The sequence below is a fragment of the Bradyrhizobium sp. Kon58 genome, from assembly GCF_055807455.1.
In genome coordinates this window covers 1-114669 of the sequence record NZ_JBVVOT010000003.1, presented here as the reverse complement: position 1 = coordinate 114669, position 114669 = coordinate 1, and the positions used below count along the sequence as shown (strand labels likewise).

Genomic DNA, 114669 nt, shown 5'->3' with positions numbered 1-114669 from the left:
TTGCCGCGGCCATGGTGGCGGCCGATTCATCGCGGCCGCGCAGCGCCGGGGACAGCCAGAGCTGCCTCGGCTGCCAGACCTTCAGGAACAGGATCAGCGCGCCCATCGAGATCAGCGATGCGCCGATGTCGACGATCCAGGGATTGATGAAGTTCGAGATCACGAATTGCGGGACCGCGAACGACACGCCGGTGACCAGGATCGCCGGCCAGACATCCTTCATGCCCTTCCAGCCCGCGAACGCCCACACTACCCAGAACGGCACGATCAGCGAGAAGAACGGCAATTGCCGGCCGACCATCGCGCCGAGGATGTAGGGGTCGAGGCCGGTGACCGAGGCTAAGCCCTGGATCGGCGTGCCCAGCGCGCCATAGGCGACCGGCGCGGTGTTGGCGATCAGCGACAGGCCGCTTGCTGCAAGCGGCGAGAACCCGAGACCGATCAGGACGGCGCCCGTGATCGCGACCGGCGTGCCGAAGCCCGAAGCGCCTTCGAAGAAGGCGCCGAACGAGAACGCGATCAGCAGCAATTGCAGCCGCCGGTCCTCGGTGACGCCGCCGACCGCGCGCTTGAGCAATTCGAAGCGTCCGGTGGTAACCGTTACCTGGTAGAGGAAGATGACGTTGAGAACGATCCAGCCGATCGGGAAGAAGCCGGTGACGATGCCCAGCACCGAGGCACGGATCGACATGTTCGCCGGCATGGTGAAGACGAAGATCGTGATCAAATTGGCCACGATCACGGCGATGACCGCCGCGATATGAGCCTGGACGCGGCCGCTCGCGATCAGGACCAACAATGTGACGACAGGGACTGCCGCCGCGATCGTCGACAGCACAGGGCTGTGCAACGGATCATAAACTTGATTCCACATGATCTTCCTCCCCCACGCATGTGTGCTGCAGGCGGCCCGCGTGGACAGCCGATCCTGCTTGACGCTGAAGCGATAACCCCCGAGCTGGACGCGAATTCCTCGCGAATGCAGCGGTTCCCGTCCGCTCACAAGCTCGCGAAATCCCGGAGGCCCCCACCCCGCGCCGATGAGCCCCATGCTAGGGTTGCAAGCTGCGACAAGCCAACGCAAATTGCAGGACTCGCGACTTTAGTCTAAGCGCGCCGATTTCCGCCATCGTCTCAGGTCTTTGGCCCGGGCAGTTGTGCACATCCCCTCAGGAGACAGAGCTCTGTGAAGAACATCAGCGCCACGCTCGCGATCGTCTGGCGAATCGCCGCCCCGTATTTCCGGTCGGAGGACAAATGGGCTGGCCGCGGCCTGCTCGCCGCTGTCATCGCGATGGAGCTGGCGCTGGTCGCGATCGACGTCCTGGTCAATCAATGGCAGAACCGGTTCTACAGCTCACTGCAGGCAAGTGACTGGGATAGTTTCGTCAGGGAAATCTGGATCTTCATCGGCCTCGCCTCCGCCTTCATCGCGCTGGCGGTCTACAAGCTGTACCTGAACCAGTGGCTTCAGATCCGCTGGCGGCAATGGCTGACCCGGCACTATCTGGGCGAATGGCTGCAAGGCGCCACCCACTACCGCATGCAGCTCAAGGGCGATGCGGCCGACAACCCGGACCAGCGCATCACCGAGGACGTCAAGAACTTCGTCGAGCAGACCCTGACCATCGGGCTCGGCCTGCTCTCGTCGATCGTGACGCTGTTCTCTTTCGTGATCATCCTCTGGGGCCTCTCCAACGCCGCGCCGTTGCACCTGTTCGGCGCCGATCTCATGATCCCCGGCTATCTGTGCTGGGGCGCGCTGGTCTACGCGATCTTCGGCACGGCGCTGACGCACTGGATCGGCGCCCCGCTGGTCAATCTCAATTTCGAGCAGCAGCGCTATGAAGCCGACTTCCGCTTCAACCTCGTCCGCGTCCGCGAGAATTCCGAGCAGATCGCGCTGCTCAAGGGCGAAGGCGCCGAGCGCGGCCGCCTACTGGACCGCTTCGGCTTCGTGATCGGCAATTGGTACTCAATCATGAGCCGTACCAAGCGCCTCACCGCGTTCACCGCGAGCTATCAGCAGGCCGCCGTGATCTTTCCCTACGTGCTGGTGGCGCCGGCCTTCTTCGCCAAGAGGATCCAGCTTGGCGACATGATGCAGACCGCCTCCGCCTTCTCGAGCGTACAGGGCGCGTTGTCGTTCTTCGTCACGGCGTACCGATCGCTGGCGGAATGGCGCTCGATCGTCGCCCGCCTCGACGGATTCGAGATGTCGGTCGATGCGGCCGCGCACCTGCCGCCGCACGAGCCTGCGATTGCCCTCAAGGCCGCCGGCGGCAATCGCAATATCTCTCTCGAACAGCTTTGCGTGAACCTGCCGAGCGGCACGCCGCTGGTGGCCGCCGACGCCTTCTCCGTCCAGACGCCGGAGCGCGTGCTGGTGACCGGACCGTCGGGCTCCGGCAAGTCGACGCTGTTCCGGGCCATCGCGGGCATCTGGCCGTTCGGCACCGGCAGCATCTTCGTGCCGGAAAAGGCGAAGCTGATGATGCTGCCCCAGCGCCCCTATTTCCCGGTCGGCGTGCTGCGCGACGCGGTGGTCTATCCGGCCGCGCCGGGCGCGTTCGAAACCTCACGCGTCAGGGACGCGCTGATCGCGGTCGGGCTGCCCGACCTCGCCGAGCGGCTTGAGGAGGACGGTCATTGGAACCGGATGCTGTCGCTGGGCGAGCAGCAGCGCCTCGGGCTCGCCCGCGCGCTGCTGCACGCGCCGGACTATCTGTTCCTGGACGAGGCCACGGCCTCGCTGGACGAGCCGTCCGAGGCCCGCCTGTACCGGTTGCTGGCGGAGAAGCTGCCACAGGCCACCGTCGTCTCGATCGGCCACCGCTCGACGCTGGAAGCCTTCCATACCCGCAAGGTGACGATGGTGAAGCACGGCGCGATCCACGTCCTCGGTGACGGTGGTGTGCCGGTCGAAAAGGAGCCGAGCGCGGCACGCTGAGGCGGCTCGACCATTCCCTGAGGCTATGGCCCTTCGTTGCGGCCATCCTTCGAGACGCCCGCCTTTGGCGGGCTCTCAGGATGAGGTCTGTCCGCGCGCTGAAATCCGTGCCCCCTCATGGTGAGGAGCGGCCGGAGGCGTCTCGAACCATGCAGCCCCCCGGCCTGCGCCCCACGCGCCCAAAGCAAAAGGGCGGCAGGTTGTCCTGCCGCCCTCAATCAAGTCGCTTCGGGAAGAAGCTTACTTCAGGTTGCTCATCGCGGTCAGGTCGAACGACAGCTTGGCAATGCCGGCCGCGCCGCACCAGTTGGAGCCAGCGCCGCCCGGATTGATCGCGGTGACGTTGGTGGTGCCGGTGGCGTTGAAGGCGCTGGTGAAGGCGTTGCAATCACCCTTGTTCAGGTCGGTGTCGGAGTAACGCAGGTCCAGCGTGAACACCTTGTAGGTGAAGCCGATGCCGATGTTCCAGGTGTTGTAGTCCTTGTAGGGGATACCATTGGCGAAAACGGTGCCGACGCCGGTGCCGTAGAAGGCATCCGAAGTACCGAACCACTGCCGGCCGAACTCACCCGACACATACATGCCCATGCCGGAGGGACCGAAAGCCGTGCTGGGCGCCGTGTACTTGGCGGTCAACGAAGCGTAGTTGCCCCAGGCACCCGAGTTCAGGAAGTTCGGCGAGTAGTACTCGGTCGCGCCGACCGTGAAGCTGTCGTTGATGGTGTAGTTCACCTTGCCGTAGACTTCGACGAAGCTGACGTCCTTCTTCATGACGTTGCCGTCGGCGAGGAAGATCGTGGTCGTGCTGACGCCGCAGACGTTGCCGCCGGGAATGCCGCCGGTGAGCACGTTGTCGGCGCAGCTGCCGCCCGGATACAGGTAGCCCCAGACACCGATGTCGAACGCGAAGGCGCCGAAGGTCGGGCGGATACCGCCGTAGATGTCGACTTCAGCGGCGGCGCGATTGGCGAAGGAGATGCTCTCGGCGGACACGCCGACGTAGAGCTGGAGGTCCTTGTTGACGTTGTAGCGCGGCTCGAAATAGGCCGCGACCGACGCTTTGTGGTTCGACTGCGTGACGCCGCGGAAGATGTAGTCGCTCATGATGGCGCCGCCGAAGGCGATATCCCAGGGATCGAAAGCAACCACCGGGGCCTTCTTAGCCTTCACCGCCATGTCTGCCGCGAAAGCCGAGCCCGTCACCATTGCCAGCGCCGTTGCCAACAAAGCCACTTTTTTCATTTCGATCCCCATCACCAGTTCTATGACCCCAGCCGGATCCCGGAAGCCCCCGGAACGCACGACCTGATTGCAAATTTCGTAACTGCGACAATCTGGATGGAGTGGCGTAAACCGTGAAGCAAAAAACGCGGGCATCTGCCGACTTTTTGGGCGTTCTGACGATTCCACGAAAGGTTGTCAGGCTGTGTGTCTTCTCGACCACATTATTTGCACTCCAAAGTGCACCGGACGGCCCGGGTTAGTACGGGTCCGGCGGTACCGTGCTGCCCGCGCCACGAATCAGGCTGCTTCCCGACGAGACCATCCCTCGCGCGCCGTCACGCCGATGCAAAAAGGCCGCAGCATCACCGCTGCGGCCTTCCTGTCGTCGATCATGGTCGTCGGATTGGATCCAGCCTTTGGCCTAACTTTGGGCCTAACCTTGTCCTTCGGCTGGGGTCGTGTCCGCAGAAGACGAAGGCATCGCCCAGCTTGTCTCGGCGGCGGGCTCGGGAGCCGGAGCTGCCGGCGTTGACGGCTTCGGCGCGGGAGCTGCCTTCGCCTTCTTCGGCGCCGCTTTCTTCACAGCCTTCTTGGCGGCCTTCTTAGGGGCAGCCTTCTTAGCGGCTTTCTTGGCCGACTTCTTGGCGGCCTTCTTCGGCGCGGCCTTCTTGGCAGATTTCTTTGTGGCTTTCTTGGCAGACTTCTTCGCGGACTTCTTGGCTGCCTTCTTTGAGGTCTTCTTCGCCGCTACCGCCTTCTTGGCCTTTTTGGCCTTCTTGCTTTTTTTCTTCTTCGCTTTCGCCATCGTGGTCCTCCTGTTGCCGCCGAACAATGGTCGATCCGGGCGTCTTCAGCCGTCACCTCCGGACGAAAGCTCAGCCCTCGAAAGCTCAGTCTTCGAAAGCTCAGTCTTGCGCGTTCAATGCCGGCCGCGACCCGCCCGTAGCCCAATCGAGAAGCTCAATCGTGTGTACGACCGGAACTGACGTGCCACTGGCAATCTGCACCATGCAGCCGATATTGCCTGCGGCAATCATGTCCGGCTTGACGCTCGCGATGTTGGCGACCTTGCGATCGCGCAACCGGCCCGCAAGCTCGGGCTGGAGAATGTTGTAAGTCCCCGCCGAACCGCAACACAAATGGCTCTCCGGCACATCTTTCACCACGAATCCATTATTGGAAAGCAATTCTTTCGGAAGGCCCGTGATTTTCTGCCCGTGCTGCAACGAACACGCAGAGTGATAGGCGACGACGATGTTGTCCTGTCGCGCGGTGGCCACGAGTCCAAGGCCGGCGACGTATTCAGTGATGTCCTTGGCGAGCGCGGAGACCTTCGCCGCATCGACGGCAAACGCAGCGTCCTCGCGCAGAAGATAGCCGTAGTCCTTGATCACGGTGCCGCAGCCGGACGCGGTCACCAGGATGGCGTCGAGCCCCTCGCCGGCCGCTTCCGCGCGCCACGCCGCGACATTGGCGCGAGCCCGCCCTAATGCGTCCTGGTCGTTGCCGAGGTGATGGGTCAGCGCGCCGCAGCACTGCTCGTCCCTGACGAGGACGACCTCGATGCCGTGGCGCGTGAGGAGACTGATGGCGGCCTGGTTGATGCGCGGCGCCAGCACCTGCTGGGCGCAGCCCTGGAGCAGCGCGACCCGGCCGCGCTTCTTGCCGAGTGCCGCGAACACACTGCCGGCGGCGGGCCCCGGTGGCGGCAGCCGGTCCGGCGCCAGCGCCAGCATCGCCTTGAGGCGCAGGATCAGGCCTGGTGTCGCCGACGGCCGGGGCGTCGGCAGCAACGCGGCCAGCGGGCGGGCCAGCCGCGCCAGCCACATGCTGGCGCGGAAACGCTGCGGGTCCGGCAGGACGAAGGCCAGCACCCGGCGCAGCAGCCGCTCGGCCAGCGGCCGCTCGTAACGCTGCTCGATCCTGACCCGGGCCTGATCGACCAGATGCATGTAATTCACCCCCGAGGGGCAGGTCGTCATGCAGGCCAGGCACGACAGGCAGCGGTCGACATGTTTGACCACTTCGGCCGTCGGCGTCTGGTCCCTCTCCAGCATCTCCTTGATCAGATAGATGCGGCCGCGCGGGCTATCGAGCTCGTCGCCAAGCAGCACATAGGTCGGACAGGTTGCGGTGCAGAAGCCGCAATGGACGCAGGCGCGCAGGATCTTGTCGGCTTCCGCGATGTCGGGGTCGGCGAGCTGCGCGAGTGAGAATTCGGTCTTCATTCAGCAAGCGTCCCGCGTCAGCCGGCCCCGGTTGAGGATGGTCTTCGGATCGAAACTGGCGCGGACCCGCTCGCTCAACGCGGCAAGGCCAGCGGCTTGCGGGTGGAATACATCGATCGTGCGCCTGATGTCCTCGGCCGCCCGGATCAGCGTGGCGTGCCCGCCGGCCGCATTCGCACGTTCGCGCACGGCCGGACCATGCGCGTCCGGCTTCGGTGGCACCGCCGCCCAGATCAGTCCACCACCCCAATCGTAGATCAATTCGCCGCCGGTCTCGCGCGCCAGCAGCGTCCCGAGCGCCGCGCCCGACGCCGGCGGACAGACGATCCGCCAGACCGGCCAGGCCCCCAGCGCGCCGCCAGCCGCGAACGGCAAGATGTCGCGGATCGTGGTCCATAGCGCCGCTGACACCGTGTCCTCGACGAGCGTTGCGGGTCCGAACGGCGCCAGCAATTCGCGCAGCGAGCCGGCACGGTGGGCGGCCGAGGCGGTAATGCCTTCGAGCCGCAGCACGGTCAGCGCCTCGCTTTGGCCCACGATATCGCCGAGACCTTCGGTCTTGGTCCGGAACGCCGATGTCGGCAGATGCGCGGCACCGGAGACGTCGAAGGGCGAGCCGAGCGCCGCGGTCATCGCCTTGTTGGCGGCGGCATCGTCGAGGCCGCGCAGCACCAGCGTCCGCTCGGCCTCCGGCTTCGGCATCACCTTCAGCGTGACTTCCGTCATGACCGACAGCGTGCCCCAGGAACCGGCGAGAAGCTTGCAGAGGTCGTAGCCGGTGACGTTCTTCACCACCTTGCCGCCGGTCTTGAAGCTGTCGCCGAAACCCGAGACGGCGTGCGCCCCGAGCAGATGGTCGCGCGCCCCGCCCGCCTTGATCCGGCGCGGACCGGCCAGGCCAGCCGCAATCATGCCGCCGATGGTGCCTGATACCGGCGTGCCGAGCAGCGGCGCGGTGTTCATCGGCTCGAAGGCGAATTGCTGGTTCTTGGCATCGATCAGCGACAGCACGTCGGCCAGCGGCGCCCCGGCCTGGAGCGTGACAATGAGTTCGTTGGGCTCGTAGGCGGTGATGGCACTCAGCGCGGAGACGTCGAGCACCGCATTGGTCGCCATCGCATGACCGATGCCACGCTTGGAGCCATGGCCGATGATCTCGAGCGGCTGCTCATTGGCAATCGCCGCGCGCACCACCTCTTCGACGTCTTTGGCGTCTCGTACCTTGAGCGTATCCACGCCCGTAGCGGGTAACGAAGTTTGCAGCGAAAATCAAATTTGGCGCGTTGCAGCGAGGCGACGTTAGAATCGCGGGATGTCCGGGAATGCCAGCTTGCCGGCATGGACGTGCATGCGACCAAGCTCGGCGCAGCGATGCAGGGTCGGAAACACCTTTCCGGGATTGAGCAGGCCCTGCGCGTCGAAGGCGCATTTCAGACGCTGCTGCTGGTTGAGGTCGATCTCACTGAACATCTCCGGCATCAGATCGCGCTTCTCGATGCCGACGCCGTGCTCGCCGGTGAGCACGCCGCCGAACTCGACGCAGGCGCGCAGGATGTCAGCGCCGAAGGCTTCGGCGCGCTCGATCTCACCGGGCTTGTTGGCGTCATAGAGGATCAGCGGATGCAGATTGCCGTCGCCGGCATGGAACACGTTGGCGCAACCGAGCTGGTATTTTTCCGATAGCTCGCGGATGCGCGCCAGCGCCTTCGGCAGCGCACCGCGTGGGATAGTGCCGTCCATGCAGAGATAGTCCGGGGAGATGCGGCCGACGGCGGGGAACGCGGCTTTCCGGCCGGCCCAGAACAGATTGCGCTCGGCCTCCGAGGTCGAGATCTGGCAGGTGGTCGAGCCGCAAGCGTTCGCAATTGTCTCGACCCGCGTGATCAGCTCGTCGACCTCGATCTTGGGACCGTCGAGCTCGATGATGAGGAGGGCCTCGACATCGAGCGGATAGCCGGCGTGGACGAAGGCTTCCGCGGCGTGGATCGCGGGCTTGTCCATCATCTCCATGCCGCCGGGAATGATGCCGGCGCCGATGATGCGCGCCACGCATTCGCCGGCCGCCTCGACTTGCGCGAATCCGACCATCAGCGCGCGCGCCGTCTCCGGCTTTTGCAGGATGCGCACCGTGATCTCGGTGATGACGCCGAGCAGGCCTTCGGAGCCGGTGATGACGCCCATCAGGTCGTAGCCGGAGTTCTCCGCCGATTTGCCGCCAATGCGCAGGATCTCGCCGCTCATCAGCACGATCTCGCAGCCGAGCACATTGTTGGTGGTCATGCCGTATTTCAGGCAGTGCACGCCGCCGGAATTCTCTGCGACATTGCCACCGATCGAGCAGGCGATCTGCGATGACGGATCCGGCGCGTAGTAGAACCCGGCATGGGCGACGGCCTGGCTGATGGCGAGGTTGGTGACGCCGGGCTCGGTGACGACGGCGCGGTTGTCGAAATCGATCTCGCGGATGCGCTTGAACTTGCCGAGGCCCAGGAGCACGCCGTCCTCCAGCGGCAGCGCGCCGCCGGACAGCGAGGTGCCGGAGCCGCGCGGCACCACCTTGATGCCCTGCCCTGCACAATATTTCAGGATGAGCGAAACCTGCTCGGTCGTGTCGGGCAGCACAACGACCATCGGCGGCTGCCGATAGGCCGTCAATCCGTCGGATTCATAGGCCCGCATCTCGGCAGGCGTATCGATCACGCCTTCGCCCGGTACGATTGCGCGCAATGCAGCCACGATCTCGGCGCGGCGCGCGAGCACGGCCTGGTCACTCGCGGGCATCATGATGGCCATAACATTTCCTTCATGGCATGTCGTTCCGGCCGAGGCCGCACGATCGATTTGTCGCGGTAAATCAACCACGTCCGCGGTGGTTTGGGTAGGCCATCCGAAAGTCGGATCGACGATCTTGCGCGAGTTCGCTCTGGGACAAGTAGGAAATCGTGAAACCTGCCATGGTTTGGCGGCTTGTCCAATCCGAGCAGGCCTGCCAAAACCGGCGGGTCCGACCATTGCCGATCAGGCATGCAACTGACCAGCCCCCAGGGAAGAGACGAAGAGCACCCGATGACAAAACTGATTTTTGGCGCATTGACCATCCTCACCGCGATTGCCACCGCACCCGCCGCGATGGCGCAGGATGCCGCGGCCGGCAAGTCGTCGTTCAACAAATGCCTGGCCTGTCACGCGATCGGCGAAGGCGCCAAGAACAAGGTCGGCCCCGAGCTCAACGGCCTCGACGGCCGCAAGTCCGGTACCGCGCCGGACTACAATTATTCCGACGCCAACAAGAATTCCGGCATCACCTGGAACGAGGCCGTGTTCAAGGAATACATCAAGGACCCCAAGGCCAAGATCCCCGGCACCAAGATGGCGTTCGCCGGCATCAAGAACGAGACCGAGATCAACAATCTCTGGGCCTATGTGTCGCAGTTCGACAAGGACGGGAAGATCAAGCAGTAAGCGCGCGAATGGCGGTCGCTGGAGCTTCGGTTCTGAACCGAAGCTCCAGCTTCTTGTTTTGACGCGTTTTCTTCACGCGAACCGGCAGCCACTTCGCTCGGAAACGCTCTAATCGGCGACCGCCTGCGCTGATACGATTTTCCCGATCATCGTCTCGATCTCGGTCTTCACCAGATCGGGCACCGCGTTCTGCACCATGTGGCCGAGATCGGGCAGCACGATCAGCTTCGCATTCTGCACGGTGGCGGCGAACGGGCGCGCGTGAATGTCGGTCTTCACCGTCTTGTCGGGTTCGCCGGCGATGATCGTGACCGGCGCCGATATCTCGCCGTAGCGCGCGACCTGCGCAGCGACCGCTTCCTTCAGCGTCACCAGATCATAGGCATTGGCGATGAACTCGCGCGGGCGCAGCAGCAGCGGCGTCGCGGAGTCCCGCACGAAAACATCCGGCATCATTTGCGGCAGGAAGACATTGCGCGCGCCGGGCTCGCTGAGGAAATACCCCAGCGGCAGGGTTATGGTGTAGGCGAGCAGCGGGCCGATCACGGGCGTTGCGATGATCTCGTTGTAGCGGCCGACGCCGCCGCGCCAGGGATGGGTGACCGGCGCGAGCATCACAAGGCCAGCGACGCGGCCGGGATGATCGAGCGCCAACCGTGCGCCGAGCGCGCCGCTCCAGGAATGCACCACGAACACCGCGCGATCGATCCCGAGCTTGCCGAGCGCTTCATCGATCATCCGCGCCTGGACCTCAGGCGTGGAATCCTGCCGCCGCGCCCGCGTGCTCCAGCCATGACCGGGGCGGTCGATCAGGATGACGCGATGATCCCTGGCGAGGAGATCGCCGAGCGGCCGCCGCATCGCCTCAAGGTTGGAGCTCGCGCCGTGCAGCATCACGATCGGCAGGCCCGAATCGCGCGGGCCGATATCGACGAGGTGAAGCACGGCGCCATCGACCTCGATCATCCGGCCTTGCGGTGGAAAGGAGCGTTGCACAGCGAGGACGCCGGCCTGCGTGACCAGCGCCAGCACAACCAGCGCAGTCACGACTGACATCACGATCATGGATGGAATCCGGGCGATCCAGGGCACAGGGCAGTTACGTGGCTTGCGGGCGGCAGTTTCGCCCGGGGAGCCCCCGCGCTCCACTTGAAATACCAGGGCTGTGGATATGTGCATAATTCAAGCGGGAAAAACATAACGAAATCAATACCGCTCCCTGCAGCACGCAGGCTTCGAAGCAGCTTCATGCCGTCGTCATCGCGGCGTCCTTATAATCGCCACGGTCGGTTCCGCCATTGAGACGCGGGTGGGCGCCGATCGTGCTCGCAACCCTCGGGATGCGGGAAAGACCGGCAGGATTTATCCTGATTTGAACCGGAGAATTTCGATGAGCCTGAGATCCAAAGACACTGCGATCGACGAGATCGTGGCAAGCTGCCACGGCGACCTGCGCGGTGCCGTGCGCGCGCTGCTGCTGATCAACGAGCACCTCGAGACGGAGCTTGCAAAGGCTTACGCCGCCGCAGTCGATCGCGGCCTCGCCGAGCGCGAAGGCAGCGTTTTGCACTAGGTTGCTGTCGACCTAGTTCGTGCTGTCCTCGTCCTTTTCCTCGTCAGGCGTGGGTGCGGGACAGGCGCGGATCGTCGAACGGGCAAGCTTGGCGTCGGCCTTCGATTTGTAAGGACCGTCACCGAACCAGACGTCGCCGATGATCACGGGATTGCTGGTCACGATGTTGCATTTTCCGGTGGCGCGGTTGCCGACCACCCAGAACAGTCCGTCGGCGAGGCTCGCCGTGCCCGACGCCAACAGCAATGTACCTGCAAAGATCAAACGCTTCATGGCTGTGCTCCCGCCATCAAGGTAGGCCTGCGGCGGTGCCACCCATACCCCTTGTGACGCGGCGCGTGTCGTCGTGGTTAATCGGCTTGCGCCGCATTCGCTCGAGCAATGATCGACTTGTCCGCTAAATATCGCGGCCTTCGACCTTCTCGGTCAGCGCCTTGACCTGATCGGGGATCTTCTCGAGGTGCGGGTTGACGGCGAGCGCTTTGCGGTAGGCCTCGAGTGCGCGCTTTTCGTCGCCGACCTCCTGCATGATCATGCCGAGGCCTGCGAGCGCGCCGAAATGGCGGGGCTCGCGGATCAACACCTCGCGGATGTCGGCGAGCGAGCGGCCATAATCGTTCTGCATGTAGTAGAGCGTCGCGCGACGATTCCAGGCCTCGATGTAGTCGGGCCTGAGCTTGACCACCGAATCCAGCAGCTTGATCGCAACCTCGATCTTCTTTGCGTCGACCGCGGTCTTGGCCCGCGCCATCAGCAGCGCCGCGGTGTCGCTCGGGGTCTGGATCCAGATCGCCCAGATCCGCGCCTCGACATGCTTGGCGCTGGCTTCGTCGGGCGCAGCTTTCAGCGCGCCGAACAGGAAATCGAGATTCTTGGTGCGGTCGACCTTGGGCAGCTTGGCCGGCGCTTCCGGAAGTTTCTTCTGCTTGCCGGGCGGGGCCGGCGGATCAATCTGCTGTGCCAGCGCCGGAGCGAGTCCGACGGCTCCCAGTACGAGAGCCAGACACAGGGTGCGCGCGACGAAGAATCTCACTGCCATGGTCGAAGTCTAAACGCGCAAAGCCGCCCTTGCAAAGCAGGGGCGGCGTCAAACTCGTGTGAGACCGTGGTCTTGCGGGGCGCGCGCGGGCGTCCGGCAGGGCGAAATCAGCCCTGACGCGCCTTGAAGCGGCGCTGCACCTTGTTGATCACATAGACCCGGCCCTTGCGGCGGACCAGGCGGTTGGCGCGATGGCGACCGCGCAGCGATTTCAGCGAGTTACGGACCTTCATGGCAGAATCCTGAACGTTCGAAAGGCCGTGTTCGGCACTACCGTTTCGGCACGCGCGAATGAGGCAAAATGAGATTTTCCCGCTGGCGGACCGACCGCCCGGGACGGGGCGGTTCTTAAGGCATGGGAGGACCGGATGTCAATGTTAACTGCCCCGATCCCACCCACCAAATTCTGGAAAACAACCCCATGCAAAGTAGAAGCGGCCGGATCGGCCCAATCTGGCGCGGACGACGCCTGTCCTGCAACACCTTGTCCCACAATGCCTTGCCAAATTCGTTATATCATATAATCAATTCGGCAACCCGTCGGGAGGAAACCCATGCCGAAGCTGAAGCTGCCGAACATCGACGACGTCGTCGCCATCGACATCCATACCCACGCCGAGGAGCCTTGCGGCACCCATCCCGACGACGGCTATGACGATTTTCAGGCGCAGATGGCGGACTATTTCAAGTCGCCGCACAAGCATCCGCCGACCGTGCCGGAGACCGCCGCCTACTATCGATCCAAGAACATCGCCGCGGTGATCTTCCCGGTGGACGCCGAGCGCGAGACCGGCTTCCGCCGCTACAAGAATGAGGAGATGCTGGAGATCGCCTCCGACCATCTCGACGTTCTCATCCCCTTCGTCTCGATCGACCCGCACAAGGGCAAGCTCGGGGTGCGCGAGGCACGCAAGCTGATCGAGGAATACGGGGTGCGCGGCTTCAAATTTCACCCGACCATGCAGGGCTTCTACGCCAACGACCGCATGGCCTATCCGCTCTATGAAGAGATCAACAATGGTGGCGCGATCGCGCTGTTCCACACCGGCCAGACCGGCGTCGGCTCGGGCATGCCCGGCGGCATGGGGATGCGGCTGAAATATTCCAACCCGATGTACATGGACGACGTCGCGGCTGATTTCCCCGACCTCAAGATCATCCTCGCCCATCCCTCCTTCCCCTGGCAGGAAGAGGCGCTGTCGGTCGCGACCCACAAGCCCAACGTCTACATCGACCTCTCGGGCTGGTCGCCGAAATATTTCCCGCCGATCCTGGTGCGCTACATCAACTCGATCCTGCAGGACAAGATGCTGTTCGGTTCGGACTGGCCGGTGATCACACCGGACCGCTGGCTGTCGGACTTCGCCAAGATCGAGATCCGCGACGAGATCCGGCCGAAGGTGCTGAAGGCCAACGCAAGGAAGCTGCTGGGGATCTAGGCGCGATCCCATGAACTGACGGAGCCGCTTGCTCGCTTGCAGCGGCTCCGCAGCGGTAGAGGGCTGGGCCTTAAGCGCGCATGCCTATCGCCGGCCGAAACGGCGGATCGCTCTCGGGTGATTCAATCGCAGCGTAATGATCGAAGCGCATCGCGGAACTCGCCCGCCCGCGGCTCATCAAGCCTAGACTTGCCGAATAGCCGAACATGGTCATGAGCGGAACGATTGCGTCGATCGCGACAACCTCGTTCTCGATGTCCCTGAAGCGAATGTGCGCACGCCGTAATTTCAAATCGTCGGCGATAGATGCTGCGAATGCTCCCGGCGTCACCACCTCGACCTTCATGATTGGTTGGAGCAAGACCGCCTTCGCCATTTTCAGCGCTTCGCGGAAGGCCGCCCGCGTCGCGACCTCGAAGGCAAGCACTGATGAGTCGACATCGTGATATTTGGCGTCAATCAGTTCGACGCCGACATCGACCACCGTAAAGCCCGCAACGACGCCGCAAGCAAGGACGTCTCTCAGACCTTTCTCCACGCCGGGCAGATACTCTCTCGGCAGCACACTTTCGTCGACCTTTGACTCGAAGTGAAAGCCCTTTCCGGCATCGATAGGCGCGACGCCGAGCTTCACGGCGGCGAACTCGCCTTTGGGGCCGTAGATCTTCCTATGGGTGTATTCCCCCTCAGCGCGCGTGGTTGGGCGCTCGATCAATGCGACCTGCCACGCGCCGACATTGACGACGATCCCATGGGCACGGCGAAGAATATCGATTTTGCCTTCGAGATGCCCTTGGCTCACCCCTTTCAGCACAGCCTGCCCCGACTCGGGATCGAGCGACACAATGAACAAGTGATCCTCGGCGGCAAGCTTCGCGAGCGCCGTCACAAGTTTATCATGCTCCGCCTGAGACGCCGCTTCGATGGCGAGTTCGACCAGCAACGGTTGCCTGACGACATTATCTTGCATTGGTCGATCTCAAGCCTGCGTTCTCGGATCGCTTTCTACTCTATCATCGGTTGATTCACTATTCCTGCAGAACAAGATGCTGTTCGGTTCGGACTGGCGGGTGATCACGCCGAACCTCGCTGCAACCTCTCCCGCTTGCGGGGGAGGTCGACGCGCGAAGCGTGGCGGGTGGGGGCTTTCTCCACACGATGATTTTCCCGATGCGGAGACACCCCCCACCCCAGCCCTCCCCCGCAAGCGGGAGAGGGGGCGCACCGTTCTCGTGGCATCGGCGGAAGTCGTCCGACCGAAGGCCTCAGACCTGTGCCAAGCCTCCATCGACGAAAACCTCGCCGCCGGTCATGAAGCTGCTGTCCGAGGACGCCAGGAACGCCGCAACCGCCCCCGTCTCGCTCGGGTCGCCCACGCGCCCGAGCGGCGTCATGCTTCCAAGCGCGTCGAACGCTTCCTCGCCGACGATCTCCAGCGCCAGCTCCGTCTTGGTCGGCCCCGGTGACAGCACATTGACGCGGATGCCGGTGCCGCGCAGGTCCTGCGCCCAGCTGCGCGCCAGATTGCGGATCGCAGCCTTTGTCGCGCTGTAGATACTGAACTGCGGCGTCCCCATCACCCCCGTGCTCGATCCGGTCAGGATGATCGACGACCCCTTCGTCATCAGCGGCAGGGCTTTCTGCACCGTGAACACCAGCCCCTTTACATTGACGTCGAAGATCTGATCGTAATGCTCGGGCGTGATCTCGCCGAGCGGCGCAAACAATCCGGTCCCGGCATTGGCGAACAGGATGTCGAGCCCGCCGCGTTCGGCCTTCACCGTCGCGTACAGCCGATCGAGGTCGGACATGTCCGTCACCGAGCCCCTGACCGCGCGCGCCGAGGAACCGAGCTGCGCCACGGCGGCATCGAGCGGCTCCTGCCGCCGCCCGAAGAGATAGACGAACGCGCCTTCGTCGATGAACCGTTTGGCCGCTCCAAATCCGATGCCGGTTCCGCCGCCCGTCACCACCGCCGTCTTGCCTTGTAGTCTGCTCATGATGTGCTCCTTCACTAGGGTTGCACTGAGCTGGCGGCCTACCCACCTATCGACAAGTATGCACCTTTTGGTAAGTGCCCAAAAATGTCAGACACGATCTCTCCACCTGCGCAGGCTTCGCCACCTGTCCAAAGCTGCACCCCGACTTTGCCCGGCTTCACTTGCGGCCTCGACGCGACCCTGCGGGTCATCGCCGGCAAGTGGAAGCCGCTGATTCTGTACTTCCTCGCCCAGGGCGGGCCGACCCGCTACGGCGAGCTGCGGCGAGCCGTGCGCGACGTCAGCGACAAGATGCTGATCCAGCAACTCAAGGAGCTCGAGGCCGATAGTCTCGTGAAGCGGACCGACTACAAGGAAGTGCCTCCGCGGGTAGACTACGGTCTCACCGCTTTGGGCCACAGCCTCGCTCAGGCCCTCGTGCCGCTGTGCTCGTGGAGCACGGAGCACATGGCGGAGGTCAGCCGCGTTTTCGCCGAGCGGGAGGCCTGGAATTCCAAGAGGCGGTGAATCTTATGGCTACGTTATGCGATCAGTTCACGCTTGCCAGATAGCCCGCCAAAATTGTCCGGCTCTGGCTGAGCGTCTCGATGCGTTCGTCGATCAGGCCGACCTGCTGCGTGAGTATTTTTCGCAGCTCGTTGCACGGCGTGAAAGCCGGATCGTTGTTCCGCACGCATGGGAGTAACCGCTTGATGGTTTCGAGCGTCATCCCCGCGCCGCCGAGCATCTTGATCCGCCGCACCGTTTCCTCTTCGGCCAGGCCATAGTCGCGATAGCCGGAGTTCGTCCGCTGCGGCGCAAGCAGTCCTTCGCCTTCATAGTAGCGCAGCATTCGGACGCTGACCCCCGTCCGCCGGGAGAGTTCGCCGATCTTCATCTGAAGCCTCTTGACCCTGACAGTACTGTCAGACCCTACAGACTTTGCTCGTCCAAGTGAATGCCACTTGTGAAGGGAGCAACGATGAAAGCCTACCATTTGAATGGCCATGCTGGTGCTGGCCGCCTTGCGCGCGTCGAAATCAGCAAACCCGAACCCGCCAATGGCGAGGTCCGCATTCGGGTCGAGGCGGCAAGTCTGAATTACCGCGACCTCCTGATCCTCGACCGTGCAGGCCAAGGCGAGCTCAAGGGCCGCGTGCCACTCTCCGACGGTGCGGGTGTCGTTGACGCCATCGGCGCCGACGTCGCGCAATGGCGACTCGGGGACCGCGTCGCTGCATCGTTCTTCCGCGATTGGATCTCGGGGCCGTTCAACTCCAGCTATATTCCCTCGTCCCTCGGTGGCAACACGATGGACGGAATGCTGGCTGAGTATGTCGTGCTGCCGGCGACTGCGCTGGTCTCAGTGCCGGCGCATTTGTCCGCGGTTGAGGCCGCGACCCTGCCCTGTGCCGGCGTCACGGCTTTCCATGGCCTCATCGCACGCGGCGGGATGCGCAAAGGCGACACGCTGCTGGTCCAGGGAACAGGCGGCGTCGCGCTGTTCGGGCTTCAATTCGCGGCGGCGCTGGGGGCGCGTGCGATCGTGATATCCTCCTCGGATGAAAAACTCGCCCGCGCCAAGGCGCTGGGCGGCTCGATCCTCATCAACTATCGCGAGACGCCTGACTGGGATGTCGCCCTGATGAAGGCAACGGATGGCAGAGGTGCCAGTCACATCCTCGAACTCGGCGGTCCCGGCACTTACGACCGATCGCTGAGATCGGTCGCTTCGGGTGGCAAGATCGTCCAGATCGGGGTTTTGACAGGGTTCGGCCCCAAGCCCGACCTCGCGCGCCTTCAGTGGGAGAATGCCGACATCATCGGTGTCACCGTCGGATCAGTCGAACACTTTGCCGCGATGAATCGCTTCCTGACCGAACACGCGATCCACCCGATTGTCGATCGGGTCTATGGTTTCGACGAGGTCCCCGAAGCATATGCGCACCTGCGGACCGGCTCACATTTCGGCAAGGTCGTGATCAGATTTTAGAAACCAGGGCCCAAGTCGCGATTCCGTCTTGGACCGATTTCGCGGCGCCTTGTATAGTCCGTGGACCGCAACGATCCCGGAGGACAGGTCAATTGAGCCTCAAAGCCGTTGTCTTCGACGCCTACGGAACGCTCTACGACATCCAGTCGGTCGCCGAGATCACCGAGGATGCGTTTCCGGGTTACGGTGAGATCATCACGCAGATCTGGCGGATCAAGCAGCTCGAATACACCTGGTTACGCTCGCTGATGCGGCGCTACCAGGAATTCGCAGCGATCACGCGCGACTCGCTTGCCTATACGCTGCGCGTGCTCGGGCTCGCTTACGAGAACGAGGCATTCGAGCGCGTGATCGAGAAATATCTGCATCTCGATCTCTATGCGGATGCGACGGCAGCGCTCACGGCTCTAAAACCGCGAAAACTCGCCATCCTCTCCAACCGCAGTCCGGATATGCTGAATGCGCTCGTGCGCAACTCCGGCCTCGACGCCCTGCTCGACGCCACGATCAGCGTCGACGCGAAGAAGATCTTCAAGCCGAGCCCGGAAGCCTATGAGCTGATCGGCGAGGTGCTCGGCACCGCGCCGGACGAGGTGCTGTTCGTCTCCTCCAACCCCTGGGACATCGCGGGCGCGAAAGCGTTCGGACTGAACGTTGCCTGGATCGAACGGGTGACGCCCGAAGCGATGGCGCTGGCTTGCGTCGAGAACGAACTCGTGGCACCGCTGACGATGTTCAAGGCGATCCGCACCCAGATGGACGAGCTCGGCTTTGCACCCGATTATCGCGTCCGGGCGCTCTCGGAGCTGCCAAGGATTGCTTAGGCATCGCCGCCCGCCCATAAGTCTGGAATGAGCTGACTGGAATGAGCCTGGAATCCGTTCGCGCCTTCTTCGCCGAAAAAGCCCCCGACATCACAGTCATGGAATCGCCGATCAGCTCCGCAACTGTGGCGCTGGCCGCCGAAGCCTATGGCGTCGAACCCGGAATGATCGCCAAGACGCTGTCGTTGCGGATCGGCGAGCGCGTGATCCTGATCGTCGCGGCCGGCACCTCGCGCATGGACAACAAGAAGGTGAAGGCGGCGTTCGGCGGCAAGCCGAAGATGCTGGGGCTGGAAGAGGTTGCGGAAGTCACCGGCCACGAGGTCGGTGGTGTCTGCCCGTTCGGATTGAGATCACCGCTGCCGGTTTATTGCGACGTCTCGCTGAAGGCGTTCGACGTGGTGGTGCCGGCTGCCGGCTCGACCCACAGCGCGGTGCGCATCACGCCGGAGCGGATGGCCGAGCTGACCGCGGCTGAATGGGTCGATGTCTGCGAGGTCAGATCCGAAGCGCGCTAATCATCCTCGTCGTAAGGTCGGGGCTGGTTCGCCGGAGGCGGTGGCGCATTGTTATAACGTGGCGCCGGCGCGGCGCGATTGCCCGGAACCTGCTGCTGCGGCGGCATCTGATTGTTGGACTGGAATACCGCGCGACAACCGCTGGAGAGCTGCGGCGTATTCTGCCGCAAGCACGCCGTAATGCGGCTCACATCAGGGATCTGGTCGCTGCACAGCCGCCACACATCCGGCGTGCAGGCCATCTGCTGCTCCATGGTTCCGCGATACTCTTCAGCGGATGCAGCGCCCTGCGCGACGATGCCGCCGATCGCAAGCGCCACACCCAGCGCAATCCGCTCTGTTCGCATGTCCGATTCCTTCGCGAGTCTCTCGAATTCTCTTCAATCAATGAGACGCGGAGAGGTTCTGGACCAACAAAAAATTGTGAAAACGGGCCAGGAACCTATTCGACCTTGCCGATCTTCTTGACCGCCGTAATCAGCCGCGCGCTGTCGATAGCCACGAACTCGGCAAACGCCGGCGCGTCCTGATAGGCGACGAGACTGCCCGACGTTTCGAAGGCCTTGAGCACGTCGGGGCTCGTCATCACCTGCGCCATCGCCTCGCGCAGGCGGGTCGCGATCGGCGCCGGCAGCGCGCTCTGCGCAAACAGCCCGGCCCAGATGTACATCTCGACGTCCTTGTAACCGAGTTCCTGGAAGGTCGGCAGATCGGGGAAGCTTGCGATGCGCTTGGCGCCGCAATTGCCGAGCACGCGCAGCTTGCCGTCCTCCACTTGCGGTTTCAGCGTTCCCGGTGCGGCGGCGATCGCCTGCACGGTGCCGCCGAGCAGCGCGGTGAGCGCCGGTCCGGCGCCGCGAAACGGCACATGGAGCAGCTTGATGTCGGCGCTGCTCGCGAACATCTCCATCGCCACATGCAACGTGCCGTAAGGCCCCGATGAGCCATAGGTGATCTGGCCGGGACGCTTCCTGGCGTCCTCGACGAAATCCCTCGCCGTCTTCCACGGCGCCGAGGCCGGCACGGCGAGCAGCGTGGGATCGGCCAGCACCCGCGCGATCGGCATGAACTGCGAGAGCTCGTAGGCCACCGGACGGTCGAACAGCCGGTCGGCTTCGGGCAGCACCGCGAGCGAGGACAGTGTCATCAGCAGCGTGTAGCCGTCGGGCTCGGCGCGCGCCGCCGCAGCGTTGCCGACGGATCCACCGCCACCGCCGGCGCGGTTGTCGACGATGACAGCCTTGCCGAGGATTCGCTCCAGCGCCTGTGCGACGGGACGCGCCGCAAGATCCGCTTGGCCACCGGCCGGAAACGGCACGATCATGGTGACGTTGCGAGCGGGATAGGCTTGCGCGAAAGCCACGCTCGACAACACAGGCAACAACGGCAATGCGGCAGCGGAGCGCAGGATATCGCGTCGATCCATGGCAGATTCCCCCTGTTTTCTTATTTCGGTGCCAGCCTAGCGTGACCATCCGCAAGAACAAGCCGCGTGGCGGGATTAACGAAGCATTATCCATGTTCTGCCCGGTCAGGAACGCCCCCTGGACTCTACCGTTGCCTCCCAAGGAGTGGAGCGGATGAATAGACTTCAGACCATTGACGTGGCGCTGGACGAGATGCTGGTGAATCTCGCCGCCATCGTCCTGCGGCTTTCAAAGCCCGACGTCACGCAGACGCCGGAAGCGCGACGCGCCTTGGCGCAATCCGTGCATCAATACGCAGTCTGCGCGAAGCGCTCGCGCGATCCGCGTGTCCATGATTTGAAGTCGCAGCTGGAAGAAACGTTGAAGCCGAATTTGCGCGTGGTCGCGCGTAATGATGTGACGGTGTCGTAATCGTACTACTGGGCGGTATGCCGTAGGGTGGGCAAAGGCGCAAAGCGCCGTGCCCACCAATCATTCGCCGAAGTGCCCTGCGATATCACGCACATCCCCTCCCCAGTCCACGGGAAGGGTGCCTTGACCAACATAACGATGGAAGCTGCTGAAAGACCAATCCCGCGCACGCGTGACGAGGCCATGCTTCACAGGATTGAAGTGTATGTAATCAACGTGCCGCTCCAAGTCAGCATCGTCGCGAATTACGTGCTCCCAGAATCGGCGTTGCCAAATGCCCTTCTCTCGCTTCCTCGATTTACTGAGTGAACGCTCGCCGATCTCCAAGCCTCGCGAAAAGCTGCCCTTGATCAGATTCCATCGCGACGAAAAGTCGGCGTCATCCTCAGGCAACGCCCAGATCGCATGGAGGTGATCAGGCAAGATACAGATCGCGACGGTCTCGAACGGCCGGCGTTGCCCGACCGTTCGGTAGATCTGGCGTAGCCGATCAACCTGGTCGACGAGTAGCGTACTTGACCTATCGGCTAGCACGACGGTGAAGAAGAACATGTTGCCTTGCGCTCGGCGATACTGAGGCACTTGCGATCCCTCGCATCAAATTGGTGGGCACGCTTCGCTTTGCCCACCCTACCGCACCTACGCTGTTCGCTCGCTCTTCTTTGCCTGCCGCTTGCAAGTACCCGGCAGCTTCGCTGCGAGAAAATCGCCGAGCGCCTCGACGCGTGCGGGGCGCGGGCCGCCAGGTGGCGTCACCAGATGCACGGCGCCTTCGACCTGCTTCCAGTCCTTCAGGACCACTTCGACCTCGCCGGAGGCGATGGCCTCGCCGACGATGAATTCCGGAAGGTCCGCGATGCCGAGGCCGGCGATCAGCGCCGGCATCACCGCTTCGCCGTTGTTGACGCGGAGCTGTCCGCCTGGGCGTACACTGGCCTGCTCGCCGGCCGCATTGGTGTAGTGCCAGACGTTGGGCGTCGAGAGATAGGCGTAGCTGAAGCATTTGTGCTCGGCCAGATGCATCGGATGCGTCGGCCGTCCGTATTGCCTAAGATAGGACGGCGCGGCCACCGTAAAGCGCGGCATCGTGAAGAGCCGCCGCGCAATCAGCGAGGAATCCGGCAGCCGCGCGATCCGCACCGCCATGTCAAAGCCCTCGCCGATCAAATCGATGGTCGCATCGCTCAGATGCAGATCGACCGAGACCTCCGGATAAGCCTCGAAGAACTCCGGCAGCAACGGCGCCACCGCCTTGATCCCGAACGACATAGGCACGGCGAGCCGCACCAGGCCGCGCGGCGCGACCGATTGCGCCAGCGCCTCGTTCTCCGCCGCCTCGCCGTCGGACAGCAGGCGCGTCGCACGCTCGGCGAGCTTGTGCCCGGCGTCGGTCAGCGCGAGCCGGCGTGAGGTGCGGTTGAACAGCCGGGCGCCGAGCCGCTCTTCGAGGCGCGTAACCGCCTTGGACACCGTCGCCTTGGACATCGCGAGCTCGCCTGCCGCTCCCGCAAACGACCGTAATTCCACGACTTTTGCGAAAATCGCGAGTGCCTCGAAATCGGGGAGTTTGGCCATGAAAGCGGATCCCATTGGACTGTTTAAGGAAACAATAGGTTTCAACAGTTTCTATTCCTATACCACAGGTGGAGGCTTATCCAAGGGCCATCAGAAATTCAGGACTGGAGAAATCCAATGACCAAGAAGCTCTCAGGCAAGGTTGCCCTCGTCACCGGCGGTTCGCGCGGCATCGGCGCGGCCTCTGCCCGCGCACTGGCCGATGAAGGCGCGGACGTCGCCATCAGCTATGTCGCCTCGCCCGAAAAGGCGGAAGCGGTCGTCACCGAGTTGAAGGCCCGGGGCGTCAAGGCGCGCGCCTTCAAGGCGGACCAAGCCTCGGCCAAGGACGTGACGCAGCTCGTCAACGACGTCGCGAAGGAGTTCGGCCATCTCGACATCCTCGTCAACAATGCCGGCGTCGCGAGCGGCGGCGCGATTGACGATGCCAATGCCGACACCGAAGCGCTCGCCCGCCAGGATGCCGTCAACGTGCATGGCGTGATCGCGGCGATCCGCGCCGCCTCGCAATTGATGGGCGAAGGCGGCCGCATCGTCACCGTCGGTTCGATGCTCGCCGACCGCGCTTCGTTCCCGGGTCTTGCGGACTACGTCGCCACCAAGGCCGCCGTGGTCGGTTACACCAAGGGCGCAGCGCGCGACCTCGGTCCGCGCGGCATCACCGTGAACGTGGTGCAGCCCGGCTCGATCGACACCGACATGAACCCGAAGGACGGCGGCGAGTTCGCCGAGACCCAGCGCAAGCAGCACGCGCTGCAGCGCTTCGGCCGCCCCGAGGAAGTCGCAGCCGGAATCGTCTTCCTCGCAAGCCCGGAAGCCTCCTTCGTCACCGGCACGGTGCTCAACGTCGACGGCGGTTTCGGCGCCTGATCAAGGCGCCACCCGCTCAAACAAGGAATTACGCAGATGATCGAACTCAGACCCTTCTCAAAGCTCGGCGGCGCCGACCACGGTTGGCTCAATGCCAAGCATCATTTCTCCTTCGCAAGCCATTATGACCCCGACAACATGGGTCACGGAGCCCTGCGGGTGTGGAACGACGACGAGATCGCACCCAACACCGGCTTTCCCGCCCATCCCCATTCCAACATGGAAATCATCACCTATGTGCGCGAGGGCGCGATCACTCATCAGGATAGCCTCGGCAACGAAGGCCGCACCGAAGCGGGCGACGTGCAAGTGATGAGCGCCGGCAGCGGCATCCGCCACTCCGAGTACAATCTCGAGCCGACCAAGGCACGCATCTTCCAGATCTGGATCGAGCCGACCGCGCGCGGGGGACAGCCGACCTGGGGCTCGAAGCCGTTTCCGAAAGGAGACCGCTCCGGCAAGCTCGTCACCATCGCGAGCGGCTTCGAGAATGATACGGACGCTTTGCCGATCCGCGCCGATGCGCGGGTGCTCGCCACCACGCTGAAGGCGGGCGAGAGCGCGGAGTACGCGCCGGACAAGTCACGGCACCTTTATCTCGTGCCCGCGGCGGGGTCAGTCGAGATCAACGGCGTGCGCGTCAACGCCCGCGACGGCGCCGCGATCCGCGACGAGGACAGGCTGAAGATCACGGCCTTGGAAGATTCCGAGATCGTGCTCGTCGACGCGGCTTAGCAACGCCTTCGTCATGCCGGGGCCCGTCCCGGCATGACGCCCCCGGCACCAACCCATCAAATCTGCATCCAACGGAGACCATCATGACCAAAGTTCTCGTCCTTTATTATTCCGCCTATGGCCACATCGAAGCGATGGCCAACGCCGTTGCGGAAGGCGCGCGCGAAGCCGGTGCCACCGTCGACATCAAGCGCGTGCCCGAACTGGTGCCGGCCGAGGTCGCGAAAGCCTCCTATTACAAGCTCGACCAGGCCGCCCCGATCGCTCAGATCGAGGACCTCGCAAACTACGACGCGATCATCGTCGGCACCGGCACCCGCTTCGGCCGCATGGCCTCGCAGATGGCGAACTTCCTCGACCAGGCCGGCGGGCTCTGGGCCAAGGGCGCGCTGCACGGCAAGGTCGGCGGCGCCTTCACATCGACTGCGACCCAGCATGGTGGCCAGGAGACGACGCTGTTCTCGATCATCACCAACCTCTTGCATTTCGGCATGGTCGTGGTCGGCCTGAACTACGGCTTTGCCGGCCAGATGAAGCTCGACGAGGTCACCGGCGGCGCACCTTACGGCGCCACCACGATCACCGGCGGCGACGGCAGCCGGCAGCCCAGCGCCAACGAACTTGCAGGTGCACGCTATCAGGGCCGCCAGATCGCGGAGACAGCCAGGAAGCTGCACGGTTAAGCTACATGGCTGAGCTGCACGTCTGATGCGAGGGGAGCGCCCGTCAGCGCGTCCCCTTGCCAATCGCCTTCGCCGCAAAGGCGGCGAGCCGGGGATAACGGCGCAGGCCCTGCGCGGCGTGGTCACGCCACGCGAAGGGCATTCCGCGCCAGGACAGCGCGACGCTGACATCGGTCAGCGGCACCGGTTCGGCGCCGAAGCGGCGCTTGTAATCCTGGTTGCCGATGCTGAGGTCGAAACGGCGCACGCCATCTGCATGCAGCGCCGCCATGGTGCGCTCGGTCACGAGCAGCCCCGGCGAGCAGCTCGACCAGGAATCGCCGGCGTGGCTGATGCGCAGCAGGAAATAGGTCGCACCAAACCTGACGCCGAGCGTGGTGGCGACGACGGCCTCGTCGCAGACCAGCGCCGAGATGACGGCGTAACCGTCCGCGACGCCTTGACGGGCGACCTCGCGATAGAACTGCGCATGGGTTTCGTCGTTGAGGACGAAGCGCGAACCAAGCTTCCGCATGCGCGCCTGCTGCTGGGCATCCATCACGTCCAGAAGCTCGCGCGCACGCGCGACATCGGTAGCAATCTCGAATCGCGCGCCGTCGTGACGGCTGAAGACGCGCCAGCAGCGCGGCATCTGCATGCGCTTGATCGAGGCCTGGTAAGCTTCATAGTCGTCGCCGGTCAGCACGACGTTGCCGTTGAGCGAGCAGGATCCTATCCGGCCGAGCGCCACCAGCGGGTTCGGCCTGCCGCCGATCTGGGCCGGCATCTTCTTCAGGCGCAGCAGATCGAAGCGGTCCGGCAATGCGCGCAATGCGTCGATCAGCGCCATGCCGATCGCCTCCGTCGCCGCGGCGTCCAACGCGGCATCGAGCGCAAGGATCGGCGCGTTGTTGTCGGAGATGCCGAAATCGGCGAATTCGACGATGCGGATGCCGCGCCTGAGATGGCTGATCATCGGCACCATTGCGATGTCCCTGCCCGTCGTGGCATCGGAGATCAATGCAATCAGCGGCGAGAAATCGTGGAACGCCTCATACCAGGCGCCGAGCCAGTATCCATGCTGGAATGCGGTGCGATGGCCTGCGTTCAGGCGGGATGCGGCCCGCTGCCAGTCACGCACGAAATCGACCGCGATTCCCGACGTACTGGACACAAGACCATCTGGTTGCTCGACGCTGAGGATCGTCATCCGCGGGACATGCGATTACTGGGTGTTTCCAGATAGATTATGTTTTGTCGCGGCCACAAGTGACCTCATTGCTTATCGTTAAGCCGATGCCACTGCGGCGGCACCGGCTGCGACAAGTCGTCCGGTTCCGTTTCCGCAACGCATTGGAACCTGGCCAGGAAGTGCAGGCCGGCCACGGCAACAGCGAACATGAACCAGATCGGATTCTGCCGTTCGAGCAGGAAGGTCTCGGTGGCCCCGTAGTACAGGCCGAACAGCCACACGGTCAGGAACAGCTTAGCCAACGCACCGCTGCGGTTGTGAGTTCGGGCGGTCTGGAAATTGCCTAGCGGCGCGAGCACGAAGACGAGGATCACCAGCAACAGCCCCGGCAGGCCGATGGTGACCGCGAGGTCGAGATAGCTGTTGTGGCTGTGCGCCGCACTCGTCGCCCATTCGGCGCCCTGGACGGTCTGCCGCGCGGTCACGTCGTCCCAGAATGCCGCGTAGCCGTGACCGATGATCGGCTTCTCGGCGACAGCTGCGAGCGCGAACTCCCAGATGGCGGAACGGCCGGTGAAGGTGGGATCGAGCGGAAGCAGCCGCGTCATCGCCCCGAGCGCCGGGCTCAGGACGCTGCCGACCGTCAACAGGTTCATCACGATCAGCGGCACGAAGCAGATGATCCGCCTCAGCCACAGGCTCGGCGTCACGCAGACCAGCGAGGCGAGCGCGTAGATCGCAAGACACAGCACCGACGACGTCTTGCCGCCGGTGAAGATCAGGAAGAGTCCGGCCAGCGCGGCGATGGCCGGCCCCATCACGAACGAACCGACGGCGGACAGGTAAATGCCGACATAGACCAGAATGGTCATCACCGGCGAAGCGACGTTCTTGTGACCAAAGCTGCCGCGCCAGTCGCCGGCCAACTGCGGCTCGGTGACGTCGAGTGCGGTGTGCATCGAGTATTGCGGCGCCACGAAGACGCCGAGATAGCAGAGTGCGAGCAATACGAGCGCGGCGCCGCCGAGACACAGGTTGAAGCTGCGCTGCGTCGGCGGCAACAACGGCAACAGCACCGCGAGCGACATCACGCTGGCTGCGAGCACGAAGCGCTGCATCGAGACTCCGCGATTCTCGGAGAAGACGATGTTGATCAACAACCATCCGACCAGGCAGAGATGCAGCGGCGTCACCAGCGTCTTCAGCGCGGGCGCATCCGTTGCGGCGACCAACAATACCGCGACCACGGCCAGTAGGCCCCAGGAGACATAGGTGAGCGCCAATCGTCCGCCGACCACGGCGGCGACATCCGCGCTGCGCAGGTCCGGAAACGGATCGAGCGTCACCAGCACGAGGAGCAGCGCTGCGACTACGACGAGGCAGCGCGCTGCCCGCACGGCGTTGACCCCCGCAAGCCCGTCGCGCAGGACGTGGCCGAACGATCGGGCCTCGACGTCGGTCATGTCAGTGGCGCTGCGATCCATGGCTCAAGACTGGTGGTGAAGCCGGGGGAAGCTCCAAGTCCTAGCCGATCCCTGTTAAGCATCCGTCAACCAGTCCGCCGGAGCTCTGCGGCGCCTGCTGCCGCACGATGCTCCGCGCGATTTCGTAATATTGAAGCGCGCGCTGTTCCAGCGTGAGATTGTCGAGCACGAAGCCGCGCGGATCGAACGTATTGGCGGCGCACCCGGCCCAGAACTCGTCCCACCCCGCCTCGAACCCTGCGATGTCGACGAACTTGGCGCCGCAACGATGGTCCCAGTACGGCACCGACGACACCGGCGCGAACTGGACGCGATGTGGATAATAGTCGGGGTCCCGCCACGGGCCGCCGGGATCCCAGGCCAGCACCGGCACGCCGCAAGACAATGCCTGCTGGTAGGCAATGCCCTGGCTCTCGCTCTGGCAGAGGAAGATCATCGCACGCGATTGCGCGAGCGCGGCCCGATAGTCTTCCTCCTTGTAGCTGCCGTAGCGCAGCTCGGTGAACGAGCGGCCTTCCCTCGTGAGCCGGGCGCGGATGGGTTCGATCAGCTCCGCCGCATGGCGATCGCGGTCCCAGTGCACCTTGTCGTAGATCAGGACATCGACGCTCTTTTGCGACGTCGACGACGGTGCCCAGAGATCCGTGTCGATGCCGATCGGCCAGGCCTCCGTGTCGGGCCAGTGCGGCCGATACATGTCGGCGTACCACGGGCCGGGCACCACGACCTTCTTGACCGGCAGGCGCTTGAACAGGTCGGGATCGTCGAGTGGATGATTGTGGGCGGCGACGCCGAGCAGGATCGGATTTTTCCAGGCGAACTTGTCGAGCAGGAAGGTGCGGCCGATGATGCAGGCGAGTTCGTCCGGATGCCGCGCGATGTAGCCATAGTCGTTGACGCGATAGCGGATACCGAGCCGATCGAGTCCCGCACAGAGATTTAGGAACACGCGGAGCTGCCCGCTCATGCGCGGCTCGCCGAGCAGCATGCGACGCGCCACGCGGCGCAGATGCCGGTCGCCGGGAAACCAGCGATCGTCCTTGTCCTCGTAGAACAGGTTGAGGACCATGTCGTCGGGATCGTAGTCGAATGTCTTTGCGGGCACTGGGTCCATCCGCGGCGGCCTGATGCGCATTCTCGCATGGGACCGGCTGTCGCACTCTTCCAAATTTGCCACAGGCTTAATGCCGGCGGCTTAACGCTAATTGATGAAACCAGCACTGCGCCAGCCTTCGCGCCGACGTTTTTTTCTCAATGCGAGTATCATCCGCGACGGCCAAGGTTGCGATCGATCGCATTACCAACTCGCAGAAGCGCCCTGGTTAACAGACCGTTAAAGGCGAGCCGTATCTTGATCACCGCGGAAGAAATTCTCGAATTACCGGCGACATCGCGCGTCGTTCCGGCGGCGCGCGTCCCGCTGCAGGTCGGCTCAACCACGTCGGTGTCCGTCGTCATTCCGGCCAAGAACGTTGCGGCCTATGTCGGCGAAACCCTCGCCAGCGCACTGGCGCAGGCCGAGGTCAGCGAAGTGATCGTCGTGGACGACGGCTCGACCGACGACACCACCGCCATCGTCCGCGCCATTCGTGACCCTCGACTGCGCCTGATGACCAACGGCGCAGCCGGCGTATCGGCAGCGCGCAATCTCGGCGCGCACCATGCGAGCAGCCAATGGCTGCTCTTCCTGGATGCCGACGATCGCCTGCGGCCCGGCGCGGTCGCGGCGCTGCTGGCGGCTGCGCGGGGTGCGCCGCGAGCGGTTCTCGTCTACGGCGACTACAACACGATCGACAGCGAGGGACGGCAGATCGGCCGACGGGATCTGCTGAAAGGACGCAGCAAACCGTCCGGCGACGTGCTGGCGCGGCTCGCGGCCGGCAACTTCATCGTCAATGGCGGCATCGCGCTCGCACGTGCAGAGGCCTTCCGCGCCATCGGTGGCTTCGACGTCTCGCTCAGATATTGCGAGGACTGGCACTGCTGGTGCCGTCTTGCTGCGATCGGCGAATTCGAGTTTGCGCCAAACCTGCTGCTCGACTACCGCCTGCATACGGCCAACACCATGAACGCGGCGGTGCGGACACCGCAGGATTTCTTTCCGGCGATCGCGCGGGTGTTCGACGACGGGCTGATCATGGCGCGACTGCCCGCGGGCATGGCAGCCGGGCTGCGCCAGGCCGCCGAGGTTCATCTCGTCACGTATTCGGCGATGCAGGCGGTCCGCTTCGGCAGATATCGCCAGGCCTTCGCCTATCTCGGGATGGTCGGGCGCCGCTCGCTCAAGTCGCTGCCACGCTCCGCGGTCAGGGTCGCCCTCGCCTGTTTTGGTATTTAGCCCGCCGCCTCGGCGTCAGGACACAATCTTCGAGGCCTCATAGGGCTTCGGCTCGATGCCGAACGCGGCGAGCACCGAGCCGAGCGCGACCATCACGGGATGCATCGCGACGACGGCCTTCGACGATTTCAGCAAAGCGGCCGCGCGCACCAGCGACAACGGCAACCTCCCGAGCATCTGCGCAAACACCCACACGCGCGCCGCCGCGCCCTGCGCGGCCTTGGCCTGCACACGATAATTGATCGCGCCGATGCGCAGGCCTCGCTTCACGATCCAGCCGAAACTGGTGCGGCTTTGCGGCACCGTCTCGGTGATGACAGCCTCCGCCGTCCAGTGGAACGTCATGCCGGCATCGCGGCACCGCACGAAGAAATCACAATCGCCGCCGCCGAGGAAGTTGAAGCGCGGGTCGAAGGCGGGCCGGGCGAACCTCTCGAACGCCGCACGCGTGATCAGGCAATTGCCGCAGCCGTAGATCAAGGGCACAGCGCCGCTGTAATCATAGGCGGGACAAAAAACGGGATGGCGCGAAAGCCAGGGCATGCTCCGGTCCTCGAAGACCGGCAGCACCGGCCCGCCGACCAGATCGGCGCCGGTCGCCTCCGCGGTGCGGACCATCAGCTCGAGCCAATCGGGCGAGGCGATCTCGTCATCGTCGATCATCAGGAACCGGGTCGCGGCGGGAAACAGCGCCAGCGCCGTCTCGAACGCGGCGTTGATCGCCTGAACGTTGCCTTGCCGTTTCTCGACCAGGCAGACACCCTGAAGCCTGCCATGGGCGAGATATTCCGCGGCCACCGGCGCGCTTTCGCGCCGCACCGCATCGTTCTCGACCATGACGACGGCGAAGGAGCGCGGGGTGCGCTGGCTCGCGAGCGAGTCCAGCGTCAACCGCAGATGCTGCGGGCGGCGGAAGCAGGGGATGCAGACGACGATACCAACCGACAGGTCGATAATCCGCGAGCTGGCCGCGATCTCCCGGTTGGGATCGCGCACGGCATCCGAGATACGCGTGGCGGACAGGTCTGTCGGGATCAATGTCATGACGTTCTAGATGTCCGAGATAGATTGAAAAAGCCCTGCTTCGATCCCTGGGATCAGCGCCGTCCCGCGACGGCACATCGCCGCGGGACAGGAACGTCCCAAAATGAACGGCCGGTTTGAGCCTCGCGACGGGGCCACGCCGCCGATTTTCCGCCATCCATGCACTTAACTGCTTCCGGGTGTTTCTGCAGCGAAACCTTGCGCGCGTAATACTGCAATTCGCGGTCCGGCGTGCCGATGGCGGCTGGCGGGGACGATACCGTAGTTAACGCACATGCTCATTAACCTGACCGTAAGCACTGCGACGGGTGAAGCGTCGCGGCATCGGATTTGCTCTACGGGTAGACGAGATTTTTCCTGTAAATTTAAGTCGAACAAGCGCGGTCGGAAAAAAATGAACAAGCCAACCACGATCGATTTCGCGACAGCCACGGCGGTCCAAATTCCCGCAGCCATCACCCACACTCAGGCGCTGCACGATCTCGTCCCCGGTGAAGCCCGCGATAGCCTGCTCGCCGTCCACGACGTGCTGCGCCGAGAACTGCCGCAGGGCCAGCTCGCCACCTACGAAGCCGGCGGCGGCTCGTGCAGCGTACTGCCACCGGAGTTGCTGAGCCGCAGCAAGGTCACCGTCGTCGACATCGACGAGGACCAGGTTCGCAACAACAGCTACGCGGACGAAGCGATCCTCGGCGACGTCCAGACCTACCGCTTCGGGCGCGGAACCTTCGATCTGGTGATCTGCTACAACGTGATCGAACATCTTCCCAATGTCGACGCCGCACTCTTGAATTTCCGCGACGCGCTCAAGCGCGGCGGGATGATCCTGATCGGCGCGCCAAATCCGCGTTCGCTGTCCGGAGTCGTCACCAAATACTCGCCGCACTGGTTCCACGTCTGGTTCTACCGGCATATTCGAGGCATCAAGGATGCCGGCTTGCCGGGCGAGCCGCCGTTCCCGACCTTCTTCCATCCCCTGGTGTCGTTGCCGGCGCTCGAAGCGTTCGCCGCCGCCAATGGCCTCGAGATGATCTACCGCCGTGAGGTCGAGAGCCCGCGCTATCCCGAGATGCGCCGGCGCAAGCCGCTGTTCGCAGCCCTGGTCGACGCCGGCGCCGCCGTGCTCAACGCCGTGCTCCCGCGCGGGACCGACGTCCGCCGCGGCGATTATCACGTCATCCTGCGGAAAAGCTGACGGCCATGGTGCGCGCGCGGCCGATGGCAAGACCAGCGAACCCTCGCGGCCACGACGCACGCGGTAACGAACCGTTAATCTCTGAAGGACCGCGCCATCGCACGCGTCACGACGACGCGTCGAAGAGTGGCATGCGCTTAAACGCTTTGTTTGCCATTTCGGTGAATAGTCCCTCAATGAGTATGGTTAATTTTCCCTGTTGCGTTGAGTGGGCACCTATATCTGAGGTGCGTGGCGTAGAGCGAAGAGTACCCCCTCAGCACGCGGCACTTGGAATGAAAGCTGGGGATCATGCTTGACTACAACCAGCCGATAGACCGGGCCAGACCGGAGGCTCCGCAGCAACGGCCTCAGGCCGGTTTCAACGTGCTGGAGCTGGTCAATCTGCTCTGGCGGCGGAAGATCGCGATTGCCGTTGCCGCGCTGCTCGGTGCGACGCTTGCCGTCACCGTGGGCAAGAGCCTGGCGCTCCGCTACACCGCCACCGCCCAGCTCTATGTCGACCCGCGCGAGCTTCAGCTCGTCGATCGCGAGCTAACGCCTCGCGCGCAGGACGTCTCCGGCATGTCGATGGTGGTCGAGAGCCAGGCGCGCCTGATCACCTCCAACAGCGTGCTGCTCCAGGTGATCCAGCAGGCTGATCTGGACAAGGACCCCGAATTCGGCGGGGCAGATGGCAAAGGCGTGATGTCGTCGCTGCTCGGCCTGATCGGCCTTCAGCCCCAAGCGCCCTCCGCCACGGAGAAAAAGGAAGTGCAGCTCGCCGCCCTCGAGGCGCTGAACCGGCACATCACGATCCGCAAGACCGAAAAGAGCTTCATCGTCGACATCGAGGTCTGGTCGACCGATCCGGCGAAAGCGGCGATGCTCGCCAACACGCTGACCAGTGCCTACCTCGCGGAATCCCGCAACTCGCAGGCGTCGGCCGCACGGCGCGCCACCAACGATCTCTCCGGCCGCCTGAAGGAGCTGCGCGAGCGGCTGCGCAACGCCGAGACCGTGCTTGCGACCTACAAGGCCCAGAACAATTTCGTCGGCACCCAGGACGCGCTGATCAGCGACCAGCAGCTTTCCGCCAGCAACCAGCGGCTTTCCGCCGCCCGCGCCGCGACGATGGACGCGCAGGCGCGCCTCGACCAGATCGAGGCGAGCCGACGCACCACGGCAGATGCAGGCGCAAACTCCGAGGCGCTGCAATCGCCGACCATCGCGAACCTGCGCGCGCAATATGCCGATGCGCGCAAGAAATATGCGGAGCAAGCCGGCGAGCTCGGCCCGCGTCATCCGGCGCTGCGCCAGACCGAGAAGCAGGTCGAAGATCTCAAGCGCACCATCAACGAAGAGATCGACCGCTTCGCCCAGTCCGCCAAGAACGATCTGACGCGCGCCCGCGACTTCGAAGCCTCGCTCAGCCGGGCGCTGGAGGCGCAGAAGCGGCAGAGCGTCCAGCTCAGCCAGGCCGCCGTGCGCTTGCGCGAGCTCGAGCGTGAAGCCGATGCCAGCCGTGACGTCTATCAATCCTTCCTCAAGCGCTCGCGCGAGACCGAGGAGCAGGAGACGCTGAACACCTCGGCGGCCCGCATCATCGGCGAAGCGACGGTGCCGCAGCGGCGCTCGTTCCCGCCGGCGATGAGCCTGTTCGCCATGATCGGTTTCATCTTCGGCGCAATCGCTGCATCAAGCTGGTTCGTCGCGGCCGAACTGCTGTTCGCCGGTGCGTTCGTGCCGGCGCCGGCGCCGGCCCGGCCCAATCGGACTCCGTTGCCGCAAGCTCCGCGAGCTCCGGAGCCTTCGCGGGCGCCGGAGACTGCCCGGCCCCAGCCGGTCTCGCGAGCCCCGGAAGTCGCGGAGGCACTGCCGGAACTCGCCGCCCCGCCGCTGCAACCTTCGATGGTCGAGAAGCCCCTGATCGAAAAGCCGCTGATCGCGCGCCTCCAGGAGGCCGACGTCATCCACACGCTCGGTGCCATTCTCGCCACCGGCGGCGGCATCGACCTCACTCGGCTGGGCTGGCCGACGCTGCGCCCCGGCTTTCCACTGACGACGCTGCTCAACGCCTGGCGCGACATGCGCGCTACGGCGGCCCGGCGCGCCGGCGGAAAGACAATGCCTGTTATCGCGCTCGTCGGTGCCAGCGAGACCACCGGGCGCAGCGTGACGGCGCTGAATTTCGCGCTCGCGGCCGCGCGCGACGGCGCCCGGGTGCTGATGATCGATGCCGACCATCAGGCGCACTCGCTCTCGAACAAGGTCAACCGTCCCGGCAAGAGCGAGCCGAGCAAGGTCGGATGGCTTTCGATCGGCAGCAAGGCCGCACGCGAGATCAAGACACTCAACGGCATCTCGGTATTGCCGGCCGCCGAAGGCGACGCAACCAAGGCCACTGACGCCATCCGCAAGGCCATCGAGCAGGCGCGCTCCGCCGGCGGTTATGACCTCGTGATCCTCGACGGCCCCGCGGCGCCACTCACGGCCGGCAGCCGCAAGCTGCTCGATGATGCCGACGCGGTGGTGGCGGTGCTGCCGACCAGCCTCGACATCAACGACGGCCTGGAAGAGATATTGAGCACGCTCGGCCGCGCCGAGCGCAAGCTCGTCGGCGTCGTGCTCGACGAACTCACCCCTATGGCCCAAGCTCGCCAACGAGGCAGACAATATGCTTGAGCGCCGCATCAATCTCGATGGCCGGGCCGCAACCGCCGACGTGCCGCGGATCACCATCGGCGGCCTTCGCATGGCCGCACTCGACCTGGAAGCGACCGCAGATTTCATGATCGAGGCGACCGATCCGCGCCATCGCATCGGCCGTCCGCTGCACCTGACCTCGGCCAATGGCGAGGTGCTGGCGCGGTGCTCGACGGAACCGGAGACCGAACGCCTGTTCCGCGTTGCCGACCTCATCAACGCCGATGGTCAGCCGCTGGTGGCGGCGTCCAGGCTGCAATCCTGGTTTCCGCTGCCCGAGCGCGTCGCCACGACGGATCTGTTTCACGTCGTCGCGCGCAAGGCCGAAGCGGTCGGCCGCACCTTTTACATGTTCGGCGCGAGCGAGGACGAGAACGCCGCGGCGGTCGCGAACGTCCGAAAGATGTATCCAAACCTCAAGATCGTCGGCTACAGCCACGGGTATCTCCGTGGCGATGCGCTGCGCGCGAAGGTCGACGAGATCAACGCGCTCGCGCCGGATTATCTCTGGGTTGCGCTGGGCGTGCCAAACGAGCAGGCGTTCGTCGAGGAATTCACCCCGCATCTCACCAATGTCGGCGTCATCAAGACATCCGGCGGCCTGTTCAACTTCTTGTCGGGCAGCCGCGCGCGCGCGCCGCGATGGATGCAGAAGATCGGGCTGGAATGGGCTTGGCGCACCTTGCTCGAGCCCCGCCGCCTGTTCTGGCGTTATTTGACCACCAATCCTCGCGCGATCTATCTGCTGTTCAGCCGCAATCGACCCTTTAATCGCTGAGTTGACAACGACATGACCGCCGCCGGTTATCAGCCCCGCCTGCGCTATTTCAGCGCCGGCGGCGCCGGTATTGCGGCTTGCGGGTCGGGCTCATAAGCGGCTAAAGAGACTGTCACAGTCGGCGTCGGCAACTTTCCCGGCCGCCGCATGTTTTTGTATGGCCGCCGACACGAGCGGCACAATCGGCTCAGCCAAAAGTGCGAGCCAGCTTTTCACAGCGAAGGCCACGATCGAGTCCGCGCATCGGCCTGCTTTCAGGCGCGACCCAAGGGAGCACGGAACGAATGCATCAGGCTGCAAGCCTGCAATTCGAGCGCATGATGGACGAGCTCGTCCTCTGGCATGCCGTGCCGGAGCACGAACGGTCGGCGGCGCCGGCCTGGTGGTGGGGCCCGGCGATGGCCGTGCTCGACACGCACGAGCCGATGCGACAGGCGTGGTGTCGTGAGCTCGGCCTTGGCGACGGCTCGAGCTTTGCCGATGGCGCGCATGTCCTGATCACGCTCTTCGCCGAACAAACTTCGCTTCCCTGGCCGGATGATTTTCCACGCAAGGCGGAGATCAGGGGCGAGGACGCCCGCGAGCTTCAGCCGCAGCCATCAGACGACAGCGCTTTTCAACCGTAGCGCTGCGGCCGCGGTGGCGGCATGGTCCAGCTCCGGCTGGAGCGGCGGCGTGCCGGGCAGCTCCATCGGCCGCAGCAGCTCGGCCATCTGCCGCGCCGGCACCGGCTTGGAGATCAGGAAGCCCTGCATCTCGTCGCAGCCATGGGCGCGCAGGAACGCCTCCTGTTCGGCGTTTTCGACGCCTTCCGCCACCACGGTCATGCCGAGCGCCTTGCCCATGCTGATGATCGCCTGCGCGATTGCCTGATCCTCCGCATCCTGCGGCAAGTCGCGCACGAAAGAGCGGTCGATCTTGATGGTGTCGATCGGAAAATGCTTCATCAGCGACATCGACGAATAGCCGGTGCCGAAGTCGTCGATGGCCAGGCGAATGCCGCGGCTCTGAATGGCGTCGAGCACCTTGAGCGCACGCCCGACGTTGCGCATCATCATGCTCTCGGTGACTTCGAGCTGAAGCAGCACCGGCGACATGCCGCTTGCGGCCAGCGCCTCGTCGACGTCCTGCAACAGATGCTCGTCGACGAACTGGCGCGGCGACAGGTTCACCGCCATCGATACCGGCAACAGGCCGCGTCGCTGCCAGGCCATGGCCTGCGCGCAGGCCTCCTTCATCACCCAGCGGCCGATCGGCACGATCAGTCCGGTTTCCTCCGCCAGCGGGATGAACTGCGCCGGCGAGATATTGCCGAGATCGGGATGCGCCCAGCGCAATAACGCCTCCACGCCGGTGATCTGGCCGGTCACCATGTCCACCTTGGGCTGGTAGTTCAAAGTGAACTGATGCCGCTCCAGCGCGCGGCGCAGCGCACTCTCCAACGACAGCCGCTCGATCGACTGCGTCTTCACTTCCTTGGAGAAAAAGCGATAGCCGTTCTTGCCGTCTTCCTTGGCGAGATACATCGCCATGTCGGCGTTCTTGGTTAGCGTCTGCACGTCGGAGCCGTTGGCCGGATACATCGCGATGCCGATCGAGGCAGTGGTGTGGCACTCGTGCCCCGCTAGCTCCATGGGCTCCGCAAGCGCCGTCAACAGCCCGGTCGCGATGCGCTGGACGTCGTCGATCTCGCCGCATTGATCGAGGATCACCACGAACTCGTCGCCGCCGAGCCGCGCCACCACGTCGGTTGCGCGCAGCGCACCACGCAGCCGGTTGGCCACTTCGAGCAGGAGCAGATCGCCGGCTTCGTGGCCCAGCGAATCGTTTATGACTTTGAAACGGTCGAGGTCGATGAACAGCACCGCAAAGCGACGATCGTGGCGCTGCGCCTCGTCGATCGCCTCATGCAGCAACCCGTTGAAGGTCTCGCGGTTCGGCAGGTCGGTCAGGCTGTCGTGCGAAGCGAGGTATTCGATTCGCTCGTCGGCCTGGTTTTTCTCGTCGGCCCGGTCGAAATTCTCCATCGCGAAGGAGACGTTGTCGGCGAGGCGCTGCAACAGCTCGACGAACTCGGCCGTGAAGGTGCCCGGCTCGGTGGACATGTAGATCATGACGCCGACGGCTTGATCGTGCGCGACGAGCGGAAAAGCCGCGCCCGACCGCGCGCCGTCGTTGCGGACGATGCTATGAAAGGCGCGGACGCGATCGTCGTTGAGATAATCGTTGCTGATGCAGGGCTGGCGGGTGCGGAACGCCGTGCCGCTCATTCCGCGCCCCTCGGGACGCTCGGGGTCGATTGACAGGCGGACATTGCGCGTGGTGTCAGACGATGGTCCGGCGCTCGACACGATCTCCAGCTGGTCGCTGTCGGCCCTGGCCAGCGCAATGGTCGTCGAGGTGAACTTGGCGCCGTTCGATGCGGCGAGACAGACGAGGTCGAACAGTTCGGCGCGCGACTTCGCCCGCATGATCGCCTCGTTGGTCGCGCTCAGCGCCGCGAACATGCGAGCCAAACGCTCCGTCCGCGCCTCGTTGCGGGACTTTTCCTCTGCGCGATTGAAATTATCGAGTGCAAATGACACGTTCTCGGCGAGGCGCCCGAGCAACTCGACCATATCGGGTGTGAACGTATTCTCTTCCGGCGCGAGGAAAAGCAGAATGCCGATCGGCTCCTGGCCGGCGCGCAGCAGCGGGAAGCTGGCAGCTGCTCGCGTTCCATCTTCGATCGCCTTAGAGTGCCAATGCGCCGCTCGGGGGTCGTGGAGATAGTCGTTGATCACGCTGGGCCCGCGGGTCCGCAGCGACATCCCTATGATTCCGCGACCCTCAGGATGGTCGGCGGAAACAAAACAGGTGCGTCCCACCATCCGCTCCTGGAGGCGCCCCTTCACGGCAACCACGCGAACGAGTTCACGCTGGTCGTCCATAATGCCGATTGTCGCCGAGGCGAATACGCCGCCGAGCACGGCTGCCTGGCACGCCCCTTCGAACAGCTCCTCGCGCGTCTTGGCGCGCATGATTGCCTCGTTCGTCGCGCTCAGCGCCTCGAACATGCCGCTCAACCTGTCACGCTGCCTGTCGGCCTTCGCCTTCTCGTCGGCACGGTCGAAGTTCTCCAACGCGAAGGCGACATTGGCCTGGAGCTTGCGCAACAGCTCGACGAATTCGTCCGTGAAAGTGCCGCACTCGGGCGAATTGAACAGGAATACGCCTTCGACGCTGTCGCCGTTGAACAGCGGCATCGCGGTTGAGGACCTAATGCCATTGCGATGCGCGCTGGCGTGCCAAGGCTTGAGGCGGGCGTCTGCCAGGACGTCGTTGCTGATACAGGGCCGCCGCGTCCGGAACGCGGTGCCGGTCAGCCCGCGTCCTTCCGGCTCCTTGTCGCTGACCGACAGTCTGAAGGATCGCACTTCCTCGGCATTCGGTCCGAAGGACGCGACAACACGAAGCAGTCCCGCATCGCGGTCAAGCAATGCAATGGAGGTCGAGGCGAACTTGGCGCCGTGCACCGTGGCTTCGCAAACCAGATCCAACAGTTCGCTGCGCGACCTTGCCCGCAGAATGGCTTCGTTGGTCGCGCTTAGCGCCGCGTACATGCGCGCCAGCCGATCCTCCTCCAAGGCGATCTGGGCCTTCTCCTTGTCGCGGTCGAAGTTCTCGAGCGCAAAGCACACGTTTTCGGTCATGCGCAGCAACAATGCGACGATGCCTTCGTCTTTCGCCCAGGCTTTGCTCACGAAGAAAAACAGCACGCCGATGCTGGTGCCACGCTTGATCAAGGGAGCAGCCACGCAGGCGACGGCGCCGGCATTGACGTTGGCCTGCTCCCAGGTGGTCCCCTTGGTACGATTGACGAGGTCGTCCTCGACGATCGCTTGCTGGGTCCGGAACACCTCGCCGGAGATGCCCTTGCCGTAGGGACTCTCCGGATCAATCGAGTAGCGCGACTGTCTGATCAGATCCAGATTATGTCCGGTCGCTGCCACCGGCGTCAGCCATTCGGAATCCGGCTCGTGCAGCAGAACGAAAGTGGCAAGCGATTTGCCGCTATAAACAGCGGCGTCGCAGACCCGCTGGTACAAGTCCAGCTCAGTGCTGGCTTGCAGAATTGCTTCGTTCGTCGCACTGAGCGCACCGAACATGCGGTTGAGCCGCCGCACTGCCCGCTCGCCATCCAGGCGGGCTCCCTCGGTCGCGAAGCTCTCCAGCGCGTGAGAGATATTGGCCGACATCCGCTCGAACAACGAGACCATCGCCTCGTCGAGCGAGCCGGCGCCCGACCGCGTAACATACAACACCCCAATACTGCGTCCCATGCAGATCAGGGGTAGCGCCGCGGCCGCGCCGACACCCGCCGCCACCGCGCCGTTGCGCCATGCCAGCGAACGCGGATCGTTCAGGAAATCGTTGCTGATGCAGAGCTTCTGGCTGCGGAACGCCTCGCCGCCCACGCCCAGGCCTTCCGGCGTGCCAGCCTGCGTGGTGATCTCGATCGCGCTCAGCCGCGCCACGTCATCGCCGCGACCAGCGGCAAAGCGAAGCTTATGGCCATCCGGCTCCACAAGGAACACGGCCACGGCCATGAAGTCTCCACTCGCAAACCCGGCGTCGCAGACCTTCTGGTACAGCTCATCCGGCGATTTCGCGTAGAGGATCGCTTCGTTGATGGCGCTCAACGCCGCAAAGGTGCGCGCGAGTGTCGTCGGCACGATCTCAGCTCCCGGGCATTTCTGCCTTTTTTTCCCGGATGACGTTATGACCGGCGATCGCCTAAGTGGTCGTTATTGCGCGCTGCAAACCGTCGATCAAAGTGAACGAGCTGCGAACGACCTGCGCCAATCTGTCGAAAATGCCACCGCGCGGGACGAATCTTCGCCCGACGGCCCTGCTCGCTGCGAATTTGCAGCCCTGTATTGGTTTACGGGAGATTGATATCGCATCTGTGCTTTGAGACGATGGCCCTCAAGAACCAGAGCCCGAAGGGCGAGACCTGAGGAAACGCCATGCCGATCGTCCAGGCCGACCGCCTCACGCGCATCAGCGCCGCGCTGCTTCGTGCCGCCGGGGCTTCCGAGGAAGAGGCCGGCACGGTCGCAAGCGGCTGCGTCAACGCCAATCTCGCCGGCCACGATTCCCACGGCGTGATCGCCATTCCCACCTATGTCGACCGGATCAAGGCCGGCCACATCGTGCCCGGCGCCAGATGGACCATCGTACAGGAATCGCCGACGACGACCGTAATCGACGGCCAGTGGGGTTTTGGTTTCCACGTCAACGCCAAGGCGATGGCGCTGACGATCGAGAAAGCGAAGACGGCGAATGTCGCCGCCTGCACCGTCTTCCGGCAAAGCCATGTCGGCCGCCTCGCCGCCTATCCGCTGATGGCGATGCGCGAAGGCATGATCGGGATCGCAACGGCGGATTCCGGCCGCTCGCCGAAGCACGTGGCGCCGTTCGGCGGCAAGGAGGCACGGCTTGGCACCAATCCGATCTCGATCGCGGTGCCGTCCGACCTCGATGCGCCGTTCTATCTGGACATGGCGACCTCTGCGGTCGCGGCCGGCAAGATCCAGCTCGCGGTCGCCCGCGGCGAGGAGATCCCGTCGGGGTGGATCATCGATGCCGAAGGACGACACACCACCGATCCAGCCCAGTATCGCAAGGGCGGCGCGCTGCTGCCGCTAGGCGGCACCGAGGGCTACAAGGGCAGCGGCCTCGCCGCCATGGTCGAGGTCCTGTGTGGCCTGCTCACCGGCCTCGGTTTCGGCGTCGAGCCCACGGGCCGGCACAATGACGGCTGCTTCATGGCCGTGTTCAACGTCGCTGCGTTTCGCCCGCTGCGGGACTTCAAGCGCGAAGTCGCCGAGTTCGCACACTATCTCAAATCGACCCCGCCCTCCGAGGGCAGCAAGGGCGTGTTCTATCCCGGTGAGATCGAGGGCGTGCGCGAGCAGCAGCGCCTGCGCGACGGCATCGAGATCGAGGATGCGACCTGGGAAAAGCTGCGCGCGCTGGCGCGCGAGTACAGGCTCGATACGGTCCTCGACCTAGCCTGACGGATTTCGGCCTGACGGATTTCGGCCTGACGCAATTCGGAGAACAGCAGCATGACGCGGCAGATGGTACTGGTCGGCTTCCTTCAAGCCCAGAACTGCACGAATTTGCCGAGCTCGTGGCGACATCCGGACTCGCGCGACGATTCGATGTCGGCGGACTATTATCAGGAGATCGCCAAAATCCTCGAAGCCGGCAAGTTCCACATGGCCTTCTTCGACGACCGGCTGGCGATGCCGGACCGCTACGGCAACGATCACGCCCACACCGTCGAATACGGCATCCGCTGCGTGAAGATGGATCCGCTGATCGTGCTGACGACGATGGGCATGGTTACGGAGAAGCTCGGGTTGGGGGCGACCGGCTCGACGACTTATTTCGAACCCTTCGACATAGCCCGCCGCTTCGCAACGCTCGACCTGATGTCCGGCGGACGCGCCGGGTGGAACGTCGTGACCTCGCTCAATGACGGCGAAGCACACAACATGGGGCGCGACTCTCATCCCGAACATGATTCCCGCTACGACCGCGCCGACGAATTCATGGAGATCGTGCTCGGCCATTGGGACACTTGGGAAGACGGCGCGCTCATCATGGACAAGACGAGCGGCCGCTTCGCCGATCCAGCCAAGGTGAAGCGGCTCGATCACAAGGGCCCATTCTACAAGTCGCGCGGTCCCTTCACCGTGCCGCGCTCTGATCAGGGCCATCCCGTGATCATTCAGGCCGGCGCGTCCGGCCGCGGCCAGCGCTTTGCCGGACGGTGGGGCGAGGTGATCTTCACAGCTGCACGCAATCTCGCCGCCGCCAAGGAAGGCTATGCGTCCGTGCGTAACGAGGCCGCGAAAGCCGGCCGCGATCCGGAGGCGATGTTTCTCTGCAACCTGACGACACCGGTTTGCGCCGCGACCAAAGCCGAGGCCGAAGACAAGATGGCGCTGATCAACAAGCTGCCGCTGCAGATCGATGCGCTGTCGCTGCTGGCCGAAGCGCTCAACTACGACTTCGCCTCGAAGGACCTCGACGAGCCGCTGACGACTGAGGAGTTGAAGAGCATGCAGGGCATTCTGGGCATCCGCGACGGCGTGCTCAAGAACTCCGGCAAGAGCAATCCGAGCGCGCGCGACTTTGTCACCTTCTCCGGCCGCGGTCAGGTCCAGGATGCGATGGTTGGCGGCCCCAAGGAGATCGCGGACAAGCTCGAAGAAATGTTCGTCGAGCGCGGCTGCGACGGGTTCGTCATCGCCGCGACTTATGTGCCCGGCTCCTATGCCGATTTCGTGCAGCATATCGTCCCGGAATTGCAGCGGCGCGGATTGTTCCAGAAGGAATATCGCGGCAAAACGCTGCGGGAAAATCTCGGGCTCAAGCGGCCGGCTGCCGGCGACTGGAAATTGCAGCCGCGCGATGCCGCGGAATAACAACGGAGACACGGCATGCGCTGGCTGAAATTCACCGCCGCGGACAAGACGTCCTGGGGAATCGTCGAGGGTGACCAGGTCATCGCGATCGAGGGCGATCCCTTCGGCGAATGGCAACGCACCTCGCGCACGCATCCGCTGTCGCAGGTTAGAATCGAGCTGCCGCTGATTCCGCGCACCTTCTACTGCGTCGGCTTGAACTATCTGAAGCATCTGAAAGAGGCCGCCGACAAGCGCGGCGAGGTGCCAGCGGTGCCGGACAGACCCGAGATCGGCTATCGCGCCCAGAATGCGCTGATCGCACATGACGAGGAGGTCATGATCCCGTCCTTCGCGACGGACAAGATTCACTACGAAGGCGAGCTCGTCGTCGTCATCGGCAAGAAGGTCAAGCACCTGACCAAACAGAATGCGATGGATTGCGTGTTCGGCTACACCATCGGCAACGACGTCAGCGAGCGCAGCTGGCAGAAGGCCGACCGCAGCCTGTGGCGCTCGAAGAACGCCGACACGTTCAAACCGATGGGCCCGTGGATCGAGACCGAAGCCAACCTCGACAAGATGGAAACGATCGTCCGGCTCAACGGCAAGGAGACCAACCGCTTCCACACCAACGACATGATCTTTGGCGTGGTGCCGTTCCTGGTCGAGCTGACCAAATACTTTACCTTATGGCCCGGCGACGTGATCTGGATGGGAACGGATGGTGCCTCGCCTGATATCACCCACGGCGACGTCGTGGAGATCGACATCACGGGCATCGGCACGCTGCGGAACAGGTTCGTGCGGGAGGAGCGGTGATCCTCATCCTGAGGAGCTTGCGAAGCAAGCGTCTCGAAGGATGAAGGCCCGGTTGTGGCCTCGCCCTTCGAGACGGCCGCTACGCGGCCTCCTCAGGGTGAGGCGACAGATTGCATAGGCCGCAAGCTCAAAACGGCAGCGCGATGCCCGTCTTGATCTCTTTCAGCACCACGTTGCTTCTCACATAGCGAATGCCGGGAATGCGGAACATGAAGTCGTCGAGGAATCTGTTGTAGGCCGCCATGTCCTGCACGACGACGCGCAAATGGTAATCGGCATCGCCCGTGGTCGCAAAGCACTCCAGCACCTCACGCCGCGTGGTCACCCGCGCGACGAACTCGTCGACGAATTTTGCGTCGTGCCGTTCCAGCGAGACGTGGAGGATCGCGGACATCGCAAAGCCGGCTTGCTCGCGCGCGACCAGGGCGGCATAGCCCCGGATGGCACCGCTCTCCTCCAGCGCGCGCACCCGGCGCCAGCACGCCGACGTCGACATGCCAACCGCGTCGGCGAGCTGCTGGTTGGTGGCGCGGCCGTCCTTCTGAAGGAAGGCGAGAATCCGCGCGTCCTGGTCTTCGATCATGGGTACCGCCAAAATGGATTATTTCACCCCTTTGTGAGAGATATCGGACAGTTCTACCATAATGAACCCGCAACTAGGAAATATTGGTAACACCTACCAGTCGCCCAGGCCTACCCTTCTCCCATCCGGCAAGGATGCCGCGGGAGGTCCGGATGGACGCCATCTCGTCACTCGACGCCTACGAGCTTTCCGACCGCTACGATCGCGAATTGGGCCGCGTCTTCCTCACGGGCACGCAGGCCATCGTCCGCATTGCGCTCGACCAAGTGCGGCGCGACCGTGCCGCGGGGCTGAACACGGCGGGCTTCATCTCAGGCTATCGCGGTTCGCCGCTCGGCGGCATCGACCTCGAACTGTGGCGCATCCAGGAGCGACTGAAGCGGGACCGCATCGAATTCCTCCCCGCGGTGAACGAAGATCTTGCCGCGACTGCGGTGCTCGGCTCACAACAGGTCGAGACGCAGGCCGACCGCGCGGTCGATGGTGTGTTCGGGCTCTGGTACGGCAAGGGCCCCGGCGTCGATCGCTCCGGCGATGCGCTGAAACACGGCAATGCCTATGGCTCCTCGCCGCATGGCGGCGTACTGGTGGTCGCCGGCGACGACCATGGCTGCGTCTCGTCCTCGATGCCGCACCAGTCCGACGTCGCCTTCATGAGCTGGTTCATGCCGACGCTCCACCCCGCAAGCGTCAGCGAATATCTGGAATTCGGCGAATATGGCTACGCGCTGAGCCGCTTCACTGGCATGTGGGTCGGCTTCAAGGCGATCTCGGAGATCGTGGAATCCGGCGCCTCCGTCGCGCTGCGCCCGTCCCGCGCCTTCCACACGCCGGACTTCACGCCGCCGCCCGGCGGCTTGCACTATCGCTGGCCCGATCTGCCCGGCCCGCAGATCGAGGAGCGGCTGGAGGCGAAGAAGCACGCGGTCTACGCCTTCGCAAAGGCCAATCCGATCGACCGTCACATCTACGACATCCCGGGCGCCACCTACGGCATCGTCACCACAGGCAAGGCGCATCTCGATCTAATGGAAGCCTTGCGGCTGATGGGCCTGGACGAAGCAGCCTGCCGCAGCATCGGCATCGACATCTACAAGGTCGGCATGGTCTGGCCGCTGGCGCTGCATGACGCGATGACGTTCGTGAAGGGCAAGCGCGAGATCCTCGTGGTCGAGGAGAAGCGCGGCATCATCGAAAGCCAGTTCAAGGAATATTTTTACGATTATCCGGGCGAAAAACCCGAGCGCATGGTCGGAAAGCACGACGAAACCGGCGCGCGGCTGATCTCCTGGATCGGCGAATTGTCGCCACGAGCGCTCGCTGACGTGCTCGCACGCCGGCTCGATCCGATGTTCCCGGCCCTCAATCTCGCCGCGCGCGCAGCCGGCTTGATGCCTGAGGCCGCGCGCACGATCAACGTCAGCGGTGCGACGCGCACGCCCTATTTCTGCTCGGGATGCCCGCACAATACATCGACAAAGGTGCCCGAGGGATCGAAGGCGCTAGCCGGCATCGGCTGCCATTTCATGGCGAGCTGGATGGACCGCGAGACCTCGTCGCTGATCCAGATGGGCGGCGAAGGCGTGAACTGGGCCGCCTCGTCACGCTTCACCGGCAACAAGCACGTCTTCCAGAATCTCGGTGAAGGCACCTATTATCATTCGGGCTCGATGGCGATCCGGCAGGCGATCGCGGCCAAAGCCAACATCACCTACAAGATCCTGTTCAACGATGCCGTCGCCATGACCGGCGGCCAACCCGTCGACGGCCCGATCAGCGTCCACGCCATCGCGCACAGCGTCCGCGCCGAGGGCGTTGCGCGCATCGCGCTGGTGTCGGACGATCCAGCGCAGTTTTCGCCGGCGGACCTGCCGATCGGCGTCAGTATCCATCCCCGCGAGGAGATGGACGCCGTGCAACGCGAGCTGCGCGACATCGTCGGGGTCTCGGTGCTGATCTATCAGCAGACCTGCGCCACCGAAAAGCGGCGCCGCCGCAAGCGTGGACAGATGGCCGACCCCAAACGCTTCGCCTATATCAACGATCTCGTCTGCGAGGGCTGCGGCGACTGCTCGGTTGAATCCAACTGCCTCAGCGTGGAGCCCAAGGAGACGCCGTTCGGCCGGAAGCGTCGGATCAATCTCTCATCCTGCAACAAGGACTTCGCCTGCCTCAACGGGTTCTGCCCGAGCTTCGTCACCGTTGAGGGCGCGACGCGCCGGAAGAAGAGCGCGAGCCGGATCGACCCGGTCGGCCACGCGGCCACGCTTCCCCTGCCCGCGCCCGCAACGCTCGACCGTCCCTATGATCTGCTCGTCACCGGCGTCGGCGGCACCGGCGTGATCACGGTCGGCGCGCTGATCGGCATGGCGGCGCATCTCGAGCGAAACGGCGTCTCGGTGCTGGATTTTACCGGCTTTGCGCAAAAATTCGGGCCGGTGCTGAGCTACATCCGGTTGGCTGCATCCCCCGACGCGTTGCATCAGGTCCGGGTCGATCAGGGCGCGGCCGATGCGCTGATCGGCTGCGACCTCGTCGTCAGCTCCTCGCCAAAGGCGTCCGGCACCTATCGGAAAGGCACGCGCGCCGCGGTCAACACTGCAGAGATGCCGACCGGCGACGTCGTCCGGTTCCGCGACGCGGATCTCGCCTCACCTGCCCGCCTGCGGGCGATCGGCCAGGTGATCGGCGACGGCAATCTCGACACCATCGACGCCAACGCGCTGGCCGAGCGACTGCTCGGCGATGCCGTCTATGCCAACATCGTCATGCTGGGCTTTGCCTGGCAGCACGGGCTGCTGCCGGTCTCGCTATCGGCGCTGTTGCGCGCGATCGGGCTCAACAGCGTCGCGGTCGAAAGCAACAAGCACGCCTTTGCCTGGGGCCGGATCGCGGCCGCCGATCCGGACTTCTTGCCGAAGGTGGACGAAGCGCCCAAGGCAGAGACGCTCGACCAGCTGATCGACCGCCGCGTCGACTTCCTCACGGCCTATCAGAACGAGGCCTATGCGGCGCGCTATCGAGCGCTCGTTGCAAATGTTCGCAATGCGGAAGCCAACCTGAATAGCGAGGCGCTCACCGAGGCAGTTGCGCGCGCCCTGTTCAAGCTGATGGCCTACAAGGACGAGTACGAGGTGGCGCGCCTGCACATGCAGAGCGGCTTCCTCGACGAACTCAAGCGCGAGTTCGAGGACGGCTTCAGCGTCCAATACCATCTCGCTCCGCCCTTCCTGCCGTCCGAGCGCGACGCCCGCGGCCGGCCGCGCAAGCGCGCCCTCGGCCAGTGGATCCAGCTGCCGCTCGCCGCGCTCGCGCGACTGAAAGGGTTGCGCGGGACAGTATTCGATCCGTTCGGCTACACCGTCGAACGCCGCACGGAGCGAGAGCTGGTCACCTGGTATGAGGACGTGATCGAACGTATGCTCGGCGAGCTTGATGCGGCGCGCCTGCCCGATCTCGTCGCGATCGCCAAGGCTCCGATGGAGATCCGCGGTTATGGGCCGGTAAAAGATACCGCGATCGCGAAGGTGAAGCCGGCGGTCGAACGGCTTCTCGCCGATGTGATCGCAGCATCGCAGGCAAACTTGCGTGCCCACGGTTGACGTGATGCCGGCGAGGCTTCAGCCTCTGGAGCCGAGGCGCGCCCTGATGGCGCTCCTGCAACGGGGTGACACCTCATGGATTTCGACCAGTTGACCCTGACCCAGGCTGTGGCCGACCTCCGCGCCGGAAAAATCACGAGCACCGCGCTCACGACGGAAGCTCTCGTCCGCGCCACGGCCAATGCCGATCTGAATGCCTTCGTCACCCTGGACGAGGCCGGCGCCCTGAAGGCCGCGGCCGCATTCGACGCGAACGACAACAAGGACAAGCCGCTCGGCGGCGTTCCCATCGTGATCAAGGACAATATCGAGGTCGCGGGGCTCCCGTGCAGCGCGGGAACGCCAGCGCTGCAACATTACGTTCCGAGGGCCGACGCGCCGGTGGTCGCAAAGCTGCGCGCGGCGGGCGCGGTCATCATCGGCAAGACCAGCATGCACGAGCTCGCCTTCGGCATCTCCGGCTACAACACCGCATTCAAGACCGGCGCGGAGTTCGGCGTGCGCAACGCCTATGACCGCGCCCTGATCGCGGGCGGCTCCTCCTCCGGGACCGGTACCGCGATTGGCGCGCGGATCGTGGCAGGCGGGCTCGGCACCGACACTGGCGGATCGGTCCGCGTGCCGGCTGCGCTGAACGGCTGCGCCTCGCTACGCCCGACGATCGGCCGCTATCCGCAGGACGGCATCGCACCGCTCTCCCACACCCGCGACACCGCGGGTCCCATGGCCGCGACCATGGCGGATGTCGCGCTGCTCGACCGCGTAATTACGGGCGGCGATGCCATCGCGCCGTCCGATCTGAGGCTGGTGCGGATCGGCATTGTAAAGACGATGCTGAGCAATCTCGACGCCGACACCGACGCCGCATTCCAGGCAGCCCTCACGAAAATGAAGACGCAGGGCATCACGATCGTTGAGATCGAGATGCCGCAACTGGCCGAACTCAATGGCCAGGTCAGCTTTCCAGTCGTACTGTACGAGGCCTATGACGACATGGTGGCCTATCTCGCACATACCGGCACCGGCCTCTCCATCGAGGCGCTGGCAAAGGACATCTCCAGCGCCGACGTCAAGGGCACCTATGATGGCCTGGTGATCCCGCGCAAACTTCCCGCCCCTGATGGCACGCTGGTTGACGCCAAGCCGGTCTATGATGCCGCGATCAATACCGCACGCCCCAAGCTTCAGGCGCTCTACAGCAGGACCTTCGCCGACAGCCGGCTCGATGCCATCGCCTTCCCGACCACGCCGCGTGTCGCCATTGCCTCCATTCCCGATTCCAGCAGCCTGGAGAATTTCGCCCTGTTCATCCAGAACACCGATCCCGGCAGCAATGCCGGCATTCCCGGCATCCAGATGCCGATCGCGCTCGGCGCCCGGAGCAAACTGCCGATCGGGCTTGAATTGGACGGCCCCGCGGGCAGCGATCGCGGCCTGCTTGCGATCGGCATGGCGCTCGACGCCGTGTTCGGGCGATTGCCGCCGCCGCGCCCGTCATGAATACGGATTGATCAGCTTCTGCTGCTCGGCGCTGTGATGCACGAGCATGTCGATGAAGGTCCTGACCTTGGCCGACAGATGATGCCGGTGCGGATAGACGGCGTTCATCGACATCTCGACCGGCCGGTACTCGGGCAGCAGGCGAACGAGCCGACCGGCTTCGAGATCGTCCCGAACAAGAAAACCCGCCATCAGGCAGACGGCAGCGCCTTCCAGCGCCACCTTCCGCAGGGCCTCACCGCTGTTGGTGACGAAGCTGCCGGAAATCCGTACCGATGCCGGCGCGCCCTTGCGATCGAAAAAGCGCCAATCGTCGCCGAACGGATAATTCAAATGGCGCCCGCAATTGTGCGTGGTGAGCTCATCGAGCTTCTGCACGCGACCGTGCCTTTCGAGATAATCGTGCGAGCAGCACAGCACGTGGCGCCAAGTGGCGAGGCTGCGGACGATCAGGCTCGAATCCGGCGGCGCGGTCATGCGCAGTGCAATGTCATAGCCTTCTTCGATGAGGTCGATGTCGGCTTCGCCCATGCGCAGATCGATCTTGAGCTCTGGATAGGCCGACAGGAGCTTCGCCACCACCGGCGCGACGAACGGCACCATGTGCGTGGCGACGTGGATTCGTAGCGTGCCGCGCGGCACCGACTGCAATTCGCTCGCGATATCGTCGGCCTGTTCGATATCGGCGAGGATCTGGATGCAGCGGTCGTAGTAGGCCTTGCCGATCTCGGTGAGATTGACCTTACGCGTGGTGCGCTGAAGCAGCCTCACCCCGAGCCGGTCTTCCAGCGCCTGAACGTGATTGCTCACCATGGTGGTCGACATGTTGAGCTTGCGGGCTGCTGCAGAGAAGCCGCCGGTCTCGACCACCCGGCTAAAGACTTCGAGGCTCGTCAATCGGTCCATGCCGACTGATTATCCGCTCTTGGTCGATAATCGCAAGGAATTCTGTCCGATTATCCGTCAGATCAGCTCGCGCGCGGATGGCGGATGGGTTAGCCGCAATCCCTCGACAGAGGCGGCAATCGCTCTGGGGCAGTCGCACCTCCGGTTCGGTAGACCATACGCGAAGGCGGAATCCCGGACTATCCACTCTCAGCGGATAATCCTTCCCGTATTTCGCCGATTATCGATCGAGCGAAGAAGACCGATAGTCTCAGCCACCCGACAGGAGACTGCTATGTCCGAGATGCCCCGCACCGAAAACTTCCAGCAAGCGACTGAGAGACTGCAAGCTTCTCCGCCGGTGCCGGTGCGTGGTCCGACCCGGAATATGGTCCGGCGGGCGGCGTTGGCCCTCGCGTTCCTCGCGGGCACAGCAGCGATTGTCCATTACGGACACGACTACTGGGTCAACGGCCGTTATCTCGAGACAACCGACGACGCCTATGTGAAGGCCGACTCCACGATCGTTGCGCCAAAAGTCTCGGGCTACATCGCCAAGGTGCTCGTCAGCGACAACGAAAAGGTCAAAGCGGGCCAGCTGCTGGCGAAGATCGACGACCGCGACTTCAAGGCGGCGCTCGACCAGGCCCGCGCCGATGTCGCTGCGGCGGAAGCGTCGGTGCGCAACCTCGACGCCCAGCTCGAACTCCAGCAGCCGATCATCGAGCAGAGCACGGCCGATGTCGCTGCTGCGGACGCGAATCTGAAATTTGCGCAGGAGGAGCGCGCCCGCTACGACGACCTGATGAAGTCGGGCTCAGGCACGATTCAGCGCGCACAACAGACTGACGCCGCGTTGCGCGCCAGCAACGCGCAACTGCAACATGCCAGGTCGGGCCTCGTGGCCGCGCAACGCAAGATCGACGTGCTCACCACCCAGCGCGCGCAGGCCACGGCCCAGCTCGAGCACGCGCGCGCGGTCGCGGAGCAAGCGACCCTGAATCTCTCCTACACCGAGATTACCGCGCCGGTCGACGGCACGGTCGGCGCCCGCTCACTGCGCGTGGGACAGTTCGTGCAAGCCGGCACGCAATTGATGGCGGTGGTGCCGCTCGATGCGGTCTATGTGGTGGCGAATTTCAAGGAGACGCAGCTCACCCATGTCCGTGCCGGCCAGCCGGTCGAGCTGCACGTCGATAGCTTCCGTAACCAGACCCTGCGCGGCCATGTCGACAGCCTGTCGCCGGCGAGCGGCCTTGAATTCGCACTGCTGCCGCCCGACAACGCCACCGGCAATTTCACCAAGATCGTGCAACGGGTGCCGGTGAAGATCGTGCTCGACGACCACAGCCTGACCGGGCTGCTGCGCCCCGGCATGTCCGCGGCGCCGACTATCGACACCAAACAGGCCGTCATGGCCGAGCGCGAGACAGCCAAGCGCCTCGCCGGCAATGCGACGCGACCCGACGGAGGCTGAGGGCCAGCTCCGGCAGCATTATCAAGTCCTGCCGGATGATCCTTCCCAGGCTTCCTCGATTATCAAGACCATCCGCCTGATGCATCCTGTCTCCGTATCCGAGACGAGGCCTTTCATGAGCACGCTCCAACCCGCCCTGAACGCCACTTCCGCCACCAGCCTTCCTGCTCCGGCCGCGATCGCCACGCCGGTGGTTTCCCCCAAGACCTGGATTGCCGTGATCGGCGCGACGCTCGGCGCCTTCATGGCGGTGCTGAACATCCAGATCGTCAATGCCTCGCTCGCCGACATCCAGGGCGCGATCGGCGCCGGCATCGACGACGGCGGCTGGATCTCGACCTCCTATCTGATCGCGGAGATCGTGGTGATCCCGCTCTCGGGCTGGCTGGCGCAGGTGTTCTCGATCCGCATTTATCTCCTCACTAACGCGATCCTGTTCCTGGTCCTGTCGGCCGCCTGTGCGCTGGCGCAGGACCTGCCGCAGATGATCGTGCTGCGGGCGGTGCAAGGCTTTACCGGCGGCGTGCTGATTCCGATGGCGTTCACACTCATCATCACGCTCTTGCCGCGCGCCAAGCAACCCGTGGGCCTTGCGCTGTTCGCGCTGTCGGCGACGTTCGCGCCCGCGATCGGCCCGACCATCGGCGGCTATCTCACCGAGAATTTTGGCTGGCAGTACATCTTCTACGTCAATGTCGTCCCCGGCGCGATCATGGTCGGCATGCTCTGGTACGCCCTCGATGCAAAGCCCATGAAGCTGTCGTTGCTGCGCGACGGCGACTGGGCCGGCATCATCACCATGGCGATCGGACTGTCGGCGCTGCAGACCGTGCTCGAGGAAGGCAACAAGGACGACTGGTTGGGCTCGCCCTTCATCGTCAAGCTGTCCGTCATCGCGGCCGTAGCGCTGACCGCCTTCCTGATCATCGAGCTGACCGTGAAGAAGCCACTCCTGAACCTGCGCCTGCTGGTCCGCCGCAATTTCGGCTTCGGCATGCTCGCGAATTTCCTGCTGGGAATCGCGCTCTACGGCTCGGTGTTCATCCTGCCGCAATATCTGGCCCGCATCCAGGGCTACAATGCCGAGCAGATCGGCATGGTGCTGGCATGGACCGGGCTGCCGCAGCTCCTGCTGATCCCCATGGTGCCGCGGCTGATGCAGAAGCTCGATGCGCGGCTCATCATCGGCGTCGGCTTCGTCCTATTCGCGGCCTCCAACTTCATGAACATCACCATGACCGGGAACTATGCCGCCGATCAATTGCTCTGGCCCAATGTGGTTCGTGCGATCGGACAGGCGCTGGTGATGGCGCCGCTGTCTGCGGTGGCGACCTCGGGCATCGAACCGGAAAACGCGGGCTCGGCCTCCGGCCTGTTCAATATGATGCGCAATCTCGGCGGCGCCGTCGGGATCGCGTTGTTACAGACCTTGCTGACCAAGCGCGAGCAGTATCACTCCAACGTGCTGATGCAGTCAGTCTCGCTGTTCGAGCAGGCGACGCGAACACGGCTGGACCAGCTCACCCAATACTTCGTCAATCACGGCATTCTCGACCGTGCGGACGCCTCGCATCGCGCCTATGTTGCGATCGGCCATATCGTGCAGAAGCAGGCCTATATCCTCGCCTTCAGCGACACCTTCTATTTGCTCGGCGTGGCACTGATCGTCGCGCTGATCGCCACCCTCTTCCTGAAGAAGGCCGGCCACGCCTCGGCCGGCGGCGCCCACTGAGATCAACCCAGCAAGCAAGGAGAACGACCATGAAACCCCGCATGAATTTCTACCAGGCCGCACCCGACACGATGAAGGCGCTGATGGCACTGGAAGAGCAGATCCAGTCGACCGGCCTGGAGAAATCGCTGATCGAGCTCGTCAAGATCCGCGCGTCGCAGATCAACGGCTGCGCCTTCTGCATCAACATGCACACCGAGGACGCCCGCAAGCGCGGCGAGACCGAGCAGCGCATCTATCTGCTCAACGCTTGGCGCGAATCCCCACTCTATACCGACCGCGAGCGCGCGGCGCTGGCCTGGACCGAATCAGTGACGCTGATCTCCGAGACGCACGCACCGGATGACGTCTACGAGCAGGTCCGAGCGCAATTCTCCGATGCGGAGACGGTGAACCTGACCATGCTGATCGGCGCCATCAATGCCTGGAACAGGATTGCGATCGCGTTCCGTGCGGTTCATCCAGTGAAGGTGAAAGCGTCGGTGGCGTGAGGTGCTGACGCATGAGGCCAAACCGCCTCAATACATTCGACTGTCATGCCCCGGCTTGACCGGGGCATCCAGTACGCCGCGGCCTGTCGAGTCCAGCACTTCCGTCACGGAGTACTGGATCGCCCGGTCAAGCCGGGCGATGACGGCGGTGGGTGGCTTAAACCGCCGTCGCCTTGGCGAACTCCACGTAGATCTCGCGCAGCCGCGCGGCAAGCGGGCCGGGCTTGCCGTCGCCGACCTTCTTGCCGTCAATCGCAACCACCGGCTGGACGAACAGCGAGGCTGAGGTGGCAAAGGCTTCCTTGGCGGCGAGCGCCTCGGCGACCGTGAAGGAACGCTCCTCGAGGCGGAGCTGACGCTCTTCCGCCAGCGCCACCACCGCCTTGCGGGTGCAGCCCGGCAGGATCGCGTTGGAGTTCTTGCGGGTCACGATGACGTCGTCCTGGGTCAGGATGAACGCCGAGGACGAACCGCCTTCGGTGATGTAGCCGTCTTGCAGCATCCAGGCTTCGCCCGCGCCGGCCTCGGCCGCGGCCTGCTTTGCCAGCACTTGCGCGAGCAGCGCCACGCTCTTGATGTCGCGCCGCTCCCAGCGGATGTCGGGCACGGTGATCACGTTGATTCCGGTCTTGGCCGAGGCGGCGTTGATGATGTCCTTCTCCGACGTGAACATCACCAGGCTCGACTTGACGTCGCCCTTGGGGAAGGCGAAGTCGCGCCCCTTGTCGGCGCCGCGGGTGACCTGGAGATAGACGAGGCCGTTCTCGACCTTGTTGCGCGCGATCAGCTCCTTCTGGAGCTCGGTGATGCGCTCGACCGTCTCGGGCAGCTTCAGCTGGATCTCGCCGACCGAGCGCTCTAGCCGCATCAGATGCGAGGCGTTGTCGACCAGCTTGCCGTCCAGCACCGCCGAGACCTCATAGATGCCGTCGGCAAACAGGAAGCCGCGATCGAGCACCGAAATTTTGGCGTCCGAGAGCGGGACGAATGAGCCGTTGACATAGGCGATCGGATCCAAGGCAGGTCTCCTGGCGGGAAGAGAGATTTGGTGCGGTTATACGGGATTTGGCGAGGCCCTGAAACCCGCCTTCGGCGCATCCCGGAATAACGCGAGAACTAGTGCGACAGGATTTTCGACAAGAACTTCTGCGCGCGGTCGCTACGGGGCTTGCCGAAGAAATCGTCCTTCGGGGCGTCCTCGACGATCTCGCCGCGGTCCATGAAGATCACGCGGTTGGCAACCTTGCGGGCAAAGCCCATCTCGTGGGTGACGACCATCATGGTCATGCCCTCATGGGCAAGGTCCACCATGACGTCGAGCACCTCGCTCACCATTTCGGGGTCGAGGGCCGAGGTCGGCTCGTCGAACAACATGACAATGGGATCCATTGCAAGCGCGCGAGCGATCGCCACCCGCTGCTGCTGGCCACCGGACAGGTTCGCGGGATACTTTTGCGCCTGCTCCTTCAGGCCGACGCGCTCCAGCAGCTGCATGCCTTTCGCCATCGCCTTGTCGCGCGACCGATCGAGCACCTTCTGCTGTGCAAGACAGAGATTATCGATGATCTTCAGATGCGGAAACAGCTCGAAGTGCTGAAACACCATGCCGACACGCGAGCGCAGCTTGGGCAGATTGGTCTTGGGATCGTTGACCTTGGTGCCATCGACGCTGATGTCGCCTTTCTGGAATGGCTCCAGCGCGTTGACGCATTTGATCAGCGTCGACTTGCCTGATCCCGAGGGACCGCAAACCACGACCACCTCGCCCTTGGTGACGCTGGTGGTGCAGTCGGTCAGCACCTGGAAGCTCGGGCTGTACCATTTGTCGACGTGGCTGATCTCGATCATGACAGACTCTATCGAATGATGGCGATGCGCGCCTGCAGGCGGCGAACGCCGAAGGACGCAACACAGGAAATGGTGAAGTAGACGATCGCTGCGAACAGATACATTTCGACCAGACGGCCGTCGCGCTGCGCGACCTTGCTGGCCGCACCGAGGAAATCGGTGATCGACAGCACGTAGACCAGGGAGGTGTCCTGGAACAGCACGATGGTCTGCGTGATCAGGACCGGCAGCATGTTACGGAAGGCCTGCGGCAGCACCACGTAGCGCATGGTCTGGGCGTAAGTCAGGCCAAGCGCGTTGGCAGCGGCCGGCTGGCCGCGCGAGATCGACTGGATGCCGGCACGCATGATTTCGGAAAAGTACGCGGCCTCGAACATGATGAAGGTGATGAGCGAGGACGCGAACGCGCCGACGCTGATCGGGCGCGACGCGCCGGTCACCCACTGCCCGATATAGGGCACCAGGAAGTAGAACCAGAAGATCACCAGCACCAGCGGCAGCGATCGCATGAAGTCGACATAGACCCCGGCGATGCGGCCCAGGATCTTGAAGCCCGACAGCCGCATCAGCGCGATGGCCGTGCCGAAGATCAGGCCGCCGAGCGCCGCAAGCCCCGTGAGCATCAGCGTGAACGTCATGCCCTCGTAAAACAGATAGGGCAGTGCGCGACGGATGACCTCGAAATCGAAATTGCTGAACATGGTGCTATTTCCCCGTGATGTAGCCGGGGATCGCGACGTAGCGCTCGAGGAAGCGCATTGCGGTCACGACGACGGCGTTGACGAGGAGATAGAGAAGGGTCGCGGCGGTGAAGGCCTCGAACACCTGGAACGAGAATTCCTGCATCGAGCGCGCCTGTCCGGTCAACTCGAGCAAGCCGATGGTGATGGCCACAGCCGTGTTCTTGATGGTGTTGAGGAACTCGGACGTCAGCGGCGGCAGGATGATGCGAAAAGCCATCGGCAGCAAGATGTAGCGATAAGCCTGCAAGGTCGTCAGGCCGAGCGCCGTCGCCGCCATCTTCTGCCCGCGCGGGAGCGATCCGATGCCGGCCTGTAACTGCACGGCGACGCGCGCCGACATGAAGAACCCGATGCCTATCGCCGCCGTCCAGAACGGCGCATTCGGCAGCTGCTTCAGCCAGAGGCCGGCAGATTTCGGCAGCAGTTCCGGCAGCACGAAGAACCACAGGAAGAGCTGCACCAGCAGCGGCATGTTGCGGAAGAATTCGACATAAGCAAAGCCGAACCAGTACGCTCCCTTCGACGGCAGCGTGCGCATCACGCCGACGATCGAGCCCATGATCAGCGCGATGATCCATGCGAGCGCACCCGTCTTGAGGGTCAGCACCAGGCCCGACAACAGCATGTCGAGATAGGTGCCGGTCCCCATCGGGTTCGGCTCGAAGAAAATTCCCCAGTTCCAGTGGTAGTTCACGTGTCCCCCGCGCGAACGCGCCAGTCATGGATGTCCCGGCGCCTATGCAAATGTCCGGCCACCTTGGAGTCAAGATGGCCGGACACGATCCGGATCGAAAGATCGCGGTTATAGCTTACTTATAATCGTCCGGGTTCGGCGAGTCGGTAGGCTTGGCGAACTCGTTCTTCAGCTCGGCCGAGATCGGGGTGTTGAGGTTCAGACCCTTCGGCGGGATCTTCTGGGTGAACCACTTCTCGTAGATCTTCTGGCCTTCCCCGGAAGTATAAAGCGCTGCGGTCGCCGCATCGACCACCTTCTTGAACGCGGCGTCGTCCTTGCGCAGCATGATGCCGTAGGGCTCAGGCTTGGAGAACGCGTCCTTTGAGATGACGTAGTCGTCGGGCGACTTCGAGCCGGCAACGAGGCTCGCGAGCAGGATGTCGTCCATCACGAAGGCGACGGCGCGGTCGGTCTCGACCATCAGGAAGGATTCGGCGTGGTCCTTGGCCGGGATGATGTTGGCGCCGAGGCTTTTCGCAACATTGGCTTCGGTGAGCTGCTTGATGTTGGTGGTGCCGGCGGTCGAGACCACGGTCTTACCCTTGAGATCGTCGATCGACTTCAGGCCGCTTGACTTCTTGAAGACGTAGCGGCTGGCGGTCAGGTAATGGGTATTGGTGAAGGCGACCTGCTTCTGGCGCTCGGCATTGTTGGTGGTCGAGCCGCATTCGAGGTCGATGGTGCCGTTCGCCATCAGCGGAATACGCGTCGCCGAGGTCACCGGGTTGAGCTTGACCTCGAGCTTGTCGAGCTTGAGCTCCTTCTTCACGGCGTCGACGATCTTGTAGCAGATGTCCATCGCGAACCCGATGGGCTTCTGATTGTCGTCGAGATAGGAGAACGGGATTGAGGAGTCGCGGAAGCCGAGCGTGATGGCGCCGGTGTCCTTGATGTTCTTCAGCGTGCCGGTCAGCTCCTCGGCCCCGGCCTGGCTGACAGCGAAGGTCGCGGCGAGCGCGAGGCCGATGCTACGGAAATGTTTCACTTTTGGGTCCCCTTTCAGGATGATGCCGGCGGGATGCAAGCACAAATTGGGTTGGAATAGAATGTGACTTTTGGCTGGATCGCGGCTCCGGTTAACGGCTCAGGCCGGCGGGCGCGTTAGCGGGCTTGTTAGCGGGCTTGGCAATTCCCCGAGATCCCAGAACAGGCCGGCCATCACCGTCAAGGCCTCTTCGGTCAATGGCAGCAGGATGTGCTCATTGGGCGCATGCTGGGAGCAGCCGGGATAGGAGTGCGGCACCCAGATCGTCGGCAGGCCCAGGATCTCGGAGAACACGTCGTTGGGCAACGAGCCGCCGAAATTGGGCAGCACCGCCGGGACCTTGCCGGTGGTCTGGCGCACCGAATCCGCCGCCCATGTGATCCAGGGGCTGTCGAAATCCGTGCGCGAGGCGGCAAAGCTCTGCGCCGCCCGCACCTCGACCATCGGAAAGCCCTTCTGCGCCAGATGCGCGCGGATCGCCTCGATCAGCCCATCGATCCTGGTGCCGACCACGAAGCGCAGTTGCAGCACGGCGTTGGCGTGGCCGGGAATGGCGTTGGCCGGCTTCTCGATATTGCCCGACGACATCGCCAGCACTTCGAGCGTGTTCCAGGCATAGAGCCGCTCGGCCGCCGAAAGACCCTCCTCGCCCCAGTCCTCGGCCAACGCCGGCTCGTCCTCGGTCGGCACCACCTGCACGTCGGCAAGATAACTGCGGATCTGGTTGGTGAGCCGGGGCGGCTTCAGCGCATCCAGCTGAAGACGGCCGTGGCCGTCGACCAGCGTCGAGATCGCGTTGACCAGAATGGTCGCGGGATTGGCGAGCACGCCGCCCCAATTGCCGGAGTGATGGCCGCCGTCGCGGAGGTTCACATCGAGATGAATCCGGATGCCGCCACGGCAGCCGAGGAACAGGGTGGGACGGTCGGCGGACAGGCGCGGCCCGTCGGAGGCCATGAACAGATCGGCCTTGAGCGCATCGCGATTGAGATCGCAGACCTTGCCGAGATCCGGCGAACCGATCTCCTCGCCCATCTCGACGATGAACTTGGCGTTGAAGCCGAGCTTGCCGCCGCGGGCCCCACGCACCGCGCGGAGTGCGGCCATGTTGATGCTGTGCTGGCCCTTGTTGTCGGCGGTGCCGCGGCCGTAGAGACGCGTGCCCGAAACCGTGGTGCGCCAGGGATCGCGGCCATCGCGCCACTCGCCTTCCATGCCGTCGACGACGTCGCCATGACCGTAGATCAGCACGGTCGGCGCAGTCTCGTTCTCGTGGTGTTCGGCGAACAGGAACGGCGCCTTGCCGCTGGGAGATTCGACCATCCGGCTTTCGAAATCGAGCGCGGCGAAAGCGGGCACCATCTCTTGTTCCAGATAGGCGCGCAGCTCGACGCTCCGGTTCGGATTCTGGCTCTCGGTCCGGTAGGCGACGCGGCGGTCGAGTTCGGCGAGGAACGCGCCGGATTTGAAATCGTCACGGGCGCGGGCGATGGCATCGGCTCTGGTCATTATTTTCTTTTTTAGGTTGCGAGACGAAGGAGCATACCCGATGCGGGCAGGCCTCCGAAAGTGGCGGGGACTTCGATAGTCTTGGGATTTCGTTCTTGCTCTCTTGAGATTGGCTTGCCAAGCGCGGCAGCGCCGCTGATTTTGGCCTTGCCAACGTCGCGCTATATGCAAGAACTTCGCCAAGTTCGGGCGCAGCTCTATCATTCGAAGAGCGCCCGGTACAGGGCGCCGGGGGACCATCATGGCCAAGCAGATCAGGCTCAATGCATTTGCGATGAATTGCGTCGCGCACCAATCACCGGGCTTGTGGACCCATCCGCGCGACCGCACTGCCGAATATAACCGCCTGCCCTACTGGATCGATCTTGCCAAAACACTGGAGCGCGGCCGTTTCGACGGCCTGTTCCTGGCCGACGTGCTCGGCGTCTATGACGTCTACGGCAACAGTCCTGACGCAGCCTTGCGCAATGCTGCCCAGTCGCCCTCGAACGATCCGTTGCTGCTGCTGTCGGCAATGGCCGCGGTGACGCAGAATCTCGGCTTCGGCGTCACCAGCAATCTCTCCTTCGAGCCGCCCTATCCGTTCGCGCGGCGGATGTCGACGCTCGATCATCTCACCGAGGGACGAATCGGCTGGAACGTCGTCACCGGCTATCTCGACAGCGCCGCGCGCGGCGCCGGCAAGGACAAGCAGATCGGGCACGACGACCGCTACGAGATCGCGGACGAATATATGGAGGTCGTCTACAAACTCTGGGAAGGGAGCTGGGAGGACGACGCCGTGCTGCGCGACCGCACGCGCGGCATCTTCACCGACCCCACAAAGGTCCATCGCGTCAACCACCAGGGCGCGAACTACCGCATCAACAACACCATCCACCTGAGCGAACCGTCGCCGCAGCGGACGCCCGTGCTGTATCAGGCCGGCACCTCACCGCGCGGACGGCAGTTCGCGGCACGGCATGCCGAATGCGTGTTCATGTCGGGGCCGTCGGCCAAGGTGATCGCGCCGCGCGTATCGGCGATCCGTCAGGAGGCCGCCGCGTTCGGGCGCAATCCGGCGGAAATCCTGATGTTCTCGATGATGACGATCATCCTCGGGCGGACGGAGGCCGAGGCGAACGAAAAATATGCCGACTATCGCCGCCACATCGGCCCGGAGGGCGCGCTGGCGCTGATGTCGGGATGGACCGGAATCGACTTCTCCGGCTACGAGCTCGATCAGCAGGTGCGCCATGTTCAGAACGATGCAGGCCGCAGCGCACTCGATAACGTCACCCGGGCCGATCCCGATCGCGTCTGGACCGTGCGCGACGTCATCGAGCATGTCGGCGTCGGCGGCGCCGGTCCCGTCGTGGTCGGCACGCCGGAGATGGTCGCGGACAAGATCGAGGCGTGGTTCGAGGCGACCGATGTCGACGGCCTCAACGTCGCCTTCGCGATCTCGCCCGGTGATTTCGAGGACATCGCCGACATGCTGGTGCCGGAGCTGACGCGGCGTGGGCGGTACAAGGCGGAATATGCAAAGGGCACGCTGCGGGAGAAGCTGTTCGGTGACGGGCGTGCAAGGCTGGGTGCGCCGCATCCGGCGGCGGGATTCAGGGTGGGGAGGAAGGGGTAGCGTCACCGCAGTCGTCCCGGCGGAGGCCGGGACCCATAACCCCAGGGAGCGGTTTGGCGAACACTGGTCGTTGGGGACTAGTAGCACGCGCGACCGATAGATCACGCGGTATGGGTCCCGGCCTTCGCCGGGACGACAGCAGGGCTACACCTTCCCGTCCACCATCACCTCAATCAGCTTGGTTCCGGGCCGGCCAAATGCCGACGCCAGCGTCGCCTTCAGCTCGCGGGGATCGCTGACCTTGATCGCCTCGCATCCCAACGCCTTCGCCACGCCCGCGAAATCCACCGGCGGATCGACAAAATCCATGCCGACGTAATTGTCGTCGCCATGGAAGGCGAGCAGACGCTGCTTGATGATGCGGTAGCCGCCATTGTTGGCAATGACCACATTGAGCGGCAGCTTGTGATGCGCCGCCGTCCACAGCGACTGGATCGAATACATCGCGCTGCCGTCGCCGGAGAAGCAGACCACCGGGCGATCGGGATTGGCGATGCTGGCGCCGACGGAAGCCGGCAGGCCCCAGCCGATGCCGCCGGAGGCAATGCCGTGATAGCCGAAGCGGTCGCGGTGCGCACGCAGCGCCGTGATCTGGCGGCTCGAGGTGAGGCCTTCGTCGACGAGGATGGCATTGGCGGGCATGGCCTCGACCATTTGCAGCACCAGCCAGTCCGGATCGATGGGGCTGCGGTCCGCGGCTTTGCCGATCTGCTCGACCAGCGCGGTGCGCCGCGCGGTCCAGTTCTTCGGCGCGAGCTCGGCGAGACGTTGCCTCGCGCGATGCGCCAGGGCCGCGCTGCCCATCTCCTTCAACGCCGGGATCAACGCGCGCAGCGTTTCCTTCAGATCCGCCTTCAGCGCGATCTCGGCGCCGTAGTTCTTGGCGATCTCCCAATCGCCGAGGCCGATCTGCACGATGCCAAGGCCCTCCGGCAGCGCATCGACCTCGCTGTAGACCGACATCCGCAACGGATCACCGCCGAGCGCGATCAAGAGGTCGTATGGCGCAAGCGTGTCGCGCGCGACTTTCTGGACACGAGCCAACGTGCCGACGAAGCTCGGGCTCTCGGAGAGGAAGTGCGAGCCATAGGGCGTCGACGATTGGTATGCGGCCGCGCCCAAAAGCTCGGCGAGTTCGGCGGCCTCCTTCAGCGCGTCGCTCTTCACCACCTCGTCCATGGTGACGATCACGGGACGCTCGGCCCTCAGCAGCCGCGCGGCGAACGCCTTGAGTGCCTCATCCGATGGCCTTGTACGAGCGTCGATGCGGGTGGAGCGGCCGAGATCGATCCCGGCCTCGCTGTTGAGGATGTCGCCGGGCAACGAAATGAACACCGGCCCGGTCGGCGGCGTGGTCGCGACTTTGGCGGCGCGGCGCACGATGCGCGGCAGATCCTCGAGCCGCGTCACCTCGACCGCCCATTTCACCAGCGGCTCCGCCATGCGCACCAGCGGGCCGTAGAGCACCGGCTCCATCAGGCCGTGGCCCTGCTCCTGCTGGCCCGCGGTCAGGATCATCGGCGTGCCCGTGAACTGGGCGTTGTAGAGCGAGCCCATCGCGTTGCCGAGGCCGGGCGCGACATGGACGTTGCAGGCGACGAGCTTTCCGGAGGCGCGGCTATAGCCATCCGCGATCGCCACCACCAGGCTCTCCTGCATCGCCATCACATAGGTGAGATCAGGATGGTCCTTCAGCGCATGCATGATCGGCAGCTCGGTGGTGCCGGGATTGCCGAACAGATGCGTGATGCCCTCGTCCTTGAGCAGCGCGAGAAAGGCGGAGCGGCCGGTGATCTTGTTCTTCATGTTTCCTCCAGAGGCGGACGTTGCCGCAAGGCAGGAAGCATGATGGCCGAAATCGCGGGAGGCGCGCAAGGAAGCGCGGTCATGGCTGCGTTGCGTGGGCCCAGCACGCTACATCTCCTCGCGCCCCAGCTCGAACGGATCCTCGCCGCCCGCCCGCTTCTTCTTTTTCGAGCGCTGCCAGACCACACCGGGAAAGCCCTTCAACGGTACCAGCGGCTCGCCGGTATAGGTCCATTCCTGCAGCTCCTCGATCGCAATGTGATAGAGCGGCTGGCGGCCGGTGCGCTCTTTGAACAGCGCACGGGGGATGTTGACCATGTGCGGCCCGCGCGGGCGCTCATATGCGATCGGCGTGCCGCAATGCGCGCAGAAGCTGCGCGCGGTCTTCGTTGCCTTGTCCTCGTAGCGGGTCAGCGCCGTCTTGCCTGCGGTGATGCGAAACCGTTTCTTCCAGCTTCCGACATAGGTCGCATAGGCGGCGCCGTGGGCGCGACGGCTGGCGGCGGAGTGATCGTGCCAGGCCCAGCGTGCGGGGACGTCGATCTCGAAGGTGACCTTGCCGCAGAGGCATTGGCCGGTGGCAACTCCTGCGGCGGCTGCGGCTTTGGCCATGGGTGCTTCCCTCATCGCTCGCAATGACGGAATTCGTGGTGTCCGTCGGGGCAACACAATAACTCCGCAGCCCGGATGAGCGAAGCGACGTCCGGGAAGACCAGAGCTTAGGTGAAGACCCCGGATATCGCTTCGCTCATCCGGGCTACAGCAGTGTCAGACCGGCGTCAGCTCGTCATACACCGGATAGTCCGTATAGCCCTTCTCCTCTCCGCCGTAGAACGTCGCACGGTTATACGGCGTGAGAGGGTAGTCGTGCTGCAGGCGGCGCGGCAGATCGGGGTTGGAGATGAAGATGCGGCCGAAGGCGATGAGGTCGGCGTGTCCCTCTGCGATGGCGGCGTTCGCCGTCTCGCCCGTAAACCCGCCTGCCGTCATCAGCACGCCGCTGTAGAGCGGGCGGAACAGCAGCATTGCCGACGGCACGTTCTGCCAGTTGACTTCGGCGCGCCCCGAGCCGCTGGAGCGCGGTTCGATGAAATGCAAATAAGCAAGACCGAGCTCGTCGAGCGCCTTGACCACATGCGTATAGAGCGGCATCGGATCGGGCTCGCCGGAATCATTGGCAATGCCGTGGGGCGACAGCCGCACGCCGACCCGGCCCGCGCCCCAGACGTCGATCGCGGCCTGGGTCACTTCGAGCAGAAGCCCCGCGCGGTTCGCGATCGAGCCGCCATATTGATCGGTGCGCTGGTTGCTGCGTGATTGCAGGAATTGCTCGAGCAGATAGCCGTTGGCGCCGTGGATCTCGACGCCGTCGAAGCCCGCGGCCAGCGCATTCTTCGCGCCCTGCCTGAAGGCCTCGACGATGCCCTTGACCTCGTCCGTCTCCAGCGCGCGCGGCGTCTCGTAGTCGGAGATCTTGCCGTCCGCGGTCATCGCCTTCATGCCTTCGGCCTTGATCGGGATCGCCGAGGCCGAGACCGGCAGCTCCCCGCCGTGGAAGGAAGAATGCGAGACGCGGCCGACATGCCAGAGCTGGAGAAAGATGATGCCGCCCTTGGCGTGCACGGCGTCGACAACCTTGCGCCAGCCCGCGATCTGCGTTTCCGAATAGATGCCGGGCGTCGCCGGATTACCGCGACCATGCGAGAGCACAGGCGAGGCCTCGGCAATGAGCAGGCCGCCTTGGGTGGCGCGTTGACCGTAATATTCGGCATTGAGCGGCCGCGGCGAAAAGCTCTCGCGCTCGGCCCGCATGCGCGTCAACGGCGCCATCGCGACGCGGTGCGCCAGCTTGTACGGACCGATCTGCAACGGTTGAAACAACGCCTCGAATTTCATGCCGGCCCCAGAATGGCTAAGGAAGGATGCGCATCATATAGCGAGGGGGCGGCCACCGGGAAAGGCGCCGCCCCTGTAAAACCAGATATTCCCTCCCGCGGAACGCGGGAAAGACCAGTGTTACGCCGTCTTGATCCAGACGGCCTTCACGTTGAGATATTCCTCGACGTGCTGCTTGCCGGATTCGCGGCCGTAGCCGCTCATCTTGTAGCCGCCGAAGGGCACGGCCGGGTCCATCGCCTGGTAGCAGTTCACCCACACCGAGCCGGCACGGAGGCGCTTCGCAACCGCGTGCGCCTTGCTGACGTCGCGCGTCCACAGCCCTGAACCGAGGCCGAACGTGGTGGCGTTGGCGCGCTTGACCAGCTCGTCCATGTCCTTGAACGCGATCGCGGAGATGACGGGACCAAAGATCTCCTCCTGCGCGATGCGCATGTTGTCCTGGACGCCCGCGAACACCGTCGGCGACACGAAGAAGCCTTTTGCGAGCGCGCCTTCGGTGACGCGGCCACCGCCGGCGAGCGCCTTGGCGCCTTCCTTCTGGCCGATATCGAGATAGCTCGTGACGCGCTCGAGCTGCTGCTCCGACACCAGCGGTCCGATCTGGGTGTTGGGATCGAGGCCGTTGCCGACCTGCAGCTTCTTGCCGAACTCGGCAACGCGGCCGACGAACTCCTCGTAGATCGACTGCTCGACGAACAGCCGGGTGCCGGCGCTGCAGATTTGCCCCGAATTGGCAAACACCGCCATCGCAGCGCCCGGCACGGCGGCATCGAGATCGGCGTCCGCGAACACGATGTCCGGCGACTTGCCGCCGAGCTCGAGCGAGACACGCTTGAGGTTGCCGGCCGAGGCTCGGATGATCGACTGGCCCGTGACATGCGAGCCGGTGAAGGCAACCTTGTCGACGTCGTGATGCGCGGCAAGCGCCGCGCCCGCAGTCTCGCCAAAGCCAGGCACGACATTGATGACGCCGGCCGGAACGCCCGCCTCCATCGCGAGCTCGGCGATGCGCAGCGAGGTCAGTGGCGCCTCCTCGGCGGGCTTGAGCACGACGGTGCAGCCGGTCGCGATCGCCGGACCGATCTTCCAGATCGTCGCAGTCAGCGGACCATTCCAGGGAATGATGGCGCCGACGACGCCGATCGGCTCCTTCAGCGTGTAGGAAAAGATTTCGCCGGGCAGCGAGTTCTCGATGGTCTCGCCATGGATCGCGGTGGTCTGGCCGGCATAATAGCGCAGCATTCCGACGGCGCGCAGGCGGTAGGCGCGGGTACGGCTGAGCGGCGCGCCCATGTCGAGCGTGTCGAGCTGCGACAATTCGTCGAAATTCTTCTCGACGAGGTCGGCAAGCTTCAGGAGAAGGTTCTGCCGCTCGAACGGCTTGACCTTGCTCCAGGGACCTTCGAAGGCGCGGCGGGCGGCAGCGACCGCACGGTCGATGTCTTCCTTGTCGCCCTCGGCCACGGTTGCGAGCAGTTCGCCGGTTGCGGGGTTGTGGGTCTCGAAGCGCTTGCCGGAGGCCGCATCGACCCACTTCCCGTCGATCAGCATCTGCTTGTAGGACCCGTTGGCGAATGGATGGCGCGTGATCGGAATAGCCTGCGACACAGCCATGGCTGAACTCCCTGTCAAATGATTGATTGGTTCGATCTGGGCGGGATCGTTGGTCGATAGAATACTGCGATGCCGGACAGGCGTAAAGGAGAGGCGTAAAGTCGGCGCGGAACGAAGACCTCCCATGCCGACTTGTGCAGGGTCGCGCGAGTGCCATGTTATGGCACGACCGAGCCCCTCCCCGGAGACGATCCATGCCCCACCCCGCCATCGTCAAAGACAATGTTGCCGTGATCACCGGCGGTGCGTCCGGCATCGGATTCGCCGCCGCCGCAGCGTTCGCGCGCGACGGCATGAAGGTGTGTATCGCCGATGTGGATCAGGCGGGACTGGCGGATGCCGCAACAAGACTCTCATCCCTGACGTCCGCCACACACGTGATGACCTTCGCGATTGACGTCAGCAAGGCCGAGAGCGTGACGGAACTGGAGCGCGCCGTGCGCGAGCGCTTCGGTGGCACCGACATCCTCATGAACAACGCGGGCATCCAGCCCGGCAGCACGCTGTTCGGCGAACCCGACAACTGGCAGCGCATTATCGGCGTCAACATGTGGGGCATCATCAATGGCTCGCGCATCTTCGCGCCCAACATGATGGCGCGCGGCAGGGCGGGGCTCATCATCAACACCGGCTCGAAGCAGGGCATCACCACCCCGCCCGGCGATCCCGCCTACAACGTCTCCAAGGCCGGCGTGAAAGCTTTCACGGAAGCGCTCCAGCACGAGCTGCGCAACACTGCGGGTTGCCGCATCACCGCGCATCTGCTGATCCCCGGTTTCGTCTTCACGAACCTTACCGCGAAGGGCCGGACGGAGAAGCCGGCCGGCGCCTGGACCGCCGAGCAGACCGCGGATTTCATGCTGGCGCGGCTGGAGGCCGGCGATTTCTACATCCTGTGCCCCGACAACGACGTCCCGCGCGCGCTCGACGAAAAGCGCATGCTGTGGGCCGCCGGCGACATCGTGGAAAACCGCCCGCCGCTGTCACGCTGGCATCCGGACCATGCGGATGCATTCGCGAAGTTTGTGAAGGGGGATTAGGCGCTTTCCTTCTCCCCTTGTGGATAGGGTGAAGAAACCTACAGCGTCTCTTGCTGATGCCCACAATTCTTGCAGGCGAACTTGATGCGGGTCTGGCCCTTTGGCGCCTGCACACGGTTCGGGGCGCCGCATTTACCGCAGACGGCCTCGATGCGGGTATCACCCTGCTTGACGACGACGGTTTTCTTTTCCATCGATTCGCGGATCAGGCGCTCGGCCTCCTCACGCAGGGATTGTTTCGACAAAGCTCGTCTCCGCCATAAATGCGGGCGAGGCTTATCCCACCTGCGGCCAAATCACAATCCGAAACGGCTGCTCAGACCTCGACAATCACGTAGCTGTCCTCGACATGCACCGGAAACGTCTCGGCGACATACGGACCTTTCTGGAGTTCCTCGCCTCGCTCCACCGCGACCGGATATGACCTGATCTTGACGCGCTTTGGGTCGAACCAGGATTGGCCGTTGCGCATGTCGAACTCCCAGCCATGCCAGGGACAACGCAGCATCTCGCCGACGCGCGAGCGTTGATAGATGCCGGGCTCGGGCGAGGTCAGTCGCGCCACGCACGCCGCTTTCTCCAGCGGCGCGCCTTCGTGCGGGCAGCGGTTCAGCAGCGCGAAGAACTCGCCATTGACGTGGAACACGACAATGTCGCGGCCGTCGATATCGACGACTTTGTTGCCGCCGGGTGGGATCTCCGAGATGGACGCGACGATGTGACGGGCCATACCGTTGAGACCCCTCTCAGAACTTGTAGACCGCGCGGGCATTGGTGCTGAAGATCTTCCTTCGCTCGGCTTCTGTCAGCGGCGTCTTGAAGGCGAAGCGCGGATCGTCGAAATCCCAGTGCGGATAGTCCGACGAGAACAAGAGACGATCGATGCCGACCCATTCGATCAGCGAGCGCAGGTGCCGGGCTTCGTCAGGCTCGTCGATCGGTTGCGTCGTGAACCAGAAATGCTCGCGGACATATTCCGACGGCTTGCGCTTGAGATGCGGCACCTCGCTGCGGAAGCGCTCAAAATGCTGGTCCATCCGCCACACCGCGGACGGGATCCAGCCGAAGCCGCCCTCGATGAAGACGAACTTCAATTTTGGAAAGCGCTCCGGCACGCCCTCTATCACGAGACTGGCAAGCTGCGCCGCGATGGTGTGCGCGTTGGACTGGTGCTCCTCGACATAATAGGACGGCCAGCCGCCACCGGTCGGCGCATGCCCGCCATAGCCGCCGACATGGATGCCGAGCGGCAGACCAAGTTCTTGGGCACGCTCGTAGATCGGCCAATAGCGGCGGCGGCCGAGCGGCTCGTTGGCGCGCGGCGAGACGTTGATCTGAACGTATTCGCCGATCTTCGCGCAGCGTTCGATCTCGGCAATGGCGAGATCAACGCCGTCCTGTCCCACCAGGATCGAAGCCTTCAGGCGCGGGTCGCGATGCGACCAGAACGCCAGTTGCCAGTCGTTGATGGCGCGCTGGATCGCGGCGCCGAATTCGAGGTTCTGCTGCGAGAAGATGAAGAGATCGAGCACCTGCAAAATCCCGAACTCGACGTCGAGCGGATCGAGATGCTGCTTCTGCATGAAGGCGAGATCCGAGCCGGGAGGTCCGCCGGTCGGCGGCCAGGCATCGCGGCGCGCGATCAGCGGCGAGGAGCGCGGATAGGGCGTGGTGAACAGATAGGGCGTGCGCAAATGGCTGCCATATTCCTTCAGATGCTGCTGCCAGCGCTTTGGCAAGAACTCGTTGAGGTCGTCGGGCGAATGCAGGCTCGGATGGACATCGCAATCGACGATGCGCAGCCGCGAAGCAGCGGGCTTCTCGTCTTCCCGCAGCGGGCGGTCGATGACCTCACTCATGCGAACCTCCAATGTCAGTTGGCGAGCGACAGCCGCGGAAACGTCTCCAGCGGGTTGTCGACGCACATCTTCGAGATGATGCTGTTCGGCAGGTTCGGCGGGATCGGATCGTCGCCGTCGAACTGCCAGTGGGGATAGTCGGACGCGAACAGGAACATCTTCTCAGAGCCGATCTGGTCGATGATCTCCTCGACGCTTTTCGCATCCGAGGGCGCATCGAACGGCTGCATGGTGACGCGAAAATTGTCGCGAATGATCGCAGCCGGCTCGCGCTCGACCCAGGGCACCTCGACGCGCACCCCGCGCCAGGTCTTGTTGGCGCGCCACATGAAGGCCGGCAGCCAGCTCACGCCGGATTCCATCAGCACGACCTTGAGGTCCGGAAACTTGCCGAATACGCCCTCATAGATCAGGCTCAAGATCTGCGCCTGAAACGCCTGCGCCTCGACGAAGTAATATTCGTAGCGGTGCGACGGCCAGCCGGCCGAGCTCGGCGCCTGCCGATATTGCGTGCCGGCGTGGATCGCGAGCGGCAGCTTGTACTTTTCGGCGAGCCGATAGACCGGCCAGAAATGCCGCCGACCCAGCAGCGTCTCGCCCTGCGCCAGCACGAGGATCGAGACGAAGCGGTGATCGCCGGCGCGGCGCTCGATCTCCTCGACCGCCAGATCCGGGTCCTGCATCGGCACCACGATCGAGGCACGCAAGCGCGGATCGCGCGACAGCCACTCAGTCGCGATCCAGTCGTTGATCGCCTTGCAGAAGTCGGCCGCCATGTAGGGATCGAACACGGCCTGAGCGCCGTAGAGCACGTTGAGAATCGCGTGGCTGGCACCCAACTGCTCGAATGCGCCCTTCTGTAACATCGCAAGATCGGAACCAGGCTTTGCGCCGTTCACCGGACGCCAGTCGGTACGGCCCGCCAGCGGCATGCTCGGTGGATAGGAGGTGAGATCGAGTCCATCGATGGCACGGCTCACCACCTGCTCTTTCCAGTGATCGCTGAGATAGGGCAGCAGCGTCGTGCGCGTGCCACCAACCGCCGGGTGGATGTCGCAGTCGATCCGCGTCGCTGCCATGAGGTTCCTCGCCGAGATCTTGTAAGCACATCTTATTGGCGGCGTTCTTGTGCGCCGCCTGTGAAGACTGCCCCTGCCCGCGCGGTTGCGCAAGAGCGCACGCCCGCGCGATCGTCATGGCTCTGTTGCATTTCGCAGGCGCGATATGAGGTGTGGCAAAATGCGTTCCGGCGCCGAAGCCGCGGAGCGCATTGCTCCGCTGCTTCCTTGCGGATTGTCTATGCCCGTCAAGCCGCCTTGGAGACTTCCATCAGCAGACGTTCCGCCTTGGCATCCTCGATGCGGTTCACCATCCGACTGCTTTCGTGATTGTCGCGGATGGTCTTGGTCAGGGTGACGCAGGTCTGGATCAGCATCACAACCCCCATGGTGAGATAGCCCTTCATCCAGAAATCGATCGGCAGGAAGAAGACGCCGATGGCGACGAGGAAGGCGGAGGCTGCGAAAGACACGTAAGTGAAGGTCACCCAGGCGCCGCTGTGGAGCTGGCCGTTCTGGTTCATGATGGTCTCCTGTTGATTCGAATGATGATGGGGATTGGGATCAGACAGTCGGCGTGCGCTTGGACTTCAACCGCGCCAGCACGTCGTCCGCGGTCGTCTTGAGCCGGGGGCCAAAACCCCGCTCGGCGAGTTTTTCGGCGGTGGCGAGCGGACCGGTGGCCGCATCGAGCTCGACCAGCGCGTCGTCGGCGGCCTGGGCTTCCATCTGCCGCTCACGAAGACGCCTCAAAGTGCTCTCCGCCTCCGGCAGCGTGGATTCGTAGGGGCGCGCCGCCTCGATGCCGCTGCGGCGAAGCGAGCGCACCGCCTCCGAGGCACGGGCGACACGGCGGCCGCGGTCGAGCTCGGTGATGCGGGCCTGCGCGCTCGCGACGTGCCGCTTCAGCCTGATGATCTCGGTTGCGAACAACGCGCGTGCCGTCAGCGCCGCATCGCGATCGGCCTCCAGGCCCGCGATGGCCTCGGCGGCGTCCTTGGCGAGATCCTCACGGCCGCCATCGAGCGCAGCAACCGCGCGCGTCTCGAGATCGGCGATGCGGGCGACGGTCGCCTCGAGCTTGCGACCTTCCTGCTGGTCCTGTGCGATCGCCAGCGCCAGGGTCCGTTTGCCGCGCTCGACGGCGGCGGCCGCGTCGCGCATCTGTTGATCGAGGATCAGAAGGGCCGTCCGGTCTTCCAGCTCCTCGCCGGCGGCGGCCACGCTGCCGCGGAAAAGTGTCACTACGGTCTTGAACATTGTTGGCTCCCTGTTATGAGCGTTGCTCACGGTTGGTTTGTAGCAAGAAACTTGAACTTCGTTCAAGAAATATTGAGCAACGCTCAGAAATTTGATCGCGGATGACTAAGACATTGCAACGTCGGGAGAAACTTCGATCCGATTTGATCCTGGCGGCGGAACGAATGATCGCCAACAGGGGGTTGGCGGGCCTGAAAACCCGCGATCTCGCCCGCGAGATCGGCTGCGCCAACGGCGCGGTCTACAATCTCGTCGCCGATGTGGACGAGCTGATCTTGCGTGTGGGCTCGCGCACTTTGCGTCGGCTTGACCAAGCCCTGAGCGTGGCGGAAAGCGCGGGCGGGCCGTCGCCACCGGAGACTCTGGTCCGCATCGCCCTCGCCTATTGCGATTTCGCCGCGGAAAATCTCGAACTGTGGCGCGCGCTGTTCGAGCACCGCATGGACCCCGACAAGCCCCTCCCCGACTGGTCCATCGACGACCAGCTGCAGCTGTTCCGCCACGTCTACGAGCCCCTGGCCGAGCTGTTTCCACAACGCAGTCGGGAGGAGCTCGGGATCACCGCGCGCAGCCTGTTCTCGGCGGTGCATGGCATGGTGGCGCTGGGACTGGAGCAGAAGCTGGTCGCGGTACCGCTGCCGGCGCTCCGGAAGGAAATCGCGGGCCTGGTGCGCGCGATGATCGACGGACTGATCGCGCGGGCGGCGTAGAGGCCGAGAGAGCACGGCTCAACTGTCGGCGGTGCCTGACTAAAATTTCGCCTGTCGCATCGCATGCAGCGCGCCTAGCTTCGCGAGGTCCACTTCCCTCTCCGGAGCCTCCAATGCCCCTCTTCATCCGCGGCGGCACCGTCGTCAATCATGATCATTCGCGCCGCGCGGACGTGCTGATCGACGGCGGGACCATCGTCGCGGTCGGCCCATCGCTCGATGCACCGACGGGGTGCGAGATCATCGATGCCGGCGGCGCTTACGTCATCCCGGGCGGAATCGATCCGCACACCCATCTCGAAATGCCGTTCATGGGCACTGTCACCGCCGATGATTTCGAATCGGGGACCAAGGCGGCGCTGGTCGGCGGCACCACCATGGTGGTGGATTTCTGCCTGCCAGATCCAGGCCAGTCGATGCTCGCGGCCTATCAGGAGTGGCGGCACAAATCCGAGAAGGCGGCCTCCGACTACGGCTTCCACATGGCCGTAACATCCTGGTCGAAGCAGATCCATGACGAGATGGAGACCGTGGTCAAAACCTACGGCATCAACACCTTCAAGCACTTCATGGCCTACAAGGGCGCGCTGATGGTGAACGACGACGAGCTCTACAACTCGTTCGCTCGCTGCGCCCATCTCGGCGCCATGCCTGTCGTGCATGCGGAGAACGGCGACGTGGTCGCCCTGATGCAGGAGGCGCTGATCGCGCGCGGCGTCACCGGGCCCGAGGGACACGCGTATTCACGGCCACCGGAGGTCGAGGCCGAAGCCACCAACCGCGCCATCATGATCGCCGACATGACGGGGACGCCCGTCTACATCGTGCATACGAGCTGCCGCGAGGCGCATGAGGCCATCGCGCGGGCACGTGCGGCGGGCAAGCGCGTCTATGGCGAGCCGTTGATCCAGCATTTGCTGCTGGACGCCGGTGAATATCAGAACAAGAATTGGGATCATTCCGCGCAGCGCGTGATGTCGCCGCCGTTCCGCGACAGGTCGCATCAGGACAGTCTTTGGGCCGGCCTGCAAGCCGGCTCGCTCCAGGTGGTCGCGACCGACCACTGCGCCTTCACGACCGAGCAGAAGCGGTGCGGGCTCGGCGATTTCAGAAAGATCCCGAACGGCACCGGCGGCCTCGAAGATCGCCTTGCGCTGCTATGGACCGCCGGTGTCACCACGGGACGACTGACGAAGGAAGAATTCGTCGCAGTGACCTCGGCGAACATCGCCCGCATCCTCAACATCTATCCGCGCAAGGGCGCGGTCGCCGTCGGCTCGGACGCGGATGTCGTGGTTTGGGATCCCAAGGCGAGCAGGACCATCAGCGCGAAGCGACAGATGAGCCGGATCGATTACAACGTGTTCGAGGGCTTTTCCTGCACTGGCGGACCGGCGGCGACGCTGTCGCGCGGTCGCGTCGTCTGGAAGGATGGCGATCTGCGCGCAAAGGCCGGCGACGGCCATTATATCGAACGCCCGGCGTTCTCGCCGGTGCATGTCGCCAATTCCACCTGGAAAGAGTTGACCGCCCCGCGCGCCGTGAGCCGCGGAGCGGTGACGCCGTAGCGCTCAGGCCGCCTTGCCGGTCCGCAGCCGGTCCAGCACCGGCAGCAGCTCGGACGGATCGGGACGATGCGTGTAGTCCGGGTTCACCTCCGCATAGGCGATGATGCCGTCGCGGCCGATGACGTAGCGCGCGGGCATCGGCAGGACCCACGATGGATCGTCGTTGAACGTTGGCAGGTCGTTCTTGAACGTCTTGTAGAGCGCAACCAGCTCGCCCGAGAGCGCGAAGCGGATGCCAAAGGCATCGGCGACCTCGCTCCTGACGTCGCTCAGGATCGGGAACGATAGGTTGTTGTCACGCTCCGACTTGCGGCTGTTCGGCGCGGTCTGGGGCGAGATCGCAACGAGGCTGGCTCCGCGCGCGGCAATCTCGGGCAGCGCCTCCTGGAGCGCCTGGAGCTCCAGATTGCAGTACGGGCACCAGACGCCGCGATAGAACGACACGACCAACGGTCCCTTCGCGAGCAGGTCGCGCGAGGACACCGGCTTGCCGTCCGGGTCGGTGAGCGTGAACTCCGGCGCGACATCGCCGGCCTTCCTGGCACGCTGCGCCTGGCCGGTTGCGATCAGTTCAGCGGTGGCGCGATGCATGGTGTCGAGCGCCTCCCTGGGGGGCTTGACCGGAAACCGGCCGCTTTCGAAGTCGGCTTTGAACGCATCGAGTTTGTCTTGCAGAGCCACGGAGATCTCCATCGATTGCTGTTGGCCCGCAACATCTGGCTCATTCGGAAATTACGGGGTATATGGCCGATATGGACAACATTTATTTGAAGGACAAATGAGTGACAGGTTGCAGGAGCTGACTGTCTTCGTCCGGGCGGCGGAGAGCGGCAGCTTTTCGAAAGCAGCCCGCGAACTCGGTCTGTCGCAGCCCTCGGTGTCGCGCATCATCGGCGAGCTGGAGGCGCGGCTCGGCGTCAAGCTGTTGTTGCGGACCACGCGCCGCATCACGGTGACGGACGCCGGTGCGCTGTTCCTCACGCGCGCCCGTGAAGTGTTGGCCGATATCGAGGACGCCGAGGATGCCGCGCGCGGCGTGGACTCCCTGCGCGGGACATTGCGGGTCACGATGCCAGTCGTGTACGGCACAAGGAACATCATCCCGCGCCTGCCGAAATTCCTTCGTGCCCACCCCTTGCTGCGCGTCGAGCTGTCGGTCGCCGATGAGAGGCAAGACCTCGTCGTGGAAGGCACCGACGTCGCCATCCGCCTCGGCCCGCTCAACGACTCCGGTTTTGGTGCACGCAAGCTCGCGACGCTGCCGCGTTTCCTCGTCGCCGCGCCGTCCTATCTTGCCGAACGCGGCACTCCGAAGACGCCCACCGATCTCGCCTCGCATGACTGCATCTTCGGTCCCGGCCTGTTCGGCCGCACCACCTGGTCGTTCACCCGCAATGGCGCGGAGACGTCGGTCGATGTGCGCGGCCGCATCAGCACCGACTCAGGCGCCGGAATGTTTGCGAGCGTGCTGGCCGGGCTCGGCATCGCGATGATGTCGCCGGTGATGGCCGGCCCCGAGATCGCGTCCGGTGCACTGGTGCCGCTGCTGAAGAGCTACAAGCTCGCGCCGGTCGAGCTGTACGCCGTGTTTCCGGCCGGTCCGCGGCCCTCGACCAAGGTCCGCGCGCTGGTCGACTTCCTGGCCGAGGTGCTGAGATAGGCCGCCGGGTACCGCTTGCGACACCTTGAAGCGCGCCGATGGCATGCGCCTTGCCTCTTTACGGTGCAAATCACCGAGGAGTGAGGCCGCGATGAGCGCATCATCTATCGATATGAACCGCCGTAACGTGATGCTCGGCGGCCTAGGCCTCGCCGGAATGACGGCCGCTGCGCCGCGCTTTGCCTGGGCGCAAGGGCGCGCAGAGACGCTGCTGGTGGTGCAGGAGCTGGGCCCGAACTCGCTCGACATGCAGGGCGTCGGCTCCAACCAGACCGTGAACGGGCTGTCCTGGAATTGCTACGATCGCCTGCTGAGCTACGCCTCCAAGACGCTCCCCGACGGCACGCTGTCTTATGACCGCGAGACGCTCGCGCCTGAACTCGCCGAGAGCTGGGAGGTTGCGGCCGACGGCATGTCCTGCACTTTCAAGCTACGGAAGGACAGCAAATTCCACGACGGTACGCCGGTCACGGCGAAAGACGTCAAATGGTCGTTCGACCGCGCGGTGAAGGTCGGCGGCTTTCCGACCTTCCAGATGTCGGCGGGATCGCTGGAAAAGCCCGAGCAGTTCGTCGTGGTCGATGACCACACCTTCCGCATCGACTATGTGCGCAAGGACAAGATGCTGCTGTTCAACGTCGCGGTCGTCGTGCCCTTCATCATCAACTCGGAGCTCGCGAAAAAGAACGCGACGGCGGAAGACCCCTGGGCGCTGGCGTGGCTCAGGAACAACGAGGCCGGCGGCGGTGCTTACAGGATCGAAAGCTGGAAGCCGGGCAGCGAGACGGTGCTGGCGCGCTTCGACGATTGGAAGAGCGGACCTCTCCCGAAGCTCAAGCGCGTGATCGCGCGCGACGTCCCCTCCGCCGGCACCCGCCGCGCCATGCTGGAACGAGGTGATGCGGATATCTCCAGCGGCTTTGCGCCACGTGACTTCGAGCAGATCATTCGGGAGGGCAAGGTCAAGGTCTCGGGCGTGCCGATCCCGAACGCGCTCTGGTCCGTCGCGCTCAACACGGCAAAGCCGCCGTTCGACAATGTAAAGCTGCGCCAAGCCGTCGCCTGGGCGATGCCTTATGAGCAGATCCAGAGCAGCGCGTTCTTCGGACGCGCCGTTCCGATGTATGGCGGAGCAGCGGACGTCTCGAAGCCGGTCTGGCCGCAGGCGTTTCCGTACGTAACCGATCTCGACAAGGCCAAGGCCCTGATGAAGGAGGCAGGCTTCGAGTCGGGACTGGAGACGACGCTGTCACTCGATACCGGCACCGCCACGGTCGGCGAGCCGACGGCCATCCTGATCCAGGAAAGTCTCGCCAAGATCGGCATCAAGGCGGCGATCGACAAGATTCCCGGCGCGAACTGGCGCACCACGCTGAATAAGAAGGAGCTGCCGCTCGCGCTGAATCGTTTCAGCGGCTGGCTCGATTATCCCGAATATTACTTCTACTGGAATTTCCACGGCAACAATTCGATCTTCAACATCTCCTCCTACCAGAACAAGGAAATGGACGCGCTGATCGATAAGGCACGGTTCACCACGGATGCCGCCGAGTACGACAAGGCCGTGAAGGATTTCGTCGCACTGTGCATGCGCGACGTTCCCGTCATCCCGCTCAACCAGCCGATCCACGATGTCGCGATGCAGAAGGCCATCACCGGTTACGAGTTCTGGTTTCATCGCGAGCCGGACTACCGTCAATTCGCGAAGGGCTAGTTTTGGCGGGCGACGCTGACGGTGCGTGAGGCGGCCCGCGCCTGCTCGGACGGGAAACCCCGCGCGAGCCGCGCCTCGCTCGCGCGCAGCATTGCTGTGTCGAGCTTGCCCTGCCGCGATCCATCCAGGGCGCAAGCGAAAATCCGGTAGAATTGCGCGCCGTCATAGGCGACCAGCAGCAAATCGACGCCCGCGTTGATGGCCTCGACCACGGCCCGGCAGACGTCGTGCTGGTAGATCGCCCCGATCACGAGATCGTCGGTCATGACGACGCCCTGATAGCCCCATTTGTCGCGAATGATCCCCTCGACGACGCGCTTCGAATGCGAGGCGGCTCGGTCGGGATCGACGGCCGTGAGCGTGACATGGCCGACCATGAGCGCGCTGCGCGAATGCGACAGCACCTCGCGGAACGGGAGCCAGTCGGTTGCCTCCAACTCCTTCACCGGCGCATCCAGATTGGCGCTGAAATGATGCGTGTCGGTGCGCACGCGGCCGATGCCGGGAAAATGCTTGAGCGTGGCGCCGACGCCGGATTCTTCCAGCCCGCGCACATAGGCGCTCGCGATCGCGCCGACGACGGCCGGATCGGTTGCAATCGCGCGCTGACCGATCAGGGTGTGGAAGTCGAGGCGATTGCGCCGGCCCGGCGGCTTGAGATCGAGCACCGGCGCGAGATTGAGGTTGACACCGAGCCCGGCGAGTTCACGTCCGTGGATACGGCCGAACTCTGCCGCTTTGGCCTGCTGGTCATCGGGGGCAAGCCCAGCAAGCGTCGCCAGTGCCGGCAGCTTCGTCAACGGCGGCGCAAGATGTCCGACGATGCCACCCTCCTGATCCGCGGCGATGACCAGCTGCGGCAGGCCGGCGGCTCGCCGCTTGTCCTGGAGCGTCGCGATCTCGGTGCGCAACGTCTCGACGGACCGGCCACGGATGTTGTGCCGGGTGACGTAGATGCCGCCGATCAAGCCTTGCTCGGCCAGGCGCGCGACCTCCGGGAAGGAGGTATAGCCGACCATGAAGTGAGACCCGAGCTGACGTGCCTCGGCCGCACTGGCGGCAAGAACATCGTGCTTGCGCAGTTCGAATTTCAGGTGCGCCGCCGACATCAGGAGCGGCGGAACGCACCAGAGCATGACGAGCAGCTTGCCGGCGATGCTATGCCAGCGCTCCCTGCGCAGCAGCACGATGACGATCACGATGCTTGTGACGACAAGTGCGATGTTTCCAACGCCGCGCAGCACGAGCAGATAGGGATCGTTCTTGTTCGCGGCCGCAAATGCGACGAGAGGGGCGGCCAGCCAGAGGAGGATGAGACCGGTGCGGTTGAGGAGCTGCATGATGCGTCACGCCCAATGTGATGAACACATCGCACCTATCAAAGCGATTTGCGCCGCGTAAGGACCAAAAGCGGGCCTGCACATAATCTGCAAAAGACTCCTGAAACCGTGCAGACGACGATCCCGCCTTCTGCACAAACGACGTTCAGACTTCATGATGCCACCCATCACGAAAGGTCTTCTGGACATGACGAGCCTGGCTACGACAATCGCGGCGGAAATCCAGCCGATCAGGCATTCCTCGATTCCGGCCAAGGTCGGCCTCGCGCTGATTCTCGCCGCGCTCGCCGACTGGCTGTTCTATGGTCCGCGGATCGGGCTGTCGCTGACGCTCTTTGCGATCGCGACGGCTTTGGCATCGGTGCTCTTCAATCATGCGACCCTGGATTCGCGGCGCGCCATGATCGGCGGGAGCATTCTCGTCGCCGGCCTCGTCCCGGCCGTCGAGGAGGTCAACACGCTGTCCTTCCTGATCCTCCTCGCGTCGCTGGCGATTGCGCTTCTGCTCGCGACCAATCCGGAAACGACCGGGCTCACTGAACGTGCCCGCGCGCTGCGCAACCTCTTCCTGCTCGGGCCCTTCAGGTTCTTCCTCGACGCGCTGCAGATCTTCAACATGTCGGGGTTCACCCGGGGCATCGCACTCTGGTTGATGCCTGCTGTGCTGAGCACCGTCTTCATCGCACTGTTCGCCGCAGCCAATCCGCTGATCGAGCAGTGGGTGTTCCTGCTCAATCCAAAGCTCATCCTCGACTATGTCAGCATCCCGCGCGTGCTGTTCTGGACCATGATGCTGTCGCTGGTCTGGCCATTCATCCATGTGCGCTGGCGGCGCAGAAAGATTGTCACCACGACCATCGCCGATATCCCCGTGCCGCCGCCGTTGCAGTCGCAAGTCTCAGCTGAGTTCCTAGGCTCCTCCACCATCCTGCGCTCGCTGATCCTGTTCAACCTGCTGTTCGCGGCGCAATCGATCCTCGATGGCATCTATCTCTGGGGGCATGTCGCGCTGCCGACCAATTTGACCTATGCGGCCTATGCCCATCGCGGCGCCTATCCGCTGATCGCGACCGCACTGCTCGCCGCCGCCTTCGTGCTGGTGGCGATGCGCCCGGGCGGTCCGGCGGAGAAATCGAAGATCATCCGGCCGCTGGTGTATCTCTGGGTGGGACAGAACGTCCTGCTCGTCGCCTCCTCCATCCTTCGCCTCGAACTTTACGTCGACATCTACATGCTGACCTACTGGCGCATCGCGGCCTTCATCTGGATGGGACTGGTGGCGCTCGGGTTGATCCTGATCGTGGCCCGTATCGTGCTCGACAGGTCCAACCAATGGCTCGTCGGCGCCAATCTGATCGCGTTAACGATCGCGCTGTACGGCTGCTCGCTGGTGAACTTCGATGCGTTCATCGCCGACTATAATCTGAGCCATAGCAACGAAATGTCGGGGAAGGGCTTGAGCATCGACGCCAACTATCTCCTCACACTCGGGCCGCAGGCGCTGCCTGCCCTCGACAAAGTCATCGCTCATCGCCCGGGCGACAACTGCCTTGTGTCGCGGCGCGATCGGCTTGTAGAAGTCCAGCGTCAGGATCTGGCCTGGCGGAGCTGGGGCTTCCGGAATTGGCGGCTCCAGCGCAGGCTGGACGCCCTGGCGAAAGCTCAGCCGGCGGGCTGACGGGGCAGCGGAGAGATTCTTGGCGCATCGCATTCTCATCGTCGACGACGAAGGCCATATCCGCGAGGTCATCCGCGTCGCTTTGAAGAAAGCCGGCATGGACGTGATCGAGGCCCGCGACGGCAGGGAGGCGCTGAGCCGCTTTGCCGCCGACAAGCCCGATCTCATCGTGCTCGACATCGGCATGCCCGAATTCGACGGCCTCGACGTCTGCCGCGAGGTGCGCAAAGCGTCCGACGTGCCGATCCTGTTCCTGTCGGCCCGCGACGAGGAGATCGACCGCATCCTCGGCCTCGAGATCGGCGGCGACGACTACGTCACGAAGCCGTTCAGCCCGCGCGAGCTGGTGGCGCGGGTCAACGTCATCCTGCGCCGTCTCGGCCCGCGCAATGGCGAGGCCAAGGCGGGTCCGTCAGCACTCGCGCAAGGCGGCCTGTTGATCGATCCGGAGCAGCATGTCGCGTCCTTCGCCGGCACGCCGCTGAAGCTGACCGCGATCGAGTTCGGCATCTTGCGCGCGTTCCTGACCCGGCCGACCTCGGTGTTCAATCGCGAGCAGCTGATGCGGGCGGCCTACCAGCTCAACATCCAGGTCTCCGACCGCACCATCGACAGCCACATTCGCAACATCCGCGCCAAGCTCGCGGCGCTGGCCTGCGACAATGTCATCGAGACCATCCACGGCGTCGGCTTCAAGCTCGGCCGCTGCGAGAAGGACGCATGAGCGCGGCGCCAGACAAATGGCGGCCGTCGCTCACCCTCGTGATCTTCACGGTGCTGGCGACCGTCGGCGTGCTGCCGCTGGTCGGCCTGTTCTTCTTCCGTCTCTACGACAACCAGCTGATCCGCCAGACCCAGGCCGAACTGATCGCGCAGAGCCGCGTGCTCGCGACGATCTATGCGCAGGAGGTCACGGCAAGGCTAGACAGCGGCTTGATCCTCGGCCCGGAGGTGGCGCCCGGCGTGCTGCCCGATCCCGGCGATCAGGTCACGCCGATCCGAGCCGCGCTCGACCTCACCGCCAACGATCTGCTCAGGCGGCGACCGGATGCGCTGGCCGCGACCCGGCCGGCGCAGCCGGCCTATGTCGAGATCGGCGCAAGACTGACGCCGATCATCCGCGAGACCCAGAAGGTGACATTGGCAGGCTTTCGCATCCTAGATCCCCAAGGCGTGGTGATCGCCGGGCGGCAGGAGGTCGGGCAGTCGCTCGCCCATATCGAGGAAGTCGCGGACGCGCTGCATGGGCAATACCGCGCCACGTTGCGCAACCGCGTCCCCGACAAGCCGCCGCCGTCGATCTATTCCTTCAGCCGCGGCCTCGGCGTCCACGTGTTTTCGGCAATGCCTGTCATCGTCAACAACCGCGTCGCGGGGGTGATCTACACGACGCGGACGCCGAGCAACATCTTCGACCATCTTTATCAGGAGCGGGCCAAGTTCGTGCTGGCGGCTCTCGCCGTGGTTCTCGGCACGATCGCGATCGGCCTCGTATTCTCGCGCACCATCACGCTGCCGATGCGCGAGCTGATCGATCGCGCTACCAGAATAGGCCGCGGCGACCGTGAGGCGTTCAGGCCGCTGCGGCACTACGGCACCCGCGAGTTCGCCCAGCTCTCACACAGCTTCCTCGGCATGGCCGAGCAGCTGGCGCGGCGCTCGGACTATATCGCGACCTTCTCGGCCCACCTCACCCACGAGCTGAAATCGCCGCTGACCTCGATCAAGGGTGCGGCCGAGCTGTTGCAGGATTCGGTTCAGGGCAAAGCGGGCAGCCTGACGCCGGCCGAGCAAGAGACGTTCATCGCCAACATCCTGTCCGACACAAAGCGGCTGGAAGCGATGGCGCAGCGGCTGCGCGAACTCGCGCGTGCCGAAAGCCTGCCGCAAAACGAGCGCACGGAATTGGCGCCCGTGATTGCCGACCTCAGGAGTCGCTTTCCGACGAGTTTGATCGAGGCCAGCGGCAGCCTCGACCTGATGATCGGCATGTCGGCTGAGAAGGCGCTGATCGTGCTGTCGCATCTCGCCGACAATGCGATGCGGCACAAGGCTGGGGCCATCAGGCTGGAGGCGGTCGACGAGCGCACGACCCTGAGTCTGACGGTCAGCAATGACGGCGAGCCGATCTCGGCGCCGAACCGCGACAGGATCTTCGACGCGTTCTTCACCACCCGCCGCGACCAGGGCGGCACCGGGATGGGGCTCGCGATCGCGCGCGCGGTGATGGCGAGCCATGGCGGCTCGATCAGGCTCAAGCCGACCGATCAGGGCGCGGCGTTCGAGCTGCAGTTTCCAATGGGCTAGATCGCGAACACCCAGGCGGCGACGATGGTGCCGATGGTCACCAGACCGGCGATGGTCCAGCCGGCGGCGTATTCCAGCTCAGGATGACCGGTCGCCCGCATGATCTCTGCCGGATCGGCGGTATGCTTCTCTGCCATGACAGCCTCGCACGTTACTTTCCGCGTCATATGTAAGTCGCATCGGCCACCATTAGGTTCCATCACGGAAATGCGAGGAATGACGCAGCTTGGTTTGTTCGCCGATCCGCACGAAGGGCCTGCCGGCCTTCGCTACACCGATGACTTCGTCGAGGCCGCCGCCGAGCGGGCGCTCATCGGCCGCATCGCAGCATTGCCGCTCCAGCGCTTCCAGTTCGGCGCCTTCGAGGGCAACCGCCGGGTGGCGTCCTTCGGCTACCGCTATGACTACACGCTGCAGCGGCTGGCCGAGGCCGAGCCGATCCCGGACTGGGTTCTCCCGCTCGCGCGGCAGGTCGAGGCATGGGCGGGGCTCGCCGGCGGCAGCGTGCGGCAGGTGCTCTGCACCGAATACGAGGCCGACGTCGGCATCGGCTGGCACCGCGACAAGCCGCACTTCGACAAAATCCTCGGCCTGTCGCTCGGCTCGTCCTGCAAATTCCGCTTCCGCCGCCGTAGCGGCGACAAATGGGAGCGCCACACGCTCGAAGCCCGGCCGCGCTCGCTTTACATGATGGACGGCGAGGCGCGGTCGCAATGGGAGCACAGCATCCCGCCGGTCGAGGCGCGCCGCTATTCCATCACCTTCCGGACGATGAAGCAGGCCTGACCGCCCGGCCAAACAAAAAAACGCGAAAACAACCCCATGCACAGTAGAACGGCCGTGTCGGCGCGAGGCTCGGCCGCGTGGCGTAACCGTTTGACACCTCGGGGCAAAACAGCCGCGCCGCGCAAAGGTGCAAGGCCCGGCGAACTTGCCTTCCAATTCGCGTTTACATGCTAAACTGGTTCCACGCGCCGCCCGGAAGGGAAGCCGCGATGGCAGGTCCCTGGAGGCAAGATGAAGCCCGGTCGATTGATCCTCGCCTCCACCCTCATCGTCGCAACCGCCTCCGGCGTCGCCGCCGCCTCCGACGCGACCCCCGCAAAAGTCTCGGGCTCGACGGCGCTGGCGCTCGCGGGGGTGATCGCGCCGCTGTCGTCGGTCCTGTCCGGCGCCGAGAAGAAGGCGATGGCGATGCTGTTCGCCGCCAACAGCGACATTCCCTACAAGAAGCCGATCGTGGTGACCGCCGATCGAATCGTCTGTCGCGCCGGCAATGTCGACATCACCGTGCGGAACTGCGAGGTCACCTTCGGCAAGAAGACCAGGACGGTGAACGGCTCCACGGCCGGCGAGATCTTCGCCACCGAAGCCCTGGCCGGCATTCCGTCCGACGGTGCCGCCGGATCGAATTTCGAGAGCCTGACCAAGCTGAGCTGCACGATCGACCCCAACGCCATCCGCCGGAAGGACGGCAGCGGAGCGGAGTGCACGTTCCAGCCGGGGAATTGAAGCGCGCGTCGCGGACGAGCCGGGAGAACCATGGGTGCCGTGAAATCGCCTCAAGGCCAACTAACTAATAAGGCGAATTGAAAAGACGGGCCAAACGCGCGAGCCCATATCGGGCACGCAGGGCCGACACCGACATGAAGAATTTTCTCGCATTTTTTCTGATTCTGGGCGTGACGGCAGCCTCCGCTCACGGCCCCCTGCCGATGTGGCCGGCCGCGCCATCCGACGTTGTCCGGGTGGGCCTCACCGACAACGACACCACCGCGGGCGGCACCGCGCGGCTGTGCGAGCAGGTCACCTTCTCGCGCGGCCTGCGCTACGGCGAGAGCGAAGCCAATGTGCTCGATGTCGCCACCGCCACGACCAAGGCGGATACGCCGCGGCCGGTGCTGCTGTTCGTGACCGGCGACACCTTCACCGGCGACCGCGCCGCGCCGGAGCTGGCGCGCCAGATCCAGGACCAGGCCATGTGCTTTGCCGCGCGCAACGACATGATCGGCGTGCGCATCAACTACCGGCTGGCGCCCTCGGCGACGTGGCCGGCAGGTGCGACCGACGTGGCGGCGGCGCTGTCCTGGGTCCACGGCAATATCGACCTGTTCAACGGCGATGCCCGCGAGATCGTCGCGGTCGGCTATGGCGCCGGCGCCTTTCATGTCGCCACCCTGCTGGCCCATCCCGAACTCCAGACCGACCGCGCCGATGTCGCGGCGGTCGTGCTGGTGTCCGGGGTCTACCGCGCCGGCAAGGACGCGAGCGACAGCGAGAAGGCCTATCTCGGCAGCGACGCCAGCCAGTACAACAAGCGCTCGGTCTTCCCCGGCATCCTCAATGTCGACGTTCCGATCGTGCTGGCCTGGGCCGCGGATGATTCCGCCGGCATCACGGCTCAGGGCGAAATCCTGAAGAAGACGCTCTGCGGCGCCGGCCATTGTCCGCGTAGCGCGCTGCTGCGCAGCCGCGACGGCATCGCGAGCGCCTTCGGCCTCGACGGCTCCGGCGACAGCCTCGCCGAGCCGACGCTGCTGCTGGTGCATCAGCTCGAGGCGCGCGGCCTGCCGTAGCGGTTTGCCTGCCAGCCGTACGCTAACGGCACACTCCTTTTGCTGGGCTACCCCTCTCCCCCGCCCTCCCCCACAAGGGGGAAGGGAGCGCAGTGTGCCCGGGGTGAAAATCGGGCTCACGAGCTCGATGAGTTCACAGAGTCAAAGCCACTTGTCATCACCTTGAAGCAGCGACATGCACAACTGCGTTCCCTCCCCCCTTGTGGGGGAGGGTTAGGGAGAGGGGTGCCACACGAGGACTCTCTCGATCGTCGGCGCGTCAGCACGCCTGCCGCTTTCCGTCGGACTCAACAGGCGCCGCGTCGAAGCGCGCCATCCGGACACAGCTTTGACAAACGCTTGACGTAGATCAATCGCCTTGCTGCGGAGTGAGCCGACCTCGTTGGGGGCCAACGACAAGGTGTTGAGCATGGGCGTCACCGGCAGAATGCTGTTCGTTTCGATGATCGCGTTCGCGTCGCTCGGCGCGATGTCCGAGCAACGCGCCGATCAACCCACCGCCGACAACGAAATCCGCATCGGCAATGTCATGCCGTATTCGGGACCGCTCTCGGAGTTCGGCGCGATCGGCCAGGCGGAAGCCGCCTATTTCGACATGATCAACGCGCGCGGCGGCATCAACGGCCGCAAGATCCGCTTCATCACGCGCGACGACAATTCCGATCCGACCACCGCGCTGGAGCTGACGCGCAATCTGGTCGAGACGGACGACGTGCATTTGATGTTCGGATCGTTCGGCACGCCGGGCAATCTCGCCACGCGCTGGTATCTGAACGCGAAGAAGATCCCGCAACTGTTTGTCGCCTCCGGCGACGAGGAGCTGAGCCAAGCCAAGGCGTTTCCCTGGACCATGGGCTGGCAGCCGTCGTTCCGGTCGGAGGGGCGCATCTACGCCAACTATCTCCAGGCCTATTATCCCAGGAAGAAGATCGTGGTGCTCTGGCAGAACGACCAGTTCGGGCGTGCGCTTCTCAAGGGCATGGAGGAAGGTCTTGGCGATCTGAACCGTCTCGTCCTCGTCGACATCGCCTTCGACATTGCCGACGAGCATCTCGACGGACACGTCTCGATCCTCAAGCGCGCCGGCGCCGATATCTTCGTCTTTCTCGGCGTACCGTCGACGGCGTCCAAGGTGATCAAGCTGGCGGCGGCAATGAAATGGCGCCCGGTCTTCATCGTCAACGACGCCTCGGCCTCGATCGCCAACGCGATGGCGCCCGCAGGCCTGGAGAATTCCTCCGGCGTGATCTCGGCGGCCTTCCTGAAGGATCCGAGCGATCCCGCATGGAAAGACGATCCCGCCATGAAGGACTGGTTCGCCTTCATGGACAAATACCATCACGACGAAAGCACCAACAACAGCGCCGCGCTCTATGGCTACGCCGCGGCCGAGGCGCTGACGCAAGTGCTGAAGCAATGCGGCGACGATTTATCGCGCGAGAACATCATGCGTCAGGCGGCTTCGCTGAGGAATTATCAGCCCTCGGTCGCCCTGCCGAACATCAGGATGAACACCTCGCCGAGCAGCTACCTGCCGATCAGGCAGATGCGGCTGGTCCAGTTCGACGGGCGTTCCTGGCAACCCTTCGGCGACGTGATCGAGACCGCCTTCACGGAAGGCGCGGCGCGGTGAGGTGACTGACGCCCACCTTTTGCTGGGCTTACCCGTCTCCCCCGCCCTCCCCCCTCGTGGGGGAGGGTTAGGGAGAGGGGGCCACACGGGGACTCTCTCGATCACACAAGCGGCTCCGCAAGCCTGTCCGCTCCCTCACGCCGGCTTCAGTGAGGCCAGCGCGTTCTCCAGCAGCGAGCGCACCCGCGCTGCGTCGCCGGATTTGACCACGGCGGGATCGAGATAGAGCTCCAGCCCCGGTGCGCGCTCGGTGATGATGCCGCTTGTCTCCACTGAAGCGTCGTTCAGCGCATCCACGGAGTACGGAATCACTTCGCGGCTGATGCCCTTCATCGTGATCGCGGGCAGCGCGTGGGCGCGGACGATGTCGCTGACCAGTGCGAAGGTTTCATAGCTCAGCACGATGCCGCCGGGCTCGGCGATCGATTGCAGGCGGGCGGCGAGGTTCGCCTCGGCACCGATGATGGTGTAGTCCATGCGGTCGCTGCTGCCGAAATTGCCGACATTGCAATAGCCGGAATTGATGCCCATGCGGGCCTTGAACGGCAGCTCGATGCCGGAGGCGCGCCATTTCGCATTGAGCTCGGTGAGGCGGTGCTGCATGCGCCAGGCCATCCGGAGGCAGGCCTGCGCGTCGGCGCGGTCGCCCTTGGTCTCGGGGTCGCCGAAGAAGATCAGCATGGCATCGCCGATGAACTTGTCGATGGTACCGCCAAATTCGTGGGCGACCGCCGACATCTCGGTGAAATATTCGTTGAGAAGCTGGGTCAGCAACTCCGGCTGGAGCCGCTCCGCCGTCGCGGTGAAGTTCTGGATGTCCGAGAAGAAGATGGTGAGCTTCTTGCGTTCGGTGTGGATGGTCACGTCCTTCTGGCCAGAGAAGATGCTTCGGTAGACCTGCGGGGGAATGTAACGCGAGATCTTCATCGAGAGTGAGGCGAGGAAGTCGTTGGCGGATTCGAGCTCCTTGTTCATGCCCTTGATGCGGCTCGCCTGACGGCGCTGCAGCGAAAGAAACGACAAGCCGCTGCCGGCCGCGATCAGGAAATAGGCCAAGAGGAATTTGAACGAGAAGATGTTGGCGGCGATCGGCTGGGCGATGATCACCTCCTGGATGCCCCTGACGTCACCCACCTTCCAATCCTTCTTCGGACTTTCGGGGTGGCTGTTGTGGCAGCTGACGCAGGCCGGGCCCATCATCACCGGAGCGATCAGCCGGACCTTGTCGTTGAACAGCGAGGTCTCGGTCTCGACGATCTTCTGCTCGGGATCGGCGCGCAGGGCCTCCAGCGCGTCCTTCTCGAACTTGTCGAGCTGGTGCGGAGCGCGGTTCTGGAACGGGAAGTCCGAGACGAAACGGTAGGTGATGTTTTCCTGCTGCGCGCCGATCACCCGCCCGAGCTCCAGCGACAGCGTGGCCGGGATCGGGACCCCGCCGGGGACGGATTCGTAGTTGTGAACCACCCGGGTGGTGCCGTTCGGATTGGCGATGATGCGCCCGACCACGTTGGTCGCGTAGTAACTGCGCACGCTCGTGATCACCGAATTCAAGTCGATCGCCTGCCGGCGCAGCGCGGTCTTGCTGAGTTCGGTCAGGTCCAGCCACACCGCGAGCGGCAAAGCGAGCAGGAGGAAGGCGACCGCGGCACCGGTCAGGATGCCACTCTTGCGCTGTTCTTCGGAGATCTCTTGCTTCACTCTTTGGCTCCGTGATGAGCGTTGTTGTCTCGAACTCGGGGGATGCGGAACAGAGCCAATAAACGCGCTCCCGCGCAACCCCATTTTATGGTGGTCGCGCCAAGCGGCTTTTCGTTTCATGGCGAATGTTTAAGATCGGAATTAATCTGCATTCACTCCACCGGGAGCTCCATCAAATGACCGAGACCATCCGCATCAAGCGCTTCAATGCGCGCCCCGTCATTGTGCCGATGAACCTCCCGCTCAAAACCTCGACCGGGGCGGTCGCAAAGGCGCCGCTGGTGCTGATCGACTGCGAGACCGACCTGGGCGTGCGGGGGCACGCCTATCTGTTCTCGATCACACCCTCGGCCTTGAAGCCGTTGACGGCGATGGTCGCGGAAATGTCAGAGCTCGTCGCCGGCGACGAGCTGCTGCCGTTCGAGATCGAGCGCAAGCTGACCCAGCGCTTCACGCTCTTGGGTTTGGCCGGCCTGCAGCGGTTGGCGCAATCCGGCATCGACATGGCGGCATGGGACGCGCTGGCCCGCGCTCGAAGCCTGCCGCTGGCGCGCCTGCTCGGCGGCGCGCCGAAACCTGTCAGGGCCTACAATTCGAAGGGGCTCGGCATCATGCCGGCGGGGGCCGCGGTGGAGGAAGCCCACAAGCTGCTGGCCGAGGGTTTTCAGGCCGCAAAGATCCGCGTCGGCCGTCCCGATGCGCGGGAAGACCTGAAGGTGGTGCGCGCGGTGCGCAAGGCCGTCGGCGACGACGTGACCTTGATGTGCGACTACAATCAGGCGCTGACGGTCAGCGAGGCGATCCGCCGCGGCGAGATGCTCGACGATGAGGGCCTGACCTGGATCGAGGAGCCGATTCGTCACGACGATTATGAGGGCAACGCTCGTATTGCGGATGCACTGCGCACCCCGGTCCAGATCGGCGAGAATTTCGACAGCGCGTTCGCGATGCAGACCGCGCTCTCAGCGGAAGCCTGCGACTATTTGATGCCCGACGTGCAGCGCATCGGCGGCGTCACCGGCTGGCTGCGCGCCGCCGCGCTGGCGCATGCCGCCGGGATCGAGATGTCGACGCATCTGTTCTCGGAAGTCAGCGCGCATCTTTTGTGCGTAACGCCCACCGCGCACTGGCTGGAATATGTCGACTGGGCCGACGCGGTGCTGGCGACCCGTTTGCAGATCAAGGACGGCTTTGCCCTGCCAAGCGAGGAGCCCGGCAACGGCATTGCGTGGGACGAGGCGGCGGTGAAGAAGTATCTGGTCGAATAGGCCGCGTTCGTCGCGGCGCATCACATCGCGGACTTCGGAACCTGACGATCACCGAGCGAACATGCCATCTACGACCGAACAGCCGCAATCATACTCAGCTCGACCGGTGCGCCCCGCGGCAACTCGGCGACGCCAACAGATGTACGCGTATGACGACCGCGATCACCTAGGCGCTCGATCAGCCGGTCGGAGGCGCCGTTCATGACTTGCGATTGCTGCGTAAATCCAGGCGCCGAGGCGATGTATCCAACGAGCTGCAAGACCTGGACGATCTTGTCCTCTCCGCCTGTTGCGTGATTGATGGCCGAAAGGCAGAGATCAGCGCAGAGTGCAGCAGCTTCCTGTGCGGCGGCGACATCGACACCTGCGCCGACTTTGCCTGAGTACAGCAGGTCTTCGCCGCGACGCGGCAGCTGACCACTGACATACGCAATTCCACTATGGATGATCACCGGCAGGTAGTTGCCGCCGGGCTTGTTCACGCTACTCATTTCGGTAACCTGCCTTCTTTCCACATCCCGCTAAGCGATACAGTTTCGCCGAATGCATGCCAGGTTCGCCGCCGCGGTGAAGGATCGGACAATGGCAGGCGGCGAGTCACGGATCAAGACTGCGCCAGGCGGACGTTCGGGCCAGCACCAAGCCGCTATCCGACCGGATTGAAGGACCTGCTACGCGGGCCGAAGAAGGCGTCCCCTTGAGAGACGCCCGCGTTACCACGTCTCCGCGCCCGGAATCTTCCTCCGTACCGCCACGCGCTGGATCCAGATGCAGCGACGCACGGATCTGTTGGAGCGGCCGACCGCCGAAATCCCCTCGCCGGCCTGAAGCAACGGCGCCACGTTTTCGCGCAGCACACGACAGCGCTGGAGCTCGGCCTGCCAGTCGATGGTCGCGGCGTCGGCCTGCGACGCAATTAGCGACAATATCGCCACGGCAAGACAGCTCGCTCGCATGGTGCGGAGTTCCTTCACCGTGGTCCGCCCGGATTACGCCAGGCGGCATCGTGGCCCGGATGCCCATCCGGGCTAGTGACACCGCTAGACGATAACTCAACTTGATGCCGGCGGCGAGAGTTTGCGCTACTTCCCACGGAATCCGACCGTGGCCGGACCAACGCATCTGTGATGCAGCTGTGAGCTCTGATCGCGCGATCCTGAAAAATCAGCGAAGCGATCAATGGTATGACAACCAGCATTCAAAATGCCAACCGGCAAACGACGAGAGGTGAACATGATCCGTCCGAGGAAGTCTTTTGCCGGCGCCGGGCCACGACCGATTGCGCGACGCTCCCATCTTGCCGCGATGACTGCAGCGCTGTTTTTCGCCGCAACGTTCTGGCCGGCGGGATCTGCGCTGGCTGCCGCAAATGATGCTGAGGCGCGAACCATCTTCGACAAGTTCATTGCCGCGCAGAATGCGCATAACGCGGACGATGTGAAAGCCATGCTCTGGACTTCGCCGAGCGCGCTGTTGTTTGCGAGAGGCATCGAGACCAGAGGGCGCGATGCGGTCGCCGAACGCTTCAAGGCGTATTACGAAGGCACCTGGCACCTCGAACCCGACATGTCGAAATTCCACGTCGCCGTGATCTCGAACGAAGTCATGCAGATCCTCGTTCCTATCGTTTTCACGCGCGGCCTTCCGGGCAAGCCACCACAACAAAATACGTTTCTGATCAGCCAGACCTACGTTCAGGATCCGGACGGCTGGCACGTCGCCTCCATCCTTCCGGTCGCGAATACGGAACTGAAATAGGGAATTGAGCGGCGGTGTGTCGGCGAAGGAGGCTGCCGCTCCAGTCCGTCTACGCTCTTCGAGCTACGCCGGACACGCTTCGCCGCAATGAGATTGGTGGCTTGCCTAGCCTCGCGGCGGCAGCCCGCCTGCGCCCTTTGGGCTTCGGCGTGGCATCCTTCACTCGGCTATCGCGAGCGAAGATTGTGGCTTGCCGAGCCGAAGCTCGCGGCAAAAAGTCCGCCTGCGCCCGTTGGGCTTCGGCGCGACATCCTTCTCTCGCTTCGCGAGCGAAGGATGGTGGGCGCGACAGGGATCGAACCTGTGACCCCTACCATGTCAAGGTAGTGCTCTCCCGCTGAGCTACGCGCCCTAGATGTCGTCTAGATCGGGTCGGGTCCCTATAACGGCTCAGGGGAGCCGGTGCAAGGACGGAAGGGGGCCGATTTAGGCCGCCAGCATCTTGTTCACTTCGCTGACCAATTCGCGCAAATGCACGGGCTTGGACAGCACCTTGGCGTTCTTGGGGGCGTCCGAATCGGAGTTCAGGGCGACCGCGGCGAAGCCGGTGATGAACATGATCTTGATGTCGGGGTCGAGTTCCGAGGCCCGGCGGGCGAGCTCGATGCCGTCCATCTCCGGCATCACGATGTCGGTGAGCAGCATCTCAAACGGCTCTTCCCGCAGCCGCTGATAGGCGGCCATGCCGTTATCGTGGGACGAGACCTGAAAACCGGCGTTTTCCAGCGCCTTGACCAGGAATCGGCGCATGTCGTTGTCGTCTTCGGCGAGCAGGATCTTTGGCATGGCGGAAATGTCGAATCCCCAGAGGATATCAGCAGAAGTCACTAAGCCCGACGGAGGGTAAATTTGGGGTGAAAATCTTTACCCTGAGCCGGCTGTGCTTGCCGACCCCTTGTGAACCTGAAAGCAGTTCGAAGCAATCGAGCCGTACCTGCCGGTCCCCACCTCGCTGCCCGCAGGGTTAAGACATGTTCCAGCGCAGATCTCATCTTTTCGCTTGGCAGGATGGTTGCGATTCCGGACAATGACGACACATAAGAGCCGCGTGATCGGCCGAATCAATGCGTTGAGGCCGGTACTGGGCTTGTTGGATCGTGCGGCGTCAAGGGCGAAGCCTGATACCAAGGGGCGAAGCCTGATTGCCAAGGGACGAAGCCTGATACCAAGGGACGAAGCCTGAGAAGATGACCCGGTTTGACGGCGACAAGTCGCCAGCGTTCGAGATCGTTGAGCCCGCGCAATGGCGCGCGCCGGTTATTTTCAACTCGCCCCATTCCGGCTCGACCTATCCGGACGAATTTCTCAGCGCCTCCAGGATCGACCTGCCGACGCTGCGGCGTTCCGAAGATTCCTTCATGGACGAGCTGATCGGCCATCTCAGCGAGCGCGGCTTTCCGACCGTGCGGGTCAACTTTCCCCGCTCCTATGTCGACGTCAATCGTGAGCCCTATGAGCTCGATCCCCGGATGTTCACCGGGCGCCTGCCGAGCTTTGCCAACACTCGCTCGATGCGGGTCGCCGGCGGGCTTGGCACCATTCCGCGCGTGGTCGGCGACGGCCAGGAGATCTATCGCGAGCGCATCCTGGTCGACGACGCGCTGGGGCGGATCGAGACGCTGTACAAGCCCTATCATCGCGCGCTGCGCCGGCTGATCAACAAGGTGCACCAGATGTTCGGCACCGTCGTGCTGGTCGACTGCCATTCGATGCCCTCGGTCGGCGTCTCCCGCGACGAGCCGCGCCGGCCCGACATCGTGATCGGCGACCGCTATGGCACCAGCTGCACGCCGCTATTGCCCGACCGGGTCGAGGAGACGATGGCCGGGCTCGGCTATTCGATCGGCCGTAACAAGCCCTATGCCGGCGGTTTCATCACCGAGCATTACGGTAACCCGGCCAGCGGCCTCCACGCCGTGCAGCTCGAGCTCAACCGCGCAATCTACATGGACGAGCGGCGGCGCGAGCGCAGTCCGCGCTTTGCGCAAGTGGCGTCGGACTTCGGCGTGCTCGCCGATGTGCTGGCAACCACGGTCCCGTTCGGCGATCTCGGCCCGTTCCAGGCCGCGGCGGAATAAGCGCGGCGTTTTCTGCGAATGACTGTGTTGGGTGCGATCAGCGCGAGCGCATTTCGCGGCGCGCATTGAAATGAAAGCCGAGGCTTAAAGACAAGGCTTGAAGAAATAAGAGGCTGAAAGAAAAAAGGGCCGCTTCTAATGAAGAAGCGGCCCAAGTCTAGGGAGGAAACGCCCAAGGAGGGCAGCAGTAACGCGAGAAGCGCTACCGCACCGCAACAATATGCGGCCGCGACGCACAAAGTGCAAGGGCTTTCGAGCGATTTCCCATGCAATGAGGACATAGCTCGGTTGCTTCCAGAGAAACCCAGATTCAGTTCCTTTGATAAGGAAATTCAATGGGTTGATAGTCATTTGCATACGAACAAGGCAGGCCCGGAACTAAGGTTTCAACTCAATGATCGATATTTGCCCAGCGGGTGTCTTCGACGAGGCGAACGCTTCCCGCATCCAAAATACCAGGGTGCAAAAGCAAGACAGCGCTGCACGATCCTTCCGATTTGAGCTAGGCAGGAGTGAGCTTCACCCGACTTTCGCTTTTTGAGGATACGCCGTGACGGTGATCGATTTCTCCGCCTTCATCGGACGGCTCGCCACCGCCTCCGGCGAAACCATCCTGCCGTTCTTCCGCACTTCGCTGTCGATCGAGGACAAGAGCAAGACCAGGGAATTCGACCCCGTGACCGAGGCCGACCGCGCTGCGGAGGCGGTGATGCGGCGTCTGATCAAGGCCAACTTTCCCCAGCACGGCATCGTCGGCGAGGAATTCGGCAACGAGCGCGAGGATTCGGACTACGTCTGGGTGCTCGACCCCATCGACGGCACCAAATCCTTCATCGGCGGCTTTCCGATCTGGGGCACGCTGATCGCGCTCCTGCACAAGGGCACGCCGGTCTACGGCATGATGCACCAGCCCTTCATCGGCGAACGCTTTTCCGGCGACAGCGGCTCGGCTCATTATAATGGCCCCTCCGGCGAGCGCCGGCTCCAGGTCCGGCGCTGTGCTTCGCTGTCGGAGGCGACGACCTACACCACGAGCCCGCTGCTGATGAACGAGCGCGACCGCGCCATCTTCGGCCGCATCGAGAAGGGCGCGCGGCTGTCGCGCTATGGCGGCGACTGCTACTCCTATTGCATGCTGGCGGCGGGTCACGTCGATCTCGTGGTCGAGACCGAGCTGAAGCCTTACGACATCGCAGCCCTGATCCCGATCGTGACCGGCGCCGGCGGCGTCGTCACCACCTGGGAAGGCAAGCCGGCGCAGGGCGGCGGCCGCATCGTCGCGGCCGGCGACGCCAGGGTTCACGAAGAAGCACTGAAACTGCTCAACGCATAAGCGCCTCAAAGGAGCCTGCATGAAAAACCGGCGTAGGCTCCTCCTCGCATTCCTGCTTCTGTTTCCGACGTTCGCCTCCGCCCAGAATTTCCCGGCCAAGCCGATCAAGCTGATCGTGCCGTTTCCGGCCGGCGGCCCCAACGACATCATCGCGCGGGTGATCGGCCAGCGCATGTCGGAGCTGTCAGGACAGCCGGTGCTGATCGACAATCGCGGCGGCCAGGGCGGCGTGCTCGGCACCGATGCCGTCTCCAAGGCTGCACCTGATGGCTACACCATCGCGATCTCCAGCGCCGGCGCGCTGGCGATCAGTCCGAGCATGGAGAAGGTCGCCTACGATACGCTCAACGACCTCACGCCGGTGACGCTGGTTGCGACCGTGCCGGAAATGCTCGTTGTCGCCACCAACGTCCCCGCAAAGGACATCGCGGAATTGATCGCGCTCGCCAAGGCGCAGCCGGGAAAGCTCAACTTCGCCTCCTCCGGCCCCGGCAGCCTGCCGCATCTCGCCGGTGAATTGTTCAAACTGACGGCCAGGATCGACATCGTGCACGTGCCCTATCGCGGCGCGGCGCCGGCCGTGAACGATCTGCTGGGCCAGCAGGTGCAGATGACGTTCCTGGATCTCCCCGTGCTGCTGCCGCAGGTCAAGGCGGGCGCCCTGCGACCGATCGCAGTTGGCTCGGCCGAGCGTTCGCCGACGGCGCCTGACGTGCCGACCACCGCGGAAGCCGGCTTTGCCGATCTGCGCATCGAGAACTGGTACGGCATGGTGGCACCGAAGGGTACGCCGAAGGAGATCGTCGCCGCGCTGCATGGCCTGGCGACAAAGGCGATGGCGGATCCCGCGGTGAAGGAAAAGCTCGCCGCCCAGGGCGCAACCCTGGTCGGCGATGAGCCGGAGCATTTTCGCACATTCATCGCAGACGAGATGAAGAAATGGGCGAAGGTGATCAAGGACGCTGGCGTGGAGACCGCGAAGTAGCGCAGAGCTCACACTGCCGCCGCCCTCAGATGCTCCACCAGCATCTTGGCCGGGCGCGGCAGCGTCTTGAAGCTTCGCGCGCAGATCACAAGTTTGCGGTTGGCCCAGGTGTCGCGCAGGCGGACCATGGCGAGCGGCATCAGTTTTGCGCAGCGGCGGGCCGCGGCTTCGGGCACCAGCGCGACGCCGACATCGGCGGCGACCATCTGGCAGATCGCGTCGAAGTCGCGCAGTCGCGCGCGGTAATGCGGCCGCATGCCGAGCCGGGCGGCGTGCTTCGAAATATGCACCTGAAGCGCGGTGGCGCTGGTCAGCCCCACGAAGTCGCAAGCGCCCGCCTCCTGGAAATCGATCGCGCGGCGGCCGGCGAACGGGCCGCGCCTGGACGTCACCAACGTCAGGCGATCCGCGCTGAAGGCGAAGCGCTCGATATGATCGGGCAGCGCGTGCTCGGCGGCGAAGCCGAGATCGGCCGCGCCCGCAGTGATCGCGGCCGCGATGTCGGTGCTCTCGCGCTCCTCGATGTCGATGGCGACGTCGCGGTGCTCGCGCAGGAAGCCGGCGAGCGCCTTGGGCAGATGCTCCGAGAGGCCGGAGGTATTGGCCAGGAAATGCACGCTCGCGCGCACGCCGCTGGCAAAGCCGGCGAGATCGCCGCGCATGGCGTCGATCTGGTGAATGACGAGGCGGGCGTGATCGAGCAGGCTCTCGCCGGCCGAGGTCAATTCGACGCCGCGGCGCCCGCGCTTGAGCAGCGCGACGCCGAGCGCATCCTCGAGCCCCTTGATGCGCGCGCTGGCCGAAGCCAGGGCCAGATGCGACCGCTCCGCGCCGCGGGTGATGCTGCGCTGGTCGGCGACCGCGATGAACAGTTGGAGGTCGACGAGGTCGAAGCGCATCCCGGGTCCCTTCAGCCTTCGTCTCAGACGAAGGCTTTCTCCGCAAGCTACAGATTGTGCCGGCGCGCGGCATCGGTCAATGTGCAGATATGATCGACCCGCTCCTCGTTCTCATCGCCGCCGTTTTCCTGATTGCCGGATTCGTCAAGGGCGTGGTCGGGCTCGGCCTGCCGACGGTGTCCATGGGCCTGCTCGCGGTGAGCATGGCGCCGAGCCGCGCGATCGCCATCGTGATCGTGCCCGCCATCCTCACCAACATCTGGCAGACTTTCGTCGGCCCCCATTTGCGCGACATCCTGAGGCGGCTGTGGCCGCTGATGATCGGCACGGTGATCGGGTGCTGGCTCAATGCCGGCGCGCTCACCGGCCCTCATGCGCGCTACGGCACGATCGTGCTCGGCGCACTCCTGGTGATCTACGCGATCATCGGGCTGAACAAATTCCAGTTCCACGTTGCGCCAAAGAACGAGAAATGGGTCGGCGGCGTGGTCGGTGTGGTCACCGGCGTGATCTCGGCCTCAACCGGCGTGCAGGTGATCCCCTCGATGCCGTTCATGCAGGCGATCGGCATGGAGAAGGACGAGCTGGTGCAGGCGCTCGGCGTGTTCTTCACGACAGCGACATTGGCGCTCGCCTTCAACCTCACCGCGGGCGGATTGTTGACGCCGGCCAACGCAGTGCCGGGCGCCGTGGGCATGGCCTGCGCGTTTGCCGGCATGTATATCGGCCAAACGGTGCGGGCGCGGATGCCGGCGGAAGCGTTTCGCCGCTGGTTCCTGATCGCGATGATCCTGCTCGGCCTCTATCTCGCCGGCAGCGCGCTGCTGAAGGAATTCGCGTAAAGGACGTTACCGCGTCTCCAGCATGGCGACGCGGATGCCGAGATAGATGAAGAGGCCGCCGAGGGCACGGTTGACCCAGGCGACCGCGCCTTCGGAGCTCCGCAAGCGGTGGGCGGCCTTTGCCGCGAACGCCGCCAGCACCAGGCACCACAGCGTTCCCGTGCAGATGAAAATCAGGCCGAGCGTCAGGAAGGCGAGCGGCTTGTGCGCCGAGTCGGCTGCGACGAATTGCGGCAGGAAGGCCAGGAAGAACAGCGCGACCTTGGGATTGAGCGCGTTGGTGAAGACGCCCTGGAGGAAAACCCGCCGCAGCGAGCTCTGCACCGGCTCGTCGATGGCCGAGGCCAGCACCGGGCGTAACCACAGCATCTGAAGTCCGGTCACGACGAGATAGGCCGCTCCGACCAGCTTCAGGATCGAGAATGCGGTCGACGAGGCCATCAGCAGGGCCGAAAGGCCGATTGCCGCGCCCGCGACATGGAAAAAGCAGCCGCAACTGATGCCCAGCGCGGCCGCGGCGCCACCTCGCCAGCCCAGCTGCATGCTGCGGCCGATCACGTATACCGTGTCAGGCCCCGGCGTGATGTTGAGCAGCACGCCGGACAGGACGAAGAGCCAGATTTCGTGAATGCCCAGCATGTGTGACGTGCCTCCGTCGCCCAACCATGGCCCAAGAGGCCGGCTTAGTGGGTTCGCTCGTCCCCGTCCACTGCCGGGATTGCCGAGGATTTACCTCGAATTTGCAATGCGGTTCGTACTTTCGCTCGGCCTCATCTGCTCTATAAGGAACGGGTTCTTTGAACGCGGGATTCGAGGCGACTGCCACGCCGTGGCCGGTCCTCGATCTCTTCCAAGTCTCTTGCAAGTCTCTTGGAGCTCCGGAATATGGAAAGACGTCTGGCTGCCATTGTCTGCGCCGATGTCGCCGGCTATTCGCGCATGATGGGCACCGATGAGGCCGGCACCCATGCCGCCTTCAAGGCCCATCGCAGCGCGATCCACCCCATCATCCTCAATCACGGAGGCCGCGTCGTCAAAAACACCGGCGACGGCTTCCTGCTGGAATTCCCCTCGATCGTCGGCGCCACCGAGGCCGCGATCGCGATGCAGACGCTGATGGCGGAGCGCAATCACCATCTACCCGCCGATCGCGCCATGCAGTTCCGCCTCGGGATCCATATGGGTGACGTCATCGCCGACGAGGACGAGGTGTTCGGTGACGATGTCAACATTGCCGTCCGCCTCGAAGCCGTGGCGAGCCCCGGCGGCTTTGCGATCTCGGCCAAGGCCTACAAGGAGGCCGGCAAGCATCTCACCGTGCCGCTGCTCGATGCCGGCAACCACCGCTTCAAGAACATCAAGGATCCGATCGGGGTCTGGACCTGGACACCTGAGGGTGCACCGGCGCTTGCGCCCGCGCTGAGGGAGGCATCCGCCCTCTCGCAGCAGTACCGCACCGCGATCGTCGGCGTGCTGCCCTTTGCCAATCTCAGCGACGCCCAGGACGAGTATTTTTCCGACGGCCTGACCGAGGATCTGATTCACGCGCTGTCGCTGCAATCCTTCTATCGCGTGCTGAGCCGCAACTCGACCTTCGTGTTCAAGGGCAACAATGTCAGCACCCGCCTGATCGCGCGCGAGATCGACGCTAGCTATCTGATCCAGGGTTCGGTGCGGCGTGCCGGAGCCAAGATCCGCGTCACCGCCGAGCTGATCGCGCCGGAGACCGGCGAGCAGCTGTGGACCGGCCGCTACGACCGCGACATCGGCGATCTCTTCGCGATGCAGGACGAGATCACCACCAACCTGTCCGCCGCCATCGCCACCGAGATCGTCCGGGCCGAAGCCTCGGCGCCGGCGCGACTCTCGACCGATGTCACCGCCTGGGACCGCTTCCTCAAGGGCCTGTCGCACTATTATCGGCAAACCAAGGAAGACCTTGCCATCGCCGTTGACTTGTTCCGGGAGGCCATCAGGCTCGAGCCCAAGCTGTCGATTGCGCACGCCTATCTTGCCACGATCCAGATCCAGAGCATCCACTTCGGCTGGGTCAAGGGCACGCGCGAGATGTGGGCCGAGGCGATGAAGCTTGCCGAAACCAGCGTCAGGCTCGACCCGCGCTCGTCATTTGCGTTCTCGATCCTGTCCTGGACCCACGCGCTGGAGGGCCATTACGAGGCCGCAATGGACGCCGCCAAGCGCGCCGTCGCGCTCAACCCGTACGACAACGGCGCGCGCGGCGTGCTCGGCATCTGCCATTTCGCCATCGGCGAGCACCGCGAGGCGATCGAGCTGTTCTCGATGGCGGCGCAGCGCGACAACAGCGATCCGCGCTACCAATGGGCCGCACTGAACGCCTTCAGCCATTATCTGCTGGGCCAATATGACGCGACCTTGTCATGGGCTCGAGAACAGCTCTACATCAACCCGAACCATTTGCAGGCGCTGGCAATCCGCGCCGCGGCGCTGGCGCAATTGGGGCGGGGCGACGAGGCGGTCGAGGCGACCCGCGTGCTGATGGCTAACTACCCGACACTCAGTGTCGACCGCCATTTGCGCAATTTCCACTGGAAGCGGCCCGAGGACCTCGCCCATTACCGCGCCGGACTCTTGAATGCGGGCGTGCCGCTCGGCAAACTGACCCTGGTCTCGAGCGACGTCAAACGAGTCGCCGAATCCTGAGGGCCAGCCGCGGCCACGCGGCAATGTCCCCTCCGCCTTTATTGACACGACAGTGAATTCAGCCACACTCCGCTACACGCTGAAGTAGTATAACGTGTTGTCGGTTTGTCAGGACTTTCCGCGCTCTATCGCCGCGTCTGTATTTCACGATTCGCCGTTTTCAGGATTTTGGGCCATGCATGACTCCGCTCCGAAGCCCCCCTTCGACCCCTCGATCCAGGTCTCGCCGAACAATCCCTGTCCATTCCTCCGCGGCCTCGTCGGCGAAGGGTTTGTTGACGGCGGAACCGTCCCGCTGGGCACGCTGTCGCAAACGATCGCGAATGCGAGCGGCGAGACCGGGCTGAAAAAGGTCTCGGCCGGCATCCAGGTCCGCGGCGTCGCGCTCATCGCCAACGGTCTGGGTCACATCCTGAAGAGCATATTTTCGGGCGCGCAGCTCGACGCGTTGCGTGGCGGCCCTCTCGACAAGCGCGGTGCCGGCTCGCGCGTCCTCGGCGTCGACGGCAAGGTCGATGAGGGCGAGCTTTCGCGGTTTGCGAGCTTCGGCCGGACCTACCAGGATCCGAACGGCGGCGGCTCTGAGCCGGGTCTCAACGCCTCGGAAATCGGCGTCTTCATGCGCGACAATCTCAAGCGGGCCGGCAGCGCCGCGCGCTGGTACTACCCCCTGCTGATGAAGTTCGAGTGGCCGATCCTCCTGAAGATCGTGGGCAAGGGCGCGGGTGAGGACCGCTATCTCAGCGTGGCCGACGTGCGCACTCTGTTCAACGAGCGGCAATTCCCTGCTCGCATCAACCAGCGGCTCGTAGCGCAGCCGGTGCTGTCGACCTGCCAGCGCGTGGTGCGGGGCGCGCTCAAGGTTGCGGCCCTGCTGGTCGCCCTCGGTCTCGCCTTGCTCGTTGCGGTTGCCGAATTCCCCGACCAGGTGCGTGCCACGCTGCCGCAAAAGGGAATCCTCGTGAATCTCCTGCCGCCGCCCTTGCCCACGGTCCCCGAGACGAAGGCGGCCTTTTGGCTCGAACAGAACTGGTCGCTGAAGGACAGGCATTGGTTTCACCATGCCAGCCAGGGCACCGCGACCTTCCCGGTGCCTTACGAATGGTTCATGGCCCTGGAGCAGCCGCGCCTGCATCTGTTCTCGCGGCCGGGCATGATGACGGACAGCGCCTATCTCGAGCGCTTCGGGTTCATTCCGAGCCCGCAGTCGATCCAGACCGATGCGACGTCCCTGCGCCGCTTCGGCTACGCCAATCTCTACGAGACGACGCAGGTGCCGGACTGGTCGACCAGATGGACGCCGGCGGAGAACGTCGACGGCCTGCCGGTCGGCTTTGCACGAATGACCGGGGTCAGCGATCCCGCGACGGGCCGTCGCGAAGAGGACAAGATCGGGCTGACCTGCGCCGCCTGCCATACCGGCCAGATCCATTACCAGGGCGTGGACGTGCGTTTCGACGGCGGCCCGGCCATGACCGACTTGAAGAAGCTCGAGCTCTCCACCGGCCTGTCGATCGCCTACACGCTTTACGTGCCGTTCCGCTTCCAGCGCTTTGCCGATCGCGTGCTCGGCCCCGATGCCAGCAAGGCTGACCGCACCGCGCTCAAGCAGAAGCTCGGCGCGATCGGCAACTTCCTGATCGACTGGGCGAAAACCCAGCAAAAGACGATTGAAGGCAAGAAGACCTGGAACGGCCGGCAGCAGAGTGACACCGAGGAAGGGTTCGGTCGCCTCGACGCTCTCAATCGCATCGGCAATCAGGTTTTTTCGCAGGATCTCGCGCTGAGCGGGCTTAAGGGTTTCGAGAAGAACCTGCACGCCCAGGACGCCCCGGTCAGCTATCCCCCGATCTGGACCGTGCCCTGGTTCAAGTTCGCCCAGTACGACGCCTCGATCGAGCAGCCGCTGATCCGCAACGCCGGCGAAGCCCTCGGCGTGACGGCGCTGCTCAATCTGTCCGACGCCTATCCGGAGGACAGGCTGTGGCGGTCCTCGGTTCATATCAACACGCTCGGCTGGATCGAGGACATGCTCAGGGGCCCCGATCCGTTCAAGACGGCGGATCCCTCCACCGGTCCGAAGTTCGGCGGCCTGCTGGCGCCGAAATGGCCCTCGCAGATCCTCGGCGACAATTGGAGGCTCGATCAGAAGAGGGTCGACAATGGCCGCAAGATCTACGCCGAGATGTGTTCCGGATGCCATCTGCCGGCGATCGACACCCCGGCTTTCTGGTCTTCGGGACATTGGGAGCCGAGCGGCGACAGCAAGGTGCTGAACGCGGTGACGATCCCCCTCGACGAGATCAAGACGGATCCCGAACAGTCGCTCGTGCTCAGCAACAGGATCGTCGATTTGCCTGGCTTCCTGAAGGTGAATACGGCCGACCTCCAGAAATGGTGGCAATGCGACGTCTCGACCGCAAGCTCGCCGACCGAGATGGTGTATGCGCTCGGACTGATGACGGTGGTGGACCTCGTCGCCCGCAAATGGATGGATGACGAGAAGACTCCGGATGCCGAGCGGGCGAAATTGTGGAATCTCGCGCGCAAGAACTGCCTCAATCCGGTGGGGGGAGCGCGCTATCGGGCACGGCCGCTGAACGGCATCTGGGCCACGGCGCCCTACCTGCACAACGGTTCGGTGCCGTCTCTCTACTGGTTGCTGAAGCCTGCAAGCGAGCGCCCGCAAAAATTCTGCATGGGCCGCCGCGACTACGATCCCGTGACGGTCGGCTTTGCGGTCACTGCCGACGAGAAATGCAAGATGGGTGAAACCGAGTTCTCGGCGGGGTCGGAGAGGGATCCTATCCAGGGCAATAGCGTGCTCGGCCATTCCTTCGAGCGCAAGCCGGGCGAGGAAAAACGTCCCGGCGTCATCGGCCGCGTGTTCAAGGACGACAACGAGCGCTACGATCTGATCGAGTATCTGAAAACGCTGTAGTGGGCCTTACCTCGCCCCGCTTGCGGGGAGAGGTCGGATTGCATCGAAGATGCAATCCGGGTGAGGGGGTACAGGTCTCTCGACGATCTTGCGTGCCGAGAGAGGCCCCTCTCCCCGTAAGAACGGGGCGAGGGAGCGCACCTCGCGCGCGGCAGCCATTCACTTCAACCCCTCACTTGAACAGCGGCGTGCCCGGCACGAAGGCGTCGAAGGCTGCCCAGAATTGGGAGCGGTAGCGGTCCTGCTCCTGGAGAATCTCGTGCTTGGCGCCGGCGATCACGAGATGGGAGCCGGCGCGCAAATGATAGGCGAACTCCTCGATCGCCGCGATCGAAACCACGGTGTCGCTGGAGGCCGCCAGCATCAGGATCGGCTGACGGATCTCGGACGGGTAGTTCTTGCCCCTGAAGGTGTTCATCGCGCGGAAGGCGGTATCGGCCCAGGCGACCGTCGGTGACGCGAGCCCGAGGGTCGGATCCTCCTCCAGGATCGCGGCATTGCGCGCATAGCGCACGGGGTCGCTGGTCAGCGGATTGTTGATGAAGGGATTAAGCCCGGTGATCTGGTCGCTGCCGCCGGGGACATAGCGGCCGCCCATCCCCAACACGCGCATTGTCTTCAGCAGAGCCCGCGCCGGAAACGAGGTGGCGCGGCCGGGCAGGTCGATCATCGGCGCCGACAGCACCATGCGGTCGAACCAGCGCTTGCCCGCATGCGCCACCCGCAGCATCACCGTGCCGCCCATGGAGTGGGCGAGCGCGAAGAAGGGCGGCGGGCAATCCGGCAGCACCACCTGCTGCACGAAGGTCTCGACGTCGATCTCAAAATCCGCGAAGTCGCGGACATAGCCCTTGCGTGGATCGCGCAGGCGACGCGAGGAGTGGCCCTGCCCGCGCCAGTCGATCATCGCCACCGCAAAGCCGCGGTCACGCAGGTCGCGCACGGTCTCGAAATATTTCTCGATCTGCTCGCTGCGTCCGGTGAAGACGCAGACGGTGCCCTTGCGGTTCGCCGGCGGCGCCCAGCGCGCAAAGCGCAGCTCGACGCCATCAGGGGTCTTGATGGTACCGCTGACGACGTCTTCGGGAACGGGATTGGAGGGTATCGAGACCAGCGTCATGATGGGGAGGGCTTGGGCAGGAAGTGCTGCAAATCAGGGGGCGGGAGCGCCGAAAAGGCTAAGTATCCGCCCTCTTGAACGCCGTTCTCCTCAACCCATATCACCTTGGTGCAGGCCGCTACCAGTGTTTCGGAACCGGAACATCAGGCTGCACACAGACGAAAGCCCGGCCCGATTGGCGGGCGGGTTACTCAACAGTCGCTCAATGGAGGACTTGACTATGCGTACGTACGACCTGACCCCCTTCTACCGTTCCACCGTCGGCTTCGACCGCCTCTTCAACCTGCTCGATCAGGCCGGTTCGGACGGCAGCCCCGGTTATCCCCCCTACAACATCGAGCGCACCGGCGAGAACGACTACCGCATCACCGTTGCGGTCTCGGGCTTTGCCAAGGATGAGCTCTCCATCGTCGCGAAGGAAAACACGCTGACGATCAAGGGCGAGAAAGTCGCCAACGAGAACTCGAAGGCCGAAGTGCTGTACCGCGGCATCGCCGCGCGTGCCTTCGAGCGCGCGTTCCAGCTTGCCGATTTCGTGCAGGTGAAGAACGCCTCGCTCGAGAACGGGCTGCTTCACGTCGACCTCGTCCGTGAGATTCCCGAAGCGAAGAAGCCCCGCCAGATCGCGATCAACACCGGTGCGCAAGGCGCACAGGTGATCGAGAACTCGGTAGCCGCGTAAATCACGTCGGCCACTTCCAGGTTGCGAAAACGCCCCGGTGCCCCGGGGCGTTTTTTTTCGTTTGCTGTCGTCCTGGCGAAAGCCAGGACCCATACCGCGAGGTCCATCAATCGTGTGCGGTAGCAATACCGAACGACCAATCTTCGCCCAACATCTCTCGGGGGTAATGGATCCTGGCTTTCGCCAGGACGACACCTGTAATTTGGATGGTTTCCGCACCGCATCACAGAGCGGTGAAACAGCGTAACGCCGCCGCCGCCCGCCTCGTCCTTTGGCTATCGAACCAAAACAAGACGGAGAACGATCATGACTTTCTGGCGCAGCTTTTTCGTCGCCGCGAGCCTGTTGGCGGCCCCGCTCACCCTTGCTCACGCGCAGACGCCGCAGACCGTGAAGGCCAAGAACGTCGTGCTGGTGCACGGCGCCTGGGCCGACGGCTCGAGCTGGTCGGAGGTGATCCCGATCCTGCAGGCCGCCGGTCTCAACGTAACTGCCGTGCAAAATCCGCTGTCGTCGCTTGCGGACTCCGTCGAGGCCACCAAGCGCGTGCTGGCCGAACAGGATGGCCCAACCGTGCTGGTCGCGCATTCCTGGGGCGGCACCGTGATCAGCCAGGTCGGCACCGACCCCAAGGTCAGCGGCCTCGTCTATGTCGCCGCCCGCGCGCCCGATGCCAACGAAGATTTTGTCGCGCTGTCGAAGCAATTCCCGACCGGCGCCGTGCGTGCCGGCATCGTTGAGCGCGACGGCTACACAAAACTCTCGGAAGACGCCTTCCTGAAGTATTTTGCCAATGGCTTGAAGCCGGAGCAGGCCAAGGAGCTCTACGCCGTGCAATGGCCGACCGCCGCCTCGATCTTCGCCGGTCGCACCACCGAGGCGGCATGGCACTCCAGGCCGAGCTGGTACGCGGTGTCGAAGAACGACTACACCATCAATCCCGATCTCGAACGCTTTCTCGCCAAGCGCATGAACGCGACCACGATCGAACTCGACGCCGGCCACCTCTCGCTGGTGTCGCATCCGAAGGAGGTGTCGAATTTGATCCTGGAAGCGGCGGGGTATGGGCGGAGCTGAGCGGCGGTTGCAGTGATGCAAAAGGCGCCTGGATGCTCAGGCGCCTTTTGTTTGGGGCTAACTCTCTCCCCAACGTCGTCCTGGCGAAAGCCAGGACCCATTACCACAGGGAGGAGTTTGGCGAAGACTCGTCGTCCGGTACTCGCACCTCAATCGCTCGATAGACCTCGCGGTATGGGTCCTGGCCCCCGTGCGCAATTGCGCACTAGGCCAGGACGACACCGTGGGTGTGATGCGGGTCATCGCATCAAACGCCCAGGCTCAATCCAGCCCCTGCGCTGCAGGCATGTCCTGTGTCGGCAGGATCGTTGGAGCAGGTTTGGCCAGACCGACGGTTGGAGCAATGACTTGCGGCGCGGCCTCGGCGGGCTTTGCAGGCACGGCCGCCACGGTCTGCGTGGTAGGTTGAGCCTGCGCTGCCTGCGCCGCCGCGGGTTCGGCCGGCTTGGCCGCAACCGGCGTCTCGCCGCGCGGCGGAGCCGCCTTGGGCAGCGGCACGGAGCGGCTGGCGACATGCGGGATCGGGGCCGGTGGGCGGGGCGGGCCACTGCGGACCATGGTCGGCGGCGGCAGCGCACTTTGCGGGCGGTAAGGTGCAACCGCAGGCTGCTCGTAGCCCGGTGCCATGCCGTAGGCGTCGGCAGCCGGCATGAAGCGCAAGATCCTTCCGTCGCGGGCATCGATCACGAGCCGGCCGTCCTCGCCGCGGCGGTCGATCACCGCGATGGTGTAGACACCGCCGCGCAGGCGCGGGATGCCCAGTGGAGAGAAGCCGTTCTCGCGCAGCACCGCGTAGACCTCGGTCGATGGCAGCAGCACCGGAGCCGGCCCACGCTCTTCGTAGCCATAGCCGTAGCGCGGCGGCGGCGGCGCGGCCTCCGGTGGCGCATAGGGTCCGTCGAAATCCGAGACTGCGATCATCGCCCCTCGCGCTGGAACTTGCGCTTGAGCGGCGGTCGCGGCCAGCGCCAGCGCGGCGGCAGCCATCCATCCTGTGAAAAACTTCATGATCGAGACGCTCCTGTCAGGCCCCCGGATGGATCGCGCTCTTTCGCTTCTTGCGGCGTGGCGCGGCTTCCGAAGGGTTGATCCGAAGCTTCATTGGGGATTCCGGCGTCGGCGGGGCCGGATCAGGGCGCGTTTGCTTCAAAAGCGGGGCCGCGCAACTTTTGGAAAGCGATTGATTGATCTATGGGGAATCGGGACTTGCGCGCGCTTGTGTGATAGACAAAAATTTGGCAAGGTGACGGTTAGGACAGGAAGACTGTCTCAATTTTGCTTGCGGTTCCGGCATAGGGATTGCAACGAAAGTCGGTGCTTTCGAGCGCCAAGAAGGCAACAGGCAAAGCCGTTCTCGGGGACGAAGAACGCCTTGGCCTGAATTTAAGAAAATGCGGCTCGCAAGCGGACGAGCGGTGACCCAGAAGCGGGTGCCGCGGGACGCCCAAGGTGCGCCGAAGATGGCGGTGAGGCAGCTTGCCGCATGGAGAGGACGAGAACATGAACGGGTCGCAAGTCGAGCGCGGAAACATCGTGGCAGAACAACTGTCGGCGACGGTCGCCTCGAAAACGACCGATCCGATTCAGGAACACAATTCACGGCCGCCGGCCGTAGGTCTCTACGATCCGAGCCTGGAAAAAGATTCCTGCGGCGTCGGCTTCATCGCCAACATCAAGGGCCAGAAGTCGCACGAGATCGTCGCGGACGCGCTCAGCATCCTCTGTAACCTCGAGCACCGCGGCGCTGTCGGCGCCGACCCGCGCGCCGGTGACGGCGCCGGCATTCTGGTGCAGATCCCGCATGCCTTCTTCAGCCGCAAGGCGAAGGAGCTCGGCTTCGCACTGCCCAATCCCGGCGAATACGCCATCGGCGCGTTGTTCATGCCGCGCGACACCGCCTGGCGCAACGTCATCAAGAGCATCATCGCCGACCAGATCAAGGAAGAAGGCCTGACGCTGCTCGGCTGGCGCGACGTGCCGACCGACAACTCCTCGCTCGGCGTCACGGTGAAGCCGACCGAGCCCGCCTGCATGCAGGTGTTCATCGGCCGCAACGGCACCGCCAAGACCGAGGACGATTTCGAGCGCCGGCTCTACATCCTGCGCAAGTCGATCTCGCAAGCGATCTATCAGCGCCGCGACCGCGGCCTCGCCGGCTATTATCCCTGCTCGATGTCCTGCCGCACCGTGATCTACAAGGGCATGTTCCTCGCCGACCAGCTCGGCAAGTACTATCCCGATTTGCACGAGAAGGATTTCGAGAGCGCGCTGGCGCTCGTTCACCAGCGCTTCTCGACCAACACCTTCCCGGCGTGGTCGCTGGCGCATCCCTACCGCATGATCGCGCATAACGGCGAGATCAACACGCTGCGCGGCAACGTCAACTGGATGGCGGCGCGCCAGGCTTCGGTGAGCTCCGAGCTGTACGGCAAGGACATCAACCGGCTCTGGCCGATCTCCTACGAAGGCCAGTCGGACACCGCCTGCTTCGACAACGCGCTGGAATTCCTGGTGCAGGGCGGCTACTCGCTGCCGCACGCCGTCATGATGATGATTCCGGAGGCGTGGGCCGGTAATCCCTTGATGGATGAGAAGCGCCGCGCCTTCTACGAATATCATGCAGCCTTGATGGAGCCGTGGGATGGTCCCGCTGCGATCGCCTTCACCGACGGCCGCCAGATCGGCGCCACGCTGGACCGCAACGGCCTTCGTCCCGCGCGCTATCTCGTCACCAAGGACGACCGCATCGTGATGGCGTCCGAGATGGGCGTGCTGACGATTCCCGAGGACCAGATCATCACCAAGTGGCGCTTGCAGCCCGGCAAGATGCTGCTGGTCGACCTCGAGCAGGGCCGCCTCATCCCCGACGACGAGATCAAGGCCGAGCTCGCCAGAAGCCATCCCTACACGGAGTGGCTGGAGCGGACCCAGATCGTGCTGGAAGAGCTGCCGAAGGTGCCGACCACCGGCGTGCGCTCCAACCTGTCGCTGCTCGATCGCCAGCAGGCGTTTGGCTACAGCCAGGAAGACATCACCATCCTGATGACGCCGATGGCCTCCACCGGCGAGGAAGCCGCAGGTTCGATGGGCAACGACACGCCGATCTCGGCGCTGTCGGCCAAGGCCAAGCCGCTGTTCACCTACTTCAAGCAGAACTTTGCGCAGGTCACCAACCCGCCGATCGACCCGATCCGCGAGGAGCTGGTGATGAGCCTCGTCTCCATCATCGGACCGCGGCCGAACCTGTTCGACCTGCAAGGCCTTGCCACCACCAAGCGCCTCGAAGCGCGCCAGCCGATTCTGACCGACGCGGACCTCGAAAAGATCCGCTCGATCTCCGAGGTCGCCGAGTCGCACTTCAAGTCGCGCACGCTGGACACCACCTTCCACGCCGGCCTCGGCGCGGCCGGCATGGACCAGGTGCTGGATGAGCTCTGCGCACGCGCGGAGAGCGCGGTGCGCGAGGGCGTCAACATCATCATCCTGTCCGACCGCATGGTCGGCACCGACCGGGTTCCGATCCCGTCGCTGCTGGCCTGCGCCGCCGTGCATCATCATTTGATCCGCACCGGATTGCGCACCTCGGTCGGCCTTGTCGTCGAATCCGGCGAGCCGCGCGAAGTGCATCACTTCGCCTGTCTCGCCGGCTACGGCGCGGAAGCGATCAATCCTTATCTGGCGTTCGAAACCATCATCGCGATGAAGGACCGCCTGCCCGGCTCGCTCGACGACTACGAGATCGTCAAGCGCTACATCAAGTCGATCGGCAAGGGCCTGCTCAAGGTGATGTCCAAGATGGGCATCTCGACCTACCAGTCCTATTGCGGCGCGCAGATCTTCGACGCCATCGGCCTGAAGGCGGAATTCGTCGGCAAATTCTTCGCCGGCACGCATACCCGCGTCGAGGGCGTCGGTCTTGGCGAGATCGCCGAAGAGGCGGTGCGCCGTCATGCCGACGCGTTCGGCGATGCGCTCGTTTACAAAACCTCGCTCGATGTCGGCGGCGAATATGCCTATCGCAGCCGCGGCGAGGACCATGCGTGGACCGCCGAGTCGGTGGGGCTGCTGCAGCACGCCGCGCGCGGCAATTCGCTGGAACGCTACCGCGCTTTCGCGAAGATCCTCAACGAGCAATCGGAGCGTCTCCTGACGCTGCGCGGCCTGTTCCGGATCAAGAACGCGGACGAGGAGAAGCGCAAGCCGATACCGCTCGACCAGGTCGAGCCGGCCAAGGACATCGTCAAGCGTTTCGCCACCGGCGCGATGAGCTTCGGCTCGATCTCGCGCGAGGCGCACACCACGCTCGCGATCGCCATGAACCGGATCGGCGGCAAGTCGAACACCGGCGAAGGCGGCGAGGAAGCCGACCGTTTCAAGCCGCTGCCGAACGGCGACAGCATGCGCTCGGCAATCAAGCAGGTCGCCTCGGGCCGCTTCGGCGTCACCACGGAGTATCTCGTCAACTCCGACATGATGCAGATCAAGATGGCGCAGGGCGCCAAGCCCGGCGAAGGCGGCCAATTGCCCGGCCACAAGGTCGATGCGACCATCGCCAAGGTCCGGCATTCGACGCCTGGCGTCGGCCTGATCTCGCCGCCGCCGCACCACGACATCTACTCGATCGAGGATCTGGCGCAGCTCATCTACGACCTCAAGAACGTCAACCCGGACGGCGCGGTCTCGGTCAAGCTCGTCTCCGAGATCGGCGTCGGCACGGTGGCCGCGGGCGTCGCCAAGGCGCGCGCCGACCACGTCACCATCGCGGGCTTCGAGGGCGGCACCGGCGCTTCGCCGCTGACCTCGATCAAGCACGCCGGCAGCCCCTGGGAGATCGGCCTCGCCGAAACCCACCAGACGCTGGTGCGCGAGCGGCTGCGCAGCCGCATCGTGGTCCAGGTCGACGGCGGCTTCCGCACCGGCCGTGACGTCGTGATCGGCGCGCTGCTCGGCGCCGACGAATTCGGCTTCGCCACCGCGCCCTTGATCGCGGCCGGCTGCATCATGATGCGCAAGTGCCATCTCAACACCTGCCCGGTCGGCGTCGCGACCCAGGACCCCGTCCTGCGCAAGCGCTTCACCGGCCAGCCCGAGCATGTGATCAACTACTTCTTCTTCGTCGCCGAAGAGGTCCGCGAGATCATGGCCTCGCTCGGCTTCCGCAGCTTCAACGAGATGATCGGCCAGGTGCAGCTGCTCGACCAGACCAAGCTGGTCGCGCACTGGAAGGCCAAGGGACTCGACTTCTCGAAACTGTTCGTCAAGCAGAAGGAAGAGAAGGGCCAGAAGATCTATCACTCCGAGCGCCAGAACCATCATCTGGAAGCGGTGCTCGACCGCACGCTGATCGAGCAGGCGACGCCTGCGCTCGACCGCGGTGCGCCGGTGAAGATCGAGGCCAAGATCAACAGCACCAACCGCTCCGCGGGCGCGATGCTGTCGGGTGCGGTCGCCAAGATCTACGGCCATGCCGGCCTGCCGCATGAGACCATCCATGTCAGCCTCAAGGGCACCGCCGGCCAGGCCTTCGGCGCGTGGCTGGCGCAAGGCGTCACCTTCGAGCTCGAAGGCGAAGCCAACGACTATGTCGGCAAGGGCCTCTCGGGCGGCAAGATCATCGTCAAGCCGCCGGCCAACAGCGGCATCGTGCCGGAAGAGAGCATCATCGTCGGCAACACCGTGATGTACGGCGCCATTCAAGGCGAGTGCTACTTCCGCGGCATCGCCGGCGAGCGTTTTGCCGTGCGCAATTCCGGCGCCGTCGCGGTGGTCGAGGGCGCGGGCGACCATTGCTGCGAATACATGACCGGCGGCATCGTGGTCGTGCTCGGCAAGACCGGGCGCAACTTCGCGGCCGGCATGTCCGGCGGCATCGCCTATGTGCTGGACGAGACCGGCGACTTCGACAGGCTGTGCAACATGGCAATGGTCGAGCTCGAGCCGGTGCTGTCGGAAGAGCTGATCAACGCCGGCACCTATCACCACTCCGGTGACCTCGAGGCGCACGGCCGGGTCGACGTGTTCAAGGACCTGCTCGCCTCCGACGTCGAGCGATTGCACGTCCTGATCACGCGCCATGCCAAGGCAACCGGCTCCAGGCGTGCCGCCGACATCCTGGCCAACTGGAAGGACTGGCTGCCCAAATTCCGCAAGGTGATGCCGGTCGAATACCGGCGCGCGCTGCGCGAGATGGCCGCCAACGCGGACGCCGAGCCGAAAATCGCGATCGGGGCTTAGCTAAAAAAAAGCCTCATGGTGAGGAGCGCAAAGCGCGTCTCGAACCATGAGACCACCAGCGGGGCCTTCATCCTTCGAGACGCGGCGCCAAGCGCGCCGCTCCTCAGGATGAGGGGAGAGAGAACAAACGAATTTAAGCGGCAGGGACTTCGGGTTTAATGGGCAAGATCACGGGTTTTCTCGAAATCGAACGGCACGACCGCAAGTACACCCCGGTCGCCGAGCGCGTGAAGCATTTCCACGAGTTCGTCGTTCCTCTCTCCGAGAAGGAAACGCGCGACCAGGCCGCGCGCTGCATGAACTGCGGCATCCCCTATTGCCACGGCACCGGCTCGGTCTCGCCCGGCACGCCCGGCTGCCCGGTCAACAACCAGATCCCGGACTGGAACGACCTCGTCTATCAGGGCAACTGGGAAGAAGCCTCGCGCAATCTGCACTCGACCAACAATTTCCCGGAGTTCACGGGACGCATCTGTCCAGCGCCGTGTGAAGCCTCCTGCACGCTCAACATCGATGACAACCCCGTCACCATCAAGACCATCGAATGCGCGATCGTCGACCGCGCCTGGGACAATGGCTGGCTGAAGCCGGAAGTCGCGGCCGTGAAGACCGGCAAGAAGGTCGCGGTGATCGGCTCGGGTCCGGCCGGCATGGCCTGCGCGCAGCAGCTCGCGCGCGCCGGCCACGACGTGCATCTGTTCGAGAAGTTCGCCAAGGCCGGCGGCCTGCTGCGCTACGGCATCCCCGACTTCAAGATGGAAAAGAACGTCATCGACCGCCGCGTCACGCAGATGGAAGGCGAAGGCGTCACGTTCCACTATAACAGCCATGTCGGCGTCGACGGCAATGTCGATCCGCGCGAGATGCTCAACGAGTACGACGCCGTGGCGCTGACCGGCGGCGCCGAAGCCCCGCGCGACCTGCCGATCCCCGGCCGCGACCTTGCCGGCATCCACTACGCCATGGACTTCCTGCCGCAGCAGAACCGCCGCGTGTCCGAGGAGCCGCTCGGCGGCGTCCAGGAGATCCTGGCCGGCGGCAAGCATGTCGTCGTCATCGGCGGCGGCGACACCGGATCCGACTGCATCGGCACCTCGTTGCGCCAGGGCGCGCTCTCCGTGACCCAGCTCGAGATCATGCCCGCCCCGCCGGAGCACGAGAACAAGGGCCTGACCTGGCCGAACTGGCCGCTCAAGATGCGGACGTCCTCCAGCCAGGCCGAAGGCGCGGTCCGCGAATTCGCCGTGCTGACGCAAAAGTTCACCGGCGAGAACGGCCAAGTCAAGAAGCTGCACTGCGTGCGCGTCGACGACAAGTTCAAGCCGATCGCCGGCACCGAGTTCGAGCTCGACGCCGACCTCGTCCTGCTCGCGATGGGCTTCGTCCACCCCGTGCACGAGGGCCTGCTCAAGGTGCTCTCGGTCGAGCTCGACCCCCGCGGCAACGTCAAGGCCAACACGCTCGACTACCAGACCTCGCGCCCGAACGTATTCACCGCCGGCGACATGCGCCGCGGCCAATCGCTGGTGGTCTGGGCGATCCGCGAGGGCCGGCTGTGCGCGCGGTCGATCGATACGTTTTTGATGGGGAAGACGGATCTGCCGCGCTGAGTTGGGGCGAGCTGCCACCGCTTAAGGCAGACAAACAGTCCGCTGTCGTCCTGGCGAAAGCCAGGAGGTGGATTCACACTCGAAGTGCAACAGTTGAGAGGAGAAGGCCTCTGCCGGGGTT

Annotated in this window: 102 protein-coding genes and 1 tRNA gene (1 of these 103 only partly in view); 51 read left to right on the top strand and 52 right to left on the bottom strand. The window is 64.1% G+C overall.

The features are described from left to right. Nucleotides 1–874, bottom strand: partial view of an L-lactate permease gene (locus AC0L20_RS06895; RefSeq protein WP_473287941.1) — the 5' portion only. Its footprint begins 791 nt before the window's first position; only the first 874 of its 1665 coding nucleotides appear in the window; its start codon is at nt 872–874; its stop codon lies beyond the left edge, outside the window. Nucleotides 875–1186: 312 nt separating this feature from the next. On the opposite strand from AC0L20_RS06895, the gene AC0L20_RS06890 reads away from it, so the two are divergent. Beyond that, complete coding sequence (locus AC0L20_RS06890; RefSeq protein ID WP_473287940.1) at nt 1187–2950, top strand: ABC transporter ATP-binding protein/permease; 1764 nt, start codon at nt 1187–1189, stop codon at nt 2948–2950. A gap of 240 nt (nt 2951–3190) precedes the next feature. Here the strand turns inward: AC0L20_RS06890 and AC0L20_RS06885 are convergent, their stop codons facing one another. From AC0L20_RS06885 to AC0L20_RS06865, 5 genes are all read right to left on the bottom strand, one after another. After that, the gene (locus AC0L20_RS06885) at nt 3191–4192 is read right to left on the bottom strand and encodes a TorF family putative porin (RefSeq protein WP_007596962.1); all 1002 of its coding nucleotides are present in this window, start codon (nt 4190–4192) and stop codon (nt 3191–3193) included. A 415-nt stretch (nt 4193–4607) separates the two neighbouring features. After that, entirely contained in the window at nt 4608–4979 is a 372-nt protein-coding gene (locus AC0L20_RS06880; protein WP_473288199.1) for a histone, read from the bottom strand. Nucleotides 4980–5079: 100 nt separating this feature from the next. Further along, the gene (gene glcF / locus AC0L20_RS06875; protein WP_473287939.1) at nt 5080–6402 is read right to left on the bottom strand and encodes a glycolate oxidase subunit GlcF; all 1323 of its coding nucleotides are present in this window, start codon (nt 6400–6402) and stop codon (nt 5080–5082) included. After that, nucleotides 6403–7638: an FAD-binding protein gene (locus tag AC0L20_RS06870; RefSeq protein WP_473287937.1), complete on the bottom strand. Its 1236-nt coding sequence runs from the start codon at nt 7636–7638 to the stop codon at nt 6403–6405. Between the two features lie 63 nt (nt 7639–7701). Next, nucleotides 7702–9195, bottom strand: a complete 1494-nt coding sequence (locus tag AC0L20_RS06865) for an FAD-linked oxidase C-terminal domain-containing protein (protein ID WP_473287936.1) — start codon at nt 9193–9195, stop codon at nt 7702–7704. Nucleotides 9196–9468: 273 nt separating this feature from the next. Here AC0L20_RS06865 and cycA point away from each other — a divergent pair, with 273 nt between their 5' ends. After that, entirely contained in the window at nt 9469–9864 is a 396-nt protein-coding gene (cycA, locus tag AC0L20_RS06860) for a cytochrome c-550 CycA (RefSeq protein ID WP_456767691.1), read from the top strand. A gap of 108 nt (nt 9865–9972) precedes the next feature. On the opposite strand, the gene AC0L20_RS06855 is transcribed toward cycA, so the two are convergent. After that, on the bottom strand, nt 9973–10929 hold the full coding sequence (locus AC0L20_RS06855; RefSeq protein WP_473287935.1) for an alpha/beta fold hydrolase: 957 nt from the start codon (nt 10927–10929) through the stop codon (nt 9973–9975). Between the two features lie 325 nt (nt 10930–11254). Between AC0L20_RS06855 and AC0L20_RS06850 the strand changes: the two genes are divergently transcribed. Then, on the top strand, nt 11255–11437 hold the full coding sequence (locus AC0L20_RS06850) for a hypothetical protein (RefSeq protein ID WP_007596968.1): 183 nt from the start codon (nt 11255–11257) through the stop codon (nt 11435–11437). 12 nt (nt 11438–11449) lie between these two features. On the opposite strand, the gene AC0L20_RS06845 is transcribed toward AC0L20_RS06850, so the two are convergent. From AC0L20_RS06845 to ykgO, 3 genes are all read right to left on the bottom strand, one after another. Next, on the bottom strand, nt 11450–11710 hold the full coding sequence (locus AC0L20_RS06845) for a hypothetical protein (RefSeq protein WP_007596971.1): 261 nt from the start codon (nt 11708–11710) through the stop codon (nt 11450–11452). A gap of 124 nt (nt 11711–11834) precedes the next feature. Beyond that, nucleotides 11835–12476, bottom strand: coding sequence for a tetratricopeptide repeat protein (locus tag AC0L20_RS06840; RefSeq protein WP_473287934.1), 642 nt, complete (start codon nt 12474–12476; stop codon nt 11835–11837). A gap of 107 nt (nt 12477–12583) precedes the next feature. Continuing rightward, nucleotides 12584–12709: a type B 50S ribosomal protein L36 gene (gene ykgO / locus AC0L20_RS06835; protein WP_006611362.1), complete on the bottom strand. Its 126-nt coding sequence runs from the start codon at nt 12707–12709 to the stop codon at nt 12584–12586. A 321-nt stretch (nt 12710–13030) separates the two neighbouring features. Here ykgO and AC0L20_RS06830 point away from each other — a divergent pair, with 321 nt between their 5' ends. Further along, complete coding sequence (locus AC0L20_RS06830; protein WP_027565452.1) at nt 13031–13915, top strand: amidohydrolase family protein; 885 nt, start codon at nt 13031–13033, stop codon at nt 13913–13915. 70 nt (nt 13916–13985) lie between these two features. Here AC0L20_RS06830 and AC0L20_RS06825 read toward each other — a convergent pair whose 3' ends face one another. Together AC0L20_RS06825 and AC0L20_RS06820 are read right to left on the bottom strand one after the other, a co-directional pair. After that, nucleotides 13986–14885 carry a translation factor GTPase family protein gene (locus tag AC0L20_RS06825; protein WP_473287933.1) on the bottom strand — a complete coding sequence of 300 codons (900 nt, stop codon included), beginning with the start codon at nt 14883–14885 and terminating at the stop codon, nt 13986–13988. Nucleotides 14886–15180: 295 nt separating this feature from the next. After that, entirely contained in the window at nt 15181–15915 is a 735-nt protein-coding gene (locus AC0L20_RS06820) for an SDR family NAD(P)-dependent oxidoreductase (RefSeq protein ID WP_473287932.1), read from the bottom strand. 84 nt (nt 15916–15999) lie between these two features. Here AC0L20_RS06820 and AC0L20_RS06815 point away from each other — a divergent pair, with 84 nt between their 5' ends. Beyond that, complete coding sequence (locus AC0L20_RS06815) at nt 16000–16422, top strand: winged helix-turn-helix transcriptional regulator (protein WP_473287931.1); 423 nt, start codon at nt 16000–16002, stop codon at nt 16420–16422. Between the two features lie 22 nt (nt 16423–16444). On the opposite strand, the gene AC0L20_RS06810 is transcribed toward AC0L20_RS06815, so the two are convergent. Then, the gene (locus tag AC0L20_RS06810; protein ID WP_473287930.1) at nt 16445–16792 is read right to left on the bottom strand and encodes a MerR family transcriptional regulator; all 348 of its coding nucleotides are present in this window, start codon (nt 16790–16792) and stop codon (nt 16445–16447) included. Between the two features lie 84 nt (nt 16793–16876). Here AC0L20_RS06810 and AC0L20_RS06805 point away from each other — a divergent pair, with 84 nt between their 5' ends. From AC0L20_RS06805 to AC0L20_RS06795, 3 genes are all read left to right on the top strand, one after another. Then, on the top strand, nt 16877–17887 hold the full coding sequence (locus AC0L20_RS06805) for a zinc-dependent alcohol dehydrogenase family protein (RefSeq protein WP_473287929.1): 1011 nt from the start codon (nt 16877–16879) through the stop codon (nt 17885–17887). 92 nt (nt 17888–17979) lie between these two features. Then, entirely contained in the window at nt 17980–18711 is a 732-nt protein-coding gene (locus AC0L20_RS06800; protein ID WP_473287928.1) for a haloacid dehalogenase type II, read from the top strand. A gap of 41 nt (nt 18712–18752) precedes the next feature. Then, nucleotides 18753–19229 carry a YbaK/EbsC family protein gene (locus tag AC0L20_RS06795; protein ID WP_473287927.1) on the top strand — a complete coding sequence of 159 codons (477 nt, stop codon included), beginning with the start codon at nt 18753–18755 and terminating at the stop codon, nt 19227–19229. Here AC0L20_RS06795 and AC0L20_RS06790 read toward each other — a convergent pair. After that, entirely contained in the window at nt 19226–19576 is a 351-nt protein-coding gene (locus AC0L20_RS06790; RefSeq protein WP_473287926.1) for a hypothetical protein, read from the bottom strand. The genes AC0L20_RS06795 and AC0L20_RS06790 overlap by 4 nt on opposite strands. A 95-nt stretch (nt 19577–19671) precedes the next feature. Then, a complete protein-coding gene (locus AC0L20_RS06785) occupies nt 19672–20655 on the bottom strand; it encodes a Bug family tripartite tricarboxylate transporter substrate binding protein (RefSeq protein ID WP_473287925.1) in 984 nt (327 codons plus the stop codon). A 154-nt stretch (nt 20656–20809) separates the two neighbouring features. Between AC0L20_RS06785 and AC0L20_RS06780 the strand changes: the two genes are divergently transcribed. Next, nucleotides 20810–21067 carry a hypothetical protein gene (locus tag AC0L20_RS06780; RefSeq protein ID WP_456767680.1) on the top strand — a complete coding sequence of 86 codons (258 nt, stop codon included), beginning with the start codon at nt 20810–20812 and terminating at the stop codon, nt 21065–21067. A gap of 60 nt (nt 21068–21127) precedes the next feature. On the opposite strand, the gene AC0L20_RS06775 is transcribed toward AC0L20_RS06780, so the two are convergent. Both AC0L20_RS06775 and AC0L20_RS06770 read right to left on the bottom strand, forming a co-directional pair. Beyond that, nucleotides 21128–21649, bottom strand: a complete 522-nt coding sequence (locus AC0L20_RS06775; RefSeq protein WP_456767679.1) for an REP-associated tyrosine transposase — start codon at nt 21647–21649, stop codon at nt 21128–21130. 57 nt (nt 21650–21706) lie between these two features. Beyond that, nucleotides 21707–22642, bottom strand: coding sequence for a LysR family transcriptional regulator (locus AC0L20_RS06770; protein ID WP_473287924.1), 936 nt, complete (start codon nt 22640–22642; stop codon nt 21707–21709). Between the two features lie 117 nt (nt 22643–22759). Here AC0L20_RS06770 and AC0L20_RS06765 point away from each other — a divergent pair, with 117 nt between their 5' ends. From AC0L20_RS06765 to wrbA, 3 genes are all read left to right on the top strand, one after another. Beyond that, nucleotides 22760–23512, top strand: coding sequence for an SDR family NAD(P)-dependent oxidoreductase (locus AC0L20_RS06765; protein ID WP_473287923.1), 753 nt, complete (start codon nt 22760–22762; stop codon nt 23510–23512). A gap of 36 nt (nt 23513–23548) precedes the next feature. Continuing rightward, nucleotides 23549–24247, top strand: coding sequence for a pirin family protein (locus AC0L20_RS06760; protein WP_473287922.1), 699 nt, complete (start codon nt 23549–23551; stop codon nt 24245–24247). 83 nt (nt 24248–24330) lie between these two features. Then, a complete protein-coding gene (gene wrbA, locus AC0L20_RS06755) occupies nt 24331–24930 on the top strand; it encodes an NAD(P)H:quinone oxidoreductase (protein ID WP_473287921.1) in 600 nt (199 codons plus the stop codon). Nucleotides 24931–24973: 43 nt separating this feature from the next. Here wrbA and AC0L20_RS06750 read toward each other — a convergent pair whose 3' ends face one another. The 3 genes from AC0L20_RS06750 to AC0L20_RS06740 all read right to left on the bottom strand — a co-directional run bounded on the left by AC0L20_RS06750 (nt 24974) and on the right by AC0L20_RS06740 (nt 28690). After that, the gene (locus AC0L20_RS06750) at nt 24974–26119 is read right to left on the bottom strand and encodes a GNAT family N-acetyltransferase (RefSeq protein ID WP_473287920.1); all 1146 of its coding nucleotides are present in this window, start codon (nt 26117–26119) and stop codon (nt 24974–24976) included. 65 nt (nt 26120–26184) lie between these two features. Further along, on the bottom strand, nt 26185–27585 hold the full coding sequence (locus AC0L20_RS06745) for an O-antigen ligase family protein (RefSeq protein WP_473287919.1): 1401 nt from the start codon (nt 27583–27585) through the stop codon (nt 26185–26187). Nucleotides 27586–27625: 40 nt separating this feature from the next. After that, nucleotides 27626–28690 carry a glycosyltransferase gene (locus AC0L20_RS06740; protein WP_473287918.1) on the bottom strand — a complete coding sequence of 355 codons (1065 nt, stop codon included), beginning with the start codon at nt 28688–28690 and terminating at the stop codon, nt 27626–27628. Between the two features lie 246 nt (nt 28691–28936). On the opposite strand from AC0L20_RS06740, the gene AC0L20_RS06735 reads away from it, so the two are divergent. Next, nucleotides 28937–29923 carry a glycosyltransferase gene (locus AC0L20_RS06735; protein WP_473287917.1) on the top strand — a complete coding sequence of 329 codons (987 nt, stop codon included), beginning with the start codon at nt 28937–28939 and terminating at the stop codon, nt 29921–29923. Nucleotides 29924–29938: 15 nt separating this feature from the next. Here the strand turns inward: AC0L20_RS06735 and AC0L20_RS06730 are convergent, their stop codons facing one another. Next, nucleotides 29939–30967, bottom strand: a complete 1029-nt coding sequence (locus AC0L20_RS06730; protein ID WP_473287916.1) for a glycosyltransferase family 2 protein — start codon at nt 30965–30967, stop codon at nt 29939–29941. A gap of 394 nt (nt 30968–31361) precedes the next feature. Between AC0L20_RS06730 and AC0L20_RS06725 the strand changes: the two genes are divergently transcribed. The 4 genes from AC0L20_RS06725 to AC0L20_RS06710 all read left to right on the top strand — a co-directional run bounded on the left by AC0L20_RS06725 (nt 31362) and on the right by AC0L20_RS06710 (nt 36251). Next, nucleotides 31362–32162 carry a class I SAM-dependent methyltransferase gene (locus tag AC0L20_RS06725; RefSeq protein ID WP_473287915.1) on the top strand — a complete coding sequence of 267 codons (801 nt, stop codon included), beginning with the start codon at nt 31362–31364 and terminating at the stop codon, nt 32160–32162. Between the two features lie 291 nt (nt 32163–32453). Continuing rightward, complete coding sequence (locus AC0L20_RS06720) at nt 32454–34826, top strand: exopolysaccharide transport family protein (protein ID WP_473287914.1); 2373 nt, start codon at nt 32454–32456, stop codon at nt 34824–34826. Continuing rightward, nucleotides 34819–35625, top strand: a complete 807-nt coding sequence (locus AC0L20_RS06715) for a WecB/TagA/CpsF family glycosyltransferase (protein ID WP_473287913.1) — start codon at nt 34819–34821, stop codon at nt 35623–35625. Before AC0L20_RS06720 ends, AC0L20_RS06715 begins: the two co-directional genes overlap by 8 nt. A 284-nt stretch (nt 35626–35909) precedes the next feature. Next, the gene (locus AC0L20_RS06710) at nt 35910–36251 is read left to right on the top strand and encodes a hypothetical protein (RefSeq protein ID WP_473287912.1); all 342 of its coding nucleotides are present in this window, start codon (nt 35910–35912) and stop codon (nt 36249–36251) included. On the opposite strand, the gene AC0L20_RS06705 is transcribed toward AC0L20_RS06710, so the two are convergent. Then, nucleotides 36225–40340, bottom strand: coding sequence for a sensor domain-containing phosphodiesterase (locus AC0L20_RS06705; RefSeq protein WP_473287911.1), 4116 nt, complete (start codon nt 40338–40340; stop codon nt 36225–36227). The genes AC0L20_RS06710 and AC0L20_RS06705 overlap by 27 nt on opposite strands. A 46-nt stretch (nt 40341–40386) precedes the next feature. Between AC0L20_RS06705 and AC0L20_RS06700 the strand changes: the two genes are divergently transcribed. The 4 genes from AC0L20_RS06700 (at nt 40387) to AC0L20_RS06685 (ending at nt 43907) form a co-directional block, all read left to right on the top strand. Next, entirely contained in the window at nt 40387–40563 is a 177-nt protein-coding gene (locus AC0L20_RS06700) for a hypothetical protein (RefSeq protein ID WP_158091731.1), read from the top strand. A 71-nt stretch (nt 40564–40634) separates the two neighbouring features. Further along, nucleotides 40635–41687: an Ldh family oxidoreductase gene (locus AC0L20_RS06695; protein ID WP_473287910.1), complete on the top strand. Its 1053-nt coding sequence runs from the start codon at nt 40635–40637 to the stop codon at nt 41685–41687. Nucleotides 41688–41738: 51 nt separating this feature from the next. After that, a complete protein-coding gene (locus AC0L20_RS06690; RefSeq protein WP_473287909.1) occupies nt 41739–43106 on the top strand; it encodes an LLM class flavin-dependent oxidoreductase in 1368 nt (455 codons plus the stop codon). A 15-nt stretch (nt 43107–43121) separates the two neighbouring features. Further along, entirely contained in the window at nt 43122–43907 is a 786-nt protein-coding gene (locus tag AC0L20_RS06685) for a fumarylacetoacetate hydrolase family protein (RefSeq protein WP_473287908.1), read from the top strand. A gap of 127 nt (nt 43908–44034) precedes the next feature. Here AC0L20_RS06685 and AC0L20_RS06680 read toward each other — a convergent pair whose 3' ends face one another. Further along, entirely contained in the window at nt 44035–44490 is a 456-nt protein-coding gene (locus AC0L20_RS06680; protein ID WP_473287906.1) for an Lrp/AsnC family transcriptional regulator, read from the bottom strand. A 152-nt stretch (nt 44491–44642) separates the two neighbouring features. Between AC0L20_RS06680 and AC0L20_RS06675 the strand changes: the two genes are divergently transcribed. Further along, the gene (locus tag AC0L20_RS06675) at nt 44643–48092 is read left to right on the top strand and encodes an indolepyruvate ferredoxin oxidoreductase family protein (protein ID WP_473287905.1); all 3450 of its coding nucleotides are present in this window, start codon (nt 44643–44645) and stop codon (nt 48090–48092) included. Between the two features lie 75 nt (nt 48093–48167). Further along, complete coding sequence (iaaH, locus tag AC0L20_RS06670; RefSeq protein WP_473287904.1) at nt 48168–49592, top strand: indoleacetamide hydrolase; 1425 nt, start codon at nt 48168–48170, stop codon at nt 49590–49592. On the opposite strand, the gene AC0L20_RS06665 is transcribed toward iaaH, so the two are convergent. Continuing rightward, the gene (locus AC0L20_RS06665) at nt 49587–50498 is read right to left on the bottom strand and encodes a LysR family transcriptional regulator (protein ID WP_473287902.1); all 912 of its coding nucleotides are present in this window, start codon (nt 50496–50498) and stop codon (nt 49587–49589) included. The genes iaaH and AC0L20_RS06665 overlap by 6 nt on opposite strands. A 274-nt stretch (nt 50499–50772) precedes the next feature. Here AC0L20_RS06665 and AC0L20_RS06660 point away from each other — a divergent pair, with 274 nt between their 5' ends. The 3 genes from AC0L20_RS06660 to AC0L20_RS06650 all read left to right on the top strand — a co-directional run bounded on the left by AC0L20_RS06660 (nt 50773) and on the right by AC0L20_RS06650 (nt 54177). Then, nucleotides 50773–51954 (top strand): HlyD family secretion protein, encoded by a 1182-nt coding sequence (locus AC0L20_RS06660; RefSeq protein ID WP_473287901.1) that lies wholly within the window; start codon nt 50773–50775, stop codon nt 51952–51954. Between the two features lie 115 nt (nt 51955–52069). Further along, the gene (locus AC0L20_RS06655) at nt 52070–53686 is read left to right on the top strand and encodes an MDR family MFS transporter (protein WP_473287900.1); all 1617 of its coding nucleotides are present in this window, start codon (nt 52070–52072) and stop codon (nt 53684–53686) included. Nucleotides 53687–53715: 29 nt separating this feature from the next. After that, on the top strand, nt 53716–54177 hold the full coding sequence (locus tag AC0L20_RS06650) for a carboxymuconolactone decarboxylase family protein (protein WP_007615070.1): 462 nt from the start codon (nt 53716–53718) through the stop codon (nt 54175–54177). Nucleotides 54178–54334: 157 nt separating this feature from the next. Here the strand turns inward: AC0L20_RS06650 and AC0L20_RS06645 are convergent, their stop codons facing one another. From AC0L20_RS06645 to AC0L20_RS06620, 6 genes are all read right to left on the bottom strand, one after another. Beyond that, nucleotides 54335–55195: a D-amino-acid transaminase gene (locus AC0L20_RS06645; RefSeq protein ID WP_473287899.1), complete on the bottom strand. Its 861-nt coding sequence runs from the start codon at nt 55193–55195 to the stop codon at nt 54335–54337. Nucleotides 55196–55293: 98 nt separating this feature from the next. Beyond that, nucleotides 55294–56025 (bottom strand): amino acid ABC transporter ATP-binding protein, encoded by a 732-nt coding sequence (locus tag AC0L20_RS06640; RefSeq protein ID WP_007597027.1) that lies wholly within the window; start codon nt 56023–56025, stop codon nt 55294–55296. A gap of 8 nt (nt 56026–56033) precedes the next feature. After that, a complete protein-coding gene (locus tag AC0L20_RS06635) occupies nt 56034–56726 on the bottom strand; it encodes an amino acid ABC transporter permease (protein ID WP_007597029.1) in 693 nt (230 codons plus the stop codon). Between the two features lie 4 nt (nt 56727–56730). Then, a complete protein-coding gene (locus AC0L20_RS06630) occupies nt 56731–57462 on the bottom strand; it encodes an amino acid ABC transporter permease (protein ID WP_027565487.1) in 732 nt (243 codons plus the stop codon). A 115-nt stretch (nt 57463–57577) separates the two neighbouring features. After that, nucleotides 57578–58489, bottom strand: coding sequence for an amino acid ABC transporter substrate-binding protein (locus AC0L20_RS06625; protein WP_027565488.1), 912 nt, complete (start codon nt 58487–58489; stop codon nt 57578–57580). A gap of 99 nt (nt 58490–58588) precedes the next feature. Further along, nucleotides 58589–59998 carry a M20 family metallopeptidase gene (locus tag AC0L20_RS06620; protein WP_473287898.1) on the bottom strand — a complete coding sequence of 470 codons (1410 nt, stop codon included), beginning with the start codon at nt 59996–59998 and terminating at the stop codon, nt 58589–58591. Between the two features lie 241 nt (nt 59999–60239). Here AC0L20_RS06620 and AC0L20_RS06615 point away from each other — a divergent pair, with 241 nt between their 5' ends. Then, the gene (locus AC0L20_RS06615; RefSeq protein WP_473287897.1) at nt 60240–61619 is read left to right on the top strand and encodes an LLM class flavin-dependent oxidoreductase; all 1380 of its coding nucleotides are present in this window, start codon (nt 60240–60242) and stop codon (nt 61617–61619) included. A gap of 144 nt (nt 61620–61763) precedes the next feature. On the opposite strand, the gene AC0L20_RS06610 is transcribed toward AC0L20_RS06615, so the two are convergent. The 4 genes from AC0L20_RS06610 to AC0L20_RS06595 all read right to left on the bottom strand — a co-directional run bounded on the left by AC0L20_RS06610 (nt 61764) and on the right by AC0L20_RS06595 (nt 66938). Continuing rightward, nucleotides 61764–63425 carry a thiamine pyrophosphate-binding protein gene (locus AC0L20_RS06610; protein WP_473287896.1) on the bottom strand — a complete coding sequence of 554 codons (1662 nt, stop codon included), beginning with the start codon at nt 63423–63425 and terminating at the stop codon, nt 61764–61766. Nucleotides 63426–63533: 108 nt separating this feature from the next. Continuing rightward, nucleotides 63534–64037: a GFA family protein gene (locus AC0L20_RS06605; protein WP_247357886.1), complete on the bottom strand. Its 504-nt coding sequence runs from the start codon at nt 64035–64037 to the stop codon at nt 63534–63536. A gap of 156 nt (nt 64038–64193) precedes the next feature. Then, nucleotides 64194–65321 carry an alkene reductase gene (locus AC0L20_RS06600; RefSeq protein WP_473287895.1) on the bottom strand — a complete coding sequence of 376 codons (1128 nt, stop codon included), beginning with the start codon at nt 65319–65321 and terminating at the stop codon, nt 64194–64196. 120 nt (nt 65322–65441) lie between these two features. Continuing rightward, nucleotides 65442–66938: an aldehyde dehydrogenase family protein gene (locus tag AC0L20_RS06595; protein ID WP_456767647.1), complete on the bottom strand. Its 1497-nt coding sequence runs from the start codon at nt 66936–66938 to the stop codon at nt 65442–65444. Nucleotides 66939–67132: 194 nt separating this feature from the next. Here AC0L20_RS06595 and AC0L20_RS06590 point away from each other — a divergent pair, with 194 nt between their 5' ends. Then, the gene (locus AC0L20_RS06590; RefSeq protein ID WP_473287894.1) at nt 67133–67978 is read left to right on the top strand and encodes an SDR family NAD(P)-dependent oxidoreductase; all 846 of its coding nucleotides are present in this window, start codon (nt 67133–67135) and stop codon (nt 67976–67978) included. 38 nt (nt 67979–68016) lie between these two features. Here the strand turns inward: AC0L20_RS06590 and AC0L20_RS06585 are convergent, their stop codons facing one another. From AC0L20_RS06585 to AC0L20_RS06560, 6 genes are all read right to left on the bottom strand, one after another. Continuing rightward, nucleotides 68017–68223, bottom strand: coding sequence for a hypothetical protein (locus tag AC0L20_RS06585; protein WP_007615092.1), 207 nt, complete (start codon nt 68221–68223; stop codon nt 68017–68019). Nucleotides 68224–68294: 71 nt separating this feature from the next. After that, a complete protein-coding gene (locus AC0L20_RS06580) occupies nt 68295–68708 on the bottom strand; it encodes a Rieske (2Fe-2S) protein (RefSeq protein ID WP_473287893.1) in 414 nt (137 codons plus the stop codon). Nucleotides 68709–68724: 16 nt separating this feature from the next. Beyond that, the gene (locus AC0L20_RS06575; RefSeq protein WP_473287892.1) at nt 68725–69837 is read right to left on the bottom strand and encodes an amidohydrolase family protein; all 1113 of its coding nucleotides are present in this window, start codon (nt 69835–69837) and stop codon (nt 68725–68727) included. A gap of 14 nt (nt 69838–69851) precedes the next feature. Beyond that, nucleotides 69852–70916, bottom strand: a complete 1065-nt coding sequence (locus tag AC0L20_RS06570) for an amidohydrolase family protein (RefSeq protein WP_473287891.1) — start codon at nt 70914–70916, stop codon at nt 69852–69854. A gap of 227 nt (nt 70917–71143) precedes the next feature. Further along, a complete protein-coding gene (locus AC0L20_RS06565; protein ID WP_473287890.1) occupies nt 71144–71419 on the bottom strand; it encodes a YiaA/YiaB family inner membrane protein in 276 nt (91 codons plus the stop codon). Nucleotides 71420–71459: 40 nt separating this feature from the next. Further along, nucleotides 71460–72155: a PspA/IM30 family protein gene (locus AC0L20_RS06560; protein ID WP_473287889.1), complete on the bottom strand. Its 696-nt coding sequence runs from the start codon at nt 72153–72155 to the stop codon at nt 71460–71462. Nucleotides 72156–72256: 101 nt separating this feature from the next. On the opposite strand from AC0L20_RS06560, the gene AC0L20_RS06555 reads away from it, so the two are divergent. After that, nucleotides 72257–72865 carry a TetR/AcrR family transcriptional regulator gene (locus tag AC0L20_RS06555; protein ID WP_473287888.1) on the top strand — a complete coding sequence of 203 codons (609 nt, stop codon included), beginning with the start codon at nt 72257–72259 and terminating at the stop codon, nt 72863–72865. Between the two features lie 113 nt (nt 72866–72978). Then, a complete protein-coding gene (gene hydA, locus AC0L20_RS06550) occupies nt 72979–74433 on the top strand; it encodes a dihydropyrimidinase (RefSeq protein WP_473287887.1) in 1455 nt (484 codons plus the stop codon). Between the two features lie 3 nt (nt 74434–74436). On the opposite strand, the gene AC0L20_RS06545 is transcribed toward hydA, so the two are convergent. Next, complete coding sequence (locus AC0L20_RS06545; protein ID WP_473287886.1) at nt 74437–75114, bottom strand: peroxiredoxin-like family protein; 678 nt, start codon at nt 75112–75114, stop codon at nt 74437–74439. A gap of 97 nt (nt 75115–75211) precedes the next feature. Between AC0L20_RS06545 and AC0L20_RS06540 the strand changes: the two genes are divergently transcribed. Next, the gene (locus AC0L20_RS06540; protein WP_456767637.1) at nt 75212–76093 is read left to right on the top strand and encodes a LysR family transcriptional regulator; all 882 of its coding nucleotides are present in this window, start codon (nt 75212–75214) and stop codon (nt 76091–76093) included. Nucleotides 76094–76184: 91 nt separating this feature from the next. Then, nucleotides 76185–77807 carry an ABC transporter substrate-binding protein gene (locus AC0L20_RS06535; RefSeq protein ID WP_473287885.1) on the top strand — a complete coding sequence of 541 codons (1623 nt, stop codon included), beginning with the start codon at nt 76185–76187 and terminating at the stop codon, nt 77805–77807. On the opposite strand, the gene AC0L20_RS06530 is transcribed toward AC0L20_RS06535, so the two are convergent. Further along, nucleotides 77804–79147 carry a glycoside hydrolase family 3 N-terminal domain-containing protein gene (locus AC0L20_RS06530; RefSeq protein WP_473287884.1) on the bottom strand — a complete coding sequence of 448 codons (1344 nt, stop codon included), beginning with the start codon at nt 79145–79147 and terminating at the stop codon, nt 77804–77806. The genes AC0L20_RS06535 and AC0L20_RS06530 overlap by 4 nt on opposite strands. Before the next feature lie 187 nt (nt 79148–79334). On the opposite strand from AC0L20_RS06530, the gene AC0L20_RS06525 reads away from it, so the two are divergent. Genes AC0L20_RS06525 through AC0L20_RS06515 form a run of 3 tightly spaced genes read left to right on the top strand, consistent with a single transcriptional unit; the run spans nt 79335 to nt 83132 of the window. Further along, nucleotides 79335–80825 carry a DUF4153 domain-containing protein gene (locus AC0L20_RS06525; RefSeq protein ID WP_473287883.1) on the top strand — a complete coding sequence of 497 codons (1491 nt, stop codon included), beginning with the start codon at nt 79335–79337 and terminating at the stop codon, nt 80823–80825. A 19-nt stretch (nt 80826–80844) separates the two neighbouring features. Then, nucleotides 80845–81549, top strand: a complete 705-nt coding sequence (locus AC0L20_RS06520) for a response regulator (RefSeq protein ID WP_473287882.1) — start codon at nt 80845–80847, stop codon at nt 81547–81549. Further along, complete coding sequence (locus tag AC0L20_RS06515; RefSeq protein ID WP_473287881.1) at nt 81546–83132, top strand: ATP-binding protein; 1587 nt, start codon at nt 81546–81548, stop codon at nt 83130–83132. The genes AC0L20_RS06520 and AC0L20_RS06515 overlap by 4 nt, the downstream gene beginning before the upstream one ends. On the opposite strand, the gene AC0L20_RS06510 is transcribed toward AC0L20_RS06515, so the two are convergent. Continuing rightward, nucleotides 83129–83269 carry a hypothetical protein gene (locus tag AC0L20_RS06510; protein ID WP_007597071.1) on the bottom strand — a complete coding sequence of 47 codons (141 nt, stop codon included), beginning with the start codon at nt 83267–83269 and terminating at the stop codon, nt 83129–83131. The two genes, AC0L20_RS06515 and AC0L20_RS06510, sit on opposite strands and share 4 nt — an antisense overlap. A gap of 79 nt (nt 83270–83348) precedes the next feature. Between AC0L20_RS06510 and AC0L20_RS06505 the strand changes: the two genes are divergently transcribed. From AC0L20_RS06505 to AC0L20_RS06490, 4 genes are all read left to right on the top strand, one after another. Continuing rightward, nucleotides 83349–83918, top strand: coding sequence for an alpha-ketoglutarate-dependent dioxygenase AlkB (locus tag AC0L20_RS06505; RefSeq protein WP_473287880.1), 570 nt, complete (start codon nt 83349–83351; stop codon nt 83916–83918). Between the two features lie 231 nt (nt 83919–84149). Further along, nucleotides 84150–84644, top strand: coding sequence for a hypothetical protein (locus tag AC0L20_RS06500; protein ID WP_473287879.1), 495 nt, complete (start codon nt 84150–84152; stop codon nt 84642–84644). 134 nt (nt 84645–84778) lie between these two features. Beyond that, nucleotides 84779–85708, top strand: a complete 930-nt coding sequence (locus AC0L20_RS06495; RefSeq protein ID WP_473287878.1) for an alpha/beta hydrolase — start codon at nt 84779–84781, stop codon at nt 85706–85708. 409 nt (nt 85709–86117) lie between these two features. Then, nucleotides 86118–87341 carry an ABC transporter substrate-binding protein gene (locus tag AC0L20_RS06490; RefSeq protein ID WP_473288198.1) on the top strand — a complete coding sequence of 408 codons (1224 nt, stop codon included), beginning with the start codon at nt 86118–86120 and terminating at the stop codon, nt 87339–87341. Nucleotides 87342–87476: 135 nt separating this feature from the next. On the opposite strand, the gene AC0L20_RS06485 is transcribed toward AC0L20_RS06490, so the two are convergent. Further along, complete coding sequence (locus AC0L20_RS06485) at nt 87477–89039, bottom strand: adenylate/guanylate cyclase domain-containing protein (protein WP_473287877.1); 1563 nt, start codon at nt 89037–89039, stop codon at nt 87477–87479. A 176-nt stretch (nt 89040–89215) separates the two neighbouring features. Here AC0L20_RS06485 and AC0L20_RS06480 point away from each other — a divergent pair, with 176 nt between their 5' ends. Next, a complete protein-coding gene (locus AC0L20_RS06480; protein WP_473287876.1) occupies nt 89216–90307 on the top strand; it encodes an enolase C-terminal domain-like protein in 1092 nt (363 codons plus the stop codon). Between the two features lie 68 nt (nt 90308–90375). On the opposite strand, the gene AC0L20_RS06475 is transcribed toward AC0L20_RS06480, so the two are convergent. Together AC0L20_RS06475 and AC0L20_RS06470 are read right to left on the bottom strand one after the other, a co-directional pair. After that, entirely contained in the window at nt 90376–90798 is a 423-nt protein-coding gene (locus AC0L20_RS06475; protein WP_473287875.1) for a RidA family protein, read from the bottom strand. 222 nt (nt 90799–91020) lie between these two features. After that, nucleotides 91021–91263, bottom strand: a complete 243-nt coding sequence (locus AC0L20_RS06470) for a hypothetical protein (protein WP_473288197.1) — start codon at nt 91261–91263, stop codon at nt 91021–91023. Nucleotides 91264–91540: 277 nt separating this feature from the next. On the opposite strand from AC0L20_RS06470, the gene AC0L20_RS06465 reads away from it, so the two are divergent. Further along, the gene (locus tag AC0L20_RS06465) at nt 91541–92065 is read left to right on the top strand and encodes a Cif family virulence factor (protein WP_473287874.1); all 525 of its coding nucleotides are present in this window, start codon (nt 91541–91543) and stop codon (nt 92063–92065) included. Between the two features lie 277 nt (nt 92066–92342). Here the strand turns inward: AC0L20_RS06465 and AC0L20_RS06460 are convergent. Both AC0L20_RS06460 and cpdR read right to left on the bottom strand, forming a co-directional pair. Then, nucleotides 92343–92417 (bottom strand) — tRNA-Val (locus AC0L20_RS06460). 74 nt (nt 92418–92491) lie between these two features. Beyond that, nucleotides 92492–92851 (bottom strand): cell cycle two-component system response regulator CpdR, encoded by a 360-nt coding sequence (cpdR, locus tag AC0L20_RS06455; protein WP_007597092.1) that lies wholly within the window; start codon nt 92849–92851, stop codon nt 92492–92494. Nucleotides 92852–93252: 401 nt separating this feature from the next. Here cpdR and AC0L20_RS06450 point away from each other — a divergent pair, with 401 nt between their 5' ends. The 3 genes from AC0L20_RS06450 (at nt 93253) to AC0L20_RS06440 (ending at nt 96461) form a co-directional block, all read left to right on the top strand. Continuing rightward, the gene (locus AC0L20_RS06450) at nt 93253–94143 is read left to right on the top strand and encodes an N-formylglutamate amidohydrolase (protein ID WP_018453348.1); all 891 of its coding nucleotides are present in this window, start codon (nt 93253–93255) and stop codon (nt 94141–94143) included. A gap of 550 nt (nt 94144–94693) precedes the next feature. Then, nucleotides 94694–95476, top strand: a complete 783-nt coding sequence (hisN, locus tag AC0L20_RS06445) for a histidinol-phosphatase (protein WP_473287873.1) — start codon at nt 94694–94696, stop codon at nt 95474–95476. A gap of 19 nt (nt 95477–95495) precedes the next feature. Further along, on the top strand, nt 95496–96461 hold the full coding sequence (locus tag AC0L20_RS06440) for a Bug family tripartite tricarboxylate transporter substrate binding protein (RefSeq protein ID WP_473287872.1): 966 nt from the start codon (nt 95496–95498) through the stop codon (nt 96459–96461). 8 nt (nt 96462–96469) lie between these two features. Here the strand turns inward: AC0L20_RS06440 and AC0L20_RS06435 are convergent, their stop codons facing one another. After that, complete coding sequence (locus tag AC0L20_RS06435) at nt 96470–97360, bottom strand: LysR substrate-binding domain-containing protein (RefSeq protein WP_473287871.1); 891 nt, start codon at nt 97358–97360, stop codon at nt 96470–96472. 89 nt (nt 97361–97449) lie between these two features. On the opposite strand from AC0L20_RS06435, the gene AC0L20_RS06430 reads away from it, so the two are divergent. Further along, nucleotides 97450–98202, top strand: a complete 753-nt coding sequence (locus tag AC0L20_RS06430) for a sulfite exporter TauE/SafE family protein (protein ID WP_473287870.1) — start codon at nt 97450–97452, stop codon at nt 98200–98202. A 6-nt stretch (nt 98203–98208) separates the two neighbouring features. Here the strand turns inward: AC0L20_RS06430 and AC0L20_RS06425 are convergent, their stop codons facing one another. Next, entirely contained in the window at nt 98209–98841 is a 633-nt protein-coding gene (locus AC0L20_RS06425; protein ID WP_473287869.1) for a LysE family translocator, read from the bottom strand. A 246-nt stretch (nt 98842–99087) separates the two neighbouring features. Here AC0L20_RS06425 and AC0L20_RS06420 point away from each other — a divergent pair, with 246 nt between their 5' ends. Next, a complete protein-coding gene (locus AC0L20_RS06420) occupies nt 99088–100884 on the top strand; it encodes an adenylate/guanylate cyclase domain-containing protein (protein ID WP_473287868.1) in 1797 nt (598 codons plus the stop codon). A gap of 175 nt (nt 100885–101059) precedes the next feature. Beyond that, nucleotides 101060–103825, top strand: a complete 2766-nt coding sequence (locus AC0L20_RS06415) for a di-heme-cytochrome C peroxidase (protein ID WP_473287867.1) — start codon at nt 101060–101062, stop codon at nt 103823–103825. Nucleotides 103826–103997: 172 nt separating this feature from the next. Here the strand turns inward: AC0L20_RS06415 and AC0L20_RS06410 are convergent, their stop codons facing one another. Further along, nucleotides 103998–104945 (bottom strand): alpha/beta fold hydrolase, encoded by a 948-nt coding sequence (locus AC0L20_RS06410; RefSeq protein ID WP_007597126.1) that lies wholly within the window; start codon nt 104943–104945, stop codon nt 103998–104000. Between the two features lie 220 nt (nt 104946–105165). On the opposite strand from AC0L20_RS06410, the gene AC0L20_RS06405 reads away from it, so the two are divergent. Together AC0L20_RS06405 and AC0L20_RS06400 are read left to right on the top strand one after the other, a co-directional pair. After that, a complete protein-coding gene (locus AC0L20_RS06405; RefSeq protein ID WP_007597127.1) occupies nt 105166–105627 on the top strand; it encodes an Hsp20 family protein in 462 nt (153 codons plus the stop codon). A gap of 306 nt (nt 105628–105933) precedes the next feature. Further along, the gene (locus AC0L20_RS06400; RefSeq protein WP_473287866.1) at nt 105934–106704 is read left to right on the top strand and encodes an alpha/beta fold hydrolase; all 771 of its coding nucleotides are present in this window, start codon (nt 105934–105936) and stop codon (nt 106702–106704) included. A gap of 261 nt (nt 106705–106965) precedes the next feature. On the opposite strand, the gene AC0L20_RS06395 is transcribed toward AC0L20_RS06400, so the two are convergent. Continuing rightward, complete coding sequence (locus tag AC0L20_RS06395; protein WP_473287865.1) at nt 106966–107712, bottom strand: hypothetical protein; 747 nt, start codon at nt 107710–107712, stop codon at nt 106966–106968. A gap of 492 nt (nt 107713–108204) precedes the next feature. Between AC0L20_RS06395 and gltB the strand changes: the two genes are divergently transcribed. Further along, nucleotides 108205–112938: a glutamate synthase large subunit gene (gene gltB / locus AC0L20_RS06390; RefSeq protein WP_473287864.1), complete on the top strand. Its 4734-nt coding sequence runs from the start codon at nt 108205–108207 to the stop codon at nt 112936–112938. 158 nt (nt 112939–113096) lie between these two features. After that, nucleotides 113097–114548 (top strand): glutamate synthase subunit beta, encoded by a 1452-nt coding sequence (locus AC0L20_RS06385; protein ID WP_473287863.1) that lies wholly within the window; start codon nt 113097–113099, stop codon nt 114546–114548. Nucleotides 114549–114669: the final 121 nt, after the last annotated feature.

Coding starts and splice junctions, on each gene's coding strand:
- AC0L20_RS06885 (WP_007596962.1), bottom strand. CDS start 4,192: ATGAAAAAAGTGGCTTTGTTGGCAACGGCGCTGGCAATGGTGACGGGC.
- AC0L20_RS06880 (WP_473288199.1), bottom strand. CDS start 4,979: ATGGCGAAAGCGAAGAAGAAAAAAAGCAAGAAGGCCAAAAAGGCCAAG.
- glcF (WP_473287939.1), bottom strand. CDS start 6,402: ATGAAGACCGAATTCTCACTCGCGCAGCTCGCCGACCCCGACATCGCG.
- AC0L20_RS06865 (WP_473287936.1), bottom strand. CDS start 9,195: ATGGCCATCATGATGCCCGCGAGTGACCAGGCCGTGCTCGCGCGCCGC.
- cycA (WP_456767691.1), top strand. CDS start 9,469: ATGACAAAACTGATTTTTGGCGCATTGACCATCCTCACCGCGATTGCC.
- AC0L20_RS06855 (WP_473287935.1), bottom strand. CDS start 10,929: ATGATCGTGATGTCAGTCGTGACTGCGCTGGTTGTGCTGGCGCTGGTC.
- AC0L20_RS06850 (WP_007596968.1), top strand. CDS start 11,255: ATGAGCCTGAGATCCAAAGACACTGCGATCGACGAGATCGTGGCAAGC.
- AC0L20_RS06845 (WP_007596971.1), bottom strand. CDS start 11,710: ATGAAGCGTTTGATCTTTGCAGGTACATTGCTGTTGGCGTCGGGCACG.
- AC0L20_RS06840 (WP_473287934.1), bottom strand. CDS start 12,476: ATGGCAGTGAGATTCTTCGTCGCGCGCACCCTGTGTCTGGCTCTCGTA.
- ykgO (WP_006611362.1), bottom strand. CDS start 12,709: ATGAAGGTCCGTAACTCGCTGAAATCGCTGCGCGGTCGCCATCGCGCC.
- AC0L20_RS06830 (WP_027565452.1), top strand. CDS start 13,031: ATGCCGAAGCTGAAGCTGCCGAACATCGACGACGTCGTCGCCATCGAC.
- AC0L20_RS06825 (WP_473287933.1), bottom strand. CDS start 14,885: ATGCAAGATAATGTCGTCAGGCAACCGTTGCTGGTCGAACTCGCCATC.
- AC0L20_RS06820 (WP_473287932.1), bottom strand. CDS start 15,915: ATGAGCAGACTACAAGGCAAGACGGCGGTGGTGACGGGCGGCGGAACC.
- AC0L20_RS06815 (WP_473287931.1), top strand. CDS start 16,000: ATGTCAGACACGATCTCTCCACCTGCGCAGGCTTCGCCACCTGTCCAA.
- AC0L20_RS06810 (WP_473287930.1), bottom strand. CDS start 16,792: ATGAAGATCGGCGAACTCTCCCGGCGGACGGGGGTCAGCGTCCGAATG.
- AC0L20_RS06805 (WP_473287929.1), top strand. CDS start 16,877: ATGAAAGCCTACCATTTGAATGGCCATGCTGGTGCTGGCCGCCTTGCG.
- AC0L20_RS06795 (WP_473287927.1), top strand. CDS start 18,753: ATGAGCCTGGAATCCGTTCGCGCCTTCTTCGCCGAAAAAGCCCCCGAC.
- AC0L20_RS06790 (WP_473287926.1), bottom strand. CDS start 19,576: ATGCGAACAGAGCGGATTGCGCTGGGTGTGGCGCTTGCGATCGGCGGC.
- AC0L20_RS06785 (WP_473287925.1), bottom strand. CDS start 20,655: ATGGATCGACGCGATATCCTGCGCTCCGCTGCCGCATTGCCGTTGTTG.
- AC0L20_RS06780 (WP_456767680.1), top strand. CDS start 20,810: ATGAATAGACTTCAGACCATTGACGTGGCGCTGGACGAGATGCTGGTG.
- AC0L20_RS06770 (WP_473287924.1), bottom strand. CDS start 22,642: ATGGCCAAACTCCCCGATTTCGAGGCACTCGCGATTTTCGCAAAAGTC.
- AC0L20_RS06765 (WP_473287923.1), top strand. CDS start 22,760: ATGACCAAGAAGCTCTCAGGCAAGGTTGCCCTCGTCACCGGCGGTTCG.
- AC0L20_RS06760 (WP_473287922.1), top strand. CDS start 23,549: ATGATCGAACTCAGACCCTTCTCAAAGCTCGGCGGCGCCGACCACGGT.
- wrbA (WP_473287921.1), top strand. CDS start 24,331: ATGACCAAAGTTCTCGTCCTTTATTATTCCGCCTATGGCCACATCGAA.
- AC0L20_RS06750 (WP_473287920.1), bottom strand. CDS start 26,119: ATGACGATCCTCAGCGTCGAGCAACCAGATGGTCTTGTGTCCAGTACG.
- AC0L20_RS06745 (WP_473287919.1), bottom strand. CDS start 27,585: ATGGATCGCAGCGCCACTGACATGACCGACGTCGAGGCCCGATCGTTC.
- AC0L20_RS06730 (WP_473287916.1), bottom strand. CDS start 30,967: ATGACATTGATCCCGACAGACCTGTCCGCCACGCGTATCTCGGATGCC.
- AC0L20_RS06725 (WP_473287915.1), top strand. CDS start 31,362: ATGAACAAGCCAACCACGATCGATTTCGCGACAGCCACGGCGGTCCAA.
- AC0L20_RS06720 (WP_473287914.1), top strand. CDS start 32,454: ATGCTTGACTACAACCAGCCGATAGACCGGGCCAGACCGGAGGCTCCG.
- AC0L20_RS06715 (WP_473287913.1), top strand. CDS start 34,819: ATGCTTGAGCGCCGCATCAATCTCGATGGCCGGGCCGCAACCGCCGAC.
- AC0L20_RS06710 (WP_473287912.1), top strand. CDS start 35,910: ATGCATCAGGCTGCAAGCCTGCAATTCGAGCGCATGATGGACGAGCTC.
- AC0L20_RS06700 (WP_158091731.1), top strand. CDS start 40,387: ATGACCGGCGATCGCCTAAGTGGTCGTTATTGCGCGCTGCAAACCGTC.
- AC0L20_RS06695 (WP_473287910.1), top strand. CDS start 40,635: ATGCCGATCGTCCAGGCCGACCGCCTCACGCGCATCAGCGCCGCGCTG.
- AC0L20_RS06690 (WP_473287909.1), top strand. CDS start 41,739: ATGACGCGGCAGATGGTACTGGTCGGCTTCCTTCAAGCCCAGAACTGC.
- AC0L20_RS06685 (WP_473287908.1), top strand. CDS start 43,122: ATGCGCTGGCTGAAATTCACCGCCGCGGACAAGACGTCCTGGGGAATC.
- AC0L20_RS06680 (WP_473287906.1), bottom strand. CDS start 44,490: ATGATCGAAGACCAGGACGCGCGGATTCTCGCCTTCCTTCAGAAGGAC.
- AC0L20_RS06675 (WP_473287905.1), top strand. CDS start 44,643: ATGGACGCCATCTCGTCACTCGACGCCTACGAGCTTTCCGACCGCTAC.
- iaaH (WP_473287904.1), top strand. CDS start 48,168: ATGGATTTCGACCAGTTGACCCTGACCCAGGCTGTGGCCGACCTCCGC.
- AC0L20_RS06665 (WP_473287902.1), bottom strand. CDS start 50,498: ATGGACCGATTGACGAGCCTCGAAGTCTTTAGCCGGGTGGTCGAGACC.
- AC0L20_RS06660 (WP_473287901.1), top strand. CDS start 50,773: ATGTCCGAGATGCCCCGCACCGAAAACTTCCAGCAAGCGACTGAGAGA.
- AC0L20_RS06655 (WP_473287900.1), top strand. CDS start 52,070: ATGAGCACGCTCCAACCCGCCCTGAACGCCACTTCCGCCACCAGCCTT.
- AC0L20_RS06650 (WP_007615070.1), top strand. CDS start 53,716: ATGAAACCCCGCATGAATTTCTACCAGGCCGCACCCGACACGATGAAG.
- AC0L20_RS06640 (WP_007597027.1), bottom strand. CDS start 56,025: ATGATCGAGATCAGCCACGTCGACAAATGGTACAGCCCGAGCTTCCAG.
- AC0L20_RS06635 (WP_007597029.1), bottom strand. CDS start 56,726: ATGTTCAGCAATTTCGATTTCGAGGTCATCCGTCGCGCACTGCCCTAT.
- AC0L20_RS06620 (WP_473287898.1), bottom strand. CDS start 59,998: ATGACCAGAGCCGATGCCATCGCCCGCGCCCGTGACGATTTCAAATCC.
- AC0L20_RS06615 (WP_473287897.1), top strand. CDS start 60,240: ATGGCCAAGCAGATCAGGCTCAATGCATTTGCGATGAATTGCGTCGCG.
- AC0L20_RS06610 (WP_473287896.1), bottom strand. CDS start 63,425: ATGAAGAACAAGATCACCGGCCGCTCCGCCTTTCTCGCGCTGCTCAAG.
- AC0L20_RS06605 (WP_247357886.1), bottom strand. CDS start 64,037: ATGGCCAAAGCCGCAGCCGCCGCAGGAGTTGCCACCGGCCAATGCCTC.
- AC0L20_RS06600 (WP_473287895.1), bottom strand. CDS start 65,321: ATGAAATTCGAGGCGTTGTTTCAACCGTTGCAGATCGGTCCGTACAAG.
- AC0L20_RS06595 (WP_456767647.1), bottom strand. CDS start 66,938: ATGGCTGTGTCGCAGGCTATTCCGATCACGCGCCATCCATTCGCCAAC.
- AC0L20_RS06590 (WP_473287894.1), top strand. CDS start 67,133: ATGCCCCACCCCGCCATCGTCAAAGACAATGTTGCCGTGATCACCGGC.
- AC0L20_RS06580 (WP_473287893.1), bottom strand. CDS start 68,708: ATGGCCCGTCACATCGTCGCGTCCATCTCGGAGATCCCACCCGGCGGC.
- AC0L20_RS06575 (WP_473287892.1), bottom strand. CDS start 69,837: ATGAGTGAGGTCATCGACCGCCCGCTGCGGGAAGACGAGAAGCCCGCT.
- AC0L20_RS06570 (WP_473287891.1), bottom strand. CDS start 70,916: ATGGCAGCGACGCGGATCGACTGCGACATCCACCCGGCGGTTGGTGGC.
- AC0L20_RS06565 (WP_473287890.1), bottom strand. CDS start 71,419: ATGAACCAGAACGGCCAGCTCCACAGCGGCGCCTGGGTGACCTTCACT.
- AC0L20_RS06560 (WP_473287889.1), bottom strand. CDS start 72,155: ATGTTCAAGACCGTAGTGACACTTTTCCGCGGCAGCGTGGCCGCCGCC.
- AC0L20_RS06555 (WP_473287888.1), top strand. CDS start 72,257: ATGACTAAGACATTGCAACGTCGGGAGAAACTTCGATCCGATTTGATC.
- hydA (WP_473287887.1), top strand. CDS start 72,979: ATGCCCCTCTTCATCCGCGGCGGCACCGTCGTCAATCATGATCATTCG.
- AC0L20_RS06540 (WP_456767637.1), top strand. CDS start 75,212: ATGAGTGACAGGTTGCAGGAGCTGACTGTCTTCGTCCGGGCGGCGGAG.
- AC0L20_RS06535 (WP_473287885.1), top strand. CDS start 76,185: ATGAGCGCATCATCTATCGATATGAACCGCCGTAACGTGATGCTCGGC.
- AC0L20_RS06530 (WP_473287884.1), bottom strand. CDS start 79,147: ATGCAGCTCCTCAACCGCACCGGTCTCATCCTCCTCTGGCTGGCCGCC.
- AC0L20_RS06525 (WP_473287883.1), top strand. CDS start 79,335: ATGACGAGCCTGGCTACGACAATCGCGGCGGAAATCCAGCCGATCAGG.
- AC0L20_RS06515 (WP_473287881.1), top strand. CDS start 81,546: ATGAGCGCGGCGCCAGACAAATGGCGGCCGTCGCTCACCCTCGTGATC.
- AC0L20_RS06510 (WP_007597071.1), bottom strand. CDS start 83,269: ATGGCAGAGAAGCATACCGCCGATCCGGCAGAGATCATGCGGGCGACC.
- AC0L20_RS06505 (WP_473287880.1), top strand. CDS start 83,349: ATGACGCAGCTTGGTTTGTTCGCCGATCCGCACGAAGGGCCTGCCGGC.
- AC0L20_RS06500 (WP_473287879.1), top strand. CDS start 84,150: ATGAAGCCCGGTCGATTGATCCTCGCCTCCACCCTCATCGTCGCAACC.
- AC0L20_RS06495 (WP_473287878.1), top strand. CDS start 84,779: ATGAAGAATTTTCTCGCATTTTTTCTGATTCTGGGCGTGACGGCAGCC.
- AC0L20_RS06490 (WP_473288198.1), top strand. CDS start 86,118: ATGGGCGTCACCGGCAGAATGCTGTTCGTTTCGATGATCGCGTTCGCG.
- AC0L20_RS06480 (WP_473287876.1), top strand. CDS start 89,216: ATGACCGAGACCATCCGCATCAAGCGCTTCAATGCGCGCCCCGTCATT.
- AC0L20_RS06475 (WP_473287875.1), bottom strand. CDS start 90,798: ATGAGTAGCGTGAACAAGCCCGGCGGCAACTACCTGCCGGTGATCATC.
- AC0L20_RS06470 (WP_473288197.1), bottom strand. CDS start 91,263: ATGCGAGCGAGCTGTCTTGCCGTGGCGATATTGTCGCTAATTGCGTCG.
- AC0L20_RS06465 (WP_473287874.1), top strand. CDS start 91,541: ATGATCCGTCCGAGGAAGTCTTTTGCCGGCGCCGGGCCACGACCGATT.
- cpdR (WP_007597092.1), bottom strand. CDS start 92,851: ATGCCAAAGATCCTGCTCGCCGAAGACGACAACGACATGCGCCGATTC.
- AC0L20_RS06450 (WP_018453348.1), top strand. CDS start 93,253: ATGACCCGGTTTGACGGCGACAAGTCGCCAGCGTTCGAGATCGTTGAG.
- AC0L20_RS06440 (WP_473287872.1), top strand. CDS start 95,496: ATGAAAAACCGGCGTAGGCTCCTCCTCGCATTCCTGCTTCTGTTTCCG.
- AC0L20_RS06435 (WP_473287871.1), bottom strand. CDS start 97,360: ATGCGCTTCGACCTCGTCGACCTCCAACTGTTCATCGCGGTCGCCGAC.
- AC0L20_RS06430 (WP_473287870.1), top strand. CDS start 97,450: ATGATCGACCCGCTCCTCGTTCTCATCGCCGCCGTTTTCCTGATTGCC.
- AC0L20_RS06425 (WP_473287869.1), bottom strand. CDS start 98,841: ATGCTGGGCATTCACGAAATCTGGCTCTTCGTCCTGTCCGGCGTGCTG.
- AC0L20_RS06420 (WP_473287868.1), top strand. CDS start 99,088: ATGGAAAGACGTCTGGCTGCCATTGTCTGCGCCGATGTCGCCGGCTAT.
- AC0L20_RS06415 (WP_473287867.1), top strand. CDS start 101,060: ATGCATGACTCCGCTCCGAAGCCCCCCTTCGACCCCTCGATCCAGGTC.
- AC0L20_RS06410 (WP_007597126.1), bottom strand. CDS start 104,945: ATGACGCTGGTCTCGATACCCTCCAATCCCGTTCCCGAAGACGTCGTC.
- AC0L20_RS06405 (WP_007597127.1), top strand. CDS start 105,166: ATGCGTACGTACGACCTGACCCCCTTCTACCGTTCCACCGTCGGCTTC.
- AC0L20_RS06400 (WP_473287866.1), top strand. CDS start 105,934: ATGACTTTCTGGCGCAGCTTTTTCGTCGCCGCGAGCCTGTTGGCGGCC.
- AC0L20_RS06395 (WP_473287865.1), bottom strand. CDS start 107,712: ATGAAGTTTTTCACAGGATGGATGGCTGCCGCCGCGCTGGCGCTGGCC.
- gltB (WP_473287864.1), top strand. CDS start 108,205: ATGAACGGGTCGCAAGTCGAGCGCGGAAACATCGTGGCAGAACAACTG.
- AC0L20_RS06385 (WP_473287863.1), top strand. CDS start 113,097: ATGGGCAAGATCACGGGTTTTCTCGAAATCGAACGGCACGACCGCAAG.